The organism is Polaromonas sp. YR568, assembly GCF_943372955.1.
GTDB lineage: Bacteria > Pseudomonadota > Gammaproteobacteria > Burkholderiales > Burkholderiaceae_C > Polaromonas.
This window is the reverse complement of record NZ_CALSAL010000001.1, coordinates 340,760-453,753: the sequence shown is the minus strand read 5'-3', so window position 1 is coordinate 453,753 and position 112,994 is coordinate 340,760. Positions and strand designations below refer to the sequence as shown.

The following is a 112,994-nucleotide window of genomic DNA, read 5'->3' as shown; positions in this document are numbered from 1 at the left end:
GCCAGCGCAGCAAAGCCCGCCATCATCCAGTAGCTGGTGCTGAGCGCGTAGCCCATGGTGGCAGCACCGAGCAGCGCCAGACCAACATAAAGCACCGGGCGCGGGCCAAAACGGTCCACCACGAAGCCGGAGCCGGTCTGCACCGCGCAGGAGACCACGAAGAAGATGGTCATCAGAAAGCCGAGTTCGGCGTAGCTGACGGCAAAGGTGTCTTTCAGCCAGGGGAACAGCGGCGCCAGCAGGAGCTGGCTGAAGTGGCTGATCATGTGCGCCACCCCCACCAGGCCGATGATGCCGGCGTCCTGCCGCAGTGGCACGGGCGTGATTGGCATGGTGGCTGACGCGCTGCTTGATGAACTCATGGCGCTATCGTAGTATTGGCGCAGCCCGCCGAAATGCGACAAAACGCCATCATTCGGCGAATTACGGACAAACCGCCCTGCACCATGTCCCCACGCCCTAATCCACCGCAAAGGGTGCCACCGCGCCAGGTGCCGCTGCTCCGCGTACCGGTTGGCGACACCGACCGCTTCACACCCAGCCGCCACCACTTGGTGCGCCTGCGTGCCCGCACCATGCAGGCCGACACGCACTTTGAGCCGCACGCGCACGCCTGGGCGCAGCTGGCCTATTGCGCCACCGGCGTGGTGAAGGTGACGGCGCAGCGCTTCGCCGGCGACGACGCGGCAGGCGAAGTGACCTACATCGTGCCGCCCTCGCGTGCGGTGTGGATCGCGCCGGGCGCGCTGCACCAGATCACCGTGCTGGAGGCGGCCGAGTTCCGCACGCTGTACATCCACGCGGCTGCCACACCCAGAGGCTGGAAGGGCTGCCGTGTGTTGATGGTGTCGCCATTGCTGCGTGAATCGGTGCATGCGCTGGACGGCGCGCTGGCTGCCAGCCAGCCGGACCCGGCTCGCGAAAAGCTGCTCACGCAGCTGGTGCTGGACGAGCTGGCCCGCGCCGACACCCAGGCGCTGGGCGTGCCCATGCCCCACCCCCGGAACGGCGACAAGCGGCTGCGTGCGCTGTGCGAGGCGATTCTGCGTGCGCCGGGCGCCCACGCCACCCTCGCCGCGTGGACGGCCAACATTGGCGCCAGCGAACGCACCATGACGCGCCTGTTCCGTGATGAGCTGGGCATGAGCTACCAGCAGTGGCGCCAGCAGGCGGTGCTGGCCCATGCGCTGCCGCTGCTCACCAGCGGGCAATCGGTCAGCGCGGTGGCGGCGGCCAGCGGATATGCCAGCGACAGCGCGTTTTCTGCGATGTTCAGGGCGGCGATGGGGCAATCGCCCAGCCACTTTCAGGGCAGGAACGTGTCATAGACGTGGCAACTGCCAGCGCCCGAGTGCCATGCAGGGTTTCCACGCCAGCACTGTCCAAACGCGGGGCCGAGCCCTATCATCCGGCGATGGTTCTGACTCCTTCGATGAAGCGTACCGACCGGTGGAATGCCACCGGCGTGCGCATAGCGATGGCACTGTTGCTTGGCGGCGTGCTGGGCCTCGTGGCACTGTGGCCGCAGGCGGTGCAGGCCCATGCCAAGGATGACGACGCAGACTACAGCCCGCTGTTGAACGCCCTGAACACCTTGCGCCAGCGCGGCTGCGTGGGCAGCCCGGTGCCCGCCGGGCAGGTGAACAAGAGCCGGGTGCTGTCGCAGGTGGCCGAACGGGTGGCCAACGGCCAGAAACTTGATGAAGCCTTGCGCAATGAAGGCTACCGCGCGCAACGCGCGTCGCAAATCTCCATCGTTGGTCAGGGCATCACCAGCAGCCTGTCACGCGGGCAGGTGGGCGAATCCTGCAAGACCATCATGTACGGGCCGCTGAGCGAAGCCGGCTTTCACCAGCACGGCGCGCAGGTGTGGATCATCATGGCGGCGCCGCTGGCCATGCCCGACACCAGCCGCAGTGAGGAAATTCAGGCGCAAATCCTGTCGCTGGTCAACGATGCGCGATCCCAGCCGCGGCGTTGTGGCAACGACTTCTTCGCCGCCGTGCCGCCCTTGCGGCTGAACTCGGCCCTGTACCGCACGGCGAACGCCTACGCCAACGAGCTTGCCACGCACAGCTACTTCAGCCACACCGACCGCGATGGTTACCGGATCGACTACCGCGCCAGCCGCGCCGGCTACTCGTGGCTCAGTGTGGGCGAGAACCTCGCGGCTGGCCAGTCCACACCAGAGGCGGCTGTGCAAGGCTGGCTGAACAGCCCGGGGCATTGCGCGAGCATCATGTCGCCGGTGTTTGAAGAGATGGGTGTGGCCGTGGCGGTGAACACCAAGAGCAGCCAGGGCGTGTACTGGGTGCAGGTGTTTGGCAAGCCGCGATAGCTGCTCCGACGAGTCTGGTGGGGTTCAGAGGAACCGCTTCATCCAGCCCATCACCTGGTCAAAGCGCTTTCCGTACGGCGGATAAAACAGGTCGCCGCGCGCCCACTTCGACTGCACCATCACCGGTTTTTGCTGGCTGAGGCGCAGAAAGCCCGCCTCGCCGTGGTACGAACCCCAGCCACTTTCGCCCACACCACCAAACGGCAGGTTCTCGTGCGCGATGTGCATCAGCGTGTCGTTCACCGTCACGCCGCCGCTCACCGTGCTGGCCAGCACGTGGTCGCGCAGGCCGGTGTCGGTGCCGAACCAGTACAGCGCCAGCGGCCGGGGGCCGGCGTTGATGTGGTCAATCGCCTGCTGCAGCGAGTCGTAGGGCAGCACCGGCAGGATGGGGCCAAAAAGCTCTTCGCTGAGCAGTTCGGAGCGCGCCGGCACATCAAACACCAGCACCGGAGCCATCTGCCGCGAGCTGACGCTCACCGCAGCGCCACCCGGCTGAATCACCTGCAGTCGCGCGCCCTGCCCTTCAGCGCGCACCAGCATGGCCTGCAGCCGCTCCAGATGACGGGGGCTGATGATGGCGGCGTAATCGGGGTTGCCCTGCAGGCTGGGGAACAGCGTGGCCACCGCCTGCGCAAAGGCATCGGCAAACTCCACCTCGCGACCGCGCGGGAGCAGCAGGTAATCGGGCGCAATGCAGGTCTGCCCTGCATTGAGCAGCTTGCCGTGGGCGATCTTGAGAGCAGCCTGGGCGATGTCGCAAGAGGCATCAATGATGCACGGCGACTTGCCGCCCAGCTCCAGCGTGGTGGGCGTCAGGTTGGCAGCAGCCGCCTTGGCCACCTCACGGCCCACAGCGGTGGAGCCGGTAAAGAACAGGTGGTCGAACGGCAGGCTCACAAAGGCTTGCGCCACGTCGCTGCCGCCCTGCACCACCGCCACTTCGTCGGGCGCAAAAGCCTCTCCCAGCAGCCTGGCGAGCAGGGCCGATGTCTGCGGTGTCAGTTCGCTGGGCTTGAGCATCACGCGGTTGCCGGCGGCCAGTGCGGTGATGACCGGGCCCAGCGACAGCTGCACCGGGTAGTTCCATGGCGACACGACGCCGACCACACCCAGCGGCTGGCGCTGCAGGAAAGCATGGGAAGGCTGCAGGTACCACGGTGTGCGTACCTTCACCGACTTCATCCAGCGCGGCAGATGCCGCAGCGTGCTGGAGAGCAATGCGCGCAACACAAACAGGTCGGCAATTTCCGTGAGCCGGGGGGAGCGCACGCCGAAGTCGGCGTTGACGGCGGCGGCCAGTGCGTCCGCGTGCTGCTCAAGCAGGCGCTGGATACGCAGCAGGCGGTCGCGGCGCAGTGCCAGGGGAACCTCGGGCTGGTCGCGGCTGGCCCGGCGCTGTGCGTCAAACAGGCTCAGCAGGGTGTGGGTCGTCGGGGGATGGCTGGTCGCTGCGGTATCGGCACTGAAGGTCATCCGGCGATGATAGGCGGCGCCTTCTGCCAGCTGTAGGGGAAGGACTCCAACCTGACGCAGGCTCGCGCCGTCGTCCGACGGCTGTCAGGCGTCGGCCACGTCGCCCACAGCGCTGAAGAGGCTTCGGATGGCCTGCTCGCGGATGTGGCGCGTGATGAACACCAGCCGCGTGGCATGGTCCGCGCTGGGCCAGGCGTCCAGATGCACCGGCGGGTGAAAGATGTGCTGCACGCACTGCACCACCACCGGCAGGCCATCGACATTGACAATGCCCTTCACGCGCAACAGATCGGGGCCACGCATCGAGGTCAGCAACTCCATCGCCGCCGAAAACGCTGTCCAGCTGAAGGGCTTGTCGAAACGCATTGAAAGCGTCTGGATGTCTGCCATGTGCCCGGCGACTGGCGGCTTGGGGAAGAGCAGCGAGCTGCCGGGCTCCCTGCCCTCACCCAGAAAGCGCAAGGTGTGCGGGCCAGCCCTTGAGCTGGTGAGGCCGATGCCGGTCACTTCGGATGGATCAATTTCACCGTGGAGCACAGTGCGTATCGTCGCGCTGCGGTTGATGGCGGCAATGCGCGCCATCAGCTCGTCGGTTTGCGCCGCATCCACCAGATCGGTTTTGGTGACCAGCACCCGGTCAGCCAGCGCCACCTGCTTTTGTGCCTCGGGCTGAGTCGCGAGCTGCGCTGGCCCGTTGAGTGCATCAACGAGGGTGATGATGCCGTCGAGCCGGTAATGGGCGCTGAGCATGGTGTCGCTCACCAGCGTCTGCACCACCGGCGCGGGGTCGGCCAGACCCGTGGTTTCAACGATCACACGGTCGAAGTCGGGAATCTCTCCGGCGCGGCGCTTGCCAAACAGCTCGCGCAGCGTTTCCTGCAGATCGGTACGCACCGTGCAGCAGATGCAGCCGTTGGCGAGCAGCGTGATGTTTTCCGACGAGACCTCCACCAGGTCGTGGTCGATGCCGATCTCGCCAATCTCGTTGATCACGACCGCTGCGCGGTTCATGCCCTCGTGCTTGAGCAGGTGCGCGAGCAAGGTGGTCTTGCCGCTGCCGAGAAAGCCGGTGATCAGCGTGATCGGCAGCTTGCCTGCCAGTGGTTCGCGTTGCAAGCTATTCAAGAGGTTCATGGTGAACGACTGATTGCCCTGCCGCTTTACACGTCCATCTCAAGCACGTACAGACCACCGGTGAAACGGTCCACCGTGTAGACGATGCGGTTCTCGTCCACATGCACGTCGTTGAGTTGCACCGCGCCCACCGGCGACAGCTTGGGCGCTCCCGGCACGTAGTAGGCGATCTCCTGCACCTGGTAGGGGTTGCTGGTGTCATACACCCGCACGCCGGCATTGAAGAAGGTGCCGATGATGATGGTGTCCGACCGGAACGAGGCGGGGCCGGGCAGGTTCTCGTGCAGGTTGTGTGCACCAAAGCGCCCGCCACGCTGGGCAAAGGCGTCAAACGGCGGCGCCGGGAAGGTGCTGATGGGCACCGGGTTGGATTCGCTGCGGGCATCGACCACCCAGACCAGCTTGGGCCAGTCGGCGCCGTTGTCCTGCACGCATTCGTCGCTGACGATCCACAGGCCCCGGTCAAATAACGGCAGCACGGTGTGGGTAAAGCCATTGAACGGTGGCGAATGGTTCCACTGCGACACCACCTTGGGCGAGGCCATGTCGGAGATATCCAGCACCACCGCACCGCCGTCGATGTAGCCCACGTAGGCGCGGTCGGGGCGCTCGGGGAACACATTGGTGTTGTGGGTGCGAAAGCCGGTGTCGAACTTCGCCGGCAGGCGTGGCGGTGGCGGTGTGGTGTCGCCCACGCGGGTGCCGGGCAGCCACCAGCGGCCAGCTTCCACCGGATGGGCCGGGTCGCGCACGTCGATGATGCGGTAGAACTGGTCGTCCAGCGGATTGTGCGGCTGGAAGTCGGGCGCACCCGAAGCCATGTGCACAAAGCAGCCATCCACAAACCATAGCGCATGCACGCCGCGGGAATACGGGCCGGAGCAGTCGAAATGCGAAATCAGCCGCGGGTTTTCCGGCACGCTGATATCGAACAGGTCAAACCCGGCCGGCTTCATGCCCACCACCTGGCACTGGTAGGCCACGGCCATCAGGTCACCCGACACATCCAGCGAGTTGGAGCGCACCTTCATGTGCGGCAGCTCGGTCTGTACGATCACACGCGGCTGGCGCGGGTCGGTCACGTCCACGCCGGTGAAATTCTTGGGCGCCGCCTCGTGCGCCAGCCACAGGATGCGCCGGCCGTCTTTGGTGAGCTGCATGGCAATGCCCTCGCCCAGGCCACCGAAGCCCTGCAGCTCGTTGTGGCTCAGCAGCTTCATGTTGAAGGCCATGGTGGTGTCGGCGCGGGAAGCCTGGTTCGGCGTCGGGAATTTGTTCATGGTTGTTGTCTCATTGTCTTGTTGTGCAATTTGTATCGACTGCCTCTGCCGACCAGATGCTCACGCCGCATGGACGTGTTACTGGTGAAGCAGGCGCGTCACTTCGCGCGCCGCCGTCTCCAGCATCGGCAGAATCGTCAGCAAGCGCCGCTCGTTCATGCGCGCTTGCGTGGCCGCCACGGTGATGGCGGCGATGGGACTGCCCGACATGTCGAAAATCGGCAAGCCCACCGCACGCACACCCGGCACCGCATGGTTGCCCGTGAAAGCATATCCGTTGACCTTGGCCTGCGCGCACAGCTCGCGCAGCTTATCGACATCCAAATCGCCATAGGCGCCCAGCCGGTGCTCCACGGCGGAGATGACGATCTCCATGTCCATCTCGGGCAAGGCGCTGAGCAGTGCCAGCCCGCCAGCGCTCACGCCCAGAGGTTGCCGGCTGCCCACGGGGACTGAGGGCGTCTGGATCGGGTAGGTGCCCTGCGTCCTTGAAATGCACACCGCGTCATAGCCGCTGCGCAGGAAGAGGAAGGAGGTGTCGCCCGTCTGCTCAGCCAACGCCGTGCAGACAGGCTGGCAGATGTCTTTCAGGTTGAACTGGTGCGTGGCCGAGATGCCCAGCTCGAAGAGCAGCGGGCCCAGGCTGTAGCGGCGATTGCTGGCGTTCTGCACCAGCATGCCCTCTTGCGTCAGGGCCTTGAGCAGCCGGTGCGCGGTGGGACGCTCCAGCCCCATCTGCTGCGACAGGTCCACCAGCCGCACCCCGTGAGGCGCCTGTGCAGCCACCATCCGCAGGGCCCGGATGGCCCTGCTGATGGTTTGCGTACCGGCAACTTCGCGGGATTCAGAGGGAATGGAAAACCTCGCGCTTCAGGGGCATGGGCTCAATCAGTCAAGCACCACGTTGGCGAGCGTGACGGCCTTGGCCATCTTCTCGGACTCGACCTTCATCAGTGCCGCAAACTCGGCCGGCGAGCTGGCCAGGTCTTCTGCACCGGCGTTGGCCAGCGTGGTCTTCATTTCGGGGCTGGCCAGGGCTTTCTTCACCTCGGCGCCCAGGCGCTCGACGATGGCCGGCGGCATGCCCTTCGGACCCATCAGGCCGCTGTACAGCACCACTTCCAGCGGAATGCCGAGTTCTTTCAGCGTCGGCACATCTGGTGCTGCGGCAGAGCGCTTGGCCGAGGTGACGGCCAGACCGTTGATCTTGCCGCCCTTCATCTGGCTGATGGCCGGTGGCATGGTCGAGAAGGTGTACACCACCTCGCCGCCAATCACGGCCTGCGTGGCTGGCGAGCTGCCCTTGTACGGCGCATGCAGGGAGTTGGTGCCAGTCAGGTTCTTGAACGATTCGCCGGCCAGGTGCGTGATGGCGCCGTTGCCGGAAGAGGCGTAAGCCACCTGGTCAGGCTTGGCCTTGGCCAGCGCCACCAGACTCTTGACGTCCTTGGTGCCGGAGTTCAGGCTGGAGATCAGCATCAGCGGCGTCGAGGCCACCAGGCTGATCATGGTGAAGTCATTCCACGAGTCGTACTTGAGTTTCTTGTAAGCCGCAGCGGCGATGGCGTGGCTGGTCATGTCCTGGAAGTACAGGGTGTAGCCATCGGGTGCCGCGTTGGCGATGTACTGCGATGCGATGGTGGTCGCGGCGCCGGGCTTGTTCTCCACGATCACGTTCTGGCCCATCTGCGCCGTCAGGCGGGCAGCGAGTGCACGCGACAGCACATCCGAAATGCCGCCCGGCGTGAAGCCGATGACCAGCGTGATGGGCTTGGAAGGATAGGCGGCGGTCTGCGCGGCCGCAGGTGCTGCAAAACCGACTGCACAGAAAAGCGCAGCCCATAAGGTACGGTGTAGTGTCTTCATGCGAGTGTCCAGGTAGATGCGGGTTGTTAAGGCGGGTTGACGAGAAGGTGAAAACAAGGCGAAACAAGGTGAGCGTTGAATCGATTCCGGTTCGGCCTGACTTTCAGCGTCTCCCTGCACGGCTTTTCAGCAGGCTTTGGAACACGCTTTCAGAAGGTCCGCATTCATCGTAGGACGCGCCAAGTTTTGCTGTCAACACAAGCTTTGCATATTGCACTATTTGGACTTTTTTGCCTGCCACTTTGTGCGATGCACCAGCTACGGGCAGGGTGTTTCTGTTCTGGGGCGCATGATCAACAAACCGGTGCATGGGGTGACAAAGGGCAATAAGCCGTCACGCTGTTTCCAGCGCCTGCTGGCTCATCGCATGAGTCACCCATAAAGTTCCACCATTTGGACTAAATGAGTCCTGCATTGACTTCATTTTTAGCCTCAGAGTACGATGAATTTCGACTTGGCGTGAACGGGTAAACGCGCGCTCCAGAGCGCTGCTTTGTAAAGAGCCGCACCGCACCAGACCGACCGCATTGCCCCCCCCCCTTCACAGCATTCAGACAACGAAAGACAGCCGTGACCCGCCCCCTTCTCCCCCGCCACAACCGCTACGACTACATCCCCCTGAACGAACGCAAGGACTACAGCTGGCCCGGTGGCGCGCGGCTGGCGTTTGTCTTCACCACCAACATCGAGTGCTACGCGTTTGGCGCTGGCCTCGGCCACGACCCGGCCAAGGTGGGCGAGCCGCAAACCCACCGCAACTACTCGTGGCGCGACTACGGCAACCGCATCGGCATCTGGCGCCTGTTCGAGGTGCTGGACGAGCTGAAAATGCCCGCCGCCCACAACACCAACAGCCTGGTCTATGACTACGCGCCGCAGATCATGGACGAAATCCGCCGCCGCGGCGACGAGATCGTGGGCCATGGCCGCACCAATGCCGAAAACCACCGCGGCATGTGGGAAGCGGATGAAGAGCGAATCATCAAGGAAGTGATCGACAAGTTCGTCGCCCACGAAGGCAAGGCCCCCACCGGCTGGATGGGTTCAGGCGCCTACGAGACCGCGAACACGCCCGACCTGCTCAAGGAAGCCGGCTTCAAGTACCTGATGGACTGGCCGATGGACGACCAGCCGATCTGGATGCGGACCCGCAGCGGCCCGATCCTGTCGGTGCCCTACCCTGTCGAGTTGAACGACGCGCAAATCATCACCCACCGCAAGCAGGACGCCAGCGAGTTCTGCGACATGATCGTTCAGCAGTTCGACGAGATGATCGAGCAGTGCGACCGGCACCCGCTGGTGATGAACATTTCGGTTCACCCCAATGTGTTCGGTCAGCCCTTCCGCCTGCGCCTGCTGCGCAAGGCCATGCAGCACTGCGTGCAGGGTCCGCACAAGCACAAGCTCTGGCTGGCGCGACCCGGCGAGATTGCCGACTACTGCTACAGCCTGCCACCCGGCATCATTCCGGGCAGCTGATCAGGCCGCTGATTCTTCCCCCACCTTCACGGTGCCCGCTGCGCGATCTGCGTGGCGGCACTGCCCCCACCCTTCACCCGGAGCCCCCATGAGCATTCCCGTCGGCAGCAGCGTCAGAGCACGCGCCCCTTACCAGTCCATCGTCAACCGCCCGCCGTTGGCCCTGCCGGGTGGTGCCCGCGTGGTGATCTGGAACATCGTCAACGTGGAAGTGTGGGAGCCCACGGGCGCCATGCCACGCGCCGCCCTGCCACCGCCCATGGGCAACCCGCTGCTGCCCGACGTGCCCAACTGGGCGTGGCACGAGTACGGCATGCGCGTAGGCTTCTGGCGCATTCTGGAGGCACTGACGGACCGCAAGATGAAAGCCAGCTTCGCCCTCAACGGCGCTACCTGCAAGATGTACGAAGAGGTGTGCACGGCCGCGCTGAAAGCCGGCTGGGAATTCATGGGCCACGGCCTGGTGCAGCGCCCCATGCACAAGGTGGAAGACCAGCTCGCCGCCATCAAGGAGAGCATGGAGGAAATCCGCAAGTTCACCGGCAAGGCGCCGCGCGGCTGGGAAAGCCCGGGCCTGACGGAAACCGACGAGACGCTGGACAACCTGGCCGAATGCGGCATCGAATACGTGGCCGACTGGGTGCTGGACGACCAGCCGGTAGCGCTCAAGTCTTCCAAAGGCGCCATCACATCGATTCCCTACACCGTGGAGCTGAACGACGTGGTGATTTCAGCCGTGCAGCAGCATCCGTCTGACGAAATGCTCAAGCGCGGCAAGGCACAGTTTGACCGCCTCTACCGAGACGGCGCCAAGGCACCGCGCGTGATGGCGATCTCGGTTCACCCCTACCTGAGCGGCGTGCCACACCGCATCGGCTACCTGGAGCAGCTGTACGACTACGTGCTGGGCCACGAAGGCGTGCTGGTGTGGACGGGCGAGGAGATTCTGGACTGGTTTCTCGCACAACAAAGCGCAGCCAAGTAAAGCGAATGCAAATAAAGCGAAACCAGTCCGCATGACACTGCCACGCATTCTTGTGGTGTCGCTTGGCGGCACCATCACCATGACCACCAGCGCCGCTGGTGGCATCACCCCCACACTGACGGCCGAGCATCTGGTGGCCAGCGTTCCGCAACTGTCGTCGGTTGCCTCGCTCGAAGCCCTCACCCGTTTCAGCCTGCCTGGTGCGTCGCTGAGCATCCAGAACCTCACCGAGGTGGCCACGCTGCTCAAAGACCGCTTCGCAGCGGGCTTTGATGGTGCCGTGGTGGTGCAAGGCACCGACACGATTGAAGACACCGCCTTTGTGCTGGATCTGCTGACCGATGGCACCCACCCGGTGGTGGTGACCGGCGCGATGCGCGGCCCGCAGGCTGCAGGCGCCGACGGCCCGGCCAACATCCTCGCCGCGGTGACAGCTGCGGCTGACCGGCGCCTCGCTGGTCTTGGCGTGGTGGTGGTGCTGAATGACGAGATCCACTCGGCGCGCTGGGTGCAAAAGTCGCACACCGGGCTGACCAGCGCCTTCACCTCACCGGGCACTGGCTGCATCGGCATGGTGTCGGAAGGCCGGGTCGAACTGATGATGACGCCGCAGCGCGATATTGCTCCGGTCAAGGAAGCGCTGCAGCACGACAGCCGCGTCGCGCTTGTCTCGCTTGGCCTCGATGAAGACGGCCGCCTGCTGCCCGTGCTGGCCGAGCTGGGCTACAGCGGCGCGGTGGTTGAAGGCATGGGCGCCGGGCATGTGCCTGCAGGTGCTGCCGAGGCAGTGGCCCGACTGGCCACCGAAATGCCGGTGGTGCTGTGCACCCGCGTGCGGGCCGGGCGGGTGTTCACCAAAACCTATGGCTTCCCGGGCTCCGAGATGGACCTGATCGCCAAAGGCGCGATTCCCTGCGGCCACCTCAGCGCCGGCAAGGCACGGCTGCTGCTCACGCTGCTGTTGCGCTCAGGTGCCAGCACCGACGACATCCGCCAGGCCTTTCAGCCCCGGGGCATCGCCCCAGCAACCGTATCACCCAAGGATTGACCATGTTTGTGACCTGCAACGCACTGAACCATGACCAGTGCACCCATGACGTCAGCGCCGGCGCTGGCGCAGACGCGGCGACCACCGACTCCAGCACCGCGAGTCAGCCGGGCCGCAACCGCATCGGCCGCAGCAACACAGGGCCGCTGCGCATCGACATTCATTGCCACTACTTCAACGCCGATGCCGCCGCCAAGGCCGCGCCCCTGAAGCCGTTTGAAAAAGAGCCGTCCATCGTCTATGCCAACCAGATGACGCGCGACATCAACATGAGCCAGATGAAGGTGCGCGGCCCTAAGCTCTCCGACATCGCCGTGCGCCTGCGTGACATGGACCGCATGGGCATCGACGTGCAGGCCGTGTCGCCAGCACCGGCGCAGTACTACTACTACGCCGATGCCGATTTCGGGCTGGAACTGGCACGCGGCATCAACGACCGCATTGCGGCAATTGCCGGCGCGCACCCGGACCGCTTTGTCGGCATTGGCAGTGTGCCGCTGCAGAACGCCGCCTTGGCCACCAAAGAACTGGTGCGCTGTGTCACGAAGCTGGACATGCGCGGCATCGAGATCGGCACCAACGTCAACGGCATGGACCTCGCCGACAAGCGGCTGGGCCTGGACAAGTTCTTTGCCAAGGCCGAAGAGCTGGGCACCGTGCTGTTTCTGCACCCCATGGGCTTCACCCATGCGGACCGCATGACCGACTACTACTTCAACAACATCATCGGCAACCCGCTGGAGTCGACTCTCGCGGTCGCGCACCTGATCTTCGGCGGTGTGGTGGACCGCTTCCCCAAGCTCAAGTTCTGCGTGGCGCACGGCGGCGGCTACATGCCGCATGCCTTTGCCCGCATGGACCACGGCTGGAAGGTGCGGCCCGACGCGCAGACGGCCATCAGCAAGAAGAAGCCGTCTTCGTACCTGAAGAAGTTTTACTTCGACACCGTGACTTTTGACACCGGCCTGCTTGCGACGCTGGTGGACCAGATGGGCGCCAAACAGGTCATGCTGGGCAGCGACTACCCGTTTGACATGGGCGACGAAGACCCGGTGGGACTGGTTGAGCGCGTGGCCCAGCTCTCGGACGCTGAGCGCCAGCAGATCCTGGGCGGCAATGCCGCCAGGTTGCTGAAAATCCGCAGCCCGCGTCGCAAGCGCTGAGCGGGCCTGCTGCCCTGTGGCGGGACGGGCCACGGCGGGAATCCATAATGGGGTGATCACGACACGGAAACCCACGGAGGTAACGTCCATGAACACACCCACACCCCCCCAAAAACGTACCACCAGCGGCAAGCGCTCCAAAACCTTTTACGGCTGCGCCGGCGCCATCGCCCTCTTTCTGGCTGCCTGCGGCGCCAACAGCGAAGAAATTGGCGCGGTAGACACCGTGTTCAAGTTCATCGGCCCTGACCACAAGATCGTGGTGGACGCCTACGACGACCCCAAAGTCAAAGGCATCACCTGCTATGTCTCGCGCGCCAAGACAGGCGGTATCAAGGGCGCTCTGGGTCTGGCTGAAGACAAGGCCGAAGCCTCGATTGCCTGCCGCCAGACCGGCATCATCAGCTTTGGCGACAAGCCCATCGAACGGCAGGAAGAAATGTTCAGTGAGCGCATCTCGCTGGTCTTCAAACGGCTGCGCGTGGTGCGCATGGTGGACACCAAACGCAATACGCTGGTCTACCTCACCTACTCTGACCGGATCATTGAAGGTTCTCCACAAAACAGCGTGACGGCGGTGCCGGTGCCTGCGGGCACAGTCATTCCGATCAAGTGAACCGATCAAACAACACCCACAAGAACGACAACAACAAGGAGCATCCCCATGGGCGCGCAATGGAAAGCAAAAGGCAAGGAACTGGCAGCGAACGCCAAAGGCAAGGTGTTTGGCAAGCTGGCCAAGGAAATCATGGTGGCTGCACGCAGCGGCGCGGATCCGGCGTCAAATGCCCGGCTGCGGCTGGTGGTGGAGCAGGCCCGCAAGGTGTCGATGCCCAAAGACACCCTGGAGCGCGCCATCAAGAAAGGCGCTGGTCTAGGCGGCGAGGCGGTGCACTTTGAGCACGTGATGTATGAGGGCTTCGCGCCACACCAGGTGCCGGTGATGGTCGAGTGCCTGACCGACAACCTGAATCGCACCGCCTCCGAGGTGCGCGTGCTGTTCCGCAAGGGGCACCTGGGCACCTCTGGCTCAGTCGCGTGGGACTTTGACCATGTGGGCATGATCGAAGCCGAACCCACTGCCGCGGGCGCCGATGCAGAAGTCGCTGCCATCGAAGCCGGTGCGCAGGATTTTGAACCCGGCGAGGAGGCAGGCACCACACTGTTCCTCACCGACGCAGCCGACCTGTACCTCGTCAGCCACGCGCTGCCGGCGCACGGCTTCACGGTGCTCTCAGCGAAGCTGGGCTACCGGCCCAAGAACCCGATTGACCCGGGATCGCTCAGCCCGGCGCATCTGGAAGAAGTCGAGGCCTTCCTCGCGGCGATTGATGCCAACGACGATGTGCAGAATATTTTTGTCGGGCTGCGGGGATAAAGACACCGCCTGACATCGCCTCGGCTGAGTAGCACGACCGAGTCCGAATCGAACTGAAGATCGCACTGAAGATCGCGCTGAAAGTCGTAGTAAGGTATTTGCTGATGGCCAGTACCAGTACTTCCCCCACAATCGGGCCGCATGACAAGCCCCGATCACCTTATGGACACCCTGCACACGCTGGAGCTGGCCTTCAATCTGGCGCCGGTCGGCATGTGCGTTTCGCGCCAGCGGGTGGTTGAGCTGTGCAACGAGACTTTTGCGCGCCAGTTCGGCTACGAAATCGATGAACTGCTGGGGCAACCGCTGGCGCCGCTGTACCCGTCGATGGACGAATTCACGCATGTGGGCAACCTGGGGCTGCCGGTCATGCGGGAAAAGGGCACCTACAACGACGAACGCATCATGCGGCGCCGTGACGGCACGCTGTTCTGGTGCCATGTGGCCGGGCGCGCACTGGACCGCTCAGACCCTTTCGCCTGTGCCGTCTGGATGTTCGAGGACATTTCGGAACGCCGGCCCGTAACTCACCACCTGACGCTGCGCGAGCGCGAAATCGCCCAGCATCTGGTGACCGGATCAACCAGCAAGCAGATCGGGCGGGCACTGGGCATCAGTCCGCGCACCGTGGAGGCCCATCGCGGACGGCTGATGAAGAAATACGAAGCGGCCACCCATGGCGAACTGGTGGCGCGCCTCGTGGGTGGTGCCTGAGCGCCTGCCTCACTTCAGCAGTCTGCCGCTGCTGCCAATCACGGTCACCTCGACATAGCGCGAGCCCACGCGGTTCTCGGCGGAGTAACTCACCGAGGTTCCCCCGAGGTCAAAGCGCCCCATGCTCTCGAGCGCCTTCACCACTTTCGCGCGGGTCGGCTTCGGGCCGGCGCGCCGCAGCCCCTCCACAAGCACCTTGGCGCCAAGAAACTGCTCGAAGCTGGTGTAGTTCACCAACTCGCCCGGTGCGTACTTGCGCAGCAGGGCCTGGTATTCGCGCACCACGGGCAGACTCGGCATGAAGGGATAAGGCACCACCTGGCTGACGCCCAGTCCGTGCGCGTTCGCCAGGCCAGCGAGCTTGACGATCTCGGCCGGGTCCACCACTGAAATGTTGTAGAGCTGCGCCCCGCCGCCGGCTTCGCGGTAGCGCTTGATGAAAGCCGAGGTGGACTTGTTCACCGAAATCATGATCACCGCCTGGGCGTCCGAAGCCTTCACCTGCTTGACGGCCTCATCGACCTTGTCGGTGTTGCGTTCATAGGGCGCCGCGACCGAAAGCGTCAGCTGTCGCTTGGCCAGTGCTTTCTGCACCCCTTCGAGGCCAGCCTTGCCGAAGCCGTCGTCCTGGTACATCACGGCGATGCGCGTCATGCCCAGGGTAGTGACCTGCTGCACCATGTGCTCGGCCTCGTCGGCGTAACCGGCACGCACGTGAAAGATCCACGGGTTGAACGGGCTGCGCAGCGGCTCACCACCGGTGTACGGTGCCACCAGGGCCGCTCCGCCTTGCTCCAGCACACCGTCGGTCAGCAGCTTGCCGACATTCGAGGTGCCGGCAAAGCCGTACAACGCCACCACCTCGGGGTTGGCCAGCGCTTCCCGGGTCAGCCGCGCGGTTTCTTCCACCTTGTAGCCATCGTCGGCGACCAGCACGCGAATCTTCTGGCCGTGTATGCCGCCGGTGTCATTGATGTGGTTGAAATAGATCTGGCCACCCAGCACCATCTGCTTGCCGGTGCTGGCCAGCACGCCGGTCAGCGGCGCCAACTGGCTGATCACGATATCCGCTGCCAGCGCGGCGGTCTGCCCCAGCGCGAGTGCCAGCACACAGGCCGTCCGGCCAAGTACCCCTGTCAGTGCCTTTTTCATGCTTGTCTCCTTTGTTGTTCGACCCACTTCGGGAGCGCAAGCGTAGATGCCGTGGTGCCCGGCACGCCAGACGTAGTGTTACTCCATGGGGCATTCCATGAGGTATTACTACTCTATGGATGCTGCGTCGAGCAGGGCCTATCCTTGCGGCTTCGCCCGGAATCCCCGAGAAACCCTTGTCACACCCCCCTCACACTGGCTGGCACCAGCAGTCCGCATGAACCTCGCCATTACGCTCCGGCGCATCGCCCTGGCCGACCCGCAGCGGCCGGCGCTTTTTGAAGGCAGCCAGCAATTGCGCGACTACGGCGGGCTCGCTGAGCGGGCGGCCCGGCTGGCTGCGGCCTTCGCGGCTGCAGGCCTTGCCCCCGGCGAGCGCGTGGCGCTGTTCATGCGCAACCATCCGGCTTACCTTGAAGTGCTTTACGGCGCCTGGTGGGCGGGTCTGGTGGTGGTACCGATGAATGCCAAGCTGCATCTGCGGGAGGCGCAGTGGATACTGGACCACGCCCAGGCCAGCTGGGCATTTGTCACGCCTGATGTGGGCAGCGGGCTGGTGGCACCCGGCCGCACGCTGGACGTCACCAGCGCCGGCTACGAGGAACTCTTTGCCCTATCCCCTGCGCCCGTGACCGAGCGGTCTGCCACAGACCTCGCCTGGCTCTTCTACACCAGTGGCACCACCGGCAAGCCCAAGGGGGTCATGCTGACCCACCGCAATCTGCTGACCATGGGGATGACTTATTTTGTGGACGTGGATGCCATCGGGTCGCGTGACGCCATCGTGTACGCCGCACCGATGTCACACGGCGCCGGCATTTACGCCATACCCCACGTGATCGTGGGCGCACGCCACGTGGTGCCCGGGTCTGGCGGTTTCGATCCAGAAGAAATTTTCGGGCTGGCGCAATCGGTCGGGCGGCTCACCATGTTCGCAGCGCCCACCATCGTCAAGCGGCTGGTGGACCATGCCAGCGCCACCGGTGCGGACAGCAACGGCTTCAAGACCATCGTCTACGGCGGTGCACCGATGTACGCGGCCGACATCGAGCGTGCCATCGCGGTCATGGGGCCCCGATTTGTCCAGATCTACGGACAGGGCGAAAGCCCGATGGTGATCACCGCCCTTTCACGCGCCCAGCTGGCAGACACCCGGCATCCACGCCATGCCCAGCGCCTCGCCTCGGTTGGCATGGCACAGACACCGGTGGAGGTGCGTGTGGCTGACCTGGCTGGTCAGGCCCTGCCGTCGGGTGAGGTCGGTGAAGTGCTGGTCCGCGGGGACACGGTCATGAGCGGCTACTGGCGGGATGCAGAGGCCACGGCAGCCGCGCTGCAGGACGGCTGGCTTTTCACCGGCGACATGGGCTCGATGGACGAAGACGGATTTCTGACACTCAAGGACCGCAGCAAGGATGTGCTGATCAGCGGTGGCTCCAACATCTATCCCCGCGAGGTGGAAGAGGTCCTGCTGCTGGCACCCGGCGTGGCCGAGGCGTCGGTGGTGGGCGCACCTGATCCGGAATGGGGGGAAGTCGTGGTGGCCTTTGTGGTGCCTCAGCCTGGCGTGACGCTGGACACGGACACGCTGGACGCGGTCTGTCTGGCACACATCGCACGCTTCAAGCGACCCAAGCGCTACGAAATCGTGGAAAGCCTGCCGAAGAACAACTACGGCAAGGTGTTGAAAACAGTGCTGCGCGAGCAGCTGAAGGAGAAGCAGCGTGAGTGAGAAGCATCTGACAGGTCGCCGTGCACTGGTGACGGGTTCGCTGCAGGGTATTGGCCTTGCGATTGCAAGGGAACTGGCCCGTCAGGGCTGCACCCTGGTGCTGCATGGCCTGCCCAGCGACACCCTGGAGCAGCAAGCGCGCGCCGCCGTGCTCGACGCTGGCGCACCTGCAGTCGAGGTGTTGACGTACAACCTGCGCGAAGCCAGCCAGGTGCAACAGATGATGGAAGCCGCACTGGCCTCGGGCCCGATTGACATCCTCGTCAACAACGCCGGCATTCAGCACACCGCACCGCTGGCCGAGATGCCGCGCGCCAACTGGGATGACATCATTGCCATCAACCTGTCAGCCGCATTCGACACCATGCGCCTGGCGCTACCGCCCATGGCCCTTCGCGGCTACGGCCGGGTCATCAACATCGCGTCGGTGCACGGCCTGGTGGCCTCGGTTCACAAGGCGCCTTATGTGGCGGCCAAGTTTGGCATGGTCGGCATGAGCCGCGTGGCTGCGCTGGAATACGCCAATGCCGGAAGCCGCGAAAGCGGCGGTGTGACCGTCAATTGCATCTGCCCCGGCTGGACCGAGACAGCCATCATCCAGCCGCAGATTGATGCACGGGCCCTGCAACTGGGCACGGGGCGTGAAACTGCCGTGCGGGATCTGCTGAAGGAAAAACAGCCCAGCCAGCGCACCTCGCTGCCCGACGAAATCGCCCGCGTGGTCACCTGGCTGTGCGAACCGGCTGCGCACAACCTGACTGGCGTGTCGCTGCCGGTGGATGGCGGCTGGACGGCGCAATAGCCGTCCGTGCCGCGCGCCCATTCAATGTGCCGGCGCCTCGAAGCGGAACACCCCCGGCTCGCGGATCGGATCCACATCGACCGGGATGGTGCTCTTGGGCGGAAAGCGCCCTTCCAGCAGCAGCTTGGAGAGCGGGTTTTCAATCCGCTGCTGAATCGCACGCTTGAGCGGCCGGGCGCCGAACACCGGGTCGAAGCCGACCTTCGCCAGTTCGGAAATCGCCGCCTCTGACACCTCCAGCGTGAGGTCCATCTTCTGCAGGCGCTCCAGCAGTACCTGCAGCTGGATACGCGCAATCGACTCGATGTTTTTCGCGTCGAGCGAATGGAACACCACGGTCTCGTCAATGCGGTTCAAAAACTCGGGGCGGAAGTAGTTCTTCAGCTCGTCCGTCACAGCGTCCTTGATCTCGTCATACGGCTTGCCGACCATGTTCTGGATGATGGGCGAGCCGATGTTGCTGGTCATCACGATCACGGTGTTCTTGAAGTCCACGGTGCGGCCCTGGCCGTCGGTCAGGCGGCCGTCGTCCAGCACCTGCAGCAGCACATTGAAGACATCGGGGTGGGCCTTTTCCACCTCGTCGAGCAGCAGCACGCTGTAAGGCTTGCGGCGCACGGCTTCGGTCAGGTAGCCGCCCTCCTCGTAACCCACATAGCCCGGAGGCGCACCAATCAGGCGGGCCACCGAATGCTTTTCCATGAACTCGCTCATGTCGATGCGGATCAGGTGGTCTTCGCTGTCGAACAGGAAGCCGGCCAGCGCCTTGCACAGCTCGGTCTTGCCGACGCCGGTGGGGCCTAGGAACAGGAAGGAGCCGGTGGGCCGGTTCGGGTCGCTCAGACCTGAACGCGAACGACGGATGGCGTTGGCCACTGCGCCAATCGCCTCATCCTGGCCGACCACGCGCTGGTGCAGCTTGCCTTCCATCTGCAGCAATTTGTCGCGCTCACCCTGCATCAGTTTGGCCACCGGAATGCCCGTGGCACGGGCCACCACTTCGGCGATCTCTTCCGCACCGACCTGGGTGCGCAGCAGCTTGGGTGCGTTGTCGGCACCCTTTTTCGCCTCGGTAGCTTGCGCCTGTTTCAAGCGTTTTTCCAGCTCCGGCAGCTTGCCGTACTGCAACTCGGCCACCTTGTTGAAGTCGCCCTTGCGGGTGAACTCCTCGATCTGGAAACGGATTCGGTCGATCTCTTCCATCACGTCCTTGGAGCCCAGCGCCTGGGCCTTTTCGGCCTGCCAGATTTCGTCGAGATCAGAGATTTCCTTCTGCAGCCGGGTGATCTCTTCTTCGATCAGGCCAAAGCGTTTCTGCGAGGCCTCGTCCTTCTCGCGGCGCACGGCTTCGCGCTCGATCTGCAGCTGGATCAGCCGGCGGTCGAGCTTGTCCATCACCTCGGGCTTAGAGTCCATCTCGATCTTGATCTTGGCCGCGGCCTCGTCGATCAGGTCAATCGCCTTGTCGGGCAGGAAGCGGTCGGTGATGTAGCGGTGGCTCAACTCGGCCGCCGCCACAATGGCCGGGTCGGTGATCTGCACGCCGTGGTGCACTTCGTACTTTTCCTGCAGGCCGCGCAAAATGGCAATGGTCGCTTCCACCGTCGGCTCGCCCACCAGAATTTTCTGGAAGCGGCGCTCCAGTGCGGCGTCTTTCTCGATGTACTTGCGGTATTCGTCAAGCGTCGTGGCACCCACGCAATGCAACTCGCCGCGCGCCAATGCAGGTTTCAACATGTTGCCTGCATCCATCGCGCCTTCAGCCTTGCCGGCCCCCACCATGGTGTGCAGTTCATCAATGAAGACGATGGTCTGGCCTTCGTCCTTGGCCAGTTCATTGAGCACGGTTTTCAGGCGCTCTTCAAACTCGCCACGGAACTTGGCACCGGCCAGCAGCGCCGCCATGTCCAGACTCAGCACCCGCTTGCCCTTGAGCGACTCCGGCACCTCGCCGGCCACGATGCGCTGGGCCAGGCCTTCGACAATCGCGGTCTTGCCCACGCCGGGCTCACCGATCAGCACCGGGTTGTTCTTGGTGCGGCGCTGCAGCACCTGGATGGCGCGGCGGATTTCGTCGTCGCGGCCGATCACCGGATCCAGCTTGCCCAGCCGGGCGCGCTCGGTGAGGTCAAGGCAGTATTTCTTGAGAGCTTCGCGCTGGCCTTCGGCATCAGCGCTGTTGACGTTCTGGCCGCCACGCACGGCGTTGATGGCCGCCTCCAGCGACTTGCGCGACAAGCCGTTCTCGCGGGCGATCTTGCCCACCTCGGCCTTGCTGTCGGCCACGGCCAAAAGGAACAGCTCACCGGCGATGAACTGGTCGTTGCGCTTGATGGCTTCCTTTTCGGTGGCCTGCAGCAGCTTGGCCAGCTCCTGCCCGACCTGCACCTGTTCCTGCCCCTGCACCTGGGGCAGCTTCTTGACGGCAGTGTCTGCCGCCTGGCCAAGGCCATTGACGTTGACGCCTGCGCGCTCAAGCAGCGCCCGCGGGCCATCGTCCTGACGCAGCATGGCGGCCAGCAGGTGGGCGGGCTCGATGTAGGCGTTGTCGTTGCCCAGGGCCAGCGACTGGGCATCGCCCAGCGCTTCCTGGAATTTGGTGGTGAGTTTGTCTTGTCGCATGGAGAGCTCCCGATTCTGATTAACCGTCATTTAAGGCGCTGCGGGCGTTTTTCAATAGATTCCCGGCGGGGTTCGCACAACTTGCATCTGCTCACCATAGCGCGAACAGGACCTAGAATCGTTTGATGAATATCAAGCAGGTGACAGTCGCCTACCAGAGCGAGCAGGACCGCCTGCTGATGCGCTTCAATGCGGACCACACGGTCGAATTCCGTGTGTGGCTGACAAGGCGTTTCACGCTGGCCCTGCTGCCCGTGCTGCGCAAGGCTGCGGGCGACCAGCTGGCGCTGCTGGCGCCGGTGGTCGACGCGGCCATTCCGCTGGAAGATCAGCGCCAGCGCCTGCTCGAGCAGTTTCGCAAGGAAGAGCTGGCCTACGCGGGTGACTTCAAGACACCTTATGCTTCACCGACCGGTGCCGCAGAAACCGGAGCGTCCGGCTCCGAAAAACCGCCATTGCTGGTGACCGAGGTCAAGATCACTGTCCTCAAGCCCGGACAGCTTCAGATGCAGCTGTCTGAAAAGCTGCCGGGCCGCAACAGCCACATCGACCTGATGATGGACGCACAAATGACCCAGGGCCTGCTGCATCTGCTGACCCAGGCACTGAAGTCCTCCCAATGGCTGGAAGACATCACGCCGCTTGCTCCGCAGGCGTTACCTGCTGCTGGGTCGCCTGACGCCGAAGAGTCTGGGGCGCTGCCAGAACCTGCAGACCGCCCCAAATACCTGAACTGAGACCTCGCTCAGGCGTTGCTGGCCGCGATGCCCCATTTGGCGAGGGCTGCGTCGTCACTGACCCGAGCATCCACCCAGCGCGCACCGGCTGGCGTTTCTTCCTTCTTCCAGAACGGCGCCTGTGTCTTCAGGTAATCCATCAGGAATTCGCAGGCCTTGAAGCTCTCGCCACGGTGGGCTGAGGTCACAGCGACCATCACCACCTGGTCCAGTGGCTGCAGCAGACCGACACGGTGGATGACACGGGCGCCCAGAATATTGAAGCGTTTGAAGGCTTCGTCAATCATGGCTTCGATGGCTTTTTCAGTCATGCCGGGGTAGTGCTCCAGCTCCATGCTGCTGACGTTCAGCCCGTCATTGCGATCGCGCACAGTACCGACAAAACTGCAGACCGCCCCCACGCCCCGGTTGTCCGCGCGCAAGGCAGCGATCTCGTCGGCGAGGTTGAAATCAGCGGTCTGAATGAATACACGGGGCGAAGTCATGCAGCAATTTTGCCACTGCTCCTGCACACACGGGGTGTCGTCGCCGCTTGACGCGATGGCGTCGCCCCTGGATCAGCCGCCGGTGACAGGCGGGAAGAACGCGACCTCGCAACCCTCGCTGAGCAGCGCGGACTCGTCGCTCATCACTTGGTTGAGCGCCATGCGCACCGACTTGCCGCGCGCCAGGCTCTGGGCGTGGGCGGGGCTTGCGCTCAGCAGTTCATCGCGCAAGCCGGCCAGGGTGGTGGCTGCGGTGTCGCGTGTCTCACTGCCCTGCCCGATGGCTTCACGGATGGACGCAAAGTACTTGATGGTGACTTTCATGGCGGTGCTGCGAATCAGGCAAGGAATGCGGGAAAGGGAATGAACTGGACCGGATCGCCGTGGGCGATGGTCCGGCCGGCCGGGTTGTCCACCAGGCCATCGCCCCACACCGCCGACGTCAGCACGCCAGAGCTCTGGTTGGCAAACAGGTCAAGACCACCGGCCGCATTGCGGCGAACCCGGAGAAACTCGCGCCGCTTGTCGGCCTTGGGCCACACAAAGTGTGCAGGCAGCGTGATGGGTGATGGCGCCAGTTCCGTGCCCCCCTGCAGCGCCAGCAGAAACGGGCGCACCAGCAGCAGGAAAGTGACAAAGCTGGAGACCGGGTTGCCGGGCAAGCCGATGAAGTGGGCCGCGCCCACACGCCCATAGGCAAAGGGCTTGCCCGGCTTGATGGCCAGTTGCCACAAGCTGAGTTCACCGAGGGATTGCACGGCGGGCTTGATGTGGTCTTCTTCACCGACCGACACACCGCCGCTGGTGAGGATCAGGTCATGCTGCTGACTCGCGCCTTTCAGTGCGGCGGTGGTGGCATCCAGCCGATCGGGCACGATGCCGAGGTCGGTCACCACGCAGCCAAGGCGCTGCAGCATGGCACGCAAGAAGAAACGGTTGGAGTTGTAGATGGCGCCGGGCTTCATGTCGGCGGGGGCGACCTCGCCGGGCATGACCAGTTCATCGCCGGTGGAGAACAGTGCCACGCGCACACGCGGCGCGACGCTGAGTTCACCAAAACCAATGCTGGCCGCGAGACCCAGCGAGGCGGGGCTCAAGCGCTCGCCGTGCCGCAGGACCACATCGCCACGGGCCACGTCTTCGCCTCGGCGGCGAATCCATTGACCGGACTGCGGCATTTTCTGCACTTGCACTGCCGGCGATGCGTCACCCGCCTCGGCGGCGCGGGCGGTGCAGTCTTCCTGCATCACCACCGCGTCAGCGCCTGCCGGAATGGGGGCGCCAGTGAAGATGCGGGCGACGGTCCCGGTGGCCAGAGCCTCCCCATTGAAGCCGGCAGGAATGCGCTGGCTGACTGGCAGCCAGGCTTGCGGGTCGCCGCACTCGGCCGCACGCACCGCATAGCCGTCCATCGAGCTGTTGTCATGCGCGGGCACATCGAGGGCCGACACCAGATCTTCCGCCAGCACACGCCCGTCGGCCTCGAAGGTGGATACGCGCTCGTTACCAGCCAGTGGCAAGGCGTGCGCCAGCAACTCGGCAAGCGCCACATCCAGAGGTTTTAGCGGAGTGCGAACAGGGGCTTGGCTCATGGCGTGCAATGGAACAGGATACGAAAACAATCGGCGGCAAAGCGGCGCTGTCAGACCTCACCGAAGCGATGTTCAAACGAATAATGGAAACGTTCGTGATTGTTGACCAGGTATTCAGCGACTGAATCGGTATTGTTCAAATCCAGCACCGGCCGCAAGGTTGCGTGCGGCAAGCGGTCGGGGGCATCGGTGGCAATCGCCACGATGAAGTCATCGTCCATGTAACGGGCCGGGCTGCCGCTGTACTCTTCAGTGGGCGCGCGCCAGACTTCGATCTTGAGGATGTCGCTGCTCTTGAAACCCTCGACCAGTACCCAGTCGACACCGTCATAAAGTTCAGCAATCAGCTGGTGCACCGTCATGCGCGCGGGTTTTTCAAACTCCCGCACCAGCGCCAGCCGGTTCTGCGAGGCGACCACGACTTCAAAAGCACCCGCCTGCCGGTGACGGTGAGTGTCCTTGCCGGGCTGATCAATATCGAAGCTGTGATGCGCGTGTTTGACGACTGAAACTCGCAAACCACGGGATTTGAGTGCCGGGATCAACTTTTCGACCAGCGTTGTCTTGCCGGAGCCGGAAAACCCGGAAAAACCAACCACATTCATGTCATTACTTTCTGGCTGGTTCAGTTCACAGCTGCGACGATGTAGCGCTTGACGGCGGCAGCGTCGGCAGGCAGCTCCAGCACCCGCTTGGGCAGAGCTTCGATGCCTTCAAACTTCGCGGGCCGTGTGGGGGACTGACCCAAGGCTTCTTCAATGGTGGCGGCAAACTTGATGGGCAGCGCGGTTTCCAGCACGATCATTGGCACACCGGGCTGCAGGTGCTCACGCGCCACCTTTACGCCGTCAGCAGTGTGGGTGTCGATCATGGTGCCGAAGCGTTGCCAGATGTCGCGGATCGTGGCCAGCCGATTCGCATGGGTGCTCTTGCCGCTGGCAAAGCCGTAACGTTCCCGCGCCTGTGGAAACGCCGGGTCAGCTCCCAGATCAAAGCGCCCCTTGGCTGCCAGCTGGTCGTGGAACAGCACGCGGGTTTTGGCGCCGTCGCGGCCCAGCAGATCGAACACAAAACGCTCGAAGTTCGAGGCCTTGGAAATATCCATCGAAGGGCTGGAGGTCTCGTGCGTGTCGGCGCTGCTGCGCACGCGGTACACGCCGGTGCGGAAGAACTCGTCGAGCACATCGTTCTCGTTGGTGGCCACCACCAGACGCTCGATGGGCAGGCCCATCATGCGGGCCACATGGCCGGCGCAAATATTGCCGAAGTTGCCGGAAGGCACGGTGAAACTGACCTTCTGCGCGCTACCCGACGTGGCCTGAATGTAGCCCGCAAAGTAGTACACCACCTGCGCCAGCAAACGCGCCCAGTTGATGGAGTTGACCGTGCCGATCTTGTACTGGCGCTTGAAGTCCAGGTCGTTGCTCACCGCCTTGACGATGTCCTGGCAGTCGTCGAACACACCTTCAATCGCGATGTTGTGGATGTTGGCATCCTGCAGGCTGAACATCTGGGCCTGCTGGAAGGGGCTCATGCGGCCCTTGGGCGAAGTCATGAAGACGCGCACGCCCTTCTTGCCACGCATGGCGTACTCGGCCGCACTGCCGGTGTCGCCGCTGGTGGCACCGAGGATGTTCAGCTCTTCACCGCGGCGCGCCAGTTCGTATTCGAACAGGTTGCCCAGCAGCTGCATGGCCATGTCCTTGAAGGCCAGCGTAGGGCCGTTGGACAAGGCTTCGAGGTACAGACCGTCTTCGAGCGGGCGCAGCGGAACAATCTCGCGCGTGCCGAACACTTCTTCGGTATAGGTTTTCTCGCACAGCGCCCGCAGGTCGGCGGGCGGAATGTCGTCGATATAAAGCGAAAGAATTTCAAACGCCAGTTGCGCATAGCTGAGCCCACGCCAGCCTTCAAGCGTGGCAGAGCTGACCTGGGGGTAGTGCTCGGGCAGATAAAGGCCGCCGTCGGGCGCCAGACCTTCCAGCAGGATTTCACAGAAGCGCTTGCGGTCGCCGGCCAGGACCGACGCCGCGCGGGTGGAGACATAGCGCATCAGGCCAGGTCCTCCTTGCGGATGCGGATGATGGGCGCCAGCACGGTGGGCAACGCCTGCATCTGGGCCAGCGCACCATTCATCTTCGCTTCCACACAATCGTGCGTGAGGATGATGAGGTCGGTGTGGGTGGAGCCTTCGCCGCCCACCTCATCGGCTTCACGCTGCAGCACGGCGTCGATGCTGATGCCGGCCTGGGCCAGAATGCCAGTGACCTTGGCCAGAACGCCGGCTTCGTCGGCCACTTTCAGGCGCAGGTAGTAACTGGTGACGACTTCCGACATCGGCACCACCGGCAGATCGCTCATCGCATCGGGCTGGAAGGCCAGATGCGGCACGCGGTGCTCGGGGTCGGCGGTATGCAGGCGGGCAATGTCCACCAAGTCGGCAATCACGGCACTGGCGGTCGGCTCGCTGCCTGCCCCCTTGCCGTAATACAGCGTGGTGCCGACCGCATCGCCCTGCACCACCACGGCATTCATCGCGCCTTCGACATTGGCAATCAGTCGCTTCACCGGCACCAGGCTGGGGTGCACCCGCAGCTCGATGCCGTTGGCGGCGCGCTTGGTGATGCCCAGCAGTTTGATGCGGTAGCCCAGCTGCTCGGCGTACCGGATGTCCTGTGCGGCCAGTCCGGTGATGCCTTCCACGTAAGCCTTGTCAAACTGCACCGGAATGCCGAAGGCAATGGCCGACATCAGCGTGACCTTGTGGCCTGCGTCGACGCCTTCGATGTCAAAGGTCGGGTCGGCCTCGGCATAGCCCAGGCGCTGCGCTTCCTTCAGCACGACATCAAAGTCCAGCCCCTTGTCGCGCATCTCGCTGAGGATGAAATTGGTCGTGCCGTTGATGATTCCGGCAATCCACTGGATGCTGTTGGCCGTCAGGCCCTCGCGCAGTGCCTTGATGATGGGAATGCCACCGGCCACTGCGGCCTCGAACGCCACCATCACGCCCTTGCGGTGTGCAGCGGCAAAAATCTCGGTGCCATGCACGGCCAGCAGCGCCTTGTTGGCGGTCACCACATGCTTGCCCGCCTCGATGGCTTCCAGCACCAGCTGTTTGGCGATGCCGTAGCCGCCAATCAGCTCGATGACGATGTCCACATTCGGGCTGCTGACGACCTGACGCGCGTCGCCCACCACCTCGACGCCCTCGCCCACCACGGACTTGGCACGTGCTGTATCGAGATCGGCCACCATGGTGATTTCAATGCCGCGGCCAGCGCGGCGGCGGATTTCTTCCTGGTTGCGCTTGAGCACGTTGAAGGTGCCGCTGCCCACCGTGCCGATGCCCAGAAGGCCTACGCGGATGGGGCTCAAATTCGTCGATTTCGTCATGGCTGGAGTCTTGCGTTGCAGTCGATGTGACGGACCACCCGAAGGCAGCACATCACCAGGGGAAAAGTAAGAACGGAATCAGACCCGGTTCTTGCGGTAGTTCTCGAGGAACCTGGCGATACGGCCAATCGCCTCGCGCAGGTCTTCCTCATGCGGGAGGAACACGATCCTGAAGTGGTCAGGCGCTGGCCAGTTGAAGCCTGTCCCCTGCACCAGCATGACCTTGGTTTCCTTGAGCAGTTCAAGGAAGAACTGGCGGTCGTCCTGAATCGGATACACCTTGGGATCAAGGCGCGGAAACATGTAAAGCGCAGCCGTGGGCTTGACGCAGGTCACGCCGGGAATCGCCGTGATCAGTTCATAGGCCAGGTCACGCTGGCGGCGCAGGCGTCCGCCCTCGCGGGTCAAGTCATTGATGCTCTGGTAACCGCCCAGCGCGGTCTGGATCGCCCACTGGCCGGGCACGTTGGAGCACAGCTTCATGTTGGCCAGCATGTTCAGGCCTTCGATATAGTCCTGTGCGGTTTTCTTGGGGCCCGAGACCACCAGCCACCCCGCGCGGTAACCGCAAGAGCGGTAGCTCTTGGACAGCGAATTGAAGGTCAGCGTGAGCACGTCGGTGGACAGGCTGGCAATGGCCGTGTGCTGGGCGCCGTCATAGAGCACCTTGTCGTACACCTCGTCGGCCAGAATCACCAGACCGTGCTCGCGGGCGATGGCAACGATCTGGCGCAGCAAATCATCGGAATACAGCGCGCCGGTCGGGTTGTTCGGGTTGATCACCACAATGGCCTTGGTCTTCGGCGTGATCTTGCTGCGGATGTCGGCCAGGTCGGGCATCCAGCCATTGCTCTCGTCGCACATGTAGTGCACGGGCGTGCCGCCCGACAGGCTGGTTGATGCCGTCCACAGCGGGTAGTCGGGTGACGGCAGCAGCAACTCATCGCCATCGTCCAGCAAGGCATTGGTGGCCATGGCAATCAACTCGCTCGCGCCGTTGCCAAGGTAGATATCGTCCAGCGTCACGCCCTTGATGCCCTGCTTCTGGGTCTCGTGCATCACCGCCTTGCGCGCCGCAAAAATGCCCTTGCTGTCGGAGTAACCCGCCGACGCCGGCAGATTGCGAATCATGTCCTGCTGCACTTCCTCGGGCGCGTCGAAGCCGAACACCGCCAGGTTGCCCAGATTCAGCTTGATCAGCTTCTGGCCTTCTTCTTCCATCTGCTTGGCCGCATCCATGATGGGGCCGCGAATGTCGTACAGCACATTGGCCAACTTGGCAGATTTGGTGATCGGTTTCATGTCGTTTTTCAAACAGGAGGTCTCAGGCAGTTGCCCGCCGATGTTTCCCATCCGGGCCGTCAGTGACAGAAAGGGCCCTGGAACAGGGAAAATTCAGGCGGAATCTATAATTTGACCACATAAAAACCGCTTTTTTTGCTGCCTCACAGGGGCAACGAAGATGCAGCGGGGAGGCAAATGCCTCTACAGCAACACCGCCTCACGCAGTGCCTCACGACCAGAGGCGACCAAGGGCGACCAGAAACAGCCCATCGCCACCCCATTCACCTGCCACGGACCCGCCAGCGCATGAAACTCCAACCCGACCGACTCGATGTGCAGTCCATCCTGGGCTATGGCCCGGGCTGGGTCGGACTGGGCAGCAACGGCGTAGCCGAGCGCATTGAACGCAGCATCGTCATTGGCTCGCGCGGCGAGAAGTTCGACTGGAACTGCCCGCGCTTCGAGGACCTGACCGCCGCCCACTTCGAACTGCTGGGGCAGACGCGGCCGGAACTGGTGATTTTTGGCAGTGGTACGCGACTGCGCTTCCCGCCACCCGCCTTTTTGCGCGCACTGATGGCCCAGCGTATCGGCCTTGAAACCATGGACACACTGGCCGCCTGCCGGACCTACAACATCCTCGCCGGAGAGGGCCGGCAAGTGATCGCGGCCTTGTTGATTGAAACCCCCGACGCACTGCACTGAGCGGCTGCGGCTTTCAGGGTAAAATCTAGGGTTGCATTTGGTACCACCACCCGGTTTGTCCGCCGGGAATCCGTCCGAACGCCGCGGCCAATTACAACTACTTTCGTCAGGGTCCACTCAGTATGGCAGTCGTCGTCAACAAACCACTCCCCGAATTCGAAGCCCTCGCCACCAGCGGCATCAAGGTTTCCAACCAGTCCCACCTGGGCAAGGTTGTTGTGCTGTATTTCTACCCCAAGGACAACACCCCGGGCTGCACCACCGAAGCGATGCAGTTCCGCGACCGCTACAAGGATTTCGTGAAGGCTGGCGCCACGGTTTTCGGCGTGTCCCGCGACAACATGAAGTCGCATGACGATTTCAAGGCCAAGCTCGAACTGCCCTTCGAACTGATCGCCGACACCGAAGAAAAGATGTGCCACATGTTCGGCGTGGTCAAGAACAAGATCATGTACGGCAAGAAGGTCAAGGGCATTGAGCGCAGCACCTTCCTGATCGGTGCCGACGGCCAGCTCAAGGAAGAGTGGCGCGGCCTGAAAGTGCCCGGCCACGTCGACGAAGTGCTCAAGGCCGTCAAAGCCCTCAAGAAAGCCGCCTGAGCAGGGCACGCGGGGCCTCCACAGACCATCTGAGGCCACCCAGCAACACCAGATTGCCCTGTCACATGAGTTGTGCATAATGAGCTCATGCTGTTGACCTCCGCAACTGCGTTCACTGAAAAAGCCGCCCTGGCCTCAAGGCGGCTTTTTCACTTCTGGAAACTTCTTTTTGAGAGTTTTACGCACCATGCCCCTGCCCCCCGCCCCGACCAAACGTGCTGCCCTGCTCTCGCCCGACGCACTTGACGCGCCCGCCCGCTCGTCATCCCGGGGGGCACGAAAGACGGAAAACACGGAATCGGCGCAAAAACCACCGGTGATGGACCTGTTTGACAGCCGGGCAGTCGGTGACGGCGCCCACCTGGTGGCCTACAAGGACAAGCCCGCTGCGCGCACCGAGCGGGCCCCCGCAGTCAGCGACCGCGAGAGGGAGCCGGCGCCGAAGGTGGCCGAGAAGCCCAAGAAGCCGAAACGTACCGGCCCCACCAAACTGTTTGTCCTCGACACCAACGTGCTGCTGCACGACCCGATGTGCCTGTTCCGCTTTGAGGAACACGACATTTTCCTGCCGATGATCGTGCTGGAAGAGCTGGATGGCCACAAAAAAGGCACGACCGAGGTGGCGCGCAATGGCCGGCAGACCAGCCGCACGCTGGACGCGCTGGCGGGCGCGCAAGGCGCCGACATCGGCAAGGGCCTCAAGCTCGACACCACCGGCCACAGGGAAGCTGGCGGCTCGCTGTTCTTCCAGACCAAACCGCTGGACTACACCCTGCCCATGAGCCTGCCGCAGGGCAAGGCAGACAACCAGATTCTGGGCGTGGTCGAAGCGCTGCGCCGCGAATACGCACCGCGCGAGGTGGTGCTGGTGTCCAAGGACATCAACATGCGAGTCAAGGCCCGCGCCCTCGGGCTGGCGACTGACGATTACCAGAACGACAAGACGCTGGAAGACGGCGACCTGCTCTATTCCGGCTCGCTGGCCCTGCCACCCGACTTCTGGACCCGCCAGAGCAAGACCATAGAAAGCTGGCAACAGGGCAGCCACACCTTCTACCGCATCACCGGCCCCATCGTCGCCAACCTGCTGATCAACCAGTTTGTGTTTTTCGAAGCGCCGGGCGAGCCGCCTTTGTATGCCCGCGTCACGGAAATCCGCGCCAAGACGGCGGTGCTGAAGACCCTGAAGGACTACAACCACCTGAAAAACGCGGTGTGGGGCGTGACCACGCGCAACCGCGAGCAGAACTTCGCGATGAACCTGCTGATGGATCCGGAAGTGGACTTCGTCACCCTGGCTGGCACGGCCGGCACCGGCAAGACACTGATGGCGCTGGCCAGCGGCCTGACGCAGGTGCTGGACGACCGGCGCTACACCGAGATCATCATGACCCGCGCCACGGTGTCGGTCGGCGAGGACATCGGCTTCCTGCCAGGCACCGAGGAAGAAAAAATGGGCCCGTGGATGGGCGCACTCGACGACAACCTGGAAGTGCTGGGCAAAACAGACAGTGGTTCCGGTGAGTGGGGCCGCGCCGCCACCAATGAACTGATCCGCTCGCGCATCAAGGTCAAGAGCATGAACTTCATGCGCGGCCGGACCTTCCTGAACAAGTACGTCATCATCGACGAAGCGCAGAACCTGACGCCCAAGCAGATGAAAACGCTGATCACCCGCGCAGGCCCGGGCACCAAGATCATCTGCATGGGCAACCTGGCCCAGATCGACACGCCTTACCTGACCGAAGGCTCCTCCGGCATGACTTACGCGGTCGACCGCTTCAAGGGCTGGCCGCACGGCGGTCACATCACCCTGGCCCGCGGCGAACGCTCGCGCCTGGCAGACTTTGCAAGCGAGGTACTTTGACGAGCCGCTGAGTCGTTCGGGGCACGCCCCAAAGAAAAAAGGCCACGTCTTGCGACGTGGCCTTTTTCATTGTCTGGTGGGCGGTGCAAGTTTCGAACTTGCGACCCCTGCAGTGTGAATGCAGTGCTCTACCCCTGAGCTAACCGCCCTGTTGGTCAGCCTTAGATTATATGCTGATTTTGAAGCCTGCCACTTTCAGGCCGCCATCAAGCGCCACAGGGTCTTGCCTTTGCTGGCCTTGTCGATGTCCGCGAGCGCCTTCTCGTGGCTGCCCATTTCCTGCTCACTGGCACTCAACACCGGCAACTCAAACGCGCTCAGGTCGGCCTGCGGCAGGGGCTCGCCTTCGCCCGAGGTCGCGCCCACCTCCATCACCAGAGAGTTCTGGCCGCGCGTGAGGTTGATGTAAACGTCGGCGAGCAGCTCAGCGTCAAGCAAGGCGCCGTGCAGCGTGCGGCCGGAGTTGTCCACATCGAGCCGGTCGCACAGTGCATCAAGGGAATTGCGTTTGCCCGGAAACAGCTCTTTGGCCATCATCAGGCTGTCGGTCACCTTGGCCACGAAGTGCTTCAGCGGCTGCCGCCCGATCAGCTCCAGTTCCTTGTTCAGAAAGCTGACGTCGAACGGTGCGTTGTGAATGATGATCTCGGCGCCCTGCAGGTACTCCAGCAGCTCATCGGCCACGGCCTCGAACTTCGGCTTGTCCTTCAGAAACTCGTTGCTGATTCCGTGCACCTTCAGCGCGTCCTCATGGCTGTCGCGGCCGGGGTTCAGGTAGAAGTGCTTGTTGTTGCCCGTCAGCTTGCGGGCGACCAGTTCGACGCAGCCGATTTCAATGATGCGGTCACCGTTTTCAGCAGAGAGGCCGGTGGTTTCAGTGTCAAGAACGATTTGGCGCATGGCTCAGATGATAGCGGCGCTGCGTCAGTGAATATTTTTCCGCCGGGCCCGCTCCAAGGAAAAACGCGCCCCCTCGAGGGGCAGCGCAGCACACGCAGTGGCAAGCGTGGGGGCTCTAATGATTCTCTTTGGCGTGGTTGATCGAGTACTTGGGTATCTCGACTGTCACATCGGTCTGTGCCAGGAAGGCCTGGCAGCTCAGGCGCGACTGGGGCTCCAGCCCCCAGGCGCGGTCCAGCAGGTCCTCTTCGCTCTCGTCGAGTTCGTTCAGCGAATTGAAGCCCTCGCGAACCACCACATGGCAGGTGGTGCAGGCGCAGCTCATGTCACAGGCGTGCTCGATGTTGATCTTGTTGTCGAGCAAGGCCTCGCAAATCGAGGTGCCGGCCGGTGCTGAAATTTCAGCACCCTGTGGGCAGTACTCGGGATGGGGCAGGATTTTGATGATGGGCATGGTACTCAGTCCTTTCAGACCGCCTCGATGTTCTTTCCGGCCAGGGCTTGTCGGATGCCCCGGTTCATCCGCTGTGCGGCAAAGGCCTCGGTGCCCTTGGCCAGTGCCTGGGTCGCAGCTTCGATGGCAGCGGCGTCGCCGTGCGTGCGTGCGTAGGTCACGGCAATCACCAGCGTATCAATCTGCGCCCGTTCATTGGGACTGAGCAGATCGGCATCGGCCGCCAGCGCGCTTTGTGTGGCCAGCACCATGCGGTCGGCGTCCACCTGGGCCTCGGCCAGCGCCCTCGCCTGCATGTCCTGCTGGGCGGTTGAAAAACTGTCCTGCAGCATGCGGGCGATTTCGTCATCGCTCAGCCCGTACGAAGGCTTCACGTCAATCGTGGCCTCGACCCCACTGCCCTGCTCGCGCGCATGAACGCTGAGCAGGCCGTCCGCATCGACCGTGAAGGTCACGCGAATGCGCGCCGCGCCCGCAGCCATCGGCGGAATGCCGCGCAGCTCGAAGCGGGCCAGACTGCGGCAGTCGGTCACCAGATCGCGCTCACCCTGCACCACGTGCAGCGCCAGCGCCGTCTGGCCGTCCTGGTAGGTGGTGAAATCCTGCGCCATGGCGGTAGGAATCGTCTGGTTGCGCGGCACGATGCGCTCGACCAGGCCCCCCATGGTTTCAATGCCCAGCGAAAGCGGAATCACATCCAGCAGTAACAGATCGGCGCCGCTGTTGTTGCCGGCCAGCTGATTGGCGGAAATCGCAGCGCCCAGCGCCACCACTTCATCCGGGTTCAGGTTGACCAGCGGCTCACGACCGAAGAAGCTCGCCACGGCCTTGCGCACCTGCGGCATGCGGGTCGAGCCGCCGACCAGCACCACGCCCTGCACATCGTCCTTGGCCAGCTTGGCATCGCGCAGGGCCTTGCGGACTGCGGTCAGCGTGCGCTGCGTCAGATGAGCCGTGGCGGTTTCGAAGTCCTCGGCCTTCATCTCGAAACTCACCAGCGCCTTGGCCAGCTGCACGTTGAAAGGCACCGACGGCGCAGCCGACAGCGCTTCCTTGCACGCGCGGGCGGCGCGCTGCAGGGCGGCTGTGTCAGACGGCGTGAAGGTATCGGCGGACAAGCCCGCCTTGACCAGTACCCAGTCGACCAGCGCGCGGTCGTAGTCGTCGCCGCCGAGCGCGGAATCACCGCCGGTCGCCACCACTTCAAACACGCCCTGCGTCAGGCGCAGGATCGAAATGTCGAAGGTGCCACCGCCGAGGTCATACACCGCGTAAACACCTTCGCTGGCGTTGTCCAGACCATAGGCAATCGCCGCCGCCGTGGGCTCATTGATCAGGCGCAGCACATTCAGGCCTGCCAGCTGCGCGGCATCCTTGGTGGCCTGGCGCTGGGCGTCATCAAAGTAGGCGGGCACGGTGATCACCGCGCCGTAGATGTCGTCGTCAAACGTGTCTTCTGCACGGTAGCGCAGGGTGGCCAGAATCTCGGCACTGATCTCGACCGGGCTTTTCTCGCCGGCCACCGTTTGCAGCGTCACCATGCCGGGCTTGTCGTTCAGCGCATAGGGCAGCTGGTGGCGACTGCCGATGTCGTCGATGCCCCGGCCCATCAGGCGCTTGACGGACGAGATGGTGTTGCGTGGGTCTTCCACCTGCGCGGCCAGTGCCTCAAAACCGATCTGCCGCTGGCCACCTTCCAGATAACGGACCACGCTGGGCAGCAACACTTGGCCTGCCTCGTCGGGCAGACACTCGGCCACGCCATTGCGCACGCTGGCCACCAGCGAGTGCGTGGTGCCCAGATCAATGCCAACGGCGATGCGGCGCTGGTGGGGGTCAGGGGCCTGACCAGGTTCAGAAATTTGCAGAAGTGCCATGGGGCTTTAAAAGGGAATCGGGGAGTTTTGCGCCGGGCGCATCATTGTTCAAGCCGGTCCATGCGGGCGTCCACCTCCTGGATGAAACGCTCGACGAACATCAGGCTGCGCACCTGCTGGGCTGCGGCTTTGAAATTTTTCTCACTGTCGATCAGTTGTGCAATGTTTGACAGCGTGGTGCCCTGATAGGCGCTGGCCGTGGCGGCGATCTCTTCGAACGCTTCCGCGCTCTCCGCCTCATCCAGCGCCTCGCGCCACTGCATCTGCAGCATAAGAAAATCGCCTGGCATGGCCGTGTTGTTCTCGGCCTGGATAGGCACGCCATTGAGTTCGCACAGGTAGCTGGCGCGCCGCAGGGGGTCTTTCAGTCGCTGATAGGCCTCGTTGACCCGCACAGACCACTGCATCGCCACACGCTGCGCGGCTGCGCCCTGTGCAGCGAAGCGGTCGGGATGGGCTTCGCGCTGCAGTTCCTTCCATCTTGCATCCAGCGCCGCGCGCTCCAGCGCAAATTGCGCCGGAATGCCAAACAGCTCGAAGTCGGTGGATTGAAGGTTCATGCCAAGAAAAAGCCGCCTGCACACGCGGTGGGGCGGCGTTCGAAATACAGGAACTGGAAAGACGCCAGAAGGCTGGCGCGCCTCACACCCTGAAGCTCTCGCCGCAGCCGCAGCGGTCGCGCTCGTTCGGGTTGATGAACTTGAAGCCCTCATTGAGGCCTTCGCGCACAAAGTCCAGCTTCGTGCCGTCGATGTAGGCCATGCTTTTCGGGTCCACCAGCACCTTCACGCCGTTGTCCTCGAACACGACGTCTTCGGGGGCAATCTCGTCTGCGTATTCCAGCTTGTAGGCCAGGCCCGAGCAGCCCGTCGTCTTCACGCCCAGACGCACACCCACGCCCTTGCCACGCTTGGCCATGTAGCGGGTTACGTGGCGGGCAGCGGCGTCAGTCAGCGTTACGGACATTGGATTCACTCAAAAGGGAACAGTCAAAAATCAGCGGGGCAAATCAGTGCGTGTGCTTCTGTTTGTAGTCGTTCACGGCCGCCTTGATGGCGTCTTCCGCCAGGATGGAGCAGTGAATCTTCACAGGCGGCAAAGCCAGTTCTTCGGCAATCGCGCTGTTCTTGATGCTCGCCGCTTCGTCCAGCGTCTTGCCCTTGACCCACTCGGTCACCAGCGAGCTCGAAGCAATCGCCGAACCGCAGCCGTAGGTCTTGAAACGCGCATCTTCAATCACGCCAGTGACCGGGTTGACCTTGATCTGCAGCTTCATCACGTCGCCGCAGGCCGGCGCGCCAACCATGCCGGTGCCTACCGTGTCGTCGCCCTTTTCAAAGGAGCCTACGTTGCGGGGGTTTTCGTAGTGGTCTACCACTTTTTCGCTGTATGCCATTTTGTTTACCTCTGTATGTGCTGTGTATTGGCGCTCAATGCGCGGCCCACTGAATCGTTGAAAGGTCGACGCCATCCTTGAACATCTCCCAAAGCGGGGACAGTTCGCGCAACTTGGCCACGTTTTCCTTGATGGTCGCCACTGCGTAGTCAATTTCTTCTTCGGTGCTCCAGCGGCCAATCGTCATGCGCAGGCTGCTGTGGGCCAGTTCGTCGCTGCGGCCAAGGGCACGCAGCACATAGCTGGGCTCCAAGCTGGCCGAGGTACAGGCCGAACCGCTCGACACCGCCAGGCCCTTGATGCCCATGATGAGCGATTCGCCCTCGACAAAATTGAAACTCATGTTGAGGTTGTGCGGCACCCGCTTTTCAGCGTGGCCGTTGAGGAACACTTCCTCAACATCCTTCAGGCCATTGAGCATGCGCTCGTGCAGGGCACGGATGCGCTTGTTTTCCTCGTGCATCTCGGCCTTGGCAATGCGATAGGCCTCACCCATGCCCACGCACTGATGAGTGGGCAAGGTACCCGAACGCATGCCGCGCTCATGACCGCCACCGTGCATCTGGGCTTCCAGACGGACGCGCGGCTTGCGGCGCACATACAGGGCGCCGATGCCTTTGGGGCCGTAGGTCTTGTGGGAGGTCAGGCTCATCAGGTCGACCGGCAGCGTCTGCAGGTCGATGTCCACACGCCCGGTGGCCTGCGCCGCGTCGACGTGGAAGATGATGCCTTTTTCACGGCACAGTGCTCCGATGGCCGGGATGTCCTGGATCACGCCAATCTCGTTGTTGACGAACATGACGCTGACCAGAATCGTGTCAGGACGGATAGCCGCTTTCAGGGCGTCCAAATCCAGCAAGCCGTCGGCCTGCACATCCATGTAGGTGACCTCAAAACCCTGGCGCTCCAGTTCGCGGCAGGTGTCCAGCACGGCCTTGTGCTCGGTCTTGACGGTGATGAGGTGCTTGCCCTTGGTCTTGTAAAAGTGCGCTGCACCTTTCAAGGCCAGGTTGTTGGACTCGGTGGCACCGCTGGTCCAGACGATTTCACGCGGGTCCGCACCAATCAGGTCGGCGATCTGGCCGCGCGCCTTTTCAACGGCGGCTTCCGCTTCCCAGCCCCACGCATGGCTGCGCGATGCTGGGTTGCCGAAGTGCTCGCGCAACCACGGAATCATCGCGTCCACCACCCGCGGGTCGCAGGGATTGGTGGCGCTGTAGTCCATGTAGATCGGGAAGTGAGGGGTTTCCATGTGGCTGGCTCTTTGCTTTGAATACGCAGGCTGGCGGTTGCAATGCCTGTCAGGCTCGGACGGGCATCCGTGGAAGCGGGGCCGGGCACTGCACTGGCAGCAGCCCGGCCGCCGCATCAGGTTTTCGAAAAGGCGTTCCCGAGGGCAAACACCGAATTGGGTGCATTCACCCGGATCGGCTTGACCGCTGGCGCCGTGAAGATGGCTTTTTTGACCTGAGGCGTGTTCTCGACGACCACGCCCTTGGCCAGCTGGTCTTCCACCAGCTTTTGCAGGGTCACGGAGTCAAGGAACTCGACCATGCGGCTGTTCAGCGAAGCCCACAGCTCATGCGTCATGCAGCGGCCGCCCTCGCCCAGGCAGTTTTCCTTGCCGCCGCAATGGGTGGCGTCAATCGGCTCGTCCACCGACACAATGATGTCGGCGACGGTGATTTCGGATGCCTTGCGGCCCAGGGTGTAGCCGCCGCCCGGCCCACGGGTGGACTCCACCAGCTCATGCCGGCGCAGCTTGCCGAACAGCTGTTCGAGGTAGGAAAGGGAGATTTGCTGGCGCTGGCTGATAGCCGCCAAGGTGACGGGGCCGCTGTTCTGGCGCAGGCCCAGATCGATCATCGCAGTGACCGCAAAGCGGCCTTTGGTCGTGAGGCGCATAACAAGCTCCTTTAATTGGCTTGACTGTCGTTTTCACCCCGAAAGCCTATGGCTCACGGGGAACTCTTCCTCCAGCCGCCCAGGTCAGTCATCCGGCTATCGCGGGGGCTTTTTATTGTTCTGGATATGTTCTTGACTGAATTCGTCAAGTATACCATCAATCGAGGTTTTCTTGCCGGTGACAAACCAATCGGTAGAAATAATTACCAATCAGTCGCGGTTAGTGACGCCCGGCGTCCCAAGAGTTCCCCACTAAATCACTCGCCTACCGTGGAATATGTCACGGCAGGGGCGTTCAGCCCGGTTTTCCCGCGTTGGAGGCCAGGGAAATCGGCGGCACGTTGTCCGACCCCGGTGCGCCAAACGCCTGCTCCTTCAGGATATGGAGCTGATCGCGCACCCTGGCCGCCTTTTCAAACTCCAGATTCCTGGCGTGCTCGATCATCTGCTTTTCCAGGCGCTTGATCTCTTTGGCGATGTCTTTCTCGCTCATGTCCTCGACCAGTGCCTTCTGCATTTCGAGCTTCTCGGCTTCCTTGCCCGACTTCTCGCTGTAAACCCCGTCGATCAGGTCGCGGATTCGCTTGACGATGCTGCGGGGCGTGATGCCGTGCTTGAGGTTGAAGGCGATCTGCTTGTTGCGGCGGCGCTCGGTTTCGTCCATGGCTTTCTTCATGGAATCGGTAATGCGGTCGGCATACAGGATGGCCCGGCCGTTGAGGTTGCGGGCCGCGCGGCCAATGGTCTGGATCAGGCTGCGCTCGGCACGCAAAAAGCCTTCCTTGTCGGCGTCCAGAATCGCCACCAGCGACACCTCGGGAATGTCCAGCCCCTCGCGCAGCAGGTTGATGCCCACCAGCACGTCAAACGCCCCCAGTCGGAGGTCGCGCAGGATCTCGACCCGCTCGACGGTGTCCACATCGCTGTGCAGGTAGCGCACCTTCACGCCGTTGTCGCTCAGATAATCGGTCAGCTGCTCGGCCATGCGCTTGGTCAGCGTGGTAATCAGCACACGCTCGTTCTTGTCGACGCGGATGCGGATTTCCTGCAGCACGTCGTCAACCTGGTGGGTGGCGGGCCGAACTTCGACCTGCGGGTCGACCAGACCGGTCGGTCGCACCACCTGCTCCACCACCTGGCCGGCGTGCGCCTGCTCGTAGGCAGCCGGTGTGGCCGAGACAAAAATCGCCTGGCGCATCTTGGTCTCGAACTCCTCGAACTTCAGCGGCCGGTTGTCCAGCGCGCTCGGCAGGCGAAAGCCGTACTCCACCAGCGTGGTCTTGCGTGCCCGGTCGCCGTTGTACATGGCGTTGAGCTGACCGATCATTACGTGGCTCTCGTCGAGGAACATCACCGCGTCCTTGGGCAGGTAGTCGCACAAGGTCGAAGGCGGTGAGCCCGGTGGCGCGCCGCTCAGGTGGCGGGTGTAGTTCTCAATGCCCTTGCAGTGGCCGATTTCGCTGAGCATCTCCAGATCGAACCGGGTGCGCTGCTCGATGCGCTGAGCCTCGACCAGCTTGCCGTCAGCGACAAACTGCGCCACCCGTTCGGACAATTCGAGCTTGATGGTCTCCACCGCCATCAGCACCTTGTCGCGCGGGGTGACGTAGTGGCTCTTTGGGTAGACCACAAAGCGCGGAATCTTCTGGCGGATGCGTCCGGTCAGTGGGTCGAACAGCGACAGCGTTTCGATCTCGTCGTCAAACAGTTCGATGCGGATGGCCAGCTCCGAATGCTCGGCCGGAAACACATCGATCACGTCGCCGCGTACGCGGAAGGTGCCGCGGGCAAAGTCCTGCTCGTTGCGGGTGTACTGCATGCGGATCAGGCGGGCAATCACGTCGCGCTGGCCCATCTTGTCGCCCACCCGTGCAATGAAACGCATCTGCGTGTAATCCTCAGGCGCACCGATGCCGTAAATGGCGCTCACCGTGCCGACGATGATGGTATCGCGTCGCTCCAGCACACTCTTGGTGGCCGACAGTCGCATCTGCTCGATGTGCTCGTTGATGGCCGAGTCCTTCTCGATGAACAGGTCGCGCTGCGGCACATAGGCCTCGGGCTGGTAGTAGTCGTAGTAGCTGACGAAATACTCCACCGCGTTCTTGGGGAAGAACTCGCGGAACTCGCTGTAAAGCTGCGCAGCCAGTGTCTTGTTGGGCGCAAACACGATGGCCGGCCGGCCGAGGCGGGCGATCACGTTGGCCATGGTGAAGGTCTTGCCCGAACCGGTGACGCCCAGCAGGGTCTGGAACACCTCGCCGTCGTTGACGCCCTCGACCAGCTTGTCGATGGCCTCAGGCTGGTCGCCCGCCGGCGGGTAGGGCTGGAACAGCTCAAACGGCGAGCCGGGATAGCGCACAAACGTCCCGGCGGCAGGTGCGTCGGCTGCTTCTACTGCTTCTGTTATGGCTTCCACCGCTTCTGGCATAGGGTTCCCTGTCTGGCTTCGCTAAAATTACGCGCAATCAAACAGAATACGACATTCCGCAGCCCTTTGGAACCCGGGCTGCGCGATCACCCTGTCTGCTGACGGTCAAGCGTCATTCGCCTTTGCACCGGTGGTTGTTGAGCCCGGTCGGATGTTTCGAGTTTTTCATTTCTGAGGATTTTTCATGTCTTTGTTTACCGCCGTCGAAATGGCCCCTCGCGACCCGATCCTGGGTCTGAACGAACAATTCAACGCCGACACCAACCCGGCCAAGGTCAACCTCGGTGTGGGTGTGTATTACGACGACAACGGCAAACTCCCCCTGCTCAAGTGCGTGCAGGCCGCTGAAAAGCAGATGATGGAATCGCCCAAGCCGCGCGGCTACCTGCCGATTGACGGCATTGCGGCCTATGACTCGGCCGTCAAGGCACTGGTGTTTGGCGCCGACAGCGAGCCCGTGAAAGGCGGCCGTGTGGCCACCGCACAGGGCATTGGCGGCACTGGCGGCATCAAGATCGGCGCCGACTTCCTCAAGAAGCTGAACCCTAACGCCAAGGTGCTGATCAGCGACCCGAGCTGGGAAAACCACCGCGCCCTCTTCCTGCAAGCCGGCTTCCAGGTGGAAAGCTACCCCTACTACGACGCTGCCAAGCGCGGCATCAACTTTGACGGCATGCTGGCCGCGCTGAACGCTGCGGCCAAGGGCACCATCGTCGTGCTGCACGCCTGCTGCCACAACCCGACCGGCTACGACATCACGCCGGCGCAGTGGGACCAGGTCATCGCCACTATCAAGAGCAAGGAACTCACGCCTTTCCTCGACATGGCGTATCAGGGCTTCGGCCACGGCATTGCCGAAGACGGCGCCGTGATTGGCAAGTTCGTGGCCGCCGGCCTCAGCTTCTTCGTCTCGACCTCATTCTCTAAGAGCTTCAGCCTGTACGGCGAACGCGTTGGCGCCCTGTCAGTCGTGTGCGCCAGCAAGGACGAAGCCGAGCGCGTGCTGTCGCAGATCAAGCTGGTGATCCGCACCAACTACAGCAACCCACAGATCCACGGCGCTACCGTGGTGGCCACGGTGCTCAACACACCGGCCCTGCGTGCCCAGTGGGAAGAGGAACTCGCCGAAATGCGCGTGCGCATCAAGGCCATGCGCCAGAAACTCGTTGACGGTCTGAAAGCGGCTGGCGTGAAGGAAGACATGAGCTTCATCACCACGCAGATCGGCATGTTCAGCTACTCGGGCCTCTCCAAAGAGCAGATGGTGCGCCTGCGCAGCGAGTTCGGCGTCTATGGCACCGACACCGGCCGCATGTGCGTGGCCGCGCTCAACAGCAAGAACATCGACTACGTTTGCGCTGCGATTGCCAAGGTGATCTGATCCGGGTTCAGCTAAGCAAAACGCCGCCCCCGGGCGGCGTTGTCGTTTCTGGGCCTCTGCAGTCCGCGTGCCTCAGCCCCACACGACAGAACGCATGGAAATGGAGCCGCCCTGAAAGCTGGTGTTGAAAAACCGCATCGGCTCGCCAGCATCTGCCGCACCGGCGGCGTACAGCAGCGGCAGGTAGTGCTCATGCGTCGGGTGGGCCATTTTGGCGACCTGTCCGAGCTTGAGGAAGTTCTGCAGCGCATCGAGGTTGCCCTGCTGCACAAGGCCGCCGGTGATCTGGTCAAACTCCAGCGCCCAGTCGTAGGCCTGATGGGCTGCCGCACCGCGCTGCATCTGCGGCAGGTTGTGCACGATGTTGCCGCTGCCCACCACCAGCACGCCGCGCTGCCTCAGGGCCTTGAGCTGCCGGGCCAGCGCATAGTGGTCTTCCGGCGCGCGGCTGTAATCCATGCTCAGCTGGATCACCGGAATGTCGGCCTCGGGGAACATGGGCTTGAGCACCGCCCAGCTGCCGTGGTCCAGCCCCCACTCGGTCATGTCGAGCCCCAAGGGGGCAGAAGCGCGCTGCCGTACGGCCTGGCTGATGGCCTGGGCCGCTGCCATGTCACCCGGAGCCGGGTACTGCTGGTCAAACAGCTCTTGCGGGAAGCCGCCAAAATCATGGATGGTCTTGGGCTGCGCCATGCCGGTGAGCCACCAGCCCTCGGTCAGCCAGTGCGCGGAAATGCACAGGATCAGCTGCGGCCGCGGCACCTTGCTGCCAAACTCCGCGCCCAGCGCCTGCCAGCTGCGCAGGTACGCGTTGTCGCCGATGGCGTTCATCGGGCTGCCGTGCCCGAGGAACAAAACCGGCATACGGTCGGATTTTTTGAGGGAAACCACGGTATCGAGTGTGGCGAGGGACTGGGCTGGAATCATGGCGTTGCAACAAAGTGAGGTGCAGCCATGGTAAACCCGGCCGATGGCAAGAGGCCCACCACTCCAGGTTGCGGGCCGCAACATCCTGTATCGGGCGCTTGATGCACCAAATCTGAACATTTCCTGCTGGCGCGACGGGGCCGAGGGGTTCAGAATTGGTATTCACACCCAAATCAACCGTACACAAGCCTGTTAATATGGTGCAGTGCAACAATTACAATGTGAGCTGACGACTTCACTCTGCTCCCACACCCGGAAAACCGACCATGCTTTATCAAGTCTATGAAACCCAGCGCACCCTGATGGAGCCGTTTGTGGACTTCGCACAGGCCGCTGCGAAGTTGTATGGCAATCCGCACTCCCCGCTGGCGCAAGCCCCATTCGCACAACGCGTGGCCGCCGGCTACAGCCTGATTTACCGCCTGGGTAAGGATTACGAAAAGCCAGCCTTTGGCCTGACCACGATTGACATCGAGGGCACCAGCATCGCCATTCATGAGCGGGTGGAAATCGACAAGCCCTTTTGCGAGCTGCGCCGCTTCAAGCGTTTTTCTGACGACCCGGCCACCCTCACGCGCCTGAAAAGCCAGCCTGCGGTGCTGATCGTGGCGCCGCTTTCCGGCCACTACGCCACCTTACTGCGCGACACCGTCAAGGCCATGCTGAAAGACCACAAGGTCTACATCACCGACTGGAAAAACGCCCGCATGGTGCCGCTGTCCGAAGGCACCTTCCACCTCGACGACTACGTCAACTACGTGCAGGAATTCATCCGCCACCTGCAGGGGCAGTACGGCAACTGCCATGTCATCAGCGTCTGCCAGCCCACCGTGCCGGTGTTCGGCGCCATCTCGCTGATGGCGTCGCGCGGCGAGACCACGCCGCTGTCGATGATCATGATGGGCGGCCCGATCGATGCGCGCAAGTCGCCCACGGCCGTGAACAACCTGGCCATGAACAAGAGCTTCGAGTGGTTCGAGAACAATGTGATCTACCGCGTGCCGAGCAACTTCCCGGGCGCCGGGCGCCGCGTGTATCCCGGCTTCCTGCAGCACACCGGCTTTGTGGCGATGAACCCCGACCGCCACGCCACCAGCCACTACGACTACTTCAAGGACCTGCTCAAGGGCGATGACGCCAGCGCCGAGGCGCACCGCAAGTTCTATGACGAGTACAACGCCGTGCTCGACATGGATGCCGATTACTACCTCGAAACCATCCGCACCGTGTTCCAGGAGTTCAAGCTGGTCAACGGCACCTGGGATGTGACGGCACCAGACGGCACCGTGGAACGCGTCAAGCCAGCCGACATCAAGCACACCGCCGTGATGACGGTCGAGGGCGAGCTGGACGACATTTCCGGCTCCGGACAAACCAAGGCCGCGCTGGCCATGTGCAGTGGCGTACAGCCCCAGAACAAGCAGCACTTTGAAGCCATGGGTGCCGGCCATTACGGTATCTTCAGTGGTCGCCGCTGGCGCGATCTGGTGTATCCCGCAGTGAAGGACTTCATCCTGTGGCACCACTCGGCATCGCTTCCAGTGGCCAAGGCCACGCCCGCCCAGGCTGTGACCAAAAAGGCTGCTGCGAAGCCAGCCAAAAAGGCGCTGCCGGCCGCCAAACCGGTTGCCAAGGCACCAGCCAAAGTCACCCGCAAAGCATCTGCGGCTAAGTAACGGATCGAAGGGGACGGGCCGGAAGCGGCAGGCCAGGCTTGAAGGCTGGACAATAGGCGGGTGAAACCGCCCGCTCCGCCCGCAACCCTGCCCTCCCCCTCTCCATCCCTTGCGGAGCGGCTCCATGCCGCGCTTCCGCAAACGCAGTGCACGCGCTGTGGCTACCCCGATTGCGCCGCCTACGCACACGCCATGGCCAACGAAGGCGCGGCCATCAACCAGTGTCCACCAGGCGGCGCCGAAGGCATAGTACGACTGGCAGCCCTCACCGGCCAGCCGGTTATCCCGCTGAACCCGGTTCATGGCACCGAGGGCCCCCGCAGCGTGGCGGTGATTGATGAATCGTGGTGCATCGGTTGCACGCTGTGCATCAAGGCGTGCCCGACCGATGCCATCCTCGGCAGCAACAAGATGATGCACACCGTGATCGAGCCGCATTGCACCGGCTGCGAACTGTGCATCCCGGTCTGCCCGGTGGACTGCATCACACTCGAAAACGTTTCAGGTACGGCCACTGACTGGGCGGCCTGGTCTGAAGCACAGGCCCACACCGCACTTGGCCGCTACCAGGTTCACGTGGCAAGAACCAGCAGGGCGAAAGATGCGGTTCCGAAAAAAACCGAGGCCTCTGCCAAGACTGCACCGCAAGAGACCACCACCGCCCTGCCCGCACGCGCAGAGGGCGACCCTGCAGTCGCTGACCGCAAGCGGGCCGTGATCGAGGCCGCGCTGGCACGGGCCCGAGCCCAGCGCACGCCCAAGGCATGAGGCAATGAGACTGCACTGAGACAGCGCTGCCTCAACGCCGTCTCAACGCCGTCTCAAGGCCATCTCAGGCCGGCAGCTCTTTCAAGCCCAGCACTTCCGGCTCATAGGCATGCAGCGAGGGCGCGCCACCGGTGTGGATGAACAGCACGTTCTCGTCAGGCTTGAAATAGCCCTGTCGCGCCAGACCGATCAACCCTGCCATGATCTTGCCGGTGTAGACCGGGTCGAGCAGGATGGCTTCGGTGCGGGCCAGTATCTGCACCGCCTCAACCATGGCCTGGTTGGGCACCGAGTACTTGGGTCGCCACCAGTTGCCAAAGCTCAGCACCGCCTCGCGTGGCACGGTGATCTTCACGCCCAGCAGATCCATCACGGCCTGCGCCTCCTTGTGCACCAGCGGATCCTGGTCGGCCGGGTCCCGGCTCACACCGATGCCCACGATGGGAATGTGGATGTGGTTGCCCAGAAAGCCCGCCAGCAAGCCACCATGCGTGCCCGAGCTGCCCGAGCCGACCACGACGCGATCGATCTGCACGCCTTGCTCAAACATCTGCTGCTGCAGCTCCTGCGCGCAGGCCACATAGCCCAATCCGCCCAACGCATTGGATCCGCCACCGGGCACGATATAGCCCTTGCGGCCCTGCGCAGACAGATCAGCGGCCACCTTCTGCATGGCATCCATCATCGGTGTGCCCGCAGGCACCACCGTGATGGCTTCCACTGCCAGCAGCCGGAACAGGAAGTTGTTGCCACTGGCGCCTTCGGCGTAGCTGTTCGGCACCCGCTCCTCGATCACAAAGCGGCACTTCAGGCCCTCCTTGATCGCAGCACACAGCGTGGCGCGGCAATGGTTGGACTGCGGCGCGCCACAGGTGATCAGCGTGTCAGCACCCTGTGCCAGCGCATCGGCCACCAGAAACTCCAGCTTGCGCGTCTTGTTGCCGCCGGGCGTGAGGCCCAGCATGTCGTCACGCTTGATCCACACGCGGGGGCCCTTGCCAGACGGGCACGAGGCGCGCAGGGCGTCGGTGAAATGCGGCATGAATTCCAGGGGTGTGGCGCCTTGTGAATAACGGCGGCGGGGGAAACGGCTCAAATCCATGAAGGGTTGCTCCAGACAGTCATTGTTGAAAACGAGGTGTGTGATGCAGTGTGCGCTCTTTCAGCGAAGAGCGAAGCAAGTCAGGGGAATGAAATCAACCCAGCGCGGCAAAGGCCCGGATGACCTCGGGCGGCGCCTGCACCATCTCGATCAGCACGCCCTCACCGGCGATGGGGAACTCATCACTGGCCTTGGGGTGCATGAAGCAGATGTCAAAACCGGCGGCGCCTTTGCGAATGCCACCCGGCGCAAACCGCACGCCCTGCGCGGTAAGCCATTCCACCGCCTTGGGCAGGTCGTCAATCCACAGGCCCACATGGTTGAGCGGTGTGGTGTGCACAGCGGGTTTCTTGTCGATGTCCAGCGGCTGCATCAGATCGACCTCGACCTTGAACGGGCCGCTGCCGATGGCACAGATGTCTTCATCCACGTTCTCGCGCTCGCTGACAAAGTTGCCGGTGACGTCGAGCCCCAGCATATCGACCCACAGGGTGCGCAGGCGCTGCTTGTCGGTTGCGCCGATGGCGATTTGCTGAATGCCCAGCACCTTGAATGGACGGGTCATGTTGCTGCTACCTCGCGACGGCCAGAGATGTAGCTGACGCCTGCTGGCCCGGCACTTTCCAGGTGCAGGGTCCGCGCTGGCAAACGAAAGATGTCACCTGCCGCGTAGGTGGTGGCCACGCCGTTGACAGTCAGCGTGATGTCGCCCCGGGTGATCAGTGCGCAGGCGTCGAAGGGGTGGTCGTGCTCGCCAAGGGCATACCCCACAGCCCGATCAATGGGCGTGATGGTGGTGTAGCCCTCGGCCTTGAGCATGGATTCAAATTCATCCTGTTTCATGGCAGTCCTCACAATGGTTCATGCAAACTCGATGATCGGCTGGTCCACGCTGAGCGACTCGCCCTTGGTGGCCAGTACCTTGCCAACCACACCGTCAGCCGCTGCGAACAGCACATTTTCCATCTTCATCGCTTCAATCACGGCGACGCGCTCGCCGGCCTGCACCTTCTGCCCCACCTGCACCGCCACATCGACCAGCAGACCAGGCATGGGTGACAGCACATAGCGGCTCATGTCGGGTAGCGCCTTGAACGGCATCAGCGCATGCAGTTCAGCCGCACGTGGCGACAGCACCAATGCATCGAGCCGCGTGCCGTTGTGCGCGACACGAATGGCCAAGGGGTTGCGGCCCACGCCCCGCTCCACCTGCGCCGCAAAGGGCTGGCCGTTCACCGTGCCCCGAATGCGCGCGCCACCCAGGTGCCAGTTGCTGCAGATCTCGTACCGCTTGCTGCCGGTCTCGACCGCGCTGGAGCCCGACTCGGCCACATAGTCACGCACCACGGCCGACTGCGACGAGTTTTGGCCCGTGGCGCCAAGACCAACCACGACAAATGCCTCCCCCACCGTCACGCCGTGCCCGGGCAACTGGCCGCTGATGCCGGCTGCACGACCCAGCAGACGCCGGTTCACATAGGCTGCCAGCGCCACCAGGAACGAGGGATCGTCGTGCGGCACGTCCTCCGCATGGAAGCCCTTGCTGTAGTTTTCGGCGATGAAGCCGGTGTTGAAGTCACCGGCGACAAACTTCGGGTGCGCCAGCAGCGCCGACTGGAACGGGATGTTGCTGCTGATGCCGCGAATCACGAAGGCATTGAGCGCCTCGCGCATTTTGGCAATCGCGTCCAGCCGGTCCTTGCCGTGCACAATGAGCTTGGCAATCATCGAGTCGTAAAACATCGGAATCTCGCCGCCATCCTGCACGCCCGTGTCCACTCGCACGCCCATTAACGTGGCCGGGTCGGCCGCAAACATGGTCTGGTGTGGCGGTTGAAATCGCACCAGTCGGCCCGTTGAGGGCAGGAAGTTGCGGAACGGGTCTTCCGCATTGATACGGCACTCAATGGCCCAGCCGTTACGCTGCACGTCCTTCTGCGCCAGCGGCAGCTTCTCACCCGCAGCAACGCGGATCATCAGCTCCACCAGGTCCAGACCAGTGATGCACTCGGTCACCGGGTGCTCCACCTGCAGGCGGGTGTTCATCTCCAGAAAATAAAAGCTCTGGTCCTTGCCGACCACAAACTCGACCGTGCCTGCGCTCTGGTACTTCACCGCCTTGGCCAGCGCCACCGCCTGCTCACCCATGGCCTTGCGCGTCGCGTCGCTGATAAAGGGCGACGGCGCTTCCTCGATCACCTTCTGGTGGCGCCGCTGGATGGAGCATTCGCGCTCGTTGAGGTAGATCACATTGCCGTGACTGTCACCGATCAGCTGGATCTCGATATGCCGCGGCTCCTCGACGAACTTCTCGATGAAGACCCGGTCATCACCAAAGCTGTTGCGTGCCTCGTTGCGGCAACTGGTGAAGCCTTCGAGTGCCTCCTTATCGTTGTAGGCCACCCGCAGGCCCTTGCCACCACCGCCGGCACTGGCCTTAATCATCACCGGGTAGCCGATGCCTTTGGCAATCTCCACCGCTTTTTCGGCGGTTTCAATCGCATCGTTGACGCCGGGAATGCAGTTCACACCAGCCGTGCCCGCGAGCTTCTTCGATTCGATCTTGTCGCCCATGGCGGCAATCGAATAGTGCTTGGGGCCGATGAAGGTGATGCCCGCCTCCTCCACGCGCTTGGCAAAGTCGGCGTTTTCACTCAGAAAACCGTAGCCTGGGTGCACCGCCTGCGCACCGGTCTGCTTGCAGGCGGCGATGATCTTCTCGGCCTGCAGGTAGCTTTCGCGGCTGGGCGCAGGGCCAATGTGCACGGCCTCGTCGGCCAGCTCCACATTGCGCGCGTCCTTGTCGGCGTCGGAATACACCGCAACCGTCTGGATGCCCATCCTGCGGGCGGTGAGGATGACGCGACAGGCTATCTCCCCCCGATTGGCAATCAGAATTTTGGTGAACATTCGCTATCTCCTATCGGGAATCAACAAGGTCGCCTTGCAGAATGGTTTGAACAAACCGCTTCGGGTTTTCGAGGTCGGGAAAATGCCCGCAGTCTTCCAGCACCGTCACGCGGGCATGAGGCACATCGTCCAGAATCGCCAGCGGCTGGGTGAAGCGGTGCGAGCGGTCCTGCGTGCCCCACAACACGCTGCAGGGAATGCCCTGCAGGCGTGCCGCATCGGCTGGCTCCCGCAGCAGACCCTGCACCACACCGGCGAGGCTGAAGCACCCACCGCACCGCAGCGCGTGGCTGGAAACACGGTGGAATGGCTCTGCTGGCGTGGCTTTGGGCAACGCAATGCGGTACCACGCTGCGGCCATCTTCTGGCGGAACACGCGGCTGAGCAACTGGCCGAGCACAGGCACTTTCAACACCCCAGGAACCACGCGGTCAGTCCAGCGCCGCATGGCTTCGAGTGACGGGGTCTGCGACAGCAACAGCCGCTCAACGCGCTGCGGCGCGATCTGCGCAACGCGAATGGCGTAGAAGCCGTTGGCACAACTGAGGGCCAGCGTGGCCTTGACGATACCGAGCTGGTCAAACAACTCCAGTATGGCGCTGGCGCCACGCTGCAGGCTGTGGTCATAGGCGCTTGCCGGGCCGGAAAACCCGAAGCCGGGCATGTCAAAGCACACCACCCGGTAGTGAGGCGCCAGCAAGGCGATGAGCTCACGGTAGTGCTCGATCACGTTGGGACCGTCGGGCGACAGCACGATGCAGGGCTTGTCACCGCCCGAATCAAACACCCGGATGCTGGCCTGCGCGGTATCCACCCAGCGCGTGGGCAAGGCCGCAGTCGTTTCAGACGACGCCAATGCAGCCGATCGCGCGCGCCTGACAGCGCCAGCGCTCAGCCGTGCGTCCAGCCATGCTCCCCAGTTCGCCATGGTCTTAAAGCCTCACAGCGGAATGTTGCCGTGCTTGCGCCACGGGTTCTCAAGCTTCTTGTCTTTCAGCATCACCAGCGAGCGGCAGATGCGCCTGCGGGTTTCGTGCGGCAGAATCACGTCGTCGATGAAGCCACGCGCGCCGGCCACAAATGGGTTGGCAAAGCGCGCCTTGTACTCCGCTTCCTTGGCTGCCAGTTTCGCTGGGTCGCCCTTGTCTTCGCGGAAGATGATTTCCACCGCGCCCTTGGCACCCATCACCGCGATCTCGGCATTGGGCCAGGCGAAGTTGACATCGCCGCGCAGGTGCTTGGAAGCCATCACGTCGTAGGCACCGCCGTAGGCCTTTCGGGTGATGACGGTGATCTTGGGGACCGTGCACTCAGCATAGGCATACAGCAGCTTCGCACCGTGCTTGATGATGCCGCCGTATTCCTGGCTGGTACCGGGCATGAAGCCGGGCACATCGACAAAGGTGATCACCGGAATGTTGAAGGCATCACAAAACCGCACAAAGCGCGCCGCCTTGATGGAGCTCTTGATGTCGAGGCAACCCGCCAGCACCAGTGGCTGATTGGCCACGATGCCGACCGACTGGCCTTCCATGCGGGCAAAGCCGATGATGATGTTCTTGGCGTACTCAGGCTGGATCTCGAAGAAGTCGCCGTCGTCCACAGTTTTGACGATCAGCTCCTTCATATCGTAGGGCTTGTTCGGATTTTCTGGAACCAGGGTGTCCAGGCTCAGGTCCATGCGCCCGGCCGGGTCTGCACTGGGTCGCACCGGCGCCTTCTCGCGGTTGTTCAGGGGCAGGTAGTTGTAGAGACGGCGCAGCATCAGCAGTGCCTCGACGTCGTTCTCAAACGCCAGATCGGCCACGCCGCTCTTGGTGGTGTGGGTGATGGCACCGCCCAATTCCTCCGCACTCACCTCTTCATGCGTGACCGTCTTCACCACCTCGGGGCCGGTGACGAACATGTAGGAACTGTCCTTGACCATGAAGATGAAATCGGTCATGGCCGGCGAGTACACAGCGCCGCCCGCACTGGGCCCCATGATCAGGCTGATCTGCGGAATCACGCCGCTGGCCATCACGTTGCGCTGAAACACATCGGCGTAGCCGCCCAGCGATGCCACGCCTTCCTGAATGCGGGCACCGCCCGAGTCATTGAGGCCGATCACTGGCGCGCCGACTTTCATGGCCTGGTCCATCACCTTGCAGATCTTTTCGGCGTGGGCCTCGCTGAGTGCACCGCCAAACACGGTGAAGTCCTGGCTGAACACAAACACAAGGCGCCCGTTGATCATGCCGTAGCCGGTGACCACGCCGTCGCCAGGCACCTTGTTATTTTCCATACCGAAGTCGGTGCAGCGGTGCTCGACAAACATGTCCCACTCTTCGAATGTGCCCTCGTCGAGCAACAGTTCCAGCCGCTCGCGCGCCGTCAGCTTGCCCTTGCCGTGCTGCGCGTCGATGCGCTTCTGCCCGCCGCCCAAGCGTGCTGCGGCGCGCTTTTTTTCGAGTTGTTCAAGGATGTCTTGCATACTGTATTTCCCGTTGCTAGATATTTCTGAATCGCACTGTCGATGGCGTCACTCAGGCGCCTTGTTTCAGCTGAGCCCGCAGCAACTGCCGCGCTGCGGTCGAGGCTGGCAGACTGCCGTTGGCCACTTGCGTGGTGATGGCGGGTAGCAATGCGCTGACGGCGGGGTCATGCCGAAAAGCCTGTTTCAGCCCCGCATCAATCCGCTCCCACATCCACGCGAGCGACTGCTGGCGCCGGCGCTCAGCGAGGCGACCGTCACGGTTCTGCAGGTCACGAAACTGCGTCACGGCGGCCCAGAAGGCATCAACGCCCTTGTTGTGCAGCGCGCTGAGCTGCAGCACCCGCGGGTGCCAGTGCTGGTTAAAGGTGGCCGCCTGTTCCTTACCCATGGCGTTGTTGACAAGACCAAACAGGCGCATCGCCGAGGTGATCTGCGCTTCGGCCCGCATCGCGGCGTCGGCGTCCAGATCGGCCTTGTTGATCAGCACCAGATCGGCCAGCTCCATCACGCCCTTCTTGATGGCCTGCAGGTCGTCGCCGGCATTGGGCAGTTGCATCAACACGAACATGTCGGTCATGTTAGCCACCGCAGTTTCACTCTGGCCCACGCCGACGGTTTCGACGATGACGATGTCGTAACCCGCCGCTTCGCAGACCAGCATGGCCTCGCGAGTCTTTTCCGCTACGCCACCGAGCGTGCCGCTGCTGGGGCTTGGGCGGATGTAGGCACGCTCGTGGACCGACAGCCGTTCCATCCGCGTCTTGTCACCCAGGATGGAGCCGCCCGACACGCTGGACGATGGATCGATGGTGAGTACCGCGACGCGATGCCCCTGCGCGATCAAATGAAGACCCAGCACCTCGATGAAGGTGGACTTGCCGACACCAGGCACGCCGCTGATACCGATGCGAAACGACTGGCCAGTGTGCGGAAGCAAGGCAGTGAGCAACTCGTCGCCCTGCGCCCGATGGTCGGCGCGGGTGGATTCGAGCAGGGTGATGGCTTTGGCGATGGCGCGGCGTTGCGCAGCGGGGTCGCTGCTGCGCACATCACCGATCAAGACCCCGGAAGTCACTTCAGCGCAGCCTTGATCTGCTCCAGCACATCCTTGGCGCTGGCAGGAATTGGCGTACCCGGGCCGTAGATGCCCTTCACGCCGGCCTCGTACAGCATCTCGTAGTCCTGCCGTGGAATCACGCCGCCGACGAACACGATGATGTCGTCGGCGCCCTGCTTTTTCAGCTCTTCAATGATGGCTGGCACCAGCGTCTTGTGGCCGGCAGCCAGTGTTGAAACGCCAACCGCATGCACATCGTTCTCGATGGCCTGGCGGGCACATTCTTCGGGGGTCTGGAACAACGGGCCCATGTCCACGTCAAAGCCCAGATCGGCAAAGGCCGTGGCCACCACCTTGGCGCCTCGGTCGTGGCCGTCCTGGCCGAGCTTGGAGATCATCACGCGCGGTCGGCGGCCATGGGCTTCGGCGAAGGCGTTGATCTCGGTCTTGAGGTTTTCCCAGCCTTCGGCCGAGTCATAGGCTGCTGCGTACACACCGGTCACCTTTTGTGTATCGGCGCGATGGCGCCCGTAAACTTCTTCCAGCGCATCGCTCACCTCGCCCACCGTGGCACGCAAGCGGATGGCCTTGATGCTCAGGTCGAGCAGATTACCGTCGCCCTTTTCTGCGGCGGCGGTCAGTGCGTCGAGTGCAGCTTGCACGGCTGCGCTGTCGCGCTGGGCCTTGATGACTTTCAGGCGGGCGATCTGGCCCTCGCGCACCGCGACGTTGTCGATGTCGCGGGCATCCACCGCGTCTTCGGTCTGGAGCTTGTACTTGTTGACGCCAACAATCACGTCCTTGCCGCTATCGATGCGCGCCTGCTTCTCGGCGGCGGCGGCTTCGATCTTGAGCTTGGCCCAGCCGCTGTCTACCGCCTTGGTCATGCCGCCCATGGCTTCGACTTCTTCAATGATGGCCCAGGCGGCGTCGGCCATGTCCTGGGTGAGTTTTTCCATCATGTAGCTGCCAGCCCACGGGTCCACCACATTGGTGATGTGGGTTTCTTCCTGGATGATGAGCTGGGTGTTGCGGGCGATGCGCGACGAAAACTCGGTGGGCAGTGCAATCGCTTCGTCAAAGCTGTTGGTGTGCAAGCTCTGCGTGCCGCCAAACACCGCCGCCATCGCTTCGATGGTGGTGCGCACGATGTTGTTGTACGGGTCCTGCTCGGTCAGGCTCCAGCCGGAGGTCTGGCAGTGCGTGCGGAGCATCAGCGACTTGGGGCTCTTCGCGTTGAAGCCCTTCATGATGCGGCACCACAGCAGGCGCGCGGCGCGCATCTTGGCGACTTCGAGGTAGAAGTTCATGCCAATCGCCCAGAAGAAGCTCAGGCGGCCGGCGAAGTCGTCCACATCCAGGTCCTTTCCCAGCGCGGTCTTCACGTACTCCTTGCCGTCGGCCAACGTGAAGGCCAGTTCCAGCGCCTGGTTGGCGCCAGCCTCCTGCATGTGGTAACCCGAGATCGAGATCGAGTTGAACTTCGGCATATTCTTTGCCGTGTACTCGATGATGTCGCCGATGATGCGGATACTGGGCGCGGGCGGGTAGATGTAGGTGTTGCGGACCATGAACTCCTTGAGGATGTCGTTCTGTATGGTTCCGCTCAGCTGCGCCTGCGGCACACCCTGCTCTTCGGCGGCCACCACATAGCCCGCCAGCACCGGCAGCACCGCGCCGTTCATCGTCATGGACACACTGACCTTGTCCAGCGGGATCTGGTCGAAGAGGATCTTCATGTCCTCGACGCTGTCGATGGCCACACCGGCCTTGCCGACGTCGCCGGTCACGCGCGGGTGGTCGCTGTCGTAGCCGCGGTGGGTGGCCAGGTCAAACGCCACGCTCACGCCCTGCCCGCCGGCGGCCAGCGCCTTGCGGTAGAAGGCGTTGGATTCTTCGGCGGTGGAAAAGCCGGCGTACTGGCGGATCGTCCACGGCCGCACCGCGTACATGGTGGCCTGCGGCCCGCGGATGAAGGGCTCGAACCCCGGTAGCGTGTTGGTGTGCGGCAGACCCTGCAGGTCTTCGGCGGTGTAGAGCGGTTTGACGCTAATACCATCCGGCGTTTGCCAGTTCAGCGCACCGACATTTCCGCCCGGGGCAGACTTGGCGGCGGCCTTGGCCCAGTCGTTGAGCGTGGCGGGTTTGAATTCAGATTGTTTGTCGGTCATGGCAGTAAGCCGTTGGTAGGGGTCGCACTGAAAGATCGAGTGTCTCGCACATGGCGGCCGAGGGCCAGCCATGCCGGAACGGTCTCAAGGAAAGTTGGCGAAGTGCAGCAAGTTTACGTTATTTATAATTATTGATTCAAAATATTCATCCCGGCTTACAATCTGCGGCCATGAACGCCACTGCTTCACGATCCCGCGCTGCCGCGTCGCTGGCACCCCGTCCGCTCTATGAAGAAGTGGCCGAGCTGCTGCGCCAGCGCATTTTCAGCCGCGAGCTGACGCCCGGCAGCTGGATCGACGAACTCAAGCTCGCCGAGGAATACGGCATCAGCCGCACCCCCCTGCGCGAAGCGCTGAAGGTGCTGGCCACCGAAGGCCTGGTGACCATGAAGGTGCGCCGGGGTGCCTACGTGACGGAAGTGTCTGAACGCGACCTGACCGACGTGTACCACCTACTGGCACTGCTCGAGAGCGATGCAGCCGGCGTGGTGGCCACACGGGCCACCGACGCCCAGATCAAGGAGCTGCAGGCGCTGCACAACGAGCTGGAAAAATCCACCGGGGACCGCGAGCGCTTCTTCGAGATCAACGAGAAGTTCCACATGCGCCTGCTGGAGATTGCCGACAACCGTTGGCGCGACCAGATGGTGGCCGACCTGCGCAAGGTAATGAAGCTCAACCGGCACAACTCCCTGCTCAAGAGCGGCCGTATCGAGGAGTCGCTGGCCGAGCACCGCGCCATCATGCAGGCGCTGAACACCCGCGATCCGCAGACGACGGCACAGCGCATGCAGGAGCACTTTCGCAGCGGGCTGGAAGCGGCAGCCTGAACAGGCTCAGCCAACCCGCTCGGGCAACCCGCTTGGGCGACCTGCTCAGGCAACCCGATTTTTGTCCGCGTCGGGCCTTGCCGGTGGTGAGGGGGGCGCAGGCCGGCTGGTGACCAGAAACACCCCGGGCAGAATCAGCAGCGCCCCGCCAAGGTGGTGCCAGCCCGGCGGCTCGCCCAGCACCCAGGCGGCACCGGCAGCGTAAAGCGGGCCGAGGTACAGCGACACCGCCACGCGGCTGGCGCCCAGCACCCGTTGCGCCCAGCCATAAATCCAGTAGGCGCCCAGACCGGGCACCAGCGCCGCCACCACCACCAGCCAGAAAGCAGGCCAGCCCCACTGCGTCAGCCCTGGCTGCTGCAGCTCCCACACCGTGAACGGCAGCAGCACGATCACCCCGCCGGTGCAGATGGCTGCCAGGCGCGCCGTGGCACTGAGCGGACTAGGCCACTTTTTCTGCAGCAGCGCGTAAGCAGCCCAGGCCACGGTGGCGGCCAGTATCCACGCGTCACCCGCCACAAACTGCACCTCGGCCAGGGCCATCCAGTGCCCTTTGACCACCACATGCACCACGCCGCCCAGGGCCAGCGCCACACCCACAGCCTGCTTGGCCGTGAACCGCTCGTTCAGCCACCACACCGCGCCCACGCCAATCAGCACCGGCGAGGCGGAATAAATCAGCGCAATGTTCATGGCCCCGGTGGAGCGGGCGCCTTCGTACACCCACGCGCCGCAGATCAGCATGCCGAGCGCGCCAAGCACCAGATACTGGGGCCAGACCTGCCGCAGGTGCTGGCGATGCCGCCAGAGCTCTGCGCCCCCCAGCACCAGCAGGACCAGCGCCGCCAGCCCCCATCGGCCAAAAGCCAGCAGATAGGGGCCGATGATGCTGGGCGCCTTGCGGGCCACGATGTAATTGACGGCCCACAGTGCAGGCACCAGCCACACCAGGGTCAGGGCCAGCCGGGTCTGCCGTGCCGCCGCGTCAGGCATGCACCGCTTCCGTGGCCGATTCGAAAGGTTGCGAAGCCGCGTGCGCACGCGCCATCACCGCATGGGGCGACAAATCGCGCAGAGTGTGGTCGCTCCACACCTGGCGCCAGCGGCGCGCACCGGGCAGGCCGTTGCGAAGGCCCAGCATGTGGCGGGCAATGGCGCTCCAGGGCGTGCCGTGGTCGCGCTTTTCGCGCAGCATGTAGTCGCACATGGCCGCTTCAACGTGTTCGCGGGTCAAGTTGTTCGGGCTGGGTGTGGCGGCGAGAAACTCACGGTCCCACGAGGCCAGCCACCACGGGTTGTGATAAGCCTCGCGGCCGATCATCACGCCGTCGAGCGCCTGCAGCTGGGTTGCAACCTGCTCGCTGGTGGTGAGGCCCCCATTGATGCAGAGGGTGAGCTGCGGAAATTCGCGCTTGAGCTGGTGCACCAGGTCGTAACGCAAAGGCGGGACCTCGCGGTTTTCTTTCGGGCTGAGGCCCTTGAGCCAGGCATTACGCGCATGGACGATGAACACATTGCAGCCCGCTTCACTGACGGTGCCCACGAAGTCGCGCACAAAGCCGTAGCTTTCTCCCTTGTCGATGCCAATGCGGTGCTTCACGGTGACGGGCACGCTCACCACATCGACCATGGCCTTCACGCAATCCGCCACCAGCTGCGGCTCGGCCATCAGGCAGGCACCAAATGCGCCCCGCTGCACCCGTTCGCTGGGGCAGCCACAGTTGAGGTTGATCTCGTCATAGCCCCATTGCTCGCCCAACTGCGCGCTGCGCGCCAGATCGGCGGGCTCGCTACCGCCCAGTTGCAGGGCCACCGGGTGCTCTTCGGCATTGAAACGCAGGTGGCGCGGCACGTCGCCATGAATCAGCGCACCCGTAGTGACCATCTCGGTGTACAGCAGGGCACGCGACGACAGCAGGCGATGGAAGTACCGGCAGTGCCGATCAGTCCAGTCCATCATCGGGGCCACGCTCATGCGCCAGGGCAGCACAGGGCGTGCGGGCGCCACGGCTGGCGGAAGCGGGGGCAAATCAGTCATTCCCCATTTTCCCAGAAACCCGTGGTTTACCTGTGGCACCGAAACTTCGGCCACGGTTAACATGGCTCAACCTTTCTCCGTCACACCACGACGATGACGGCGCCACCCCTCCCCCGTACCGCCGTCAGCAGCCGAGCAGGACACCGAATGAGAACTCCCCCTTCACTGGCCATCCCTCGCCTCACCGATCAATTTAGCGATCAGCCCTTGCGCCGTGATGCCGCCGCTGGCGTCTGCGTGACTCGTTCGCTGCTGGCACTGGCAGTCATCGGTCTGGCGGGCTGCACATCGGTGCCGCTGCCCACCTGGGTGCCGGCACCCATTCGGCCAGCCAGCAGCCCGGCGCCCACTTCGGCGCCGCAAGTGCAACAAGCGCCACAGCCTGCCCCCGCATCGACGGGCGTGCAGGTCACGCCTGTCCCACCGCCATCGCTGCCGCAGGTCTCACCCCCTGCAGCAAGCGCTCCCGCTGTGGTGGCGCCCACTGCAGCCGCCCTGCCCTACAGCGCGGCCGTCGCGGCGCGCTTTCCCGCACCGTCGGTGATCTACAGCACCCCCGGCCTGCAGGCCGGCAGAACCAGCTACACCTCCACCAGCGAAATGCAGGGCTGGCTGCGCGAGCAAGGCAGCGCCGCGTCGCGCGCAGGCATCAAGTCGGCGGTGCTCTCCATCGGAACATCGCAACGCGGCGAACCGATCGAAGCCCTGCTGTTGACCCGCGCCGCCAGTACCGACCCCGCTGCCGTGGCGGCCAACGGTCATCCGACGGTGTTGCTGGTCGGCCAGCAGCATGGCGACGAGCCCGCTGGCAGCGAGGCACTGCTGGTGATTGCGCGCGAGCTGGCGCAGGGGCTGCTGCAGCCGTCGCTGGAGCGCGTCAACGTGATCATCGTGCCGCGCGCCAACCCGGACGGTGCCGCCAGCGGACGGGCTGTCACGGCCAACGGCACGGACATGCACCGCGACCACCTGCTGCTTGCCACGCCAGAAGCCCAGGCCCTGGCCCGTCTGCAACGCGACTACCGGCCCACCGTGGTGCTGGACGCCCACGAATACACCGTGATGGCCCCGTACCTGGAGAAGTTCGGTGGCATCCAGAAATTCGATGCGCTCATCCAGTATCCGACCACCGCCAACCTGCCCGAGTTTCTCACCAAGGCCGCCGAAGAGTGGTACCGCCGCCCGCTGCTGGCGGCGCTGAGAACACGCGGCCTCAATGGTGAGTGGTACCACACCACCTCCGGTGATCTGGCTGACAAGAAAGTGGCGATGGGTGGCGCCCGGCTGGATGCGAGCCGCAATGTGAACGGCCTGAAAAACGTTATCAGCCTGCAGATTGAAACGCGTGGTGCGGGCATCGGGCGGCTGGATCTGCAACGCCGCGTGCACACCCACGTGACCGCCATCACCAGCGTATTGGCCAGCACGGCGCAGCGCGCCAGCGAGTTGGGGCAGCTGCGGCCCTATGTTGAAAAAGAAACCAGCGCAATGGCCTGCAAAGGCGACGCTGTGATCGAGGCCGGCCTGACACCGGCGCGCTACGAGCTGATGCTGCTGGACCCGGCCACAGGTGCCGACAAGCCGGTTATGGTGGACTGGGATTCGGCCCTCGCACTGCGGCCGCTCAAAGCCCGCGCCCGGCCCTGTGGCTACTGGCTGGACGCCAGCGCGGCCACAGCCGTCGAGCGCCTTCGCCTGCAGGGCGTTCAGGTGTTCCGCGTGGCCGAGGCAGGCTCCATGCTGGGTGACCGATACCAGGAGACCAACCGCGCAGACACCGATGCCGGTATCAGGGTGCAGGTCAACGTGACGCGCGGCGTCGTCGATGTTCCGCGCGGCAGCTTTTTCGTGCCGCTGAATCAGCCGCTGGCCAACCTGGCGCTGGCCGCGCTGGAGCCCGATGCGCCAGACAGCTTTTTTGCCAACCGGCTGATTCCGGCCCTGCAACACACGGTGCGGGTGATGGCCGACCCGGCGGTGCGGCTCGAAGAGCTGCCCTGAGTTCACCCGGCGCCCCTGACCGGGCAGGTTGACCCCAGCGGGAAGTCTGTGTCTGACACGCCAACGCCGCCCTGGCTGACCCGCGGGCCGCTCTTTACGCGCTGGAATGGGAGTTCCAACGAACGAAAGGGCTGCCATGAAGAACTTTGTACTTTCCCCCAAGATGCTGAGCCTGGGCGGCGTGTTCTACCCGAAAGGCTACGCCGTCATCATGTTCCCCGATGCAGAAGATGCCCGGCAGGTGGCCACTGCATTCGCCGGGCAGAGCGAGGACATCATGCTGCTCACGCCAGAAGATGTGATGGGCCAGATCGGCCAGATGGAAGACCACAACGCCGACATCGCCCTTCCGGGCGTGGGAACGGAAAGCGCCACCGTGCGCAAATACATCGACCTGGCCCGCGACGGCGACCATGCCCTGATGGTGGCCGTAGACTCCGACGAGACTGCCGAAGCGCTGATGAAGCTGGTGCGTGAGCGCCCGTTCTCCTATGCCCAGCGCTACCACCTGCTGGCGATTGAAGACCTCGAATAGGCACGGCCCCGCTGTCCGCGCTGCGACAACGCAGCCAGGTCGACGACTGGTTTTGAGGCACACTGAATGGCCCCGGTGCGACAGCCGATGAGCCGAAAACCCAGCCCATGATTGACCTTTATTACTGGCCCACACCCAACGGATGGAAGATTTCCATCATGCTCGAAGAGTGCGGCCTGCCCTACACGCTGCGGCCCGTCAACATCGGCAAAGGCGAGCAATTTGCTCCCGAGTTTCTGGACATCAGCCCCAATAACCGCATGCCGGCTATCGTGGACCATGCGCCCGCTGGCGGTGGCGACCCGGTGGCTGTTTTCGAGAGCGGTGCGATCCTGCTGTACCTGGCCGAGAAGACGGGTCGATTTCTTCCCACCGAGGTGCGGGAACGCTACCAGGTGATGCAGTGGTTGATGTGGCAGATGGGCGGCCTGGGGCCGATGGCTGGGCAAAACGGGCACTTCCTGCTGTACGCGCCCGAGAAGGTACCTTACGCGATGGAGCGCTACGGCAAGGAGGTAGACCGCCTCTACGGGGTGCTCGACGCCCAGCTTGAACGCACGCAGGCCTTTGTGGCTGGCGCCGATTACTCGGTGGCCGACATGGCGATTTTCCCGTGGGTGCGCACCCACAAGGCGCAGCAGGTGGCTCTCACCCGTTTTCCGCATGTACAGCGCTGGTACGACACGCTGTTCCAGCGCCCGGCCGTGAAGAAAGGGCTGGACCTCGGCAAGGCGCTGCGCGCGCCCGCCTTGACCGAGGAAGCACGCAAGGCACTGTTCGGCCAGACCGCGCAGAGCATCCGGGGCGGCGAGCACAAAGCACCCTGATCTTTCACCCTTCCCTTCCCTTCCCGTCCCTTCCCTTCCCTTACCTTCTCCCCTCAATCACACGGTCTTTGACCACACCCCCATGATCGAATTCTTCTTCGACTGCTCCAGCCCCTGGACCTACATTGCTTTTCGCAACATCCAGCCACTGGCGGCTGCACTGGACGAACCCATCAGCTGGCGCCCTGTGCTGGTAGGCGGCATCTTCAACACGGTGAACAAGGGCATTTACGCCTCGCGCGAAGACATGAACGCGCCCAAGAACCGCTACATGCTCAAGGACGTTCAGGACAACGCCCGTGAATACGGCCTCACCCTCCACTTCCCGCCCAAGGTGTTCCCGGTCAACAGCGTCAAAGCCATGCGCGGCTGCATCTGGATCGCGCAGGACGCCGCGGCAAGAGCACATTACCTGCCCTTCATCGAAGCCACGTTTGCCGCCTATTTCACCCGCGAGGAAGACATTTCGCAGGACGACGTGCTGGCCGCGATCTGCCGCAGCGTTGGCATTGACGCTGATGCCTTTCTGGCAGGCATCGCCCAGGCCGATATCAAGGAGCAGCTCAAGACCAACACCGACGAAGCGATTCGCCGCGGCGCCTTCGGTGCGCCCACCTTCTTCGTGGGTGACGACATGTATTTCGGCAACGACCGCCTGCCGCTGGTGCGCTCTGCCGTGTTGCGGCGGCGCGCGGCAAATCGCTGATCAGGAAATCGCCGGAGGCGTTGCGCTGGCGGCAGCCCTTGACCGCTCCAGCACGTGACGGGTCATCGCTTGCGCGAGTTCTTCCTGGTCCAGAAAAACTTTGCCAGTGTTTTCACTCTCAAGGAGCCTGGCCTCTGCCTCGTTGTGGGTACGCACCACAATCTCGATGCCCGGATTGAGCGCGCGGGCGGTTGCCACCATCTGGCGCACATCCAGCGTGTCGGGCGTGGCGATCACCAGCATGCGCGCGTGCGCGATGTGAGCCTGAATCAGCACTTCGGGCTCCACGGCATCGCCAGACACGGCGGCCACGCCCTTGGCCCGCAGACGCTCTACGGTCTCGCGGTTCTGTTCAGCCACCACGAAAGGAATCTGGTGGGCCGTGAGCGCCTTGGCGATGCGCCGCCCAACCCACCCGTAGCCAACCAGCACGACCTGGCGCGACAGGTATTTCTCGTCGGTATTGAACGGCAGTTCGGCGGTGGGATCGTCTCGCGACTCAAGCCGGCGCGCCAGGGGCGACTTGGCCAGTATCCATTTCTGTAAAGGCTCGACCACCCCAAAAACCACCTGGTTGAGAGCAATGGAAATCAGCGCACCTGCCAGCACCAGACTTTGACCTTCGGGCGGCAGGAGATTGAGCGTCGCGCCCAGTCCGACCAGAATGAACGAGAACTCGCCAATCTGGGCCAGACTGGCCGATACGGTGAGCGCCGTGTTGAGCGGGTAGCGGAACGCCATCACCAGCGCACCGGCTGCCAGCGTCTTCCCGACGATGATGATGCTGACCACCGCCAGCACCTGAAAGGGCCGCTCAATCAGCACCCGGGGGTCAAACAACATCCCCACCGAAACAAAGAACAGCACCGCGAAAGCGTCGCGAAGGGGAAGAGACTCCTCGGCGGCGCGGTGACTGAACTCCGACTCGCGCATGACCACCCCGGCAAAGAACGCGCCCAGTGCAAAAGAGACGCCGAACAGGGCCGTGGCACCGAACGCAATGCTCACCGCTGCCGCGACCACGCAGAGCGTGAACAGTTCCCGTGAGCCCGTGCGCTGCACTTGCCACAACAGCCATGGAAAAAAACGCCTCCCCACCACCAGCATCAGGGCCAGAAAACCGCCCACCTGCAGCAAGGTGAGGCCGAGCGTTCGCCAGAGCGCGTTGACATCAGTCCCCCCCTGCCCTGACAGCCACCCGCCCAGCGGGGGCAACAGCACCAGCACGAGCACCATGGCAAGGTCCTCGACGACCAGCCACCCCACGGCGATTCGCCCGTTGACCGAGTCGAGAATCCCTCGGCTCTCCAGTGCCCGTAACAGCACCACCGTACTGGCGACGGAAAGGGAAAGACCAAACACCAACGCGCCACCAGGATTCCAGCCCCACCAGAGCGCAAGGCCCATGCCCAGCGACGTGGCCACAGCCATTTGCACCACAGCACCCGGCACGGCAATCTTGCGCACCGCCAGCAGGTCCTTGAGCGAAAAATGCATGCCGACGCCAAACATGAGCAACATCACGCCGATCTCGGCCAGTTGGCTGGCGATACCTGCGTCCGCCACGAAACCGGGCGTGAATGGCCCGATCAGCACGCCAGCAAGCAGATAGCCCACAAGAGCAGGCAAGCGGAGCCGCACGGCGAGAAAGCCAAAAATCAACGCGAGGCCGAGTCCTGCAGCTACCGTGCTGATCAATGAAACGTTATGGGGCATGGGTCAGAAATTGTTTCCGATGGAAGCTCGAAATGACAGGAGCAAGGCCTGATTGTGCAGGGCAGGTCCGCACAATGTTCACCCAATTTGCAGCTGCTGTGCAAGCTGCGTGCCCGGACCCTTCGCGCAGCTTCGGCATGCTCTTGGCCCCACAACCGCAACGCGACGCCACGCGAGAAAGACAAGCGAAGACGAAACGCCTGAAACTCGACTGAAGCGCAGCCAAAGAAAAACCCGCCGAGGCGGGTTTTTCTTTGAAGGCAGGCTGCCCGGCGGCTGACCCGGGACTCAGCCCATGTGCAACCCGCCATTGAGCGAGAAGTCAGCACCCGTGGCGTAGCCGCCTTCGTCCGATGCGATCCACGAAATGATGGATGCAATTTCTTCCGGCTGACCCAGGCGCTTGGCCGGCACACCCGCTACGATTTTCTCCAGCACGTCGGGGCGAATCGCCTTGACCATGTCGGTGCCGATGTAGCCAGGGCTCACGGTGTTGACCGTCACGCCCTTGGAGGCCACTTCCTGCGCCAGCGCCATGGTGAAGCCGTGCAGGCCCGCCTTGGCCGTGGAGTAGTTGACCTGGCCAAACTGGCCCTTCTGGCCGTTCACCGACGAGATGTTGATGATGCGGCCAAAACCGGATTCGATCATGCCTTCGATGACCTGCTTGGTCACGTTGAACATGCTGTTCAGGTTGGTCGAAATCACGGCATCCCAATCGGCCTTGCTCATCTTGCGGAACTGGCCGTCGCGGGTGATGCCGGCGTTGTTCACCAGCACGCTGACGTGGCCATGCTCGGCCTTGACCTTGTCGAAGGCTGCCACGGTGGAATCCCAGTCGCCCACATTGCCGACCGACGCGTGGAAGGAATAACCCAGCGCCTTCTGCTCATCGAGCCACTTGGTGAAGTCGCGGGTGGGACCGCAACCGGCGATCACGGTGAAGCCGTCCTTGGCCAGCCGCTGGCAAATCGCGGTACCGATGCCGCCCATGCCACCCGTCACATACGCTACTCGTTTCGTCATCATGTTCTCCTGGTTCTGACTGTGCTGGTCCGGATTCGGCAGCAAGCTGCGCCGCCGTCCGTCCTGACCCAATGAATCTATCTGAAATTCAGCGCTCAAGTGTGAGGGCAACCCCCATGCCGCCGCCGATGCACAGGCTGGCGATGCCCTTCTTCGCATCGCGGCGCACCATCTCGTGCAGCAGCGTCACCAGGATGCGGCAACCGGATGCACCAATCGGATGGCCGATGGCAATAGCGCCGCCATTGACGTTGACCTTGCTGGTGTCCCAGCCCATTTCCTTGTTCACTGCGCAAGCCTGCGCGGCGAAGGCTTCGTTGATCTCCAGCAGGTCGAGGTCCTGCGGCTTCCAGCCGGCGCGCTGCAGCGCCTTGGTTGATGCAGGCACCGGGCCCATGCCCATGTAAGCCGGATCCAGACCTGAGGTGGCATAGCTGGCAATGCGGGCCAGCGGCTTGAGACCCAGAGCTGCCGCCTTCTTCGCCGTCATCACCATCACAGCCGCTGCGCCGTCGTTGATGCCCGATGCATTGCCCGCCGTCACGCCGCCGGCTTTGTCAAACGCCGGGCGCAAGCCTGCCAGGCCTTCGGCGCTGGTCTTGCGGTTGATGAACTCGTCTGCCGCAAACACCACCGGGTCGCCCTTTTTCTGGGGAATGGTGATGGGGATGATCTCGTCCTTGAACTTGCCGGCGTCCTGCGCGGCAGCTGCCTTGGTCTGGCTGGCCAGCGCCAGCGCGTCCTGGGTAGCGCGGTCAATGCCGTACTTCTTGGCCACGTTCTCGGCCGTGATGCCCATGTGGTACTGGTTGTAGACGTCCCAGAGGCCGTCCACGATCATGGAATCGATCATCTTCCAGTCGCCCATGCGCTGGCCGTCACGCGAACCATTGAGCACATGGGGCGAGGCACTCATGTTTTCCTGGCCGCCGGCAATCACGATTTCGCTGTCGCCCGTGGCCACAGCCTGGGCTGCCAGCATCACGGCTTTCAGGCCCGAGCCGCACACAGCGTTGATGGTCAGGCCGGGCACACCGTGCGGCAAGCCAGCCTTGACCACCGCCTGACGTGCCGGGTTCTGGCCCGCGCCGGCAGTGAGCACCTGGCCCATGATCACTTCACCGAGCAGGTCGGCGCTCAGGCCGGAACGCTCCAGCACGGCCTTGACGACGGCTGCACCCAGTTCGGTGGCTGGAATCTTGGCGAGTGAGCCGCCGAACTTGCCGACGGCCGTGCGGCCCGCTGCAACGATAACGATGTCTTCCATGGAGTGATCCTTGTGATGAAGTGAGGGGTGATGGTGGAGTGATGAGATTGCGACCGTATCGGATGCCGCGCCGGTCAGGCCTTGACCTTGACGTAGCGGCCTGGCGCTGGCTCGATCACCTTGTAGGTGCGACTGCCGTAATTTTTGGGCGCTGCGATCTGTTTGCCGGCGTGGCCCTTGAGCCAGGCGGCCCAGTCGGTCCACCAGCTGCCAGGGTGCTCGGTCGCGGTTTTCAGCCAGTCGGCTGAGGCTGGCGGAAACTTGCCTGCAGGCAGCTTGTCGTTGGTCCAGAAGCTGCGCTTTTTCTTGGCGGGCGGGTTGATGACGCCCGCGATATGGCCCGAGGCACCCATGACGAAGCGCTTCTTGCCCGGCAACTGCTGCGTCGAGGCGTAGGCGCCGCCGATGGGCACGATGTGGTCTTCACGCGAGCCGTAGATGTACACCGGCATGTCGATCTTGCGCAGGTCGATCTTCTCCCCGCACACCACGGCCTTGCCGGGCTTGACCAGGTTGTTCTCGTAGTAGGTGTTGCGCAGGTACCAGGCGTAAAACGGGCCCGGCAGGTTGGTCGAATCGCTGTTCCAGTAGAGCAGGTCGAATGGCGGCGGTGTTTCGCCCTTAAGGTAGTTACCCACCACATAGTTCCACACCAGATCGTTCGGCCGCAGAAAACTGAAGGTCGAAGCCAGGTCCTGCCCCTTGAGCAGACCGCCCTTGCCCATTTCAGCCTCGCGGTACTTGACGGAGGTCTCGTCAATGAAGATGTCGAGGATGCCGGTGTCGGTGAAATCCAGCAGCGAGGTCAGCAGCGTGACGCTGGCCACCGGCTTTTCACCCCGCGCTGCCAGCACCGCAAGCGCCGTGCCGAGGATGGTGCCGCCGACACAGAAGCCCAGCGCGTTGATGGTCTTGGCACCGGTGATGTCCTGCACCACGTGGATGGCCTCGATGGCTGCGTTCTCGATGTAGTCGTCCCAGGTCTTGTCTGACATCGACTCATCGGGATTGCGCCAGCTGACGACAAAGGTCCGGTGCCCTTGCGCGACCGCGTAGCGGATGAAGGAGTTGTCGGGCTGCAGGTCCAGGATGTAGAACTTGTTGATGCAGGGCGGCACCAGCAGGAAGGGCCGTTCGTGCACCTTGTCGGTCAGGGGCTTGTATTCCAGCAGCTGGAAGAACTCGTTTTCGAAGACCACTGCGCCTTCGGTTGTGGCGACGTTCTTGCCGACCTCGAACACGCTCTCGTCGGTCATCGAGACGTGGCCCTGGCGGATGTCGTGCAGCAGGTTGGTGATGCCCTGGGCAATGCTCTCGCCCTGGGTGGCAATCGCTTTTTGCTGCGCCTCGGCATTCAGGGCGAGAAAGTTGCTGGGTGCTGCAGCGGCCATCCACTGCTCTACCGCAAAGCGCACCCGCGCGCGGGTTTTCTCGTCGCCTTCCACAGCTTCGGCCAGCCCCATCAGGGTGCGCGCGTTCAGCAGGTAAGCGGCTGCAGAGAACTTGGAGACCGGGTTGGACTTCCAGGCGTCGGACGAAAAGCGCCGGTCTGAAAAAGCCGGCGCATCCCCACCGCCAGTCAGTGCCTGGTTCCAGAGGGCGGCCGCTTCTTCGAGGTAGTCTTTCTGGAGAGCCTGCAGCTTGGCCGCATCGAACTGCAGCACAGGAGCGGCAGCACCGGGACCAGCCAGGCTGATCTGTGGGAAACCGGGCGGCATGCCCGCACCGGAAAAAGCCCCCATGGCCTGTTGCCATCCGGCACCCAAGGTTTCCTGGAACTGTTGGGCCGCCCCGGCCCAGCTTGCGTCAGAATTCATGATGTCTCCTCGATCTTCTGGTGAACTCCGCTGAGTCCACACCACCGCATATCCGCTGGATATGCCCTACTGCCCCAGTATCGTAGGATTTCCTTTTGAATTGCTGACCATCACGGACGATTTATGTATTTGGTTGTCATCGCCTGGATCTACGTCGTGCTCATGATGAGTGTGGCCGAAGCCACCAACAGCACGGGAACGGTTTTCGGCGCTCTGGTGACCTTTGTACTCTACGGAGCAGGGCCAGCGGCATTGGTGGTTTACCTGATGGGAACACCGGCTCGCAACCGCGCCCTCAAAAAGCGCGAAGCCGAGGAGCGCGCGCGCAGCATGGCGGCGCATCTGGCGGCCAATGGCGCGGCAACACCCGAGGCCACGCCGCTGTCACACGCGCCAGATGGCGGCAGCCATGCGGCCGGTGGTGCCGGAGCCGTTGGCGCCAGCACAGCGGCCAGCGTCCCGCCGGTGGGAAAAGAACTCTGAGGGGTTGCCCACGGTGCACCACGGCGCACTGCCGTCGTTGCCATACACCCGGTTGACCCCCAGCGCGGCCAGCCGCAAGCGCGCCAAAGCCGGCAGATCGGCCAGATACTTCGCGCTGCCAGCCTCCCCCGCCCCATCAGAAGGAGATTGAGCCACAAAGCAGGCCGCGGCCGCAGGATCGGCCGCTTCGAACGCCGCCTTGACCTCTGCCCCCACCTCAAACGCCGCCGGGCCAATGCAGGGGCCCAGCCAGGCCAAGACTTCAGGTGCCTTTTTCGAAAGCTCTCCGGCCACTGCGCGCAGCCGCCCTACGGTGGACTCCAGCACGCCAACGCCACCCACACCCGCCAGACCACGCCAGCCTGCGTGCGCCGCCGCGATCACCGCGCCATCGGCTGTCGTCAGTAACACCGGCAGGCAGTCCGCCACCATGATGGTGCACGCCAGTCCGGCGACTTCGGTCAAGCAGGCGTCGGCCTCGGTGCCGTCTTCCGTGCAACTCGTGAGGTGCGCCACCTCGGTGCCATGCACTTGCCGCAGAAACACCGGCCGGGCATCAATGGCCTGCGACAGCAGCGCCCGGTTGGCACTGACATGCACCGGCATGTCGCCCACATGGTCACCCAGGTTCAGGCTGCCCCAGGGGGCTGCCGACACACCGCCCGCGCGGGTGGTGAAGACAGCCTCCACACCAGCGGGCGCGGGCCAGTCGGGGATCAGCCAGCCTGTATTCATGCCAGCAGCGGCGGCCGGATAGGCAGGCCAATTTTCCGAAGGGCCGCCCCGAGGAAAATTAGCCCCCGAGGGGCTGGAGCCTGCGGCTCCAAAGCTGCTTGAGCAGCTTTGGACAGGCGACAGAGGCGAAGCGTCCCGCGAGCCGCGGCCTGCAAGGCCTCGTGAACCACACGAAGTGGGGAACGTGGGGGCTGCATCTTAGGGTTCGTTGTCCGGGCAAGCCGATGGCTGCGCCTGCTGGAAGGCTGGCAATCCCATGCAGGCCTCGTAGGCCGCCATGGTGCGTGGCAAGCCGTCAAAACTCACCTTGAAGCGCTGCGCGTTGAAAATCTGTGGCACCAGACAGCAATCGGCCAGCGTGGGTGTGCTGCCGTAGCAATAGGTCGACGGCGGCAACTGGGCCAGTTGCCGCTCGAAGGCCTCCAGGCCCTCCTGGCACCAGTGGCGGTACCAGGCGTTTTTGGCTTCTTCGTCCACCTTCAGCACATGGACGAGGTACTTCAGGATGCGAAGGTTGTTGACCGGGTGCAGATCACAGGCAATTGACTGTGCCAGTGCGCGCACCTTGGCGCGCCCGACCGCATCGGCGGGCAGCAGCGGCGGCTCAGGGTGGGTTTCATCGAGGTACTCGATGATGGCCATCGACTGGGACAGCTTTTCACCATCGACTTCCAGCAAGGGCACTAGCGTGTCCGCCGACAGGTTCACATACGGCGGCTTCTTGTGCTCGCCTTTGGCAATGTGCACCGGCACGTAGTCGTACGGCAGCCCCTTGAGCGCCAGCGCGATGCGGACGCGGAACGACGCCGATGAACGGAAATAGTTGTGCAGCTTCATGCCCAAAGCATAAACCAGTGCCTAGCCGCAGCGATCCTCGTCCGGGCCGTACGCGCCGCGTACGGCGGCTTCAATCGCCTTCGCGACTGCCCTGCCGCACGTGCGTCGCTACGATGCGCAAGGTCACACATTCACATCAGCGGAGACACCTATGAGCGCCCTCACTTCCCTCAGCAACCACCAGATTCGTCTTGCCAGCCGGCCGGTGGGCCTGCCCACCCGCAGCAACTGGCAGTTCACCACCGAGCCGGTCGCCGAACCGGGGCCGGGCGGCGTGCTGGTCAAAACGCTGTACCTGTCACTGGACCCGGCCATGCGCGGCTGGATGAACGAAGGCAAGAGCTACATCCCGCCGGTGGACATTGGCGCGGTGATGCGCGCCGGCGGCGTGGGCAAGGTGATCGCCTCGCAAAACCCCTCCTTCGCGGTCGGCGACTACGTGAATGCAGGCCTCGATGTGCAGGAGTACTGCCTGATTCCGCAGGACCAGATCAAGCGCAGCGGTATGTTCAAGATTGACCCACGCCTCGGGCTGACCACCTGGCTCAACGTGCTGGGCATGCCAGGCATGACGGGTTATTTCGGTCTGCTGGAAGTCGGCCAGCCCAAGGCGGGCGAGACGGTGGTCGTCTCGGGTGCTGCCGGCGCCGTGGGCCAGACGGTGGGCCAGATCGCGAAGATCAAGGGTTGCCGCGTGGTCGGCATTGCCGGTGGCCAGGCCAAATGCAACTGGGTCGTCAAGGAACTGGGCTTTGACGCCTGCATCGACTACAAGAACGGCGACGTGCGCGCCGGCCTGAAAGAGCACTGCCCCAAGGGCGTCGACGTGTACTTCGACAACGTCGGCGGCGACATTCTCGACATGGTGCTGGCGAGAATCACGCGCGGCGCACGCATCATCATCTGCGGGGCCATCAGCCAGTACAACAACACTACACCGGTGAAGGGCCCGGCGAACTACCTGTCGCTGCTGGTGAACCGCGCACGCATGGAGGGCATTGTGGTGTTTGACTACGCCGACCGCTATCACCTCGGCGTGGCCGAGATGGCGGGCTACCTGAAAGCCGGGAAGATGAAAAGCAAGGAAGACGTGGTCGTCGGACTGGACACCTTCCCGGAGACGCTGCTCAAGCTCTTCAACGGCGAGAACTTCGGCAAGCTGGTGCTGCAGGTCGCAAGCGACTGAGCACCCCGCCCCTCACTTGGCGTTGCGAACCAGTCGCAGCGCACCGGGCGCGGAACGCGGGCTTTCCCCCGCACCGCCATCGCTGAAACCCACATAGGTGAAATAGCCTGGGCCGCTGCTGCTGGCCGTCCAGTAACGGGCCACCGGCGTGCCGGGGAAGGCATTGGGGTCAATCGCTGCCTTGCCCTCTTCGGCCTCACGCACCGCCACGATGCTGGAGAGTTCCTTGAGGATGGGCAGGCGCCACTCGGCGGTAGCAGACGATGCCGCCTTGGCGCGCGCAGTGGCCTCCGAGTGGTTGTAAAAGCCCGCCTTGCCGGTGCAGGTGCGGCCCTTCCAGGTCATGCCCTCGGCGCATCGGCGCCAGATCAGGCCGGTCTTGCTGTCGGTCACTTCCTGTTCATCTGCCGAGACGGTGTAACGCCCCTGCGCCAGAGCGCCGGGAGAGAACGACATCACCACCAGGGCGGCTGCAGCGGCGAACGAAAGGGGAAGGTATTGCAAGGGAGGTCTCCATCAGAACAGGCGGGGTCTTGCCCGATGCCCCCATGCTAGAGAGATTGCCACCGGCCCTGCATAGGACTGATACCTAGCGGGTTTTACTTACCCGGCTGGCGCCGAAAGACACGTCGGCTGAGGCCACGGCCACGGTGACAACTGTCACAATCATCGCGGGGTCACAGCAGGCATCAGACGCATCAGATGCATCAGTTGGGCCCCTTCAACCGAAACCACAGCAGGACCCCTGATGATTCTCGAACTCGCCGACATCCGCATCCACCCTGGCCAGCAAGCCGCTTTTGACGAAGCGATCCAGCGCGGCATTGACACCGTGATCTCCAAATCCAAAGGATTTCACGGCTACAAGGTGAACAAGGGCATTGAAAGCCCGGAGCGCTACATCCTGCAGATTTTCTGGGAAACGCTGGAGAACCACACGGTGGACTTCCGCCAGTCACCCGCCTTTGCCGACTGGCGCGCCATCGTCGGGCCGTTCTTTGCGGGCCCGCCGACGGTGGAGCATTTCGAGCTGCTGGCCAAGTCGGCCTGACGCGCATACGGCGCCGTCACTGGCACCAGTTGACTCAGGCGCCGGTCAGTCTTTGGTGGCGTTGACGTGCCCGACCACCAGCTTGCTCAGCAGCCGGGAAAACTGAACGCGCTCTTCGGCGTCCAGCGGGCTCAGAATGCGCTGCTGGGCGCGGGTGGCAGCACGCTTCATCTGCAGGGCGACCTGCTCACCCTCTGGCGTGATCCACAGCAACTTGCGGCGCTTGTCGCTCGGGTCGGCTTCGCGCTTGACCCAGCCCTTGGCCTCGATCCGGCCGATCACCGAACCAAACGTGGCCGGGTCAAAAGCCACCCGGCCCGACAGCGTGATCTGGTCCTCGCCGGGGTCGTCAATCAGGGCATTGAGAATGGCAAACTGCACAGGGGTCGCGTCAAAAGCGGCCGTCTCCTCCATGAAGATGGCCACGGCCAGCTGCTGTGCCCGCCGGATCAGGTGCCCCGGCGCCTCGCTGAAGTTGAAACTTTTAGCCATGGCGGGAGTTTAAACGGTCAGGGTATGTCCCAAGAAGATATATCGTAAGCATACTTATCATCGATCCCAAGATTCCCTTTTCTTCTCACCCCGTCCCTACAGCATGGCTCAGAAATCCCCCTTTCTCATCTCCGGCGGCGGCATCGGCGGCCTGGCGGCGGCGCTGGTGCTGGCGCAGGACGGTCACCCGGTCACGGTGCTGGAACAGGCACCCAGCTTTGGAGAGATTGGCGCGGGTATTCAGCTGGGGCCCAACATCTTTCGCATGTTCGACTACCTCGGGCTCACCGAGGCCGTCAACCGGGTGGCATTTTTCCCGCCCGGTCTGGGCATGAATGACGTGCGGACTGGCGAAAAGGTGGTCCGCGTGGCGCTGGGCGACATTGCCCGCGCAACCTACGGCTTCCCCTATGGCGTGATTTACCGCGCCGATCTGCATCAGGTGTTTCTGCACGCCTGCCAGGCGCAGGCCAACGTCACCCTGCGCACCGATGCCCGGGTGGAATCCTTCACCCAGACCGACGACACGGTGAGCGTTCAGCTGGCGGGTGGCGAAACCTTGCAGGCGGCCGCCTTGATCGGCGCCGATGGCATGTGGAGCCGGATTCGCGAGACCATCGTGGGCGACGGCAAGCCGCGTGTGTCTGGCCACATTGCTTACCGCGCCGTGCTCAAGCGCGAGGAAGTGCCTGCGCACCTGTGGAGCGACGATGTCACGCTCTGGGGCGGCGAGAAAACCCATCTGGTGCACTACCCGCTGCGGCGCGGCGAGCTCTTCAATCTGGTGGCGGTGTTCCACAGCAACAAGTACGACGAAGGCTGGAACACCTTTGGCGACACCACCGAGCTGAACGAACGCTTCGCGCTGGCTTGCCCGCAGGTGCGCGAGCTACTGGGCAAGATCGAGACCTGGAAGATGTGGGTGCTGTGCGATCGCGAGCCGGTGAAGAACTGGACCGACCGCCGCGTGACCCTGCTGGGCGATGCAGCGCACCCGATGCTGCAGTACCTCGCGCAAGGCGCCGGCCAGGCCATTGAAGACGCGGTGGTGCTGCGCGAGGCGCTACGCTTCACCCGCGACAACGTGACGCTGGCTTTCCAGAAGTACCAGCAGGCCCGGTACCTGCGAACCGGGCGTGTGCAGCTCACCGCCCGCTTCTATGGCGACATCTACCATGCGGCCGGTGTGCAGCGGGAGTTGCGCAACCAGATGTTCCAGAGCGGCACCGAAAGCGCGGGCTTTGCCGGGCTGAAGTGGATGTACGACGGAATCGAGCCCTCAAAACTGTTCCAATAACGGCTTTTGCAGGGAACAGTCATGACTCCTCCTCGCGCGCTCCGATCGCCTTTGAACGTCCTCCGCTCTCACCGCACGCTCTGCGCCGGATTGCTCGCGGCATGTGCCGCCATTGGCGCGCCGACCGTGGCATGGGCCCAGAGCGGCTCTGCCTCCAGTGCGTCTGCGGCGGCGTGGCCCACCCGGCCGGTCAAAATCATCGTCGGCTTCCCCGGCGGCACCACGCCCGACATGGCGGCACGCACCCTCGCCGAGCCACTGGCGAAAGCACTGGGCCAGCCGGTGGTCGTTGAAAACCGACCGGGCGCGTCGGGCAACATTGCGGCCGATCTGGTGGCCAAGGCCAGCGACGACCACACGCTGGGGGTGGTCATCAACGGCAACCTGACTTCAGCCAAGCAGCTGTACCCCAAGCTGCCTTACGACCCGGCGCGCGATTTCGCCTACCTCTCGCTGTTGACGACCGCACCGCTGGTGATGGTGGCACCGGCCAACCTGCCGGGTGGCGCCGACTTTTTTGCAGCGGCGCGACAGGCCGGTGGCCAGTGGAACTACGCCTCAGTGGGCAACGGCTCGGTCGCCCACCTGGGCATGGAGCTGATCAAGAGCCGGGTGCCGGGTCTGGCTGCCGAACACATTCCCTTCCCCGGCACGCCGCAGGTGGTGACCGCCATGCTGGGCGGCCAAATCCAGATGGCGCTGATCGCACCGGGCGTGGCGATGCCGCATGTCCGCTCGGGCAAGCTGCAGGCCATCGGTCTGGCGGGTGGTCGGTCCGGCCTGGTGCCCGAGGTGCCGCCGCTCGCCGACGCCGGCGTCAAGAATGTCAACCTGGAAGTGTGGACTGCACTGATCGGCCCGGCCAGTTTGTCCCCCGCCGCCAAAGCACGGCTGGCCGACCTGGTTCCCCGCATCATCCGTGACGCCGAGACGCGGCAAAAGCTGTTCAACCAGGGCTGGCAGGCGGCCGGCACCTCGCCCGAAGGACTGGCAGCGCGCGTGAAGGACGAAGCGGCCCTGCTGGGCGGCATCATCCAGTCGCGCGGCATCCGGCTGGAATGACCTTTCGTTAGAGCGACCTCTGACACCGCAACACAGGCCCACCATGGACATGACCCTTCCCCCGCCACCAGCCGCTCGAAAGGCGTTCTACGACGCCATCTCGACGCAGCACATGACGCCGCTGTGGGAGGTGCTGCATGCGCTGGTGCCGAAGGCACCCAACACGCACTGCCAACCCGCCCTGTGGAAATACGCTGACATCCATCCTTATCTGATGCAGTCGGGCGAGCTCATCACCGCCGAAGAGGCGGTGCGCCGCGTGCTGATTCTGGAGAACCCGGCCTTGCGCGGCCAGTCGCGCATCACGCAGTCGCTGTATGCCGGGCTACAGGTCATCCTGCCCGGTGAGGTAGCGCCCAGCCACCGCCACACCCAGAGCGCACTGCGCTTCGTGGTCGATGGCCATGGCGCCTACACCGCAGTCGATGGCGAACGCACGCAGATGAAGCCGGGCGACTTCATCATCACCCCCAGCTGGACCTGGCATGACCATGGCCACGACGGCACGATGGAGGCAGACGGCCCGGTGGTCTGGCTTGATGGCCTCGACATTCCGATGCTGCAGTTCTTCGATGCTGGCTTCGCCGAGAACGGTACCGCGAAATCGCAGCCGGTGACCAAACCCGAGGGCGTGAGCTTTCAGCGCTACGGGGCCAACATGCTGCCGGTGCGCTTCGATGCCCAGCGCAATGCGCCGTTTGGTCCAACCTCACCGGTCTTCAGCTACCCCTACGACCGCACCCGCGAGGCGCTGCACCAGCTGGAGACACATGACGAGATCGATGCGTGGGATGGCGTGAAACTGCGCTATGTGAATCCAGCCACCGGCGGCTACCCTATGCCCACCATGGCCACTTTCATGCAGCGCCTGCCCGCCGGCTTTCAAGGCAAGCCTTACCGGCAGACCGATGGCGCCGTGTTCAGCGTCGTGGAAGGCAGCGGCAGCGTCACCATCACCCGGGGCGAAGCGGTGCAGACCTTTGACTTTGGTCCGCGCGACCACTTCGTGATTCCCTCGTGGCACACCGCGCAATTGCGTTCGCCATCGGGTTGCGTGCTGTTCAGCTTTTCCGACCGCCCGGTGCATCAGGCACTGGGCATCCACCGCGAGGAAAGGTTGCCATGAGTTTTGTCGTCACACCCCCCGCGACGGTTTCAGTGCCTGTGGTGGCCTCGAAAGATCGCTTCCCGGTCAACCGCATTTGCTGTGTGGGCGCAACTACGAAGAGCATGCCAAGGAGATGGAATTCACCGGTCGCGAGCCACCCTTCTTCTTCCTCAAGCCAGCCAACACCATCGTGGCGGTAGATGCTGGCAGCACAGGCACCATCCCCTACCCCAGCCTCACCAAAAACCTGCACCACGAGATCGAACTGGTCGTGGCCATCGGCACTGGTGGCAAGAACATCAAGGCTGCGGATGCCTTCGAGCACATCTACGGCTACGCCGTGGGCCTGGACATGACACGCCGCGATCTGCAAGGCGAGATGAAAAAGCAGGGCCGGCCGCGGTGCATTGGCAAGGCGTTTGACCATTCCGCTCCCATCGGCCCCATCACGCCGGTGGCGCAGGCAGGTGACGTGACGCAAGCTGAAATCTTTGTGCAGGTGGATGGCAAAGACCGCCAGCGGAGCAATGTCTCCAAGCTGATATGGAACATTGGCGAAACCATTGAACACCTGTCGGCGGCCTGTGAGCTGCAGCCCGGCGACCTGATCTATACCGGCACCCCGGAGGGCGTCGCTGCCGTTGTGGCAGGCGACACCATGATCGGCGGTGTGGCGGGTCTGGGCACGCTAACGGTCAAGGTCGTCTGAAGTCGCTGTCGGCGCAGGCCAGCCCGCGCGGGTGCGGAGTGCGCGCAGACGATCCGATCATCGCGCAAAATACCGGCTTGGCGATGCGCTGAATCATTCCACCCCGGGGTAACCCGCGCGCAGCGTCACGCGCGGCCCGGATAATCTGGCCAATACTGGTCGAAGCGGAACCAGGCAGAAACCCCAAAAGCATCCCTACTTCGCACCGCAACGGAGACCTCATTGAAATTGCTCGAACCGCTGGCCAAGGCCAGTGCCATCCTGGCAGGCCTTCTGATGACCGTCATCACGCTGATGACCTGCGTCAGCCTGATCGGCCGCAACACCACCGGCGCCACCATCGTCGGCGACTTTGAACTGACCGGTGTGGCAGCTGGCGCTGCCATCGCGCTGTTCATGCCCTTCTGCCAGCTGCGGCGCGGCAACATCATCGTGGACTTCTTCACCAGCCGTGCCGCGCCCGGCACCAACGCCCGACTGGATCGCCTGGGCGCCTTGCTGCTGGCCGCCACCTTCGCGCTGCTGGCCTGGCGCACCTCGCTGGGTGGACTCAACTCCTTCAACACCAACTCCGAGACGCAGATCCTCGGCTTTCCGGAGTGGATCACCTATGCCTTCATGGTGCCGGGCTTTGTGCTGACGGTGGTGATTGCGCTGTGGCAGGCCTGCTTTGGCTTTGCAGAAAACAGCAAGGCGCACCCATGAACCCGATCACCCTGGCCCTGCTGATCTTCGGCATCATGCTGGTCCTGATGGCGGTGCGCGTGCCGATCGCCATTGCGATGTTTGTGGCTGGCGCCACCGGTTACGTCAGCCAGACCGGCTGGGCACCACTGGCGAGCTTTCTCAACACCCAAGCCTTTGCGCGCTTTGCCAGCTACGACCTGTCGGTGATTCCGCTGTTCATCCTGATGGGCCACTTCGCCACGCAGGGCGGCATCAGCAAGGCGCTGTTCCGCTTCGCCGCCGCCCTGATGGGCCGGTTCAAGGGCGGGCTGGCCATGGCGTCGGTGCTGGCCTGCACGGCGTTTGGCGCCATCTGCGGCTCTTCGGTCGCCACGGCGGCCACCATCACCAGCGTGGCCCTGCCCGAGATGAAGCGCCACGGCTACTCCGGCCGGCTGGCCACCGGCACGCTGGCGGCTGGCGGCACGTTGGGCATCCTGATTCCGCCGTCGGTACCGCTGGTGATCTACGCCATCCTGACCGAGCAGAATATTGCCAAGCTGTTTGCGGCGGCCATGGTGCCCGGCATCATCGCCATGCTCGGTTATGTGACGGCCATCGCCATCTATGTGCGCATCGTGCCCGGACAGGCACCAGATGTAGATGACGACCGTGAAACCGTCACCCCAGCACTGGTGCTGGGGGTGGTGCCGATTGCGGCGATCTTCGCGCTGGTGTTTGGCGGGATCTACCTGGGCTACTTCACCCCGACCGAAGGCGCAGCGGTGGGTGCCGCCGCAACGCTGCTCGCCGCGCTGGTGAAGCGGGAGCTGACCTGGGCCAAGTTCGCACAGTGCTTCTACGCCACGGCCGAGAGCGCCGCGATGATTTTCCTGATCTTCATCGGCGCCGACCTGATGAACTCGGCGCTGGCGCTGACGCAGGTGCCCAACCAGCTGGCCGCGACTGTCTCCGGCTGGGGCCTGTCGCCGTTGATGGTGGTCACCGCCATCCTGCTGTTTTATGTGGTGCTGGGTGCGGTGATGGACGAGCTGTCCATGCTGCTGCTGACCATTCCGATCTTTTTCCCGATGGTGATGGGCCTCGACTTCGGCATGCCCAAGGAGTCCGTCGCCATCTGGTTCGGCATCATGGTGCTGATGACCGTCGGGTTCGGCTTGCTGGCACCGCCGGTGGGCCTGAATGTGTATGTCGTCAACGGCATGGCCAAGGACGTGCCGATCAGCGAGAGCTACCGCGGCGTGATGCCTTTTCTGGTCAGCGACACGCTGCGAACCCTTCTTCTGCTGTTTTTCCCCGGTATTTCGCTGTGGCTGGTCAAGTACATCACCTGAAACGCCTGCGCGCAGGGTATGCCCGGCTAGGGCATTCACCGGTACGCAGGCGCCCTGCGCTGCCGTAAATTTGCTGTAGTTCCCTCTTAACTGGAGATCCCCATGATCCAACGTCGCACGCTTCTCAAATCCGGCGCAGCCGTCGCCCTTGGCACACCCGCCCTAACCGGCATGGCCCAACAGGTGGTGACGCTGAAGTTCCACACCTTCATGTCGCCGCAGTCCAATGTCTGGCTGGGCATGCACAAGCCCTGGATGGACAAGGTCGAGAAGGACTCCGGCGGCCGCATCAAGTTCGAGGCCTATCCCGCCATGCAGTTGGGTGGCACGCCGGTGCAGCTCTACGACCAGGCCAAGGATGGCGTGGTCGATGTGGTGTGGACACTGCCCGGTAACACCGCTGGCCGTTTCCCGCGCATCGAGGCCTTCGAGCTGCCCTTCATGATGAGCAACGCCGAAGCCACCTCCAAAGCATTCTGGGAGTACGTGCAGACGGCGGCCGTCGACGAGTTCAAGGACACCCAGGTGATTGCGTTGCACGTGCACGGCCCGGGTGTGATTCACACCGCCGACAAGCCGGTGCGCTCCATCGCCGATTTGCGCGGCCTGAAGGTTCGCGCCCCGACCCGGCAAGTCACCAAGCTGATGGGCAATCTGGGCGCCACGCCGGTGGGCATGCCGCTGCCGCAGATTCCCGACGCACTCAGCAAGGGCACCATCAATGGCTGCGTGATCCCCTGGGAGGTGGTGCCTGCGGTGAAAGTGAACGAACTCACCAAGTTCCACGCCGAGTTCGACCCGGCCGGTGGCAGCCTGTACACGACCACCTTCGTGATGACCATGAATAAGGCCAAATACAACGCCTTGCCGCCTGACCTGAAGAAAGTCATCGACAACAATTCGGGCATGGTCACATCCGCCCTGCTGGGCAAAGTGCAGCAAGGCAACGACGTCCCAGGCCGCAAGAGTGCCAGCGACCGGGGCAACACCATCTACACCGTGAGCGCCGCCGAGGCGCAGGACTTCCGCCGCAAGTCGCGCGCCGTGGAGGTCGAGTGGGTGGAAGACATGAACAAGAAGGGCTTTGACGGCAAGAAACTGCTCGACACAGCCCGTAGCCTGATCGAAAAGCACACCAAAACCACCAAGGCCTGACGACCCGGCGTGGCGCGTCCCTGGCGCCAGCGTACAGCACGAAGAAGCCGGGTTCAGCCCGGCTTCTTCGTTTATTGCTTTTTTGCTTTTTTGCTTTTTTGCTTCTTCATTTGCAGCATGGCCCCGCACGGATAGCCCCACCGAAACGCTCAGCCGCGCCCCGGCGCTACACTGATTTCATGCAACGCCCGCCTCTCAAACACTGCCATGAATGCGGCAAGGCCGTGGTCTACCGGCTGCCCGACGACGGCGACACCAAACCCCGCGCCGTCTGCACCGTGTGCCACACGGTGCATTACGAGAACCCGCTCAATGTGGTCGGCACCGTACCCACCTGGGGCGACGATGGCGCGCAGGTGCTGCTGTGCAAGCGCAACATTGAACCGCGCTGGGGCAAATGGACGCTTCCGGCCGGCTTCATGGAGCTCGGAGAAACCACAGCAGAAGGTGCCGCCCGCGAAACCGACGAAGAGGCCGGCGCAAGGTTTGAAATGCTGGGGCTCTTCACCGTCATGAACGTGGTGCGTGTGGGCCAGGTGCACCTGTTTTACCGCGCCCGCCTGCTCAGCACGGCGTTCGATCCCGGGCATGAAACCATCGAGGCACGGCTGTTCACCGAGGCCGAGATCCCGTGGGACGAGATTGCCTTCAGAACGGTGAAGGAAACGCTGGAACGCTACTTTGCCGACAGGCGCCGTGGCGAGTTCGGATTTCACACGCTTGATATCGCCTGAACAAGCGCAGCAACCCATTACCCCACCAGTTCACGCCCCAAGGCACCTTCGGAGACTCCCATGAAAATCATTGATTCGATCGTCACCCAGGCCGCCAGCATCGCCGCCATCCGGCGTGACATCCACGCGCACCCCGAGCTGTGCTTCGAGGAAGTGCGAACCGCCGATGTGGTGGCGCAAAAGCTCACCGAGTGGGGCATTCCGATTCACCGCGGGCTGGGCACCACCGGCGTGGTCGGCATCGTGAAAAACGGCAGCTCCAGCCGCGCCATCGGCCTGCGCGCCGACATGGACGCACTGCCGATGCAGGAGTTCAACACCTTCGCCCATGCCAGCCAGCACGCCGGCAAGATGCACGCCTGCGGCCACGATGGCCACACCGCCATGCTGCTGGCAGCCGCCCAGCACTTTGCCAAGCACAGAAACTTTGACGGCACGGTGTACCTGATCTTCCAGCCCGCCGAAGAAGGCGGTGGCGGCGCCCGCGAAATGATCAAGGACGGGCTGTTTGACCAGTTCCCGATGGACGCGGTGTTCGGCATGCACAATTGGCCAGGCATGCAGGTCGGCAAGTTCGCCGCCAGCAGCGGCCCGGTGATGGCCTCCAGCAACGAGTTCCGCATCACGGTGCGCGGCAAGGGTGGCCATGCTGCCCTGCCCCACAACGGCATCGACCCGGTGCCGGTGGCCTGCCAGATGGTGCAGGCTTTCCAGACCATCATCAGCCGCAACAAAAAGCCGGTGGACGCAGGCGTGATTTCAGTGACGATGATTCACGCCGGCGAAGCCACCAACGTGACTCCCGACAGCTGCGAGCTGCAGGGTACCGTGCGCACCTTCACCATCGAGGTGCTCGACATGATCGAGCGGCGCATGAAGCAGGTGGCCGAGCACCTGTGCGCGGCGCACGATGCGGAATGCGACTTCGAGTTCGTCCGCAACTACCCGCCCACCATCAATCACCCCCAAGAGGCGGCGTTCATCCGCGAAGTGATGACGGATATCGTCGGCGCAGACAACGTGCTGCCGCAGGAACCCACCATGGGCGCGGAGGATTTTTCATACATGCTGCAGGCCAAACCTGGCGCCTATGTGTTCATCGCCAACGGCGACGGCACCCACCGCGACATGGGCCATGGCGGCGGCCCCTGCATGCTGCACAACCCGAGCTACGATTTCAACGACGACCTGATTCCGCTGGGTGCGACCTTGTGGGTGCGGCTGGCGGAGCGATGGCTGGCACCGGAAAACATCTGAAATGAAAAAAGGGCGTCCGGTGTGATAAACCGGACGCCCTTGGATACTCATATGGTCGGTGTGAAAGGATTCGAACCTTCGACCCCTTGCACCCCATGCAAGTGCGCTACCAGGCTGCGCCACACACCGAAGCCTCAAATTATAGCGCGGGCTCAACCCACAGACCGGGCAGGCTCAGTAAGTACCGCTCAGAAGATCACGAATTTCGGAGAGCTCTCGCCGGACCAGTTGCAGGCGCTGCTGCGCGGCACCGCCGTCGGCCTCGTCCGTCATGTCGGGCTCGCTGTCTTCAAAGTCGGATGAGTCGCCAAAGTCTTCCAGCATCGAGTCGCTGACCTCGAGCACATCCATGCCGTCGAGCCGGACTTCACCATTACGGCGCTTGTCGCGCTCGGTCTGGACGATTTCCTGGAGCTTGTTGCGGGCGCCGCTGATCGTGAACCCCTGGTCGTACAGCAGGTCACGGATGCGGCGGATCATCAGCACCTCGTGGTGCTGGTAGTAGCGCCGGTTGCCCCGTCTTTTCATCGGGCGCAGTTGCGTGAACTCCTGCTCCCAATATCGGAGCACGTGAGGTTTGACGCCGCACAGGTCGCTGACCTCACCGATGGTGAAGTACCGCTTCGCGGGAATGGGGGGGAGAGTTTTCTCCAATTAAATCAATGCGCTAAGGAGGAAACCTCCAAATCTACTCTAAGTCGAAACTTAGCGCAAAGACTTACCACAGTTTTTTGAAATGTGTTGTTCCGTCACACTCGTGACGTCCAGTTACACGTTTCGGGGTGTCTGCCGACAGTCAAAGCGACCCAGCAGACAGACCCCAACCGGCTAGGACGCTGATTCCGGCGGGGGCGTATCCCCCTGAATCTGGTCCTTGAGTTTGTGACTGGCATGGAAGGTCACCACGCGGCGCGCCTGAATCGGAATGGCCTCGCCGGTGCGGGGATTCCGGCCGGGTCGAGGTGCCTTGGTCCGGATCTGGAAATTGCCAAACCCGGAAATTTTCACGTCGTTTCCGTCCACCAGACTGTCCGAAATCAGGTCGAAAAACGCGTCGATCATGTCCTTGGACTCGCGTTTGTTCAAGCCAATCTGCTCAAACAACAGCTCCGCCAGATGCGCTTTCGTCAACGCCGGGGTTTCCAGGCTCTCTACGGAAAAATCCATGGGGCAATGCTCCGGATGATTGTTGTTCTTGTCGTCGATGGCGTGGTGGTCGCTGGCCCTGCGCTTCAGGCCCGCAAACGGGCGCCGACACGTGCTTCAAGGCTGGCCAGCACTGCCTGCACAGCCGACTCGATCTCCTCGTCAGTCAGTGTAGCGAGCTCGTCCGAAAGCACCAAGCGCACCGCCAGGCTTTTCTCGCCGATCTGCATGCTGGTGCTGCCCTGCTGCGGCCTGTAGATGTCAAACAGCACCGCATCCTTGAGACGACCTTGCGTCGGCGCGGCATGGATGGCCTCCATCAGCGCCGCGTGCGTCACACGCTCCTGCACGATCACCGCGATGTCGCGCTCCACCGCCTGCAACTTGCTCACAGGCTGGAACGCCGGCACCGGGCGCTGCAGCACGGCATCGAGGGCCAGCTCAAACAGCACCGGTGCCTGCGCCAGCTCATAGCCCTGGCGCCACTGCGGATGCAGCTCGCCCACGTACCCGATGGCGCGCCCGCCCACGCTCACCTGCGCGCAGCGCCCCGGGTGCATGGCCGGATGGGATGCGGCCGTGAACTCAGCTTGCAGTGGCGAGAGCAGCGCCTCGACGTCGCCCTTGATATCAAAGAAATCCACGGCCTTGTCAGACTGGCCCCAGCTGAGCGCAGCCCGCGGCCCGTAGGCCAGACCCGCCACGCGCATGGGCTGGTCAAAGCCTGCCACAGTGGTGTCAGTGTTCTGGCTCTGCGCATCGCGCAGAAAAACGCGGCCGATCTCGAATACGTTCACACGCGCGGCTTTGCGGTCGAGGTTGAACTTGAGCACCTGCAGCAGCGAACCGACCAGCGAGGATCGCATCACACTCATCTGGCTGGCGATCGGATTGAGCAGCTTGATGGGGTTGGGGTTGCCGGCCAGTTCATGCTCCCAGCGCTCTTCTACAAAACTGAAGTTGATGGTTTCCTGGTAGCCCAGCGACGCCAGCGCGCGGCGCACGGCAAACGGGCTGCGCTCAGCTTCAGGCCGCAGCTTGGCGGTGATGGGCGCCAGCGGCGGCACCTCGGGCAGGTGGTTGTAGCCCACCATGCGTACCACTTCCTCAATAAGGTCTTCCTCGATCTGGAGGTCAAAGCGGAAGCTCGGCGGCGTGACCGTCACTGTGCCCTCGCCCTGGGTGAGCGGCAGGCCCAGCCGCTGCAAGGCATCCACGCACTGGGCCTGGGTCAGCGGCATGCCGATCACCTTGGCCGCACGGGCAACGCGCAAGGTCACTGGCGTGGCCTTCGGCAGGTTGACCTGCTGGTCGTCCATCGGGCCGCACACCGTCTCTGGCGTGCCGCAGATGTCGATGATCAACTGCGTGATGCGCTCGATGTGGGCGACGGTCTCACCCGGGTCCACGCCACGCTCGAAGCGGTGCCCGGCATCGGTCGAGAAGTTGTAGCGGCGCGAGCGACCTGCGACAGACTTGGGCCACCAGAACGCGGCCTCCACATACACGTTGCGGGTGTCATCAGACACGGCCGTGGCGTCGCCGCCCATGATGCCGGCGAGCGACTCCACCTGCTGGTCGTCGGCAATCACGCCCACCTTCTCATCGACGGTGATGGTGTTGCCGTTGAGCAGCTTCAGGCTCTCACCGGGGCGACCCCAGCGCACATCGAGTGCGCCGTGAATCTTGTCGAGGTCAAAGATGTGCGATGGGCGGCCGAGTTCGAACATCACGTAGTTCGAAATGTCGACCAGTGCTGTCACGCTGCGCTGACCGCAGCGTGACAGACGGTCCACCATCCATGCAGGCGTCGCGGCTTGGGTATTGACGTTGCGCACCACGCGGCCCGAAAAACGGCCGCACAGATCCGGCGCGCTGATCTTCACCGGCAGGCGGGTGTTGTCGGCCACCGCCACTGCTGGAAATTCCAGCTTTTTCAGCGGGGCACCGGTCAGTGCAGACACCTCACGCGCCACGCCGTACACACTCAGGCAGTGCGCCAGGTTGGGCGTGAGTTTGAGGGTGAACAGCGTGTCATCCAGTTGCAGATGGGTGCGGATGTCCTGGCCCAGTGGCGCATCGGTCGCCAGTTCCAGCAGGCCGCCGTGGTCTTCCGAGAGCTTGAGCTCACGGGCCGAGCACAGCATGCCCTGGCTCTCCACGCCGCGCAGCTTGCCAACCTTGATGAGGAAAGGCTTGCCATCTTCGCCGGGTGGCAGTTCCGCGCCCACCAGCGCGCACGGCACCTTGATGCCCACGCGGGCGTTGGGCGCGCCGCACACGATGTTGAGCAGAGCGCCCTGCCCCACATCCACCTGGCAAACGCGCAGGCGGTCGGCATTCGGGTGCTGCACAGCCTCCTTGATCTCACCCACCACGATGTGTGTGAAAGGCTGCGCAACCGGCTTGAGCTCTTCGACCTCCAGACCAGCCATGGTCAACGTATCGGCCAGTTGCTGGGTGGTGATGGGCGGGTTGCAGAATTCGCGCAACCAGGACTCTGGGAATTGCATGGTCTTACCTTGTGCTTCTTGTTGTTCTTGTGGGTTTTATGACTGGAATTGCTGCAGGAAACGAATGTCGCCGTCAAAAAAGAGGCGCAGGTCATTCACGCCATAGCGCAGCATGGTCAGGCGGTCTGGCCCCATGCCGAAAGCAAAGCCGATGTATTTTTCAGGGTTGAGGCCCATGTTGCGCACCACGTTCGGATGCACCTGGCCAGAGCCTGCCACTTCAAGCCAGCGACCCGCCAGTGGCCCGGTCTGAAACTGGATGTCGATTTCCGCGCTGGGCTCGGTGAACGGGAAGAAGCTGGGACGAAAGCGCAACACCAGGTCATCGGTTTCGAAGAAGGTGCGGCAGAAATTAGTAAAGACAAACTTCAGGTCCTTGAAGCTGACGTTCTCGCCGATCCACAGGCCTTCGCATTGGTGGAACATGGGCGAGTGGGTGGCGTCGCTGTCCACACGATAGGTGCGGCCCGGCGCGATAACGCGGATCTCGGGCATCGAGCCTGTAAAGGCTCCTTCACCCTTATCGCCGGCGTCTATCAAAGCACGGTGCTTTTTGACGTGCTGCACTGCATGGCGAATCTGCATCGGGCTGGTGTGGGTGCGCAGCAGGTTGGGCGCCGCCTCGGTGCCACCTTCGACATAAAAGGTGTCGTGCATGGAGCGGGCAGGATGGTCTTCTGGCGTGTTGAGCGCGGTGAAGTTGAACCAGTCGGTTTCGATTTCTGGGCCCTGGGCCACTTCAAAACCCATGGAGCCAAAAATCGCCTCGATGCGCTCCAGCGTGAGCGAAACCGGGTGCAGACCACCCGGCGTGCGCTGACGGCCTGGCAGGCTCACGTCGAGCGCCTCGGCCTTGAGCTGGCGCTCCAGCTCGGCGTTGGCCAGCGCCTGCCGGCGGTCGTTCAACGCGGCTTCAATGGCCTGCTTGGCGAGATTGATCGCGGCACCGCGGGATTTCTTTTCTTCCACGCTCAGGGCGGCCATGCCCTTCATCAATTCGGTGACTTTTCCCGACTTCCCCAGAAACTGGGCCTTGGCGTTTTCAAGGTCTGCGGGCGTGAGGGCCTGCGCGAAACTGGCCTGCGCGGCAGCAACCAGTTCATCCAGAGTGTCGGGTGCGTTCATAAATTCTCTTGTACGGATACGGGAAACAGCAAAACACGGCGAATCGCAGCAATCCACCAGCGGCGAAGTCGCAAGGCCCATGAAAAAGGGCCAGAGCCTTTTCAAGCTCCAGCCCTTTATTTCCGGATCCTCGTTGCCGCTAACTCAATAGCGGCAGATCCTGAAAATCAGGCAGCCAGCTTGGCTTTCACCTGCTCAACGATGGCGCCGAAAGCAGCGCTGTCATTGATGGCCATATCGGACAGCACCTTGCGGTCAATCTCGATACCGGCTTTCTTCAGGCCGTTGGCGAACTGGCTGTAGGTCATGCCAAATGAACGGCTGGCCGCATTGATACGGGCGATCCACAACTGGCGGAACACGCGCTTTTTGGTACGGCGGTCACGGTAGGCATATTGCCCGGCCTTCATCACCGCTTCTTTGGCGATGCGGAAGACATTACCGCGGCGACCGCGGAAACCTTTGGCAAGAGCGAGAACTTTTTTGTGGCGGGCGCGAGCCGTTACACCACGTTTGACGCGAGGCATGTGTGTACTCCTTGTTCGTCGTTGGGTTAAATGCCCTGGCCGGGCAGCATCTGGGACATGTGACCCATGTTGGTCGCATGCACAGTAACTGCGCCACGCAGATGGCGTTTGTTTTTAGTGGTCTTCTTGGTCAGGATGTGACGCTTGAAGGCTTGACCGCGCTTGACGGTGCCACCAGGACGAACGCGGAAACGCTTTTTGGCGCCGCTCTTGGTCTTCATTTTGGGCATGTGAATGCTCCTTTTTCATTTGTGCTCGTGAGGCGCTGCGAACCTGACGCAGACTTGATGGCCCCGAGCCACTTGTGTAGCGAAAGGCTTTTCAGCCCTTCACTGGTCGCAAGGGATTTGACTCCCCTGCTTTTGGAAACCAGACCGAAGCCCGGTTTCACCGGAACGCCGCGAAGCACCCCGTGTTATTTTCGTCAACCCTTTCAGGCTGCAGCCGACGTGGCTGGTGCTGCTTCCGCAGCTGGCTTGGCACCCGGCTTCTTGCGGCCCGGCGCGATCATCATGACCATCTGCCTGCCTTCCAGCTTGGGGAACTGCTCCACCAGAATCAAATCTGCCAACTCATCGCGGATCCGGGCCAGCAGCGCCAGACCCAGTTCCTGGTGCGTAATCTCGCGACCGCGGAAGCGGAGCGTGATCTTGCACTTGTCGCCATCGTCAAGAAAGCGCTTGATGTTGCGCATCTTGATGTTGTAATCGCCATCGTCAGTGCCGGGACGGAATTTGATTTCCTTGATCTCGATCACCTTCTGCTTGGACTTGGCTTCGGCCGCCTTCTTTTGCTCGGCGTACTTGAACTTGCCGTAGTCCATCAATCGGCAGACCGGCGGCACCGCCGTGGGAGAAATCTCTACCAGGTCCACATCCGCCTCACCGGCCAGACGCAGCGCCTCCATGATGCTCACGATGCCCAATGGCTCGTTGTCCGGCCCGGTCAGACGCACTTCGGGAGCCATGATTTCACGGTTCAAGCGGTGCTTGCGTTCTTCGCGCTGGCGGCGGTCACGAAATTCAGTAGCGATGGCTGTAATCCTTTAACTCTTGCTATAAAAGCTATAGCGGCTTGCGCCCGTTCCACGGGAACGAGGGGCCAAAATCATCAACAAGTTTGTGAAGAATCAGGCTTTTTGTGTGATGTCGGAAGCAATTTGCTGCGCAAACGCTTCGAGGGGCATCACTCCAAGGTCTTTGTTACCCCGGGCGCGCACTGCCACTGCGCCTGCAGCCTTCTCCTTGTCGCCAACGACGAGGATGTAAGGCAGCTTCTTCATGGAATGCTCCCGTATTTTATACGTTATTTTCTCGTTGCGCAGGTCGAGGTTGACCCTAAGCCCTTGATTTTGCAGCGTTTTGGCCACTTCCCGGGCGTAATCGGCCTGGGAATCGGTGATATTGAGCACCGAAACCTGTTCCGGAGCCAGCCAGGTCGGCAGCGCGCCAGCGTGCTCCTCGATCAAAATCCCGATGAAACGCTCCAGACTGCCCACGATGGCCCGGTGCAGCATGACCGGGCGGTGGCGGGCGCCGTCCTCGCCCACATATTCAGCATCCAGCCGCTCCGGCATCGAAAAATCCACCTGCATGGTGCCGCACTGCCACTGCCGGCCGATCGCGTCCTTCAGGGTGTATTCGATCTTCGGGCCGTAGAAAGCGCCGTCGCCAGGGGCGATTTCAAACTCGCAACCCGAAGCGCGCAGGCTTTCCATCAGCGCGTGTTCAGCTTTGTCCCAGCTCTCGTCGGAGCCGATACGCGCCTCCGGCCGCGTCGCCACCTTGTAGATTATGTTCTTGAAGCCAAAGTCGGTATAGACCTTCTGCAGCAGCGTGGTGTAGTCCACGCACTCCTTGAGGATCTGATCTTCGGTGCAGAAGATGTGGCCGTCGTCCTGCGTGAAGCCACGCACCCGCATGATGCCGTGCAGGCCGCCCGAGGGCTCGTTGCGATGGCACTGACCGAATTCGCCGTAGCGCAGCGGCAGGTCGCGGTAGCTCTTGATGCCCTGCTTGAAGATCAGGATATGGCCGGGGCAGTTCATCGGCTTGAGCGCGTATTCGCGTTTCTCGCTTTCGGTAGTGAACATGTTGTCGCGGTACTTGTCCCAGTGGCCGGTCTTCTCCCACAGCGTCTTGTCAATCACCTGCGGGCCTTTGACCTCCTGGTAGCCGTTGTCCTGGTAGACCTTGCGCATGTACTGCTCGACGCCCTGCCACACCGTCCAGCCCTTGGGGTGCCAGAACACCAGACCCGGCGCATGGTCGTCGATGTGGAACAAGTCCAGTTCCTTGCCCAGCTTGCGGTGGTCGCGCTTTTCGGCCTCTTCCAGCATCGTCAGGTACTGATGCAGGTCGTCCTTGGTGGCCCACGCTGTGCCGTACACCCGCTGCAGCATTTCGTTGCGGTGGTCGCCGCGCCAGTAGGCACCAGCCACCTTCATCAGCTTGAAGAACTTCAGCTTGCCAGTGCTGGGCACGTGCGGGCCGCGGCACAGGTCTTCAAAGTTGCCTTCGCGGTAGAGCGACACATCTTCATTGGCCGGGATACTGGCGATGATTTCGGCCTTGTAGTGTTCGCCGATGCCCTTGAAGTACGCCACGGCCTCGTCGCGCGGCAGCACGCGGCGGGTGACCGGCTCGTCCTTGGCAGCGAGTTCCGCCATGCGCTTTTCAATCGCCGCCAGGTCCTCGGGAGTGAACGGGCGTTTGTAGGAAAAATCGTAATAAAAGCCGTTGTCAATCACCGGGCCGATGGTGACCTGTGCGTCAGGGAACAGCTCTTTCACCGCGTAGGCCAGCAGGTGGGCTGTGGAGTGGCGGATCAGTTCCAGGCCGTCTGCGTCTTTCGCCGTGATGATGGAGACCGCGCTGTTCTGGCTGATCAGGTAACTGGTGTCGACCACCTTGCCGTCCACCTTGCCGCCCAGCGCGGCCTTGGCCAGGCCCGCACCGATGGAGGCGGCCACCTCGGCAACAGTCAGCGGTGCGGGGTATTCACGTTGGGAAGCGTCTGGGAGCGTGATTTGAATCATGGCGGTCAGTTTGAAAAGCTAGCAATCAAAAGGGAGCAACAAAAAAGCGCGGAACCTGCCGCGCTTTGATGGGGTGTGTCGGTTTCAGCTATGAGTTGGTAGCCAATGGTCACCGGGGCATGCGGACAGGCGCCCTGGATGACTCCAGATCACGGACGAGGACGTAGTTCGCGGTGTCATAACCCGAACAATCCTTTCTGTTTCTGGAAAAGTTGCTTGCATCTCGCTATTTTACGTCACGGCACCCTGCCGCTTGCAAGAGCCTTCGAAGGCGTTGCCCAGCAAACAACGATTAACAAGCGATCAACAAAAAAGCCCGGGGCATGCCGTGAGGCACGCATCCGGGCTCAAGGCCACGCCGGGTAGGCGCGGCAACCTTGGGTTCTCCTGTCAGAGATCAGACGTTCAGTGGAACTGTTCTTCTTCGGTCGAGCCGGTCAGCGCAGTCACACTCGACTTGCCGCCCTGGATGGTGGTGGTCACCTCGTCGAAGTAACCGGTGCCCACTTCCTGCTGGTGCGACACAAAGGTGTAGCCGCGGTCGCGTGCTGCGAATTCCGGCTCCTGCACTTTCTCGATGTACGCCGTCATGCCGCGGGCCACGTAGTCCTGGGCCAGATCGAACATGTTGAACCACATCGAGTGGATGCCGGCCAGCGTGATGAACTGGTACTTGTAGCCCATGGCACCCAGCTCTTTCTGGAACTTGGCAATCGTCGCGTCGTCCAGATTCTTCTTCCAGTTGAAGGACGGCGAGCAGTTGTAGGCCAGCATCTTGCCGGGGTGAACCTTGTGCACGGCTTCGGCAAACTTGCGGGCGAATTCGAGATCGGGCGTTCCGGTTTCGCACCACACCAGATCGGCGTAGTGCGCATAGACCACCGCGCGGCTGATGGCCTGGTCGATGCCTTTGCGGGTCTTGTAGAAACCTTCAGCGGTGCGCTCGCCGGTGATGAAGGGCTTGTCGTTGGCGTCGTAGTCGCTGGTCAGCAGGTCGGCGGCTTCCGCGTCAGTGCGTGCAATCACCAGCGTCGGCACGCCAGACACGTCGGCGGCCATGCGGGCTGCAATCAGCTTCTGCACTGCTTCGGCCGTGGGCACCAGCACCTTGCCACCCATGTGACCGCATTTCTTGACCGAAGCCAGCTGGTCTTCAAAGTGAACGCCGGCAGCGCCTGCCTTGATCATGGCCTTCATCAACTCGAAAGCGTTCAGCACGCCACCGAAACCGGCTTCTGCGTCAGCCACGATGGGCGCGAAGTTGTCGATGTAGCCTTTGTCGCCAGCATCAATGCCTTTGGAGTGCTGGATTTCATCCGCACGACGGAAGGTGTTGTTGATTCGCTCGACAACCGTTGGCACGGAGTCGACCGGATACAGGGACTGGTCGGGGTACATGGAGGCGTAGCTGTTGTTGTCAGCCGCCACCTGCCAGCCCGACAGGTAGATGGCCTTGACGCCAGCCTTGACCTGCTGCATGGCCTGGCCACCGGTGAGTGCGCCGAGGCAGTTGACGTAAGGCTCGGTGTTGACGAGGTTCCACAGTTTTTCGGCGCCGCGGCGGGCCAGCGTATGCTCGATCGGGAAAGAACCGCGCAGGCGAACCACATCGGCAGCGGTGTAGCCGCGCTTGATGCCTTTCCAGCGGGGGTTGGTGGCCCAGTCTTTTTCCAAAGCGGAAATTTGCTGGTCGCGGCTCAGTTGCTCAGTCAGGGTTTGCGGCATGGTGGACTCCGTAGGTTGGTAAAACAAAGTGGCGAATCGATGAACCCACTTTAAGTCTTCTACAAGACTTTTGAAAGCTCTTATGTCTTATATAAGACTTTTATTTAATCCAATAAAATCAACACTCTTCTGATTATTTTTCTTATCGTGGAATTCTTTTTCTTGCATTGAGAAATATTTTTGCAGCGCAGCAATTTCATTTTCCACATCAAGAAAACAAAATATCGTATGGTGAAATAATGGAATTTCAGGTCGCATGGGCGCGCCCTGAAGCGGGCCCGACAGTGCGACAACCTCAGAGCCTAGAGGCGGCGGTCGCCCCGGCGAACCCAGTCGCCGCTGGCAATGCGGGGCTTGCCTACCACGCGGTCGGCGGCGATTTCGTACAGCAGGCAGACCAGCACTTGCAGGAATGCGTCCGCCGCTGCAGCCGCTTCACGCGCCATCAGCACGGGCACCTCACGGCGGATGTACTCACCGGTCTGCTGCGGCCAGACCTCTTCGATGGCATCGAGCTGTCGTTCGAGTTCGGGGGTGATGCTGTAAACCTCCCCCACCACGTGCGGGTCATGCAAAGCTGCAGTTGGGGTGTCGTGGGGCATCTCGCCAGAGGGTTGAAGCACCAGGCCCGGATAGCTGCCCAGGTCATACAGCACGCCAGCCACGCGCCCCTGCCCCACCCAGCGCGGCGCCGGTTGCAGTCGGTTGATGTCTCGCACTTCGCCTCGGCGCAAGGTGCCATACACAAATACATGGCGGTTCGGTACAGCGCTCATGCTGCGACCGAACCACCAGGTGCAGCAGCAGACGCCAGATACCGACATCCGTCATGCAGGCTGGCCAGCGCATATGACAAATCAGGCATCATTCGGGCCAGTCTTTTCACATCAACATCGATTCCCCGTTTCATGAACCGCATTGTGGCGTATGCCTGCCTTGGCCTGAGCATGTCCCTCGTGGGCAGCTATGTGGCACTGTCTAAACCGCTGGTGGCCGCCCTGCCCGTCTTTCTGCTGGCCTGGCTGCGCTTCGGCATTGGCGGTGCGGCCATGCTGCACTGGCTGAAAAAGCCCGCAGGCGAGTTGCCCATGACCCGGCACATCAAGGGACTGGTGTTTCTGGAATCTTTCCTCGGCAACTTTCTGTTTTCCATCTGCATGCTGTACGGCGTGAGCCTGACGAGCGCGGTCGCGGCAGGCGTGATCATGGCCTCCATCCCGGCGGCAGTGGCTGTGATGAGCTGGCTCTTTCTGCGCGAGCGCATTGCCCTGCGGGTGTGGGCGGCGGTGGTCTGCGCCGTGCTGGGCATTGCACTGGTGTCGATGACCCAAACCGCACCCGCGCATGCGGCCGGTGAATCGATGCCGCCAGCAGATGCACGTCTGGCTTGGCTGGGCAACCTGCTGCTGGTGGCGGCGGTGCTGTGCGAGTCGGCCTATGCGGTGATCGGCAAAAAGCTCACGGGCGTGCTCAGTCCCAAGCGCATCACCGCGATGATCAATCTCTGGGGATTCCTGCTGGTCACCCCGCTGGGTTTGTGGATGGCCTGGGACTTTGACTTTTTGACCGTGGCACCAGGCAGCTGGTTGCTGCTGGTGTTTTACTCGCTGGCAGCCAGTGTGTGGACGGTGTGGCTGTGGATGACCGGTCTGCGGTCTGTGCCCGCCAATCAGGCGGGCGTGTTCACCGTGATGCTGCCCATCAGCGCGGCCGTGGTCGGCGTTATGGTGCTGGGCGAATCACTCTCCGGCATGCAGCTCGGCGCCTTTGCGATTGCGCTGACTGGCGTGGTGCTGGCTACTTTGCCGGAACGGGATCAGGAATCGTCTGCTCCGGCCGCGCCGCCGCACTGATCTCGCGATCCAGTCGGCGCTGGCGGCGCAACATCATGATGCTGTAGGCAATGATGCCGGTCGACACCACCAGAATCAGGATGGTCGCCGCAGCATAGATCGACGGATTCACGCCCCGTCGCGCATAGCTGAAGATGACCTGCGGCAGGGTGGTCACGCCCGGACCAGACAGGAATTCAGAGATGACCACATCGTCGAAAGACAAGGTGAAAGTCAGCAACCAGGCCGACACCAGTGCGGGTGCAATGCTCGGCAGCGTCACGAGGAAGAACACCTCGACTGGCCGGCAGCCCAAGTCCATCGCGGCCTCTTCGAGACTGCGGTCCATCTCGCGCAGACGGGACTGGATGACCACCGTGGCATAGGCCATGCCCAGCAGCGTGTGGCCGCAAACAATGGTGATGAAACCGCGGTCGGGCCAGCCGATGGCCCGCTGGATCGCGACCATCAGCAGCAGCAGCGACAGGCCGATGATGACCTCAGGCATCACCAGTGGTGCATTGACCATGCCGTAGAACAGCGTACGCCCCCGAAAACGCAGGTAACGCACCAGCACAAAGGCAGCAAAGGTGCCCAGCACCACCGACAGCGTGCCGGTGAGCAGCGCCACCTTGAGCGACAGGAAAAAACCTTCCACGAGACGCGAGTCGGACAGCAAGGCCTCGTACCAGCGCAATGAGAAGCCGGTGAAGACACCGTCCTGCCGGGTGCTGTTGAATGAAAAGACGATCAGGAACAGCAGGGGGATGTAGAGGAACAGGTACATCAACCCAAGCCAGAATTTGCCAAGGTGGTTTTCGCCAAAGCGCAGCAGTGCTTTCATTTCAGCTCTCCCGCGCCTTGTCGTTCTCGATGGCCGAGCGGTAGTACAGCGCCAGAGGCACCAGGATCAGCAGGATCATCACCACCGCCAGGGCCGACGCCCTGGGCCAGTTGTTACTGCTGAACATCTCATCCCACACCACGCGGCCAATCATGATGTTCTCGGCACCGCCCAGCAGCGAGGGAATCACGAACTCCCCGACACAGGGAATGAACACCAGCATGGAGCCGGCGATGATGCCGGACTTGCTCAGCGGCACGGTGATCAGCCAGAAGGCCTTCCAGCTGCTGGCGCCCAGATCGTGTGCGGCCTCCAGCAGGCGGAAATCCATCTTCACCAGCGTGGCGTAGAGTGGCAGGATCATGAACGGACAGTACACATAGGTCATGCCCACCAGCATCGAGACATCGGTGTACAGCATGATCAGCGGCTCGTCGATGAGACCCAGCCACAGCAGCAGATTGTTAAGCACGCCCTGATCGGCCAGGATCCCCTTCCACGCGTACACGCGCAGCAGGAAGGAGGTCCAGAACGGAAGCATGACCAGCATCAACAGCGCTGGCCGCAGCTCTGGCTTTGCACGGGCCAGAAAGTACGCAAACGGGTAGCCGATCAGAAGACAGAACAGCGTGGTCAGCAAGGCGTATTTCAGCGAGGTCTTGTAGGCCTCGGTGTAGATGGTGTCACCCCACTGGCTGGCAGCCTCCGCGCTGTCCACAAAGATGGAGGCGTAATTGTTGTAGCGCAGCAGGAATTGCCACGAGCCGTCCACCGTCTCGACCAACGGGGCGAACGGGTCCACGCCATTGCCCATGTCGGTGACGCTGATGCGCAGCAGGATCAGGAATGGCAGCAGGAAGAAAACAATCAGCCAGACGTACGGCACCCCGACGATAAAGCGCCGACCGAGATTGAGCTGGAGCCAGGAAGGAACTTTCATCGCTTTGCGCCCGCTTCCGTGCTCACTGTGTCAGCACCACAGGCGCCGAATCGTCCCACCAGAAGTACACCATGTCTTCCCACGTGATCACGCTGTTGTCGTGGCGGGTGGTGTTGGTCTCGGTGATCTTCACGGTGGCGCCACTGGGCATTTCCACGATGAAGGTGTTGTAGCTGCCGAAGTAGGCGATCTCCCGCACCCGTCCGGTGAACAGGTTGACGCGAACATCGGGCGGCGTCTTGGCGATGTGAATTTTCTCGGGTCGGACTGCCACAGCCACCGACATACCCTGCGCACCACTGATCCCGTGACCGACATGCACGACGCCATGGGCGGTGGTGATTTCGCAGCGGTCTGCCTCATCCACCGTCAGCTCGCCCTCCATCAGGTTCACGTTGCCAATGAAGTCGGCCACGAAGCGACAGTTGGGGTGCTCGTAGATTTCCTTGGGCGTTCCGACCTGCAGCACACGCCCGTGGCTCATCACGGCGATGCGCGATGCCATGGCCATGGCTTCTTCCTGGTCGTGCGTGACCATGACACAGGTCACACCCACCGATTCGAGGATGTTGACCAGCTCGAACTGAGTGCGTTCGCGCAGCTTTTTGTCGAGCGCGCCAAGGGGTTCGTCCAGCAACAGCAACTGCGGCCGTTTGGCCAGGCTGCGAGCCAGCGCCACGCGCTGCTGCTGGCCGCCCGAGAGCTGGTGCGGCTTGCGTTTGGCGTAGGTTTCCAGCTGCACGAGCTTGAGCATTTCATCAACCCGGGCGCTGATCTCGCCCCGGGGCATGCCCTCGCGCTTGAGGCCGAACGCGATGTTGTCCCATACCGTGAGGTGCGGAAACAGCGCATACGACTGGAACATCATGTTGATGGGCCGCTCGTAAGGCGGGAAGGACGCGATGTCCACGCCATCGAGGTAGACAGCACCCGACGTCGGCTTCTCAAAGCCTGCCAGCATGCGCAGCAGGGTCGACTTGCCGCAACCCGAGCTGCCCAGCAAGGCAAAAATTTCGCCCTTGTGGATCGACAGCGACACCTCGTCAACGGCTGCAACGCCGTCAAAACGCTTGACGAGGTGATCAGTCCTTAAAAATCCATCGCCCGGCGATGTCATTGCACTCATGAAGACGGGTTCCTGAAGTCAGACGGACATGAAAAAAAGCTGCGCACACAAAACCATTGTGTGCGCAGCCTGGCGATCGCCGTACTCAGCGGTCAGCCGGGGGGCGGATCACTTGCCTTTTTTGAAGGCGGTGAACACGTTGCTCATCGATTCGCGGGCTTCGTTAGTGAAGCTCGCTGGCGACACCATCTTCTGCATGTTGGGTGCATCCGGGAACACCGCCTTGTCCTGGGCGATCTCGGGCTTAACGCTCGCCAGGCTGGCCTTGTTGGCGGTGGCATAGCCCAGTTCGTTGGTCAGCGCAGCAGACACATCCGGACGCAGCGAGTAGTTGATGAAGGCCATCGCGTTGTTGGGGTGCTTGGCATCCTTCGGAATGGCCAGGGTGTCGAAGAAGATCAGACCGCCGGTGCTGGGCAGCAGGGCTTCGAGTTCCACACCGCTTTTGTTCTCGGCCGCACGTCCCTTGGCGATGTTGATGTCGCCAGCCCAAGCCAGCGCCACGCAGGCTTTGCCGCCAGCGAGGTCGTCGATCATGGTGCTGGAGAACATGCGCACATGCGGACGCACCTTGGCGAGCATCTCGCCGGCCGCCTTGTGGTCTGCTGCATCGTTGGAATAAGCGTTCTTACCGATGTAGTGCAGCGCTGGTGGCAGCACTTCGGTGGGCGAGTCGAGGAAGGCAATGCCGCAGGACTTCAGCTTGGCCGTGTAAGTGGGGTTGAACACCAGATCCCAGGCGTTTTCAGGCATGGGGGTGGAGCCGAGCGCCTTGGCGACCTTGGCCTTGTTGATGCCCACCGTGGTGAAGCTCCAGGCCCAAGGCACCAGATAGGCGTTGCCCGGGTCGATGGTGCCCAGCTTTTCCATGATGGCAGGATCGAGGTTGCCGTAGTTCGTGATCTGGGCCTTGTCGAGCTTGCCGAGCAGGCCGCCGTCGATCTGGGGCTTGGCAAACACGGCGCCCGGAACCACGATGTCGTAACCGGAGTTGCCGGCGATCAGCTTCGCCTGCAGGGCTTCATTGTTCTCGAAGGTCTGGTAGTTGACCTTGATGCCAGTTTCCTTCTCGAAGTTGGCAATCGTGTCCTTGGCGATGTAGTCAGGCCAGTTGTAAACGTTGAGGACCTTCTCCTCAGTGTTCACTGGCGCGGCAGCCGGTGCGCTGGCCGGAGCTGCCGGCGCGGCGGCAACAGGGGCCTCTTCTTTTTTGCCACAGGCACTCAACACGACAGCAGACAGGGCAAAAATCCACAAGTTTTTTCTCATGATGCGCGGACTCCGTGAGTAGGGGTAAGAACAAAAAAAGACGGGCGGGGGCAACCGGTGCAGCTGGCGCCCCCCGAATCAGGCTGCCGCAGATTGTATAAGAGCCTTTTTTACCGGTAAACCGGCCGGGAACTGGCGCGGAGACTGGCAACCGGGACTCGTCAACAACCCACTGACCACCGCCCTTCAGCGACGGCTTGGAGCCTTCAAAAGCATGCAAAAACCGTACCCGCAAGCAGCGATTCAACAGCCTTCGCCCCTTGCCGCTGCGGCCCGGATCGTCACGCAAACAGGGTTTTGTACTGGTCGCGAAGCAGGTTTTTCTGGACTTTGCCCATGGTGTTGCGCGGCAACTCGGGAACCACAAAGCACCGCTTCGGGATCTTGAAATTGGCCAGGCGCGACTTCAGGCTGGCCAGAATTTCGGCTGGGTCGGGCGCACTGCCCGGCTTGGCGATGACCACCGCCACGCCCACCTCGCCAAAATCCGGATGCGGCACGCCTACCAGTGCGCTTTCGGCGACGCCGGGAATCTCATTGATGTAGCCCTCGATTTCGGCCGGATAGACGTTATAACCCCCGCTGATGATCAGGTCCTTGCTACGACCCACGATGGAGATGTAGCCACGCGCATCAATCTTGCCGACGTCACCGGTCTTGAAATAGCCGTCAGCGGTGAACTCTTCCTTCGTCTTCTCTGGCATGCGCCAGTAGCCCTGGAACACATTGGGGCCTTTGACCTGAATGGCACCGATCTCGCCGGTCGGCAGTGCCTTGCCATCGTCGCCCTGCACGCGCAGGCTCACCCCCGGCAGCGCAAAACCCACGGTGCCGCCCCGCCGCTCGCCACCCTCGTAGGGGTTGGACGTCAGCATCACCGTCTCGGACATGCCGTAGCGTTCCAGAATCGTGTGGCCAGTGCGCTGCTGCCACTCGGTAAACGTTTCGATCAACAAGGGCGCCGATCCAGCAACAAAAAGGCGCATGTTGCGGCAGGCTTCGCGGTTCAGCCCGGGCTCGCCCAGCAACCGGGTGTAAAGCGTCGGCACGCCCATGAACACCGTCGCCTCGGGCAGCTTGCGCACCACCAGTTTCGGATCGAACTTGGCCAGCCAGATCATCTTGCTGCCGTTGATGAGTGCGCCGTGCAGGGCCACAAACAGGCCGTGCACGTGGAAGATCGGCAGCGCGTGGATGAGCACATCGCCACGGCCCTCAGGCCCTCCGGTCGCCGTCCAGCCCCAGTAGTCCTTCAGCACCAGCGCGTTGCTCAACATGTTTTCATGCGACAGCATGGCGCCCTTGCTACGGCCGGTGGTGCCGCTGGTGTACAGGATGGCCGCCAGATCGTCGGCGCCCCGCTGCACCACGGTGTGGCGGTCGCTGCAGTGCGCCGCACGCTGCAGCAGTGAGCCGGTGCGGTCGTCGTCCAGCGTGAACACATTCTGCGTGCCTGCCTTGAAAGCGATCTTGCTCACCCAGCCAAAATTCTTGCTGCTGCAGACCACCACCGACGGCTCGGCGTTGCCGATGAAGTATTCGATCTCGCCACTTTGGTAAGCCGTGTTCAGCGGCAGAAACACGTAGCCGGCCCGCAGCGTGGCCAGATACAGCATCATGGCCTCGACCGACTTTTCCACCTGCACGGCAATGCGCGCGCCGGCTGGAAGACCCAGCGACGCCAGCAGATTGGCCATCATGGCCGTGCCACGGTCCAGATCACGCCACGAATAGAACAGGCCGGTGTCAGTCTCGACGGCGATCTCGTCAAGGGCTTGGGGGAAAGCTGCGCGCAGTGCGGCAAACAGGTTATGGTTTTTCATGGGCCAGGCAAAAAGTAGTGAGTAACAAAAAAAGAAAAACAATCAGGTGGCCGTTTCAGGCCACCGCGGAACCTGATTCATCCAGTGAAAACCGGTTCACGCTTTTCAACAAAAGCCATCACGCCTTCGCGGTGCTCGGCAGACGCAGCATAGTCGTAGGCATAGTCGAGCAGTTCAGTCATGGCGGAAGGCGGCACTGACGCACCGACCACGCGCAAGGTCTGCTTGTTGAGCCGCGCCGCCTGAGGCGCCAAAGCCTTGATACGATCCACGCGCCGCGTCACCGCATCAGCCAGGCGCGTTGGCGGCAGTACCTCGTGGAAAAACCCGCGGCGTTGCATTTCCGGTGCCCCGAGCACAGCTGCCGCCAGCAGCATCTCACGCACTGTCGCCTCTCCTGCCACGCGGGCAACCAGCGCCGCCTCGCGAGGTGCCATCGGGAAGCCCAGCTTCGCAATCGGCGCACCGCATCGCGCATCGTCACTTGCCAGACGCAGATCGCAGCAACAGGCCATCTCCAGCCCGGCGCCCATACAGTTGCCTTCAACGCGCGCCACCATGGGCACATCGCAATCAATCATGGCCTGCAACCCACCCCACACATCGTTCTCGTGGAAGTCGCGCAGGCTGCTTTCGGCAAACCGGAAACTGGCGTACTCGGCAATATCGCCACCCGAGCAGAAATGACCACCCTCCCCGCCGATCACCACGCATCGCAGGCCCGGGTCACCCTGAATCCGCATGAATATCCCGCGCAATTCACGCCACATGTGGCGAGACATGGCATTGAGTTTGCCCGGGTTGGACAGGACGACATGCGCAACGTCGCCCTCGATCGCCAGACGGACAGTACCGGTCATGCGCCAGGCCGGGGCGACTGAACAGGTTCGCCCCGGTGAACCGGCAGGATCATTCCAGCTTCGCTCCCGACGTTTTCACCACGGCCGCCCAGCGCTTGACTTCGCTGCTGACAAAGGCGCCGAACTGCGGCGGCGTGAGCGTGCCGAACTCGGCACCGTTGCTGGCCCAGATGGCCTTGAGCTCATCGCTGGCAGAGGCCTTGCGCAGCTCTTCCACGATACGGCCCTGCAGGTCTGCCGGCAATCCCTTGGGTGCCCACAGGCCGTACCAGGTCGTCACGGTGTAGTCGGGCAGCCCCAGCTCGGCAGCGCACGGCACATCCGGAAAGGCTGGGTTGCGCTTGTTGCCTGACACCATCAGGGCCTTGACCCGTCCAGCCCGGATGTGGGCAGACGAAGAACCGAGGCCGTCAAACATCATGTCGACCTGACCGCCGACCAGATCACGCAGCGCAGGTCCTGCACCGGTGTAAGGAATGTGCGTGATGAAAGTCTTGGTCTGCTGCTTGAACAGCTCGCCGGCCAGGTGGTGCGAGGTGCCCGTTCCAGCAGAGCCGTAATTGAGTTTTCCGGGGTTCTTGCGCACCATCTCGAGGAAGGATTTGAAATCAGGCGACGTGATGTTCTTCGGGTTGACCACAATGACCTGCGGCACGTTGGCCATCAGTGCGAGTGGCACAAAATCCTTCTCGATGTCGTAGTCGAGTTTGGGGTACAGCGACGGGGCGATGGTGTGATGCACCGCACCCATGAACAGCGTGTAGCCATCCGGCTGCGCCTTGGCGGCAATGCCGGCACCCAGCGTGCCGCCTGCCCCGCCTCGGTTGTCGATCACCATGGTCTTGCCGGAGATCTTGGCGAACTGCGCCGACAGCGGCCTGGCGAAGGCGTCGGTGCCACCGCCGGCGGGGAATGGCACCACCACGGTCACCGGTTTGGAGGGCCATGCGGAGGACTGCGCATGGCTGCCCAAGGAGGCGGTGGCGAGGCCGGCGACGGCTGCGCGCAACACGGTCCGGCGTGACGCGTCTGTGTGAATGTTGAAGGTCATGTGTCTGTCTCCTGTCGTTATGAAATCAAATCGTCAAACCAAGTCAGCCGGTGGCAGTGCCTGTTCCGACCAACGCTAAGTACACGTTTCAAATGTACAAATCTTCAATATCCCCTGATACGGGGATTTTCCCCTGTGCAAGCAAGCCGCGATGCTTGTCGAGCCGCTTGAGGTCATAGAGGTAATTCACCATCAGCCCGTACGACTGCTTGACCCCTTTGGATGAAGGGTCTGCGGCCCAGTTGAGTCGCTCCACCCGAGCGCCGTTACCAAGGTGAAAACGCGCCACCGGATCCAGCGGCTTGCCGTCGTCCATCGCCTGGCCCAGGTAATGCGCTGCGCATTGCATCAGCATGTGGCGCACCGGTGACTTTTCGGATAGCGACAGTGGCTCCTCTGCTGCTGCCAAAAAATGACCCGCTGCGGGTGGTTCAAAGCCCACCGCACGCCCGAGCGCCGACCGGTCCTTTGCATCGAGCTTGTCGAGCATGCTGGCGGCGTTTTTGGACAGCCAGCTGCGGAAACCCGGAATGGGTGAAAGGGTTGCAAAGGTCTTGAGGCGCGGGAACTCCTCTTTCAGCGTCTCCACCACGCGTTTGATCAGCGAGTCACCGAAGCTCACACCCCGCAAACCGGTCTGCGTGTTACTGATGGAATAAAAAATCGCAGTCGTCGCCTTCTTCAGGTCGGATGGCGCTGCCAGCTCATCGAGCAATGGCGTGATGTCGGTGGCGATCTCGTCCACCATCGCCACTTCCACAAAAATCAATGGCACATCGGGAAGGCGTGGATGAAAAAAGCCGTAGCAGCGGCGATCACTGTCGAGCCGGTTTTTCACGTCCGCCCAGCTCTTGATATCGTGCACCGCTTCGTACTGGATCAGTTTTTCGATCAATGAGGCGGGCGAGTCCCAGCTGATGCGGCGCAGGTCGAGGAAACCGACATCGAACCAAGTGGAGAACATGTACTCCATCTCCACATCGAGCGCCTGCAGGCGTTTGTCGGTACGCAGGCTGGACTGCATCTCGGCGCGCATGTTGACCAGAAACTGGATGCCGCCCGGGTACACGCTGAAGCGCTGCAGCAAACGCCTGCGCGGCGAAACCGTTGCGCGGCGGTAGCGCACTTCTGCCACCGCCTCGTCGGGCGTGCCAACGGCGGCTGCAAACTGCGCCTGGGCAGCCTTCACCTTCTGCGGGTTGGCCACAAACTGCTCGCTCATCAGCAGCCACAGGTCGCGGCGCTGGTCGAGCGGCGCTGCGAGGTACCAGTTGGCCACCTCCAAGGCCAGGCGCCCGCCTTCGACCTCGCTCACGCGCGGATCGATGATGGCCTGCAGATCGGCCAGCATGCGCCGCAGCGCGCTGGGGGACAGCGCCTCGTCTTTCTGCTTGAGCGTGGCCTGGAGCCGCTCTGGGGTGCTGCGCGGTCCGGTGCCGCGGCCCGCAGCGCCGGTATCAGACGCTGATCTGGCCTTGTCCGCACGTGCATCGGTCGGCATGACAGTCTTTTTGTCGCCCGCCGTGAACTTGGACACACTGCGGCTGAGCCAGTCGGTCGCGCTCATGAGGCCACCCGGGATTTGCGGGCATGGACCAGCTCGCGCAGGGCCTCCCTCTGACGTGTGAGGTGTGTGCGCATGGCGGCCTCGGCGCCCTCGCTGTCGCGGCTTTTGAGGGCCGCGAAGATGCTCAGGTGCTCCGACAGACTTTGGGCCAGACGGCCGGGCGCACGCAGCTGCTGCAGGCGCGCCAGCTTGAGTATCTTGCGAAGGTCTGCAATCGCCTGCGCCAACCAGCGGTTGTTGGCCAGCAGGATGATGGATTCGTGAATGATGAAATTGGTGGCATAGTAGTCGTTGATGCGGCCCGCCTTGGCATGGCCGGTGAGCTTGTCATGCAAGGTGGCAAGCGCCTCCAGATCGGCATCGGTGGCGTTGCGCGCTGCCTCATGGGCGCAACGCCCCTCGAGCAAGGCAATCACCGGGAAAATTTCGTCGAGGTCCTGCTCGGTGACTTCGCTCACGAAGCAGCCGCGCCGCGGCTCATGGCGCAGCAAACCCTCGGCCGTCAGCACCTTCAGCGCCTCACGCAGCGGGGTGCGCGATATCTCCAGTCGCTCGCACAACGCTACCTCATCCAGAAAGCTGCCAGGGGCCAGCGTCCCGGAGAAGATCTGTTCCCTGAGGGTGTTCGCCACCTCGTGGTGCAGAGAGTTGTGAACAAGACGCATGCAATGGTTCCAGGGCTCGGTGACGTCGCTCGAAATCAGCTGTTGGCGTATAGGTCGCGCGAGAAACAGCTTTTTTGCTATCAGCCTCAGTCTTCCCTGCTTTTTTGAGGAAAAACTTTTTGCTGATTTTTCATAATTATGCGTAATTACAGCAATCCGACCAAGCAAAATGCCAAGCCCTGTGCGGTAAAACCACAGGGGTATGCCCTAGGAACGCAAAAAATCGGATCTGCGGAAGCAAGCGTTGAAGGCAAGCAATCCCGCGCTGATCAAGGGCAGCGCGGGTCGCAGGAAGATCAGGGCGCGAGTAAAGATCGATTGCATGCGGATACCTGTTCACGCGACGCGCGATCCCGGGCGCCCCTCACACGTCATTTGCGAAGGAACGCCTGACCGGTATCGCCACTCGGTATCGCTCAGCGGGTCTCTTCGCGCCGGGTGGCCCAGGCCCACAGCGCCACACCCGCCGCCATCATTGGAATGCACAGCCATTGGCCCATGCTCAAGCCCAGCGCCAGCACACCCAAGAAGTCGTCGGGCTCGCGGAAAAACTCGGCGATGAAGCGGAACACACCGTAGCCAAACAAAAACGCACCAGAGACCTGCCCCATCCGGCGAGGCTTGCGGGCATAGAGCCACAGCAGCACAAACAGCAGCAGTCCTTCAAGCAGGAACTGGTAGACCTGCGACGGGTGGCGTGGCAGCGGCGAACCACTGCCGGGAAACACCATGCCCCATGGCAGGGTCGGGTCCGAGAAACGCCCCCACAGTTCGCCGTTGATGAAGTTGCCCGCGCGGCCCGCTGCCAGCCCGGTTGGCACACAAGGGGCGATGAAATCCATCACCTGCAGCCACGGCCTTTGCCGGGTACGGGCAAACCAGACCTGCGACACCAAAACGCCCAGCATGCCGCCATGAAAACTCATGCCGCCCTGCCAGATGGCAAAGATCTCCAGCGGATGGCTGAGGTAGTAGCCGGGCTTGTAGAAAAGGCAGTAACCGATACGTCCGCCAACCACCACGCCCACGACCCCGAGGAACAGGATGTCTTCAATGTCCTTTACCGACCAGGCGCCCGGGCCAGTGATGGATGCATAGGGCTGATGCCGCAGACGCCGAGTGGCCAGGAAAAAGAACAGCGCGAACGCGGCGAGATAGGTCAGGCCGTACCAGTGAATGGCCAGCGGCCCGAGCTGAAGTGCAACGGGATTGATTTCGGGATGAATGAGCATGCCTGCATTTTGCACGTGCCACCCAAAGGCCTGCGGCTGCGGCCGGGATCAGCAGAGCGTCTGTACCGCAATCCCTCAACAGTTCACTGGTCGAGTGGCGCTTCCATTTCCCTGATCAGCGCCACAAATCGCGCCACCACCGGGTTGCTGCCACCTGCTTTCCAGAGCAGGCTGGTTTCACAGCCGGGCACGGTCACGACGGTCTGAACGGCAGACTTTGAAGCCGACCTGCGCACGCCTGCACCTTGTGGCGCGACGAGGCGCCGGTACACCACACCCGGCCGCTGGAACTGCTGCACGCTTTCGGGCACCCACGCTAGCCCCACCCCGGCCGAGACCAGATTCACGATGGTCTGCATCTGGATGGCCTCCTGCGCCACCCGCGGCAGCGCACCGGCGGCGTGGTACATCGCAAAGATCGCGTCGTGGAGAGACGGCAAAATGCGGCGCGGAAAAATGACCAGCGGCTCATTTTTCAGATCGTTCACCGAAAGAGCGGCCCGCGACGCCAGCGCACTTTGTTCCGGCAGCGCCACCACCAGCGGCTCCTGTGCGATGCGCAATGACTCGAAGCCGGTCGGTGCGAAGCCGGGGGAATGCAGCACAAACCCCGCATCGATGGTGCCGCGTTCAAACGACTGCAGCTGCACATCGCCGGTCGACTCCATCAGCTCCAGCACCACGCCGGGGTAGCGCTCGCGGAATGCGCGCACCCAGCGTGGCAACAGGTCAAAACCCACCGTGGACACAAACGCCAGCCGCAGGCGACCGGCCTCGCCGTCCGCGCTGGCGCGGGCCAGCGCCGGCAACGCCTCGGCCCGGGCCAGCACATCACCCACCTCTGCCACCAGCGCCCTGCCTGCCGCTGTGAGTTGCACGCTGCGCTGGGTCCGGTCGAACAGGCGCACGCCGAGGGTGCGCTCCAGCTGGGCGATGGCCTGGGTCAGGGGTGGCTGCGTCATGGCCAGCCGGCGGGCGGCATTGCCGAAGTGAAGCTCCTCCGCCACAGCCAGGAACTGTCGCCACAGCCGTAGTTCAACGTGTGCAGTCTTCATATGCAAAATATATCAATGTTGCATGAATAATGGATTGGAGAATATCAGACAAAACACGCATACTCACGGCTGACCCGCCGTCGCCATGCCCACGGCGCCGCCCTCTCCCCAGCCACTACAAGAGACATCTCATGGAAACCAAAACCATCCGCCTCAACCCCCGCAGCAAGAACATCACAGAAGGCAAATCGCGCGCACCCAACCGCTCGATGTACTACGCCATGGGCTACGAGGAAGGCGACTTCCAGAAGCCCATGATTGGCGTGGCCAATGGCCACAGCACCATCACACCCTGCAACAGCGGCCTGCAGAAACTGGCTGATGCCGCGATTGCCGCCATCGAAGAAGCCGGTGGCAACGCACAGGTGTTCGGCACACCCACCATATCGGACGGCATGGCCATGGGCACCGAGGGCATGAAGTACTCGCTGGTCAGCCGCGAGGTCATCTCCGACTGCATCGAAACCTGCGTGCAGGGCCAGTGGATGGACGGCGTGCTGGTGGTTGGCGGTTGCGACAAGAACATGCCCGGCGGCCTGATGGGCATGCTGCGCGCCAACGTGCCGGCCATTTACGTGTACGGCGGCACCATCCTGCCCGGCAGCTACAAGGGCAAGGACCTCAACATCGTCAGCGTATTTGAAGCCGTGGGCGAAAACGCCGCCGGCCGCATGAGCGACGAAGACCTGCTGCAAATCGAGCGCCGCGCCATTCCGGGCACCGGCAGCTGCGGCGGCATGTACACCGCCAACACCATGTCAAGCGCGTTCGAGGCCCTGGGCATTTCGCTGCCCTACTCCAGCACCATGGCCAATCCGCACGACGAGAAGATGAACTCGGCCAAAGAATCGGCCCGTGTGCTGGTCGAAGCCATCAAGAAGGACATCAAGCCGCGCGACATCGTCACCAAGAAGGCGATTGAAAACGCGGTGGCGGTCATCATGGCCACGGGTGGCTCCACCAATGCCGTGCTGCACTTCCTCGCAATCGCCCACACAGCCGGCGTGGAGTGGACGATTGACGACTTCGAGCGCGTGCGCCGGCGCACCCCGGTGCTGTGTGACCTCAAACCGTCCGGCAAATACCTGGCGGTCGACCTGCACAAAGCGGGCGGCATTCCGCAGGTCATGAAGACCCTGCTGGCCGCCGGCCTGCTGCATGGCGACTGCCTGACGATTTCAGGCCAGACGATTGCCGAAGTGCTCAAGGATGTGCCGGACGTGCCACGCGCCGACCAGGATGTCATCCGCCCGATCAACAACCCGATGTACGCAGAAGGCCATCTGGCCATTCTCAAGGGCAACCTCTCGCCCGAAGGCTGTGTGGCCAAGATCACTGGCCTCAAGAGCCCGGTGATGACTGGCCCAGCCCGGGTGTTTGACGACGAGCAGTCGGCACTGGCCGCCATTCTGGCTGGCAAGATCAAGGCGGGCGACGTGATGGTGCTGCGCTATCTGGGCCCCAAAGGTGGTCCGGGCATGCCGGAAATGCTGGCGCCCACGGGCGCACTGATTGGCGCCGGTCTGGGCGAAAGCGTCGGCCTCATCACCGATGGCCGGTTCTCCGGCGGCACCTGGGGCATGGTGGTCGGCCACGTGGCGCCCGAAGCGGCGGCAGGTGGCAACATCGCCTTCATTCATGAAGGTGACTCCATCACCATCGATGCGCACCAGTTGCTGCTGCAGCTGAACATCAGCGATGCCGAACTGGCCCAGCGCAAGGTCGGCTGGAAGCCGCCCGCCCCCCGCTACACCCGCGGCGTGCAGGCCAAGTTTGCGTTCAATGCGTCCAGCGCCAGCAAGGGCGCCGTACTCGACGATTATTGAGATTAGGGTTTATCGTTCCCAACGAAAAAGGCCTGTCGGATACCGACAGGCCTTTTTCGATGATGCGGACAATTTACTTGCGCTTGCGAGACAACATGCCCATCGCATCACGCTGTTTGTCGATACGGTCCTGCTTGCGCTTGTCCATCTTCTCGACTTCCTTGCGCTTGGTGTAACCGGATGCGTCGGCCCAGGCCCACCACGCCACCGCCAGTGCGAATGGGGACAACACGATCCACCAGCTCCACGCGGCCACCGGGCCGATTTCCAGATACTTCAATGCGAGGGCAATCACACCGGCCACCAAAAAATACATGTCTGACTCCTGGGCCTTCTGGCCATAAGGGCTGCTTGAAACCTCGGGAAATCAAGGTCAACCAGCCTCACTACAATGACGTTGAATGACTGTAACCGAATCCACGTTTGGACTCGTCTTTTCCAAAGGACTTCTCATGAAACTCGCTTTTCTGGCCCTGGCATCCATGACTGCAAGCCTGATGGTCGCCACTCCTGCAATGGCCGATGCGCAACTGGCCACCGCCAAGAACTGCATGGCCTGCCACGCGGTCGACAAGAAACTGGTGGGCCCGTCCTACAAGGACGTGGCGGCCAAATACGCGGGCCAGAAAGACGCCGCCGATAAATTGGCAGTCAAGGTCATCAAGGGCGGTGCAGGCGTCTGGGGCCCGGTTCCCATGCCAGCCAACCCACAAGTCTCCGCAGACGATGCAAAAAAACTGGTGACCTGGATTCTGGGTCAGAAGTAATCTGACTTGCTCCGGGCCCGCCAGCTCGGGTCACCTGACACAAAAAAGCCCGTCATCTGACGGGCTTTTTTATGGCTGTGCCGACTGGATTACTGCTTCTCAGACAACTGCTCCAGGATTGCAGGATTCTCAAGAGTGGACGTGTCCTGCGTGATGGCTTCGCCTTTGGCGATGCCGCGAAGCAGACGGCGCATGATCTTGCCGCTGCGCGTCTTGGGCAGGTTGTCGCCGAAACGGATGTCCTTCGGCTTGGCGATCGGACCGATCTCCTTGCCGACCCAGTCGCGCAGTTCCTTGGCAATTGCCTTGGCCTCCTCTCCCGTCGGGCGTGAGCGCTTGAGCACCACAAAGGCCACGATGGCCTCACCGGTCAGATCATCCGGCCGGCCCACCACGGCGGCTTCCGCCACCAGAGTGGAGTGCGCCACCAGTGCCGATTCAATTTCCATCGTGCCCATGCGGTGGCCAGAGACATTCAGCACATCGTCGATACGGCCGGTGATGCGGAAATAGCCGTTGTCGATGTTGCGCACCGCGCCATCGCCGGCAAGGTAGGTCGTGCCGCCCATTTCCTCGGGGAAATAGCTCTTCTTGAAGCGCTCCGGATCGTTCCAGATGGTGCGGATCATCGAAGGCCATGGACGCTTGATGACCAGCATGCCGCCCGCCCCGTTGGGAAGGTCTTTCCCCGTCTCGTCAACAATCGCTGCCATGATGCCCGGCAGCGGAAGCGTGCAGCTGCCCGGGACCAGGGGCGTCGCCCCCGGCAGCGGCGTGATCATGTGGCCGCCGGTTTCCGTTTGCCAGAAGGTGTCCACGATGGGGCAACGCTCGCCGCCCACGTGTTTGTAGTACCACATCCAGGCTTCCGGATTGATCGGCTCGCCGACCGAACCCAGCACACGCAGGCTGCTGAGGTCAGAGCGTGCGGGATGCACCGACTCGTCCGCTTCCGCGGCCTTGATGAGCGAACGAATGGCGGTCGGCGCCGTGTAAAACAGGCTGACCTTGTGCTTCTCGATCATCTGCCAGAAGCGTCCGGCATTTGGATAGGTCGGCACACCCTCAAAAATCACCTGCGTCACGCCGGCCGCCAGCGGTCCGTAGGCAACATAGGTGTGACCAGTGATCCAGCCGATGTCGGCGGTGCACCAGAACACGTCGGAAGGCTGGACATCAAACGTCCAGTCCATCGTCAGCTTGGCCCAGAGCAGATAGCCGCCGGTGCTGTGCTGCACGCCCTTGGGTTTGCCGGTGGAGCCCGAGGTGTACAGGATGAAAAGCGGGTGCTCGGCGCCGACGAACTCAGGCTCGCAAACGGGGGAGGCCTTGGCGCTCAGTTCGTGCATCAGACTGTCGCGCCCGGCCACCATGTTGCAGGCGGTCGGCGTGCGCTGATAGACGATGACGTTCTTGATGGACTCGCAGCCGCCCATGGCGATGCCCTCGTCCACGATGGCCTTGAGCGGCAGCTCCTTGCCGCCACGCAGTTGGTAGTTGGCGGTGATCACCGCCACGGCGCCGGCGTCCTGGATGCGCTCCTGCAGGCTCTTGGCCGAAAAGCCACCGAACACCACCGAGTGCGTGGCGCCAATGCGTGCACAGGCCTGCATGGCGACCACACCCTCCACCGTCATCGGCATGTAGATGATGACGCGGTCGCCCTTGTGGATACCCATCCCTTTCAGCACGTTGGCAAACTGGCAGACCCTGGCATGAAGCTCGCGGTAGGTGACGTTGGTGACCTTGCCGTCATCGCTTTCAAAGATGATGGCCTTCTTGTTCTCGGTGGGGGTGCCGAGATGGCGGTCCAGACAGTTGTAGGACGCGTTGAGTTCGCCGTCGGCGAACCACTGGTAGAACGGTGCGTTGGACTCGTCCAGCACCGTATTGAAGGGCTTTTTCCAGCTCAGATTGTCGCGGGCCAGCCTGGCCCAGAAGCCCTGAAAGTCGCTGGCGGCCTCGGCGCACATTGCCTCATAGGCCGGCATGCCCGAAATGCGGGCTGCCTTGACGGTGGCTGGCGTGGGCGGAAAAATGCGGTTCTCCACCAGCACGGACTCGATATTGGACGTGGGGTTGCTCATCTGTCGTGTCTCCTTCTTGTCACTGACTGGATGTTACTGTCACGCCTTGCACTTACAAGCCACTGACTTCTGCGAACCTTACAATTACTTCTTGGCATGCGCTTGATGCCTCAGAAACCACCCCACCGATCAACCGGTCCGAATCACGGATTTACCCCGCACAGCCCACGACATGTCTGACTCTGAACACGCCAAGCCCAAGCAAATGCGCGCGCTGCCCCGGCTGATTTTCTCCAGCCGGTGGCTTCAATTGCCCCTGTATCTGGGCCTGATCGCCGCCCAAGGCGTGTACGTCGTCCACTTCCTGGTCGAACTGGCCCACCTGATCGAAGCTGCTTTCGGTAACCAGGCAGCGCTGCAGGCGCTCATCACCAGCATCGGCTACAAAACCACAGCACCGGTCACCTCGCTGAACGAGACGGTCATCATGCTGGTGGTGCTGGCATTGATCGATGTGGTCATGATCTCCAACCTGCTGATCATGGTGATCATCGGGGGTTACGAAACCTTCGTCAGCCGCATGGACCTGGAGGGTCACCGCGACCAGCCGGAATGGCTGAGCCACGTCAATGCCTCGGTGCTGAAGGTCAAGCTGGCGACCGCCATCATCGGCATCAGCTCGATTCACCTGCTGAAGACTTTCATCAACGCCGACAACTACACCGACCGTGTGCTGATCGCGCAGACCGTCATCCACATCACATTCCTGCTCTCTGCGCTGGCGATTGCTTACACCGACAAGGTGATGTCAAGCATCGGCGCCCAAAAGCACTGATACGTCGGTGGATGGCAGGTCTGGTGGCCTGCAACTGACCAGCGGTGTGCTTCAGCCCGTGCCGACCATGCCGGCAGGCACCACCCAGCGATCAAACTGCTCAGCTGTCACATGCCCGGACGCAATGGCCGCTTCGCGCAGGCTGCTGCCCTCCTTGTGCGCCTTCTTGGCGATGAAGGCCGCCTTGTCGTAGCCGATGTGCGGGTTCAGCGCCGTCACCAGCATCAGGGAACGCTGCACCAACTCCGCAATACGCCCGTGGTTCGGCTCGATGCCCACGGCACAGTGGTCGTTGAAACTGGTCATGCCATCGGCCAGCAGCCGCACGCTTTGCAGGAAATTGTGCGCGATCATGGGCCGGAACACATTCAGCTCGAAGTTGCCCGAAGCACCACCAAAGTTGATGGCGACATCATTGCCAAACACCTGGGCCGCCAGCATCGTGAGCGCCTCGCTCTGCGTCGGGTTCACCTTGCCCGGCATGATCGACGAGCCCGGCTCGTTCTCGGGAATGCTCAGCTCACCAATGCCGCTGCGGGGCCCGCTGGCCAGCCAGCGCACGTCGTTCGCGATTTTCATCAGGCTGGCGGCCAGTGTCTTGAGTGCGCCATGGGCATGCACCAGCGCATCGGCAGAGGCCATGGCCTCGAACTTGTTGGGTGCCGTCACAAAGGGGTGACCAGTCAGCGCGGCCAACTCGGCCGCCACCTGCTCGGCATAGCCCTTGGGCGCGTTCAGGCCAGTGCCCACAGCGGTACCGCCCAGCGCCAGTTCATGCAGATGCGGCAGGGACGCCCGTATGTGCGCGGCGCCATGCGCCAGCTGCGCCACGTAACCTGAAAACTCCTGGCCCAGCGTCAGCGGCGTGGCGTCCTGCAGGTGGGTACGGCCGATCTTGACGATGCCGTCAAAGTCTTTCGCCTTCCCGTCCAGTGTGGCCTGCAGTTTGCCGAGCGCGGGCAGCAGTTTTTCGGTGATGGCCACCACCGCCGAGACATGCATGGCGGTGGGAAAAACGTCGTTGGACGACTGGCTGCGGTTGACGTCATC

The 112,994-nt window shown here is 62.7% G+C and carries 106 protein-coding genes, 2 tRNA genes and 1 pseudogene (2 of these 109 running past the window's edge); 39 read left to right on the top strand and 70 right to left on the bottom strand.

Features of this window, described 5'->3' with window-relative positions; genetic code table 11:
• A protein-coding gene (locus AAG793_RS02125; protein WP_341903372.1) for an MFS transporter crosses the window boundary here: on the bottom strand, positions 1 to 362 show its start. 883 nt of this gene lie to the left of the window's left edge; the window shows 362 of its 1,245 coding nt (coding positions 1-362); it begins with the start codon at positions 360 to 362; its stop codon lies beyond the left edge, outside the window.
• Positions 363 to 446: 84 nt separating this feature from the next.
• Here AAG793_RS02125 and AAG793_RS02120 point away from each other — a divergent pair, with 84 nt between their 5' ends.
• Together AAG793_RS02120 and AAG793_RS02115 are read left to right on the top strand one after the other, a co-directional pair.
• Entirely contained in the window at positions 447 to 1,328 is an 882-nt protein-coding gene (locus AAG793_RS02120) for a helix-turn-helix transcriptional regulator (protein WP_341903370.1), read from the top strand.
• An 86-nt stretch (positions 1,329 to 1,414) separates the two neighbouring features.
• Positions 1,415 to 2,338 carry a CAP domain-containing protein gene (locus AAG793_RS02115; RefSeq protein WP_341903366.1) on the top strand — a complete coding sequence of 308 codons (924 nt, stop codon included), beginning with the start codon at positions 1,415 to 1,417 and terminating at the stop codon, positions 2,336 to 2,338.
• Between the two features lie 24 nt (positions 2,339 to 2,362).
• Here the strand turns inward: AAG793_RS02115 and AAG793_RS02110 are convergent, their stop codons facing one another.
• The 5 genes from AAG793_RS02110 to AAG793_RS02090 form a co-directional block, all read right to left on the bottom strand.
• Positions 2,363 to 3,814, bottom strand: coding sequence for a coniferyl aldehyde dehydrogenase (locus AAG793_RS02110; RefSeq protein ID WP_341903363.1), 1,452 nt, complete (start codon positions 3,812 to 3,814; stop codon positions 2,363 to 2,365).
• Positions 3,815 to 3,898: 84 nt separating this feature from the next.
• The gene (locus AAG793_RS02105) at positions 3,899 to 4,948 is read right to left on the bottom strand and encodes a GTP-binding protein (RefSeq protein ID WP_341903361.1); all 1,050 of its coding nucleotides are present in this window, start codon (positions 4,946 to 4,948) and stop codon (positions 3,899 to 3,901) included.
• A gap of 26 nt (positions 4,949 to 4,974) precedes the next feature.
• Entirely contained in the window at positions 4,975 to 6,228 is a 1,254-nt protein-coding gene (locus AAG793_RS02100) for a hypothetical protein (protein ID WP_341903359.1), read from the bottom strand.
• A 78-nt stretch (positions 6,229 to 6,306) separates the two neighbouring features.
• Positions 6,307 to 7,044, bottom strand: coding sequence for an IclR family transcriptional regulator (locus tag AAG793_RS02095; RefSeq protein WP_341905362.1), 738 nt, complete (start codon positions 7,042 to 7,044; stop codon positions 6,307 to 6,309).
• Positions 7,045 to 7,116: 72 nt separating this feature from the next.
• Positions 7,117 to 8,094, bottom strand: a complete 978-nt coding sequence (locus tag AAG793_RS02090; protein WP_341903356.1) for a tripartite tricarboxylate transporter substrate binding protein — start codon at positions 8,092 to 8,094, stop codon at positions 7,117 to 7,119.
• A gap of 570 nt (positions 8,095 to 8,664) precedes the next feature.
• Between AAG793_RS02090 and AAG793_RS02085 the strand changes: the two genes are divergently transcribed.
• The 7 genes from AAG793_RS02085 to AAG793_RS02055 all read left to right on the top strand — a co-directional run bounded on the left by AAG793_RS02085 (position 8,665) and on the right by AAG793_RS02055 (position 14,861).
• Positions 8,665 to 9,573, top strand: coding sequence for a polysaccharide deacetylase (locus AAG793_RS02085; RefSeq protein ID WP_341903354.1), 909 nt, complete (start codon positions 8,665 to 8,667; stop codon positions 9,571 to 9,573).
• Between the two features lie 88 nt (positions 9,574 to 9,661).
• The gene (locus AAG793_RS02080) at positions 9,662 to 10,558 is read left to right on the top strand and encodes a polysaccharide deacetylase family protein (RefSeq protein ID WP_341903352.1); all 897 of its coding nucleotides are present in this window, start codon (positions 9,662 to 9,664) and stop codon (positions 10,556 to 10,558) included.
• 31 nt (positions 10,559 to 10,589) lie between these two features.
• Positions 10,590 to 11,606, top strand: a complete 1,017-nt coding sequence (locus AAG793_RS02075) for an asparaginase (RefSeq protein ID WP_341903350.1) — start codon at positions 10,590 to 10,592, stop codon at positions 11,604 to 11,606.
• A 2-nt stretch (positions 11,607 to 11,608) separates the two neighbouring features.
• Complete coding sequence (locus tag AAG793_RS02070; protein WP_341903348.1) at positions 11,609 to 12,769, top strand: amidohydrolase family protein; 1,161 nt, start codon at positions 11,609 to 11,611, stop codon at positions 12,767 to 12,769.
• A gap of 88 nt (positions 12,770 to 12,857) precedes the next feature.
• Positions 12,858 to 13,385, top strand: coding sequence for a CreA family protein (locus AAG793_RS02065; RefSeq protein WP_341903343.1), 528 nt, complete (start codon positions 12,858 to 12,860; stop codon positions 13,383 to 13,385).
• Positions 13,386 to 13,433: 48 nt separating this feature from the next.
• On the top strand, positions 13,434 to 14,147 hold the full coding sequence (locus tag AAG793_RS02060) for a YebC/PmpR family DNA-binding transcriptional regulator (protein WP_341903340.1): 714 nt from the start codon (positions 13,434 to 13,436) through the stop codon (positions 14,145 to 14,147).
• A 162-nt stretch (positions 14,148 to 14,309) separates the two neighbouring features.
• Entirely contained in the window at positions 14,310 to 14,861 is a 552-nt protein-coding gene (locus AAG793_RS02055) for a LuxR C-terminal-related transcriptional regulator (protein WP_341903337.1), read from the top strand.
• A gap of 9 nt (positions 14,862 to 14,870) precedes the next feature.
• Here AAG793_RS02055 and AAG793_RS02050 read toward each other — a convergent pair whose 3' ends face one another.
• Positions 14,871 to 16,013: an ABC transporter substrate-binding protein gene (locus tag AAG793_RS02050; RefSeq protein ID WP_341903335.1), complete on the bottom strand. Its 1,143-nt coding sequence runs from the start codon at positions 16,011 to 16,013 to the stop codon at positions 14,871 to 14,873.
• A 217-nt stretch (positions 16,014 to 16,230) separates the two neighbouring features.
• Here AAG793_RS02050 and AAG793_RS02045 point away from each other — a divergent pair, with 217 nt between their 5' ends.
• Entirely contained in the window at positions 16,231 to 17,745 is a 1,515-nt protein-coding gene (locus AAG793_RS02045; RefSeq protein ID WP_341903332.1) for an AMP-binding protein, read from the top strand.
• Entirely contained in the window at positions 17,738 to 18,547 is an 810-nt protein-coding gene (locus tag AAG793_RS02040; protein ID WP_341903330.1) for a 3-hydroxybutyrate dehydrogenase, read from the top strand. Before AAG793_RS02045 ends, AAG793_RS02040 begins: the two co-directional genes overlap by 8 nt.
• A gap of 21 nt (positions 18,548 to 18,568) precedes the next feature.
• On the opposite strand, the gene clpB is transcribed toward AAG793_RS02040, so the two are convergent.
• Positions 18,569 to 21,169, bottom strand: a complete 2,601-nt coding sequence (clpB, locus tag AAG793_RS02035; RefSeq protein ID WP_341903327.1) for an ATP-dependent chaperone ClpB — start codon at positions 21,167 to 21,169, stop codon at positions 18,569 to 18,571.
• Positions 21,170 to 21,294: 125 nt separating this feature from the next.
• On the opposite strand from clpB, the gene AAG793_RS02030 reads away from it, so the two are divergent.
• On the top strand, positions 21,295 to 21,906 hold the full coding sequence (locus AAG793_RS02030; RefSeq protein ID WP_341903324.1) for a hypothetical protein: 612 nt from the start codon (positions 21,295 to 21,297) through the stop codon (positions 21,904 to 21,906).
• 8 nt (positions 21,907 to 21,914) lie between these two features.
• On the opposite strand, the gene AAG793_RS02025 is transcribed toward AAG793_RS02030, so the two are convergent.
• From AAG793_RS02025 to AAG793_RS01995, 7 genes are all read right to left on the bottom strand, one after another.
• Complete coding sequence (locus AAG793_RS02025; protein ID WP_341903322.1) at positions 21,915 to 22,391, bottom strand: molybdenum cofactor biosynthesis protein MoaE; 477 nt, start codon at positions 22,389 to 22,391, stop codon at positions 21,915 to 21,917.
• Between the two features lie 72 nt (positions 22,392 to 22,463).
• Complete coding sequence (gene moaD, locus AAG793_RS02020; protein WP_341903321.1) at positions 22,464 to 22,715, bottom strand: molybdopterin converting factor subunit 1; 252 nt, start codon at positions 22,713 to 22,715, stop codon at positions 22,464 to 22,466.
• Positions 22,716 to 22,729: 14 nt separating this feature from the next.
• The gene (glp, locus tag AAG793_RS02015) at positions 22,730 to 23,983 is read right to left on the bottom strand and encodes a gephyrin-like molybdotransferase Glp (RefSeq protein ID WP_341903319.1); all 1,254 of its coding nucleotides are present in this window, start codon (positions 23,981 to 23,983) and stop codon (positions 22,730 to 22,732) included.
• Positions 23,984 to 24,033: 50 nt separating this feature from the next.
• Positions 24,034 to 24,612, bottom strand: a complete 579-nt coding sequence (mobB, locus tag AAG793_RS02010) for a molybdopterin-guanine dinucleotide biosynthesis protein B (RefSeq protein WP_341905359.1) — start codon at positions 24,610 to 24,612, stop codon at positions 24,034 to 24,036.
• Positions 24,609 to 26,036, bottom strand: a complete 1,428-nt coding sequence (gene thrC / locus AAG793_RS02005; RefSeq protein WP_341903316.1) for a threonine synthase — start codon at positions 26,034 to 26,036, stop codon at positions 24,609 to 24,611. Before thrC ends, mobB begins: the two co-directional genes overlap by 4 nt.
• Complete coding sequence (locus tag AAG793_RS02000; RefSeq protein ID WP_341905356.1) at positions 26,036 to 27,358, bottom strand: homoserine dehydrogenase; 1,323 nt, start codon at positions 27,356 to 27,358, stop codon at positions 26,036 to 26,038. Before AAG793_RS02000 ends, thrC begins: the two co-directional genes overlap by 1 nt.
• Positions 27,359 to 27,454: 96 nt before the next feature.
• A complete protein-coding gene (locus tag AAG793_RS01995; RefSeq protein WP_341903312.1) occupies positions 27,455 to 28,678 on the bottom strand; it encodes a pyridoxal phosphate-dependent aminotransferase in 1,224 nt (407 codons plus the stop codon).
• A 288-nt stretch (positions 28,679 to 28,966) separates the two neighbouring features.
• On the opposite strand from AAG793_RS01995, the gene AAG793_RS01990 reads away from it, so the two are divergent.
• The 3 genes from AAG793_RS01990 to AAG793_RS01980 all read left to right on the top strand — a co-directional run bounded on the left by AAG793_RS01990 (position 28,967) and on the right by AAG793_RS01980 (position 31,831).
• Positions 28,967 to 29,365, top strand: a complete 399-nt coding sequence (locus AAG793_RS01990; protein ID WP_341903309.1) for an Mth938-like domain-containing protein — start codon at positions 28,967 to 28,969, stop codon at positions 29,363 to 29,365.
• Positions 29,366 to 29,487: 122 nt separating this feature from the next.
• Positions 29,488 to 29,964, top strand: coding sequence for a peroxiredoxin (locus AAG793_RS01985; RefSeq protein WP_341903305.1), 477 nt, complete (start codon positions 29,488 to 29,490; stop codon positions 29,962 to 29,964).
• A 187-nt stretch (positions 29,965 to 30,151) separates the two neighbouring features.
• Positions 30,152 to 31,831 (top strand): PhoH family protein, encoded by a 1,680-nt coding sequence (locus AAG793_RS01980; RefSeq protein ID WP_341903303.1) that lies wholly within the window; start codon positions 30,152 to 30,154, stop codon positions 31,829 to 31,831.
• A gap of 74 nt (positions 31,832 to 31,905) precedes the next feature.
• Here AAG793_RS01980 and AAG793_RS01975 read toward each other — a convergent pair.
• The 10 genes from AAG793_RS01975 to uvrB form a co-directional block, all read right to left on the bottom strand.
• Positions 31,906 to 31,980 (bottom strand) — tRNA-Val (locus AAG793_RS01975).
• 46 nt (positions 31,981 to 32,026) lie between these two features.
• Entirely contained in the window at positions 32,027 to 32,731 is a 705-nt protein-coding gene (gene dnaQ / locus AAG793_RS01970; RefSeq protein WP_341903301.1) for a DNA polymerase III subunit epsilon, read from the bottom strand.
• A 115-nt stretch (positions 32,732 to 32,846) separates the two neighbouring features.
• Positions 32,847 to 33,185 (bottom strand): ISC system 2Fe-2S type ferredoxin, encoded by a 339-nt coding sequence (fdx, locus tag AAG793_RS01965; protein WP_341903298.1) that lies wholly within the window; start codon positions 33,183 to 33,185, stop codon positions 32,847 to 32,849.
• A gap of 14 nt (positions 33,186 to 33,199) precedes the next feature.
• A complete protein-coding gene (gene hscA / locus AAG793_RS01960; RefSeq protein ID WP_341903295.1) occupies positions 33,200 to 35,062 on the bottom strand; it encodes a Fe-S protein assembly chaperone HscA in 1,863 nt (620 codons plus the stop codon).
• Positions 35,063 to 35,103: 41 nt separating this feature from the next.
• A complete protein-coding gene (gene hscB, locus AAG793_RS01955) occupies positions 35,104 to 35,622 on the bottom strand; it encodes a Fe-S protein assembly co-chaperone HscB (protein WP_341903293.1) in 519 nt (172 codons plus the stop codon).
• Positions 35,623 to 35,704: 82 nt separating this feature from the next.
• Positions 35,705 to 36,028, bottom strand: coding sequence for an iron-sulfur cluster assembly protein IscA (gene iscA / locus AAG793_RS01950; protein ID WP_341903290.1), 324 nt, complete (start codon positions 36,026 to 36,028; stop codon positions 35,705 to 35,707).
• 43 nt (positions 36,029 to 36,071) lie between these two features.
• The gene (iscU, locus tag AAG793_RS01945; RefSeq protein ID WP_341903287.1) at positions 36,072 to 36,458 is read right to left on the bottom strand and encodes a Fe-S cluster assembly scaffold IscU; all 387 of its coding nucleotides are present in this window, start codon (positions 36,456 to 36,458) and stop codon (positions 36,072 to 36,074) included.
• A gap of 34 nt (positions 36,459 to 36,492) precedes the next feature.
• Entirely contained in the window at positions 36,493 to 37,710 is a 1,218-nt protein-coding gene (locus AAG793_RS01940) for an IscS subfamily cysteine desulfurase (protein WP_341903284.1), read from the bottom strand.
• Between the two features lie 116 nt (positions 37,711 to 37,826).
• Complete coding sequence (locus AAG793_RS01935; protein WP_341903281.1) at positions 37,827 to 38,363, bottom strand: Fe-S cluster assembly transcription factor; 537 nt, start codon at positions 38,361 to 38,363, stop codon at positions 37,827 to 37,829.
• 295 nt (positions 38,364 to 38,658) lie between these two features.
• Complete coding sequence (uvrB, locus tag AAG793_RS01930; RefSeq protein ID WP_341903278.1) at positions 38,659 to 40,794, bottom strand: excinuclease ABC subunit UvrB; 2,136 nt, start codon at positions 40,792 to 40,794, stop codon at positions 38,659 to 38,661.
• Between the two features lie 184 nt (positions 40,795 to 40,978).
• Here uvrB and AAG793_RS01925 point away from each other — a divergent pair, with 184 nt between their 5' ends.
• Positions 40,979 to 42,175 (top strand): amino acid aminotransferase, encoded by a 1,197-nt coding sequence (locus AAG793_RS01925; RefSeq protein ID WP_341903275.1) that lies wholly within the window; start codon positions 40,979 to 40,981, stop codon positions 42,173 to 42,175.
• Between the two features lie 72 nt (positions 42,176 to 42,247).
• On the opposite strand, the gene ygiD is transcribed toward AAG793_RS01925, so the two are convergent.
• A complete protein-coding gene (gene ygiD / locus AAG793_RS01920; protein WP_341903272.1) occupies positions 42,248 to 43,102 on the bottom strand; it encodes a 4,5-DOPA dioxygenase extradiol in 855 nt (284 codons plus the stop codon).
• Positions 43,103 to 43,368: 266 nt separating this feature from the next.
• Here ygiD and phaZ point away from each other — a divergent pair, with 266 nt between their 5' ends.
• Together phaZ and rsxB are read left to right on the top strand one after the other, a co-directional pair.
• Entirely contained in the window at positions 43,369 to 44,778 is a 1,410-nt protein-coding gene (gene phaZ / locus AAG793_RS01915) for a polyhydroxyalkanoate depolymerase (RefSeq protein ID WP_341903270.1), read from the top strand.
• Between the two features lie 87 nt (positions 44,779 to 44,865).
• Positions 44,866 to 45,546, top strand: a complete 681-nt coding sequence (gene rsxB / locus AAG793_RS01910; RefSeq protein ID WP_341905353.1) for an electron transport complex subunit RsxB — start codon at positions 44,866 to 44,868, stop codon at positions 45,544 to 45,546.
• A 64-nt stretch (positions 45,547 to 45,610) separates the two neighbouring features.
• On the opposite strand, the gene AAG793_RS01905 is transcribed toward rsxB, so the two are convergent.
• From AAG793_RS01905 to scpA, 8 genes are all read right to left on the bottom strand, one after another.
• Entirely contained in the window at positions 45,611 to 46,648 is a 1,038-nt protein-coding gene (locus tag AAG793_RS01905; RefSeq protein WP_341903266.1) for a D-cysteine desulfhydrase, read from the bottom strand.
• Between the two features lie 94 nt (positions 46,649 to 46,742).
• The gene (locus AAG793_RS01900) at positions 46,743 to 47,213 is read right to left on the bottom strand and encodes a VOC family protein (RefSeq protein WP_341903262.1); all 471 of its coding nucleotides are present in this window, start codon (positions 47,211 to 47,213) and stop codon (positions 46,743 to 46,745) included.
• On the bottom strand, positions 47,210 to 47,491 hold the full coding sequence (locus AAG793_RS01895; protein WP_341903259.1) for a cupin domain-containing protein: 282 nt from the start codon (positions 47,489 to 47,491) through the stop codon (positions 47,210 to 47,212). Before AAG793_RS01895 ends, AAG793_RS01900 begins: the two co-directional genes overlap by 4 nt.
• 18 nt (positions 47,492 to 47,509) lie before the next feature.
• On the bottom strand, positions 47,510 to 49,558 hold the full coding sequence (locus AAG793_RS01890; protein WP_341903256.1) for an acetyl/propionyl/methylcrotonyl-CoA carboxylase subunit alpha: 2,049 nt from the start codon (positions 49,556 to 49,558) through the stop codon (positions 47,510 to 47,512).
• Positions 49,559 to 49,568: 10 nt separating this feature from the next.
• Entirely contained in the window at positions 49,569 to 50,486 is a 918-nt protein-coding gene (locus AAG793_RS01885) for an alpha/beta hydrolase (protein ID WP_341903252.1), read from the bottom strand.
• 12 nt (positions 50,487 to 50,498) lie between these two features.
• Entirely contained in the window at positions 50,499 to 52,031 is a 1,533-nt protein-coding gene (locus tag AAG793_RS01880; RefSeq protein ID WP_341903248.1) for an acyl-CoA carboxylase subunit beta, read from the bottom strand.
• Positions 52,032 to 52,083: 52 nt separating this feature from the next.
• Complete coding sequence (meaB, locus tag AAG793_RS01875; protein ID WP_341903243.1) at positions 52,084 to 53,109, bottom strand: methylmalonyl Co-A mutase-associated GTPase MeaB; 1,026 nt, start codon at positions 53,107 to 53,109, stop codon at positions 52,084 to 52,086.
• On the bottom strand, positions 53,106 to 55,262 hold the full coding sequence (gene scpA, locus AAG793_RS01870; protein ID WP_341903239.1) for a methylmalonyl-CoA mutase: 2,157 nt from the start codon (positions 55,260 to 55,262) through the stop codon (positions 53,106 to 53,108). The genes meaB and scpA overlap by 4 nt, the downstream gene beginning before the upstream one ends.
• A gap of 170 nt (positions 55,263 to 55,432) precedes the next feature.
• On the opposite strand from scpA, the gene AAG793_RS01865 reads away from it, so the two are divergent.
• Positions 55,433 to 56,092, top strand: coding sequence for a GntR family transcriptional regulator (locus AAG793_RS01865; protein WP_341903236.1), 660 nt, complete (start codon positions 55,433 to 55,435; stop codon positions 56,090 to 56,092).
• 45 nt (positions 56,093 to 56,137) lie between these two features.
• Here the strand turns inward: AAG793_RS01865 and AAG793_RS01860 are convergent, their stop codons facing one another.
• A complete protein-coding gene (locus AAG793_RS01860) occupies positions 56,138 to 57,085 on the bottom strand; it encodes a DMT family transporter (RefSeq protein WP_341903233.1) in 948 nt (315 codons plus the stop codon).
• A complete protein-coding gene (dusA, locus tag AAG793_RS01855; protein WP_341903230.1) occupies positions 57,078 to 58,130 on the bottom strand; it encodes a tRNA dihydrouridine(20/20a) synthase DusA in 1,053 nt (350 codons plus the stop codon). Before dusA ends, AAG793_RS01860 begins: the two co-directional genes overlap by 8 nt.
• A 147-nt stretch (positions 58,131 to 58,277) precedes the next feature.
• Here dusA and AAG793_RS01850 point away from each other — a divergent pair, with 147 nt between their 5' ends.
• The 4 genes from AAG793_RS01850 (at position 58,278) to AAG793_RS01835 (ending at position 62,199) form a co-directional block, all read left to right on the top strand.
• Positions 58,278 to 60,131 (top strand): M14 family zinc carboxypeptidase, encoded by a 1,854-nt coding sequence (locus tag AAG793_RS01850; protein WP_341903228.1) that lies wholly within the window; start codon positions 58,278 to 58,280, stop codon positions 60,129 to 60,131.
• Positions 60,132 to 60,267: 136 nt separating this feature from the next.
• Positions 60,268 to 60,666, top strand: a complete 399-nt coding sequence (locus tag AAG793_RS01845; protein WP_341903226.1) for an RNA-binding protein — start codon at positions 60,268 to 60,270, stop codon at positions 60,664 to 60,666.
• A gap of 107 nt (positions 60,667 to 60,773) precedes the next feature.
• A complete protein-coding gene (locus AAG793_RS01840; protein ID WP_341903223.1) occupies positions 60,774 to 61,493 on the top strand; it encodes a glutathione binding-like protein in 720 nt (239 codons plus the stop codon).
• Between the two features lie 82 nt (positions 61,494 to 61,575).
• The gene (locus tag AAG793_RS01835; protein ID WP_341903220.1) at positions 61,576 to 62,199 is read left to right on the top strand and encodes a 2-hydroxychromene-2-carboxylate isomerase; all 624 of its coding nucleotides are present in this window, start codon (positions 61,576 to 61,578) and stop codon (positions 62,197 to 62,199) included.
• On the opposite strand, the gene ybaL is transcribed toward AAG793_RS01835, so the two are convergent.
• From ybaL to phaC, 4 genes are all read right to left on the bottom strand, one after another.
• Positions 62,200 to 63,915 carry a YbaL family putative K(+) efflux transporter gene (gene ybaL, locus AAG793_RS01830; protein WP_341903217.1) on the bottom strand — a complete coding sequence of 572 codons (1,716 nt, stop codon included), beginning with the start codon at positions 63,913 to 63,915 and terminating at the stop codon, positions 62,200 to 62,202.
• A gap of 288 nt (positions 63,916 to 64,203) precedes the next feature.
• Positions 64,204 to 64,941 carry an acetoacetyl-CoA reductase gene (gene phbB, locus AAG793_RS01825; protein ID WP_341903213.1) on the bottom strand — a complete coding sequence of 246 codons (738 nt, stop codon included), beginning with the start codon at positions 64,939 to 64,941 and terminating at the stop codon, positions 64,204 to 64,206.
• An 88-nt stretch (positions 64,942 to 65,029) separates the two neighbouring features.
• Complete coding sequence (locus AAG793_RS01820; protein ID WP_341903211.1) at positions 65,030 to 66,208, bottom strand: acetyl-CoA C-acetyltransferase; 1,179 nt, start codon at positions 66,206 to 66,208, stop codon at positions 65,030 to 65,032.
• A gap of 74 nt (positions 66,209 to 66,282) precedes the next feature.
• Positions 66,283 to 68,025, bottom strand: a complete 1,743-nt coding sequence (gene phaC / locus AAG793_RS01815) for a class I poly(R)-hydroxyalkanoic acid synthase (RefSeq protein ID WP_341903209.1) — start codon at positions 68,023 to 68,025, stop codon at positions 66,283 to 66,285.
• Positions 68,026 to 68,148: 123 nt separating this feature from the next.
• Between phaC and AAG793_RS01810 the strand changes: the two genes are divergently transcribed.
• On the top strand, positions 68,149 to 68,508 hold the full coding sequence (locus tag AAG793_RS01810) for a hypothetical protein (protein ID WP_341903206.1): 360 nt from the start codon (positions 68,149 to 68,151) through the stop codon (positions 68,506 to 68,508).
• On the opposite strand, the gene pgeF is transcribed toward AAG793_RS01810, so the two are convergent.
• Both pgeF and maiA read right to left on the bottom strand, forming a co-directional pair.
• Positions 68,410 to 69,243 (bottom strand): peptidoglycan editing factor PgeF, encoded by an 834-nt coding sequence (gene pgeF, locus AAG793_RS01805; RefSeq protein ID WP_341903204.1) that lies wholly within the window; start codon positions 69,241 to 69,243, stop codon positions 68,410 to 68,412. The genes AAG793_RS01810 and pgeF overlap by 99 nt on opposite strands.
• 198 nt (positions 69,244 to 69,441) lie before the next feature.
• Complete coding sequence (gene maiA, locus AAG793_RS01800) at positions 69,442 to 70,080, bottom strand: maleylacetoacetate isomerase (RefSeq protein ID WP_341903203.1); 639 nt, start codon at positions 70,078 to 70,080, stop codon at positions 69,442 to 69,444.
• Positions 70,081 to 70,231: 151 nt separating this feature from the next.
• Here maiA and AAG793_RS01795 point away from each other — a divergent pair, with 151 nt between their 5' ends.
• Entirely contained in the window at positions 70,232 to 71,266 is a 1,035-nt protein-coding gene (locus AAG793_RS01795; RefSeq protein ID WP_341903200.1) for an NADP-dependent oxidoreductase, read from the top strand.
• A gap of 12 nt (positions 71,267 to 71,278) precedes the next feature.
• Here the strand turns inward: AAG793_RS01795 and AAG793_RS01790 are convergent, their stop codons facing one another.
• Entirely contained in the window at positions 71,279 to 71,770 is a 492-nt protein-coding gene (locus AAG793_RS01790) for a DUF1566 domain-containing protein (RefSeq protein ID WP_341903198.1), read from the bottom strand.
• A gap of 244 nt (positions 71,771 to 72,014) precedes the next feature.
• Between AAG793_RS01790 and AAG793_RS01785 the strand changes: the two genes are divergently transcribed.
• On the top strand, positions 72,015 to 72,317 hold the full coding sequence (locus tag AAG793_RS01785; protein WP_341903195.1) for an antibiotic biosynthesis monooxygenase family protein: 303 nt from the start codon (positions 72,015 to 72,017) through the stop codon (positions 72,315 to 72,317).
• A gap of 45 nt (positions 72,318 to 72,362) precedes the next feature.
• Here AAG793_RS01785 and AAG793_RS01780 read toward each other — a convergent pair whose 3' ends face one another.
• Entirely contained in the window at positions 72,363 to 72,809 is a 447-nt protein-coding gene (locus tag AAG793_RS01780) for a MarR family winged helix-turn-helix transcriptional regulator (protein WP_341903192.1), read from the bottom strand.
• A gap of 103 nt (positions 72,810 to 72,912) precedes the next feature.
• On the opposite strand from AAG793_RS01780, the gene AAG793_RS01775 reads away from it, so the two are divergent.
• From AAG793_RS01775 to AAG793_RS01735, 9 genes and pseudogenes are all read left to right on the top strand, one after another.
• Positions 72,913 to 74,106: a 3-hydroxybenzoate 6-monooxygenase gene (locus AAG793_RS01775; protein ID WP_341903190.1), complete on the top strand. Its 1,194-nt coding sequence runs from the start codon at positions 72,913 to 72,915 to the stop codon at positions 74,104 to 74,106.
• 21 nt (positions 74,107 to 74,127) lie between these two features.
• A complete protein-coding gene (locus tag AAG793_RS01770; RefSeq protein ID WP_341903188.1) occupies positions 74,128 to 75,168 on the top strand; it encodes a tripartite tricarboxylate transporter substrate binding protein in 1,041 nt (346 codons plus the stop codon).
• Between the two features lie 43 nt (positions 75,169 to 75,211).
• Complete coding sequence (gtdA, locus tag AAG793_RS01765) at positions 75,212 to 76,294, top strand: gentisate 1,2-dioxygenase (RefSeq protein WP_341903185.1); 1,083 nt, start codon at positions 75,212 to 75,214, stop codon at positions 76,292 to 76,294.
• Positions 76,291 to 76,985 (top strand): annotated as a pseudogene (locus tag AAG793_RS01760) (fumarylacetoacetate hydrolase family protein). Before gtdA ends, AAG793_RS01760 begins: the two are co-directional and overlap by 4 nt.
• A 222-nt stretch (positions 76,986 to 77,207) precedes the next feature.
• On the top strand, positions 77,208 to 77,690 hold the full coding sequence (locus AAG793_RS01755) for a TRAP transporter small permease subunit (RefSeq protein WP_341903183.1): 483 nt from the start codon (positions 77,208 to 77,210) through the stop codon (positions 77,688 to 77,690).
• Positions 77,687 to 79,006 (top strand): TRAP transporter large permease, encoded by a 1,320-nt coding sequence (locus AAG793_RS01750; protein WP_341903179.1) that lies wholly within the window; start codon positions 77,687 to 77,689, stop codon positions 79,004 to 79,006. Before AAG793_RS01755 ends, AAG793_RS01750 begins: the two co-directional genes overlap by 4 nt.
• A 102-nt stretch (positions 79,007 to 79,108) precedes the next feature.
• Positions 79,109 to 80,161: a TRAP transporter substrate-binding protein gene (locus AAG793_RS01745; RefSeq protein WP_341903176.1), complete on the top strand. Its 1,053-nt coding sequence runs from the start codon at positions 79,109 to 79,111 to the stop codon at positions 80,159 to 80,161.
• A 179-nt stretch (positions 80,162 to 80,340) separates the two neighbouring features.
• Positions 80,341 to 80,895: an NUDIX hydrolase gene (locus tag AAG793_RS01740; RefSeq protein ID WP_341903173.1), complete on the top strand. Its 555-nt coding sequence runs from the start codon at positions 80,341 to 80,343 to the stop codon at positions 80,893 to 80,895.
• Positions 80,896 to 80,955: 60 nt separating this feature from the next.
• Positions 80,956 to 82,152, top strand: coding sequence for a M20 aminoacylase family protein (locus tag AAG793_RS01735; RefSeq protein ID WP_341903171.1), 1,197 nt, complete (start codon positions 80,956 to 80,958; stop codon positions 82,150 to 82,152).
• Between the two features lie 52 nt (positions 82,153 to 82,204).
• On the opposite strand, the gene AAG793_RS01730 is transcribed toward AAG793_RS01735, so the two are convergent.
• From AAG793_RS01730 to AAG793_RS01675, 12 genes are all read right to left on the bottom strand, one after another.
• Positions 82,205 to 82,281 (bottom strand) — tRNA-Pro (locus tag AAG793_RS01730).
• Between the two features lie 45 nt (positions 82,282 to 82,326).
• Positions 82,327 to 82,806 carry a MerR family transcriptional regulator gene (locus AAG793_RS01725; protein WP_341903169.1) on the bottom strand — a complete coding sequence of 160 codons (480 nt, stop codon included), beginning with the start codon at positions 82,804 to 82,806 and terminating at the stop codon, positions 82,327 to 82,329.
• Positions 82,807 to 82,980: 174 nt separating this feature from the next.
• A complete protein-coding gene (locus AAG793_RS01720; RefSeq protein WP_341903166.1) occupies positions 82,981 to 83,319 on the bottom strand; it encodes an integration host factor subunit alpha in 339 nt (112 codons plus the stop codon).
• A 65-nt stretch (positions 83,320 to 83,384) separates the two neighbouring features.
• Positions 83,385 to 85,811 carry a phenylalanine--tRNA ligase subunit beta gene (pheT, locus tag AAG793_RS01715; protein WP_341903164.1) on the bottom strand — a complete coding sequence of 809 codons (2,427 nt, stop codon included), beginning with the start codon at positions 85,809 to 85,811 and terminating at the stop codon, positions 83,385 to 83,387.
• A 36-nt stretch (positions 85,812 to 85,847) separates the two neighbouring features.
• Entirely contained in the window at positions 85,848 to 86,936 is a 1,089-nt protein-coding gene (pheS, locus tag AAG793_RS01710; RefSeq protein WP_341903162.1) for a phenylalanine--tRNA ligase subunit alpha, read from the bottom strand.
• Between the two features lie 167 nt (positions 86,937 to 87,103).
• The gene (gene rplT, locus AAG793_RS01705; protein WP_341903159.1) at positions 87,104 to 87,463 is read right to left on the bottom strand and encodes a 50S ribosomal protein L20; all 360 of its coding nucleotides are present in this window, start codon (positions 87,461 to 87,463) and stop codon (positions 87,104 to 87,106) included.
• A 26-nt stretch (positions 87,464 to 87,489) separates the two neighbouring features.
• Positions 87,490 to 87,693, bottom strand: a complete 204-nt coding sequence (rpmI, locus tag AAG793_RS01700; RefSeq protein ID WP_341903156.1) for a 50S ribosomal protein L35 — start codon at positions 87,691 to 87,693, stop codon at positions 87,490 to 87,492.
• Between the two features lie 203 nt (positions 87,694 to 87,896).
• A complete protein-coding gene (gene infC / locus AAG793_RS01695) occupies positions 87,897 to 88,505 on the bottom strand; it encodes a translation initiation factor IF-3 (RefSeq protein WP_341905351.1) in 609 nt (202 codons plus the stop codon).
• Positions 88,506 to 88,592: 87 nt separating this feature from the next.
• Complete coding sequence (gene thrS, locus AAG793_RS01690; protein WP_341903154.1) at positions 88,593 to 90,500, bottom strand: threonine--tRNA ligase; 1,908 nt, start codon at positions 90,498 to 90,500, stop codon at positions 88,593 to 88,595.
• A gap of 405 nt (positions 90,501 to 90,905) precedes the next feature.
• Entirely contained in the window at positions 90,906 to 92,225 is a 1,320-nt protein-coding gene (gene aceA / locus AAG793_RS01685; RefSeq protein ID WP_341903151.1) for an isocitrate lyase, read from the bottom strand.
• Positions 92,226 to 92,312: 87 nt separating this feature from the next.
• Positions 92,313 to 92,483 carry a hypothetical protein gene (locus AAG793_RS01680; protein WP_341903149.1) on the bottom strand — a complete coding sequence of 57 codons (171 nt, stop codon included), beginning with the start codon at positions 92,481 to 92,483 and terminating at the stop codon, positions 92,313 to 92,315.
• Between the two features lie 44 nt (positions 92,484 to 92,527).
• Positions 92,528 to 93,001, bottom strand: a complete 474-nt coding sequence (locus tag AAG793_RS01675; RefSeq protein WP_341903145.1) for a gamma-glutamylcyclotransferase family protein — start codon at positions 92,999 to 93,001, stop codon at positions 92,528 to 92,530.
• A 132-nt stretch (positions 93,002 to 93,133) separates the two neighbouring features.
• Here AAG793_RS01675 and AAG793_RS01670 point away from each other — a divergent pair, with 132 nt between their 5' ends.
• On the top strand, positions 93,134 to 94,078 hold the full coding sequence (locus AAG793_RS01670; protein ID WP_341903143.1) for a DMT family transporter: 945 nt from the start codon (positions 93,134 to 93,136) through the stop codon (positions 94,076 to 94,078).
• Here AAG793_RS01670 and AAG793_RS01665 read toward each other — a convergent pair.
• The 11 genes from AAG793_RS01665 to AAG793_RS01615 form a co-directional block, all read right to left on the bottom strand.
• A complete protein-coding gene (locus AAG793_RS01665; RefSeq protein ID WP_341903141.1) occupies positions 94,023 to 94,901 on the bottom strand; it encodes an ABC transporter permease subunit in 879 nt (292 codons plus the stop codon). The two genes, AAG793_RS01670 and AAG793_RS01665, sit on opposite strands and share 56 nt — an antisense overlap.
• A 1-nt stretch (position 94,902) precedes the next feature.
• Positions 94,903 to 95,841 carry an ABC transporter permease subunit gene (locus AAG793_RS01660; protein ID WP_341903139.1) on the bottom strand — a complete coding sequence of 313 codons (939 nt, stop codon included), beginning with the start codon at positions 95,839 to 95,841 and terminating at the stop codon, positions 94,903 to 94,905.
• A 22-nt stretch (positions 95,842 to 95,863) separates the two neighbouring features.
• Positions 95,864 to 96,967: a polyamine ABC transporter ATP-binding protein gene (gene potA, locus AAG793_RS01655; protein WP_341903136.1), complete on the bottom strand. Its 1,104-nt coding sequence runs from the start codon at positions 96,965 to 96,967 to the stop codon at positions 95,864 to 95,866.
• 108 nt (positions 96,968 to 97,075) lie between these two features.
• Positions 97,076 to 98,236, bottom strand: coding sequence for an extracellular solute-binding protein (locus tag AAG793_RS01650; protein WP_341903134.1), 1,161 nt, complete (start codon positions 98,234 to 98,236; stop codon positions 97,076 to 97,078).
• A 281-nt stretch (positions 98,237 to 98,517) separates the two neighbouring features.
• On the bottom strand, positions 98,518 to 100,059 hold the full coding sequence (locus tag AAG793_RS01645) for a malonyl-CoA synthase (RefSeq protein ID WP_341903132.1): 1,542 nt from the start codon (positions 100,057 to 100,059) through the stop codon (positions 98,518 to 98,520).
• Positions 100,060 to 100,136: 77 nt separating this feature from the next.
• Positions 100,137 to 100,919 carry an enoyl-CoA hydratase/isomerase family protein gene (locus AAG793_RS01640; protein ID WP_341903130.1) on the bottom strand — a complete coding sequence of 261 codons (783 nt, stop codon included), beginning with the start codon at positions 100,917 to 100,919 and terminating at the stop codon, positions 100,137 to 100,139.
• Between the two features lie 49 nt (positions 100,920 to 100,968).
• Positions 100,969 to 101,970, bottom strand: a complete 1,002-nt coding sequence (locus AAG793_RS01635) for a tripartite tricarboxylate transporter substrate binding protein (protein ID WP_341903127.1) — start codon at positions 101,968 to 101,970, stop codon at positions 100,969 to 100,971.
• Positions 101,971 to 102,058: 88 nt separating this feature from the next.
• Entirely contained in the window at positions 102,059 to 103,537 is a 1,479-nt protein-coding gene (locus tag AAG793_RS01630; protein ID WP_341903124.1) for a malonyl-CoA decarboxylase family protein, read from the bottom strand.
• Complete coding sequence (locus AAG793_RS01625; RefSeq protein ID WP_341903121.1) at positions 103,534 to 104,202, bottom strand: GntR family transcriptional regulator; 669 nt, start codon at positions 104,200 to 104,202, stop codon at positions 103,534 to 103,536. The genes AAG793_RS01630 and AAG793_RS01625 overlap by 4 nt, the downstream gene beginning before the upstream one ends.
• A gap of 416 nt (positions 104,203 to 104,618) precedes the next feature.
• Positions 104,619 to 105,434: a prolipoprotein diacylglyceryl transferase gene (lgt, locus tag AAG793_RS01620; protein ID WP_341903117.1), complete on the bottom strand. Its 816-nt coding sequence runs from the start codon at positions 105,432 to 105,434 to the stop codon at positions 104,619 to 104,621.
• 83 nt (positions 105,435 to 105,517) lie between these two features.
• Positions 105,518 to 106,489: a LysR family transcriptional regulator gene (locus AAG793_RS01615; protein WP_341903115.1), complete on the bottom strand. Its 972-nt coding sequence runs from the start codon at positions 106,487 to 106,489 to the stop codon at positions 105,518 to 105,520.
• A 131-nt stretch (positions 106,490 to 106,620) separates the two neighbouring features.
• Between AAG793_RS01615 and ilvD the strand changes: the two genes are divergently transcribed.
• A complete protein-coding gene (ilvD, locus tag AAG793_RS01610; protein WP_341903112.1) occupies positions 106,621 to 108,315 on the top strand; it encodes a dihydroxy-acid dehydratase in 1,695 nt (564 codons plus the stop codon).
• 73 nt (positions 108,316 to 108,388) lie between these two features.
• Here ilvD and AAG793_RS01605 read toward each other — a convergent pair whose 3' ends face one another.
• On the bottom strand, positions 108,389 to 108,631 hold the full coding sequence (locus AAG793_RS01605) for a TIGR04438 family Trp-rich protein (protein WP_341903109.1): 243 nt from the start codon (positions 108,629 to 108,631) through the stop codon (positions 108,389 to 108,391).
• Between the two features lie 136 nt (positions 108,632 to 108,767).
• Between AAG793_RS01605 and AAG793_RS01600 the strand changes: the two genes are divergently transcribed.
• Positions 108,768 to 109,082 (top strand): c-type cytochrome, encoded by a 315-nt coding sequence (locus AAG793_RS01600; protein WP_341903106.1) that lies wholly within the window; start codon positions 108,768 to 108,770, stop codon positions 109,080 to 109,082.
• A gap of 89 nt (positions 109,083 to 109,171) precedes the next feature.
• On the opposite strand, the gene acs is transcribed toward AAG793_RS01600, so the two are convergent.
• Positions 109,172 to 111,169: an acetate--CoA ligase gene (acs, locus tag AAG793_RS01595; protein WP_341903104.1), complete on the bottom strand. Its 1,998-nt coding sequence runs from the start codon at positions 111,167 to 111,169 to the stop codon at positions 109,172 to 109,174.
• Positions 111,170 to 111,341: 172 nt separating this feature from the next.
• Here acs and AAG793_RS01590 point away from each other — a divergent pair, with 172 nt between their 5' ends.
• Complete coding sequence (locus AAG793_RS01590; protein ID WP_341903102.1) at positions 111,342 to 111,944, top strand: TIGR00645 family protein; 603 nt, start codon at positions 111,342 to 111,344, stop codon at positions 111,942 to 111,944.
• A gap of 51 nt (positions 111,945 to 111,995) precedes the next feature.
• On the opposite strand, the gene fumC is transcribed toward AAG793_RS01590, so the two are convergent.
• Positions 111,996 to 112,994: the 3' portion of a class II fumarate hydratase gene (gene fumC, locus AAG793_RS01585; RefSeq protein ID WP_341903099.1), read on the bottom strand. 411 nt of this gene lie beyond the right edge of the window; the window shows 999 of its 1,410 coding nt (coding positions 412-1,410); its start codon lies off the right edge, out of view; the stop codon is at positions 111,996 to 111,998.

What these genes read in the sequence shown, in the direction of transcription:
- AAG793_RS02120 (WP_341903370.1), top strand. Translation starts at nt 447, where the DNA reads ATGTCCCCACGCCCTAATCCACCGCAAAGGGTGCCACCGCGCCAGGTG.
- AAG793_RS02115 (WP_341903366.1), top strand. Translation starts at nt 1,415, where the DNA reads ATGGTTCTGACTCCTTCGATGAAGCGTACCGACCGGTGGAATGCCACC.
- AAG793_RS02110 (WP_341903363.1), bottom strand. Translation starts at nt 3,814, where the DNA reads ATGACCTTCAGTGCCGATACCGCAGCGACCAGCCATCCCCCGACGACC.
- AAG793_RS02105 (WP_341903361.1), bottom strand. Translation starts at nt 4,948, where the DNA reads ATGAACCTCTTGAATAGCTTGCAACGCGAACCACTGGCAGGCAAGCTG.
- AAG793_RS02100 (WP_341903359.1), bottom strand. Translation starts at nt 6,228, where the DNA reads ATGAACAAATTCCCGACGCCGAACCAGGCTTCCCGCGCCGACACCACC.
- AAG793_RS02090 (WP_341903356.1), bottom strand. Translation starts at nt 8,094, where the DNA reads ATGAAGACACTACACCGTACCTTATGGGCTGCGCTTTTCTGTGCAGTC.
- AAG793_RS02080 (WP_341903352.1), top strand. Translation starts at nt 9,662, where the DNA reads ATGAGCATTCCCGTCGGCAGCAGCGTCAGAGCACGCGCCCCTTACCAG.
- AAG793_RS02075 (WP_341903350.1), top strand. Translation starts at nt 10,590, where the DNA reads ATGACACTGCCACGCATTCTTGTGGTGTCGCTTGGCGGCACCATCACC.
- AAG793_RS02070 (WP_341903348.1), top strand. Translation starts at nt 11,609, where the DNA reads ATGTTTGTGACCTGCAACGCACTGAACCATGACCAGTGCACCCATGAC.
- AAG793_RS02065 (WP_341903343.1), top strand. Translation starts at nt 12,858, where the DNA reads ATGAACACACCCACACCCCCCCAAAAACGTACCACCAGCGGCAAGCGC.
- AAG793_RS02060 (WP_341903340.1), top strand. Translation starts at nt 13,434, where the DNA reads ATGGGCGCGCAATGGAAAGCAAAAGGCAAGGAACTGGCAGCGAACGCC.
- AAG793_RS02055 (WP_341903337.1), top strand. Translation starts at nt 14,310, where the DNA reads ATGGACACCCTGCACACGCTGGAGCTGGCCTTCAATCTGGCGCCGGTC.
- AAG793_RS02050 (WP_341903335.1), bottom strand. Translation starts at nt 16,013, where the DNA reads ATGAAAAAGGCACTGACAGGGGTACTTGGCCGGACGGCCTGTGTGCTG.
- AAG793_RS02045 (WP_341903332.1), top strand. Translation starts at nt 16,231, where the DNA reads ATGAACCTCGCCATTACGCTCCGGCGCATCGCCCTGGCCGACCCGCAG.
- clpB (WP_341903327.1), bottom strand. Translation starts at nt 21,169, where the DNA reads ATGCGACAAGACAAACTCACCACCAAATTCCAGGAAGCGCTGGGCGAT.
- AAG793_RS02030 (WP_341903324.1), top strand. Translation starts at nt 21,295, where the DNA reads ATGAATATCAAGCAGGTGACAGTCGCCTACCAGAGCGAGCAGGACCGC.
- AAG793_RS02025 (WP_341903322.1), bottom strand. Translation starts at nt 22,391, where the DNA reads ATGACTTCGCCCCGTGTATTCATTCAGACCGCTGATTTCAACCTCGCC.
- moaD (WP_341903321.1), bottom strand. Translation starts at nt 22,715, where the DNA reads ATGAAAGTCACCATCAAGTACTTTGCGTCCATCCGTGAAGCCATCGGG.
- glp (WP_341903319.1), bottom strand. Translation starts at nt 23,983, where the DNA reads ATGAGCCAAGCCCCTGTTCGCACTCCGCTAAAACCTCTGGATGTGGCG.
- thrC (WP_341903316.1), bottom strand. Translation starts at nt 26,036, where the DNA reads ATGCGCTATGTCTCCACCCGCGCGGCGTCGGTCCTGGCCGGCGACCGC.
- AAG793_RS01995 (WP_341903312.1), bottom strand. Translation starts at nt 28,678, where the DNA reads ATGAAACCGATCACCAAATCTGCCAAGTTGGCCAATGTGCTGTACGAC.
- AAG793_RS01990 (WP_341903309.1), top strand. Translation starts at nt 28,967, where the DNA reads ATGAAACTCCAACCCGACCGACTCGATGTGCAGTCCATCCTGGGCTAT.
- AAG793_RS01985 (WP_341903305.1), top strand. Translation starts at nt 29,488, where the DNA reads ATGGCAGTCGTCGTCAACAAACCACTCCCCGAATTCGAAGCCCTCGCC.
- AAG793_RS01980 (WP_341903303.1), top strand. Translation starts at nt 30,152, where the DNA reads ATGCCCCTGCCCCCCGCCCCGACCAAACGTGCTGCCCTGCTCTCGCCC.
- dnaQ (WP_341903301.1), bottom strand. Translation starts at nt 32,731, where the DNA reads ATGCGCCAAATCGTTCTTGACACTGAAACCACCGGCCTCTCTGCTGAA.
- fdx (WP_341903298.1), bottom strand. Translation starts at nt 33,185, where the DNA reads ATGCCCATCATCAAAATCCTGCCCCATCCCGAGTACTGCCCACAGGGT.
- hscA (WP_341903295.1), bottom strand. Translation starts at nt 35,062, where the DNA reads ATGGCACTTCTGCAAATTTCTGAACCTGGTCAGGCCCCTGACCCCCAC.
- hscB (WP_341903293.1), bottom strand. Translation starts at nt 35,622, where the DNA reads ATGAACCTTCAATCCACCGACTTCGAGCTGTTTGGCATTCCGGCGCAA.
- iscA (WP_341903290.1), bottom strand. Translation starts at nt 36,028, where the DNA reads ATGTCCGTAACGCTGACTGACGCCGCTGCCCGCCACGTAACCCGCTAC.
- iscU (WP_341903287.1), bottom strand. Translation starts at nt 36,458, where the DNA reads ATGGCATACAGCGAAAAAGTGGTAGACCACTACGAAAACCCCCGCAAC.
- AAG793_RS01940 (WP_341903284.1), bottom strand. Translation starts at nt 37,710, where the DNA reads ATGGAAACCCCTCACTTCCCGATCTACATGGACTACAGCGCCACCAAT.
- AAG793_RS01935 (WP_341903281.1), bottom strand. Translation starts at nt 38,363, where the DNA reads ATGCGCCTCACGACCAAAGGCCGCTTTGCGGTCACTGCGATGATCGAT.
- uvrB (WP_341903278.1), bottom strand. Translation starts at nt 40,794, where the DNA reads ATGCCAGAAGCGGTGGAAGCCATAACAGAAGCAGTAGAAGCAGCCGAC.
- AAG793_RS01925 (WP_341903275.1), top strand. Translation starts at nt 40,979, where the DNA reads ATGTCTTTGTTTACCGCCGTCGAAATGGCCCCTCGCGACCCGATCCTG.
- ygiD (WP_341903272.1), bottom strand. Translation starts at nt 43,102, where the DNA reads ATGATTCCAGCCCAGTCCCTCGCCACACTCGATACCGTGGTTTCCCTC.
- phaZ (WP_341903270.1), top strand. Translation starts at nt 43,369, where the DNA reads ATGCTTTATCAAGTCTATGAAACCCAGCGCACCCTGATGGAGCCGTTT.
- AAG793_RS01905 (WP_341903266.1), bottom strand. Translation starts at nt 46,648, where the DNA reads ATGGATTTGAGCCGTTTCCCCCGCCGCCGTTATTCACAAGGCGCCACA.
- AAG793_RS01900 (WP_341903262.1), bottom strand. Translation starts at nt 47,213, where the DNA reads ATGACCCGTCCATTCAAGGTGCTGGGCATTCAGCAAATCGCCATCGGC.
- AAG793_RS01895 (WP_341903259.1), bottom strand. Translation starts at nt 47,491, where the DNA reads ATGAAACAGGATGAATTTGAATCCATGCTCAAGGCCGAGGGCTACACC.
- AAG793_RS01890 (WP_341903256.1), bottom strand. Translation starts at nt 49,558, where the DNA reads ATGTTCACCAAAATTCTGATTGCCAATCGGGGGGAGATAGCCTGTCGC.
- AAG793_RS01885 (WP_341903252.1), bottom strand. Translation starts at nt 50,486, where the DNA reads ATGGCGAACTGGGGAGCATGGCTGGACGCACGGCTGAGCGCTGGCGCT.
- AAG793_RS01880 (WP_341903248.1), bottom strand. Translation starts at nt 52,031, where the DNA reads ATGCAAGACATCCTTGAACAACTCGAAAAAAAGCGCGCCGCAGCACGC.
- scpA (WP_341903239.1), bottom strand. Translation starts at nt 55,262, where the DNA reads ATGACCGACAAACAATCTGAATTCAAACCCGCCACGCTCAACGACTGG.
- AAG793_RS01865 (WP_341903236.1), top strand. Translation starts at nt 55,433, where the DNA reads ATGAACGCCACTGCTTCACGATCCCGCGCTGCCGCGTCGCTGGCACCC.
- AAG793_RS01860 (WP_341903233.1), bottom strand. Translation starts at nt 57,085, where the DNA reads ATGCCTGACGCGGCGGCACGGCAGACCCGGCTGGCCCTGACCCTGGTG.
- dusA (WP_341903230.1), bottom strand. Translation starts at nt 58,130, where the DNA reads ATGACTGATTTGCCCCCGCTTCCGCCAGCCGTGGCGCCCGCACGCCCT.
- AAG793_RS01850 (WP_341903228.1), top strand. Translation starts at nt 58,278, where the DNA reads ATGAGAACTCCCCCTTCACTGGCCATCCCTCGCCTCACCGATCAATTT.
- AAG793_RS01845 (WP_341903226.1), top strand. Translation starts at nt 60,268, where the DNA reads ATGAAGAACTTTGTACTTTCCCCCAAGATGCTGAGCCTGGGCGGCGTG.
- AAG793_RS01840 (WP_341903223.1), top strand. Translation starts at nt 60,774, where the DNA reads ATGATTGACCTTTATTACTGGCCCACACCCAACGGATGGAAGATTTCC.
- AAG793_RS01835 (WP_341903220.1), top strand. Translation starts at nt 61,576, where the DNA reads ATGATCGAATTCTTCTTCGACTGCTCCAGCCCCTGGACCTACATTGCT.
- ybaL (WP_341903217.1), bottom strand. Translation starts at nt 63,915, where the DNA reads ATGCCCCATAACGTTTCATTGATCAGCACGGTAGCTGCAGGACTCGGC.
- phbB (WP_341903213.1), bottom strand. Translation starts at nt 64,941, where the DNA reads ATGACGAAACGAGTAGCGTATGTGACGGGTGGCATGGGCGGCATCGGT.
- AAG793_RS01820 (WP_341903211.1), bottom strand. Translation starts at nt 66,208, where the DNA reads ATGGAAGACATCGTTATCGTTGCAGCGGGCCGCACGGCCGTCGGCAAG.
- phaC (WP_341903209.1), bottom strand. Translation starts at nt 68,025, where the DNA reads ATGAATTCTGACGCAAGCTGGGCCGGGGCGGCCCAACAGTTCCAGGAA.
- AAG793_RS01810 (WP_341903206.1), top strand. Translation starts at nt 68,149, where the DNA reads ATGTATTTGGTTGTCATCGCCTGGATCTACGTCGTGCTCATGATGAGT.
- pgeF (WP_341903204.1), bottom strand. Translation starts at nt 69,243, where the DNA reads ATGAATACAGGCTGGCTGATCCCCGACTGGCCCGCGCCCGCTGGTGTG.
- maiA (WP_341903203.1), bottom strand. Translation starts at nt 70,080, where the DNA reads ATGAAGCTGCACAACTATTTCCGTTCATCGGCGTCGTTCCGCGTCCGC.
- AAG793_RS01795 (WP_341903200.1), top strand. Translation starts at nt 70,232, where the DNA reads ATGAGCGCCCTCACTTCCCTCAGCAACCACCAGATTCGTCTTGCCAGC.
- AAG793_RS01785 (WP_341903195.1), top strand. Translation starts at nt 72,015, where the DNA reads ATGATTCTCGAACTCGCCGACATCCGCATCCACCCTGGCCAGCAAGCC.
- AAG793_RS01780 (WP_341903192.1), bottom strand. Translation starts at nt 72,809, where the DNA reads ATGGCTAAAAGTTTCAACTTCAGCGAGGCGCCGGGGCACCTGATCCGG.
- AAG793_RS01775 (WP_341903190.1), top strand. Translation starts at nt 72,913, where the DNA reads ATGGCTCAGAAATCCCCCTTTCTCATCTCCGGCGGCGGCATCGGCGGC.
- AAG793_RS01770 (WP_341903188.1), top strand. Translation starts at nt 74,128, where the DNA reads ATGACTCCTCCTCGCGCGCTCCGATCGCCTTTGAACGTCCTCCGCTCT.
- gtdA (WP_341903185.1), top strand. Translation starts at nt 75,212, where the DNA reads ATGGACATGACCCTTCCCCCGCCACCAGCCGCTCGAAAGGCGTTCTAC.
- AAG793_RS01750 (WP_341903179.1), top strand. Translation starts at nt 77,687, where the DNA reads ATGAACCCGATCACCCTGGCCCTGCTGATCTTCGGCATCATGCTGGTC.
- AAG793_RS01745 (WP_341903176.1), top strand. Translation starts at nt 79,109, where the DNA reads ATGATCCAACGTCGCACGCTTCTCAAATCCGGCGCAGCCGTCGCCCTT.
- AAG793_RS01740 (WP_341903173.1), top strand. Translation starts at nt 80,341, where the DNA reads ATGCAACGCCCGCCTCTCAAACACTGCCATGAATGCGGCAAGGCCGTG.
- AAG793_RS01735 (WP_341903171.1), top strand. Translation starts at nt 80,956, where the DNA reads ATGAAAATCATTGATTCGATCGTCACCCAGGCCGCCAGCATCGCCGCC.
- AAG793_RS01720 (WP_341903166.1), bottom strand. Translation starts at nt 83,319, where the DNA reads ATGGATTTTTCCGTAGAGAGCCTGGAAACCCCGGCGTTGACGAAAGCG.
- pheT (WP_341903164.1), bottom strand. Translation starts at nt 85,811, where the DNA reads ATGCAATTCCCAGAGTCCTGGTTGCGCGAATTCTGCAACCCGCCCATC.
- pheS (WP_341903162.1), bottom strand. Translation starts at nt 86,936, where the DNA reads ATGAACGCACCCGACACTCTGGATGAACTGGTTGCTGCCGCGCAGGCC.
- rplT (WP_341903159.1), bottom strand. Translation starts at nt 87,463, where the DNA reads ATGCCTCGCGTCAAACGTGGTGTAACGGCTCGCGCCCGCCACAAAAAA.
- rpmI (WP_341903156.1), bottom strand. Translation starts at nt 87,693, where the DNA reads ATGCCCAAAATGAAGACCAAGAGCGGCGCCAAAAAGCGTTTCCGCGTT.
- thrS (WP_341903154.1), bottom strand. Translation starts at nt 90,500, where the DNA reads ATGATTCAAATCACGCTCCCAGACGCTTCCCAACGTGAATACCCCGCA.
- aceA (WP_341903151.1), bottom strand. Translation starts at nt 92,225, where the DNA reads ATGCCGCAAACCCTGACTGAGCAACTGAGCCGCGACCAGCAAATTTCC.
- AAG793_RS01680 (WP_341903149.1), bottom strand. Translation starts at nt 92,483, where the DNA reads ATGCGACCTGAAATTCCATTATTTCACCATACGATATTTTGTTTTCTT.
- AAG793_RS01675 (WP_341903145.1), bottom strand. Translation starts at nt 93,001, where the DNA reads ATGAGCGCTGTACCGAACCGCCATGTATTTGTGTATGGCACCTTGCGC.
- AAG793_RS01670 (WP_341903143.1), top strand. Translation starts at nt 93,134, where the DNA reads ATGAACCGCATTGTGGCGTATGCCTGCCTTGGCCTGAGCATGTCCCTC.
- AAG793_RS01665 (WP_341903141.1), bottom strand. Translation starts at nt 94,901, where the DNA reads ATGAAAGCACTGCTGCGCTTTGGCGAAAACCACCTTGGCAAATTCTGG.
- AAG793_RS01660 (WP_341903139.1), bottom strand. Translation starts at nt 95,841, where the DNA reads ATGAAAGTTCCTTCCTGGCTCCAGCTCAATCTCGGTCGGCGCTTTATC.
- potA (WP_341903136.1), bottom strand. Translation starts at nt 96,967, where the DNA reads ATGAGTGCAATGACATCGCCGGGCGATGGATTTTTAAGGACTGATCAC.
- AAG793_RS01650 (WP_341903134.1), bottom strand. Translation starts at nt 98,236, where the DNA reads ATGAGAAAAAACTTGTGGATTTTTGCCCTGTCTGCTGTCGTGTTGAGT.
- AAG793_RS01645 (WP_341903132.1), bottom strand. Translation starts at nt 100,059, where the DNA reads ATGAAAAACCATAACCTGTTTGCCGCACTGCGCGCAGCTTTCCCCCAA.
- AAG793_RS01640 (WP_341903130.1), bottom strand. Translation starts at nt 100,919, where the DNA reads ATGACCGGTACTGTCCGTCTGGCGATCGAGGGCGACGTTGCGCATGTC.
- AAG793_RS01635 (WP_341903127.1), bottom strand. Translation starts at nt 101,970, where the DNA reads ATGACCTTCAACATTCACACAGACGCGTCACGCCGGACCGTGTTGCGC.
- AAG793_RS01630 (WP_341903124.1), bottom strand. Translation starts at nt 103,537, where the DNA reads ATGAGCGCGACCGACTGGCTCAGCCGCAGTGTGTCCAAGTTCACGGCG.
- AAG793_RS01625 (WP_341903121.1), bottom strand. Translation starts at nt 104,202, where the DNA reads ATGCGTCTTGTTCACAACTCTCTGCACCACGAGGTGGCGAACACCCTC.
- lgt (WP_341903117.1), bottom strand. Translation starts at nt 105,434, where the DNA reads ATGCTCATTCATCCCGAAATCAATCCCGTTGCACTTCAGCTCGGGCCG.
- AAG793_RS01615 (WP_341903115.1), bottom strand. Translation starts at nt 106,489, where the DNA reads ATGAAGACTGCACACGTTGAACTACGGCTGTGGCGACAGTTCCTGGCT.
- ilvD (WP_341903112.1), top strand. Translation starts at nt 106,621, where the DNA reads ATGGAAACCAAAACCATCCGCCTCAACCCCCGCAGCAAGAACATCACA.
- AAG793_RS01605 (WP_341903109.1), bottom strand. Translation starts at nt 108,631, where the DNA reads ATGTATTTTTTGGTGGCCGGTGTGATTGCCCTCGCATTGAAGTATCTG.
- AAG793_RS01600 (WP_341903106.1), top strand. Translation starts at nt 108,768, where the DNA reads ATGAAACTCGCTTTTCTGGCCCTGGCATCCATGACTGCAAGCCTGATG.
- acs (WP_341903104.1), bottom strand. Translation starts at nt 111,169, where the DNA reads ATGAGCAACCCCACGTCCAATATCGAGTCCGTGCTGGTGGAGAACCGC.
- AAG793_RS01590 (WP_341903102.1), top strand. Translation starts at nt 111,342, where the DNA reads ATGTCTGACTCTGAACACGCCAAGCCCAAGCAAATGCGCGCGCTGCCC.